The organism is Synechococcus sp. PCC 7335, assembly GCF_000155595.1.
In the GTDB taxonomy this organism is placed as follows: Bacteria; Cyanobacteriota; Cyanobacteriia; order Phormidesmidales; family Phormidesmidaceae; genus Phormidesmis.
In genome coordinates this window covers 309819-425161 of sequence record NZ_DS989904.1, presented here as the reverse complement: position 1 = coordinate 425161, position 115343 = coordinate 309819, and the positions used below count along the sequence as shown (strand labels likewise).

Sequence of the window (115343 nt, the reverse complement as noted above, 5' to 3'; positions counted from 1 at the left end):
CGCAATCCAATCTGCAGAACCATTCCCTATACAATTCACCAGGCAGCTTACCCCGTAATTTGTCAGACAGACTAGGAAGCAACGCGTCCCAAGATAGCGAAAATCCAGGTTCAAAAGCCGACGAGCAACCTTCTGATAGTGCCTTTTTACAGGCAATGGCACATGAAATTCGCACGCCATTAACCACCATTCGAACCTATACTCGGTCGCTACTTAAGCGTAAAGATCTCCATCCCCAGGTGATTAAGCGTCTAGAAAGTATTGACCGCGAATGTACTCAGCAAATTGATCGATTCAGCTTAATCTTTAAGGCAGTCGAGCTAGAAGCGGCTAGTCAGTCACTGAAATCACCTTTGAGTGCGATCGCGCTCAGCCAAGTCTTCCAGGAGGCAATTCCTCAGTGGCAACAGGCTGCACAGCGTCGTAATCTTTCTTTGGAAGTGGGTCTGCCGCCAAATCTGCCGATGGTTGCCAGTGATCCCACTATGCTGCAACACGTCCTTACTGGCCTAGTCGAACTTTTCACCCACAGCGTTTCTCAGGGCAGTCATATCCAGCTTCACGTTTTTCATGCGGGTAATCAGCTAAAGCTCCAGTTTCAATCCCAAAGCGATCCGAAGCAGCCTAACTTGCAGCCTACTTGCACCGCTCCGCCACTTCAGTCGCTTGGTCATCTACTGATGTTCCAACCAGAAACCGGCGGCCTGAGTCTCAACCTAGAAGCCACCAAAAATCTCTTTCATGCGTTAGGCGCTAAGCTGACCGTGCGTGAGCGCTCCGATCAAAGTATGACTTGGACAGTTTTCTTGCCATTAGAAACCAGCGGGCTGCAATCCTATCCAATTGTTTAGAATCGGCCTTAGCCTGTGAGCAGATCTTCCTCTGGAAAATGGATAGCGCTAGGACTCGGATCACCTAGCAGCGCCGACATCAATAGCAAAATGCCTACTCGTCCGATATACATCGTGCAGATGATAAATAGCTGTCCGCCTATGGATAGATCGCCAGTAGCGGCGGTCGAAACACCCACCGTGGCAAAGGCAGACACCGTCTCAAACAGGAGGTCGATGAACCTCAAATTGGGATCGCTAAGGGACAGACAGGTGGTGATGATCACCACGCTGATCACTGAGGCAACCACCACAGCAAGTGCTTTGAGCACTCTGACTAACGGAATTTGCCGCTGGTAGCAGTTCACTTCCTCTTTGCCTCGCAGCGCGGCTTTAGTGCTAACCACCAAAATGCGGACGGTCGTTGTTTTGATACCGCCGCCTGTGCTGCCAGGACTAGCACCGACAAACATCAGCGCGATCGCCACGAACAGAGCGCTGGTTTCCATCGAGCCGATATCAATTGAGTTAAATCCCGCCGTTCGCATCACGACAGATTGGAACCCGGCTAACAGTAGTTTTGAGCTGAAGCTTTTGTTTGCGAGCGTCGCTGGGTTGTCAAATTCAATCAAGAAGAAAGCCAACGTTCCTAGTGCTAGAAGCGCCAGCGTTGTACTCGTTACAATCTTGAAGTGTAGGGAAAAAACGGTATGTGTCTTACGTCCACTAAGACGCGATCGCAACCACATGAATCCCTCCATAATTACTTGGTAACCGATGCCGCCCATGACGATTAGCACCGAAATCACCACCATCGGCCATGCCACCTCGGCATACCGCACTAGACTATCTGAGAACAAACTAAATCCTGCGTTATTGAAGGCGCTAATGCTGTGAAATATCGCTAGCCATAGCGACTGACCAGGGCTAAAGTCCTCTAGAAACGTTGGCAGTAAACAAAATGCGCCAGTTAGCTCAAAAATCGCTGTCATTGCAATAATCGAAACCAGCAGCGCCTTCACGTTCGATAGCTCAGACGTATCCATGGCCTGTTGGATTGCTAGCTTGTCTTTCAAACATAGCCGCCGTCCAATCAGCAGCAATAGCAGCGTGGTTGCTGTCATATAGCCTAGTCCGCCTAGCTGAATCAGCATCAGCACCACCCCTTGACCAAACGTAGAAAAATAGCTGCCTGTATCTACCACGATTAACCCAGTCACGCAGACTGCTGAGGTGGCGGTGAACAAAGCCACGAGCGGACTATTCCACTCCCCACTAGCCGTCGAAAATGGCAGCAGTAGCAACAAAGTACCTACTGCAATCAGCACTAAAAAACCAAAGCAGATCGTTCTAGGGACGGTCATAAACTTGATTCAAAGCCCTTGATAGAAAACAAAAGAAAGTGGGTCAGGTAGCTGTCTTGCCAGTATGCCCTTGTCGATTTGCCCCTGCCAATTTGCCGATCTCGAATAGGGACTTGACCTCCCACGATCTGACTCATCAAAACTGTCTGAAGCAAAGTAGCTATATAAAAGTAGCTATATAGACGTAGCGTAGCGGGCAATGGCTTGACTAGCCTAAGCAAAAGCATATACGTACTCACAGGCCCAGAAGGATGAAGCTACCATATGACCAATCTTCTACAATGCTTCAACGAAGCTAAGACCCATCATGACCGCCAGTACGCCGCTTGTCGAAAAGATTCAACGCTTCTATGATGCATCGTCGCCTCTGTGGGAGAAAACTTGGGGTGAGCATATGCACCATGGCTACTATGGCAGAAATGGGCGGCATCGCAAAAACCGTAGACAGGCCCAGATCGATTTGATCGAAGCGTTGATAGATTGGGCCGGACTCACCACCGCTCACACCATTCTGGATGTCGGCTGCGGCATTGGCGGCAGCACCTTATACCTCGCTAAAAAGTTTGATGCTCAAGCTGTCGGCATTACGCTGAGTCCAGTCCAGGCTAAACGGGCGGGCGAACGCGCCGCCGAACAGGGCATCGATCTGCTTGCGTATGAGAATTTTGAAACCGCACAGGCACCTGCTGTCCAGTTCCAGGTAACCGATGCCCTTGCCACCCCTTTCCCAGACGGCGCCTTCGACTTTGTTTGGTCGATGGAAAGCGGCGAACATATGCCAGACAAGCAGGGCTTTTTGCAGGAATGCTACCGCGTGTTGAAACCTGGCGGTACTTTCTTAATGGCGACTTGGTGTCATCGATCTACGCGCACGCTTGCTGGTTCACTGACCGATAGCGAAACCCAGCACTTGGATCGACTCTACGAGCTGTATCATCTTCCCTATGTGATTTCTCTAGAGGACTACGGCATTCTGGCTAGAGACGTTGGCTTTGCAGGCGTGAGAATGGCTGACTGGTCAAGGCAGGTAGAATTCTTTTGGCAGGATGTCGTGCGTTCGGCGCTAAGTGTTGAGGCGATAACAGGCATTTTGCAAGCGGGCGAGGAGACGATTCGAGGAACGGCCGCGATCGCACTAATGACGACAGGCTTTGACCGAGGACTCATCCGCTACGGAATTCTTAGCGGCACTAAAGAGAGCCTATGAGGGTAGACTCTTATCGTTTATCCGTTCAAAAATCCTTAATAAAAACCCTAGTGAATGCTTATCAACTAGGGTTTTAGTTCTACTTACTTAGAATAAAGCTTATTACGCAGAGGTCTGCTCTGTGCTGATGTGTAATAGCTAAGTGGTGGAGAAAGTGATAGATCTACACTCCTACAAAAGCTCTCCGTCATTTTCTAAGAGCTGAGAACAATCAAGCAAACGAATCATCGCTGCTGCTGCATAGTTTCGTTGAGCTGGCGAGTCTGGTCGGAACTCATTGCCTACTTCGTTCAGCGGCGTAGAGATACCGCAAAAAGTAGATAGCTCAGAGATTGCACTTTCTGCCCAGTGCCCATCGATATCACTAAAAGTGTCTCCAGGCTGGTTTTCCTCAAGATCATCGTCATCATTGATATACTGAGCGACACGGCGCATAGCTGCAATTAGCTGAGCACGGGTCAGTTCATCAGCAGGTCTAAAACTCCCGTCTGGATAGCCTTCGACAATACCTAGTTCGGCAGCTCTAGCAATTTTCGCAGCGCTCCAGCGGCTAGCCGAAACGTCTGAAAAGGGCAGATCGCTAGCGAGCGCGTCTGACTCAGGCGCAAGGTCTAAAGCCTCTAGCACGATAGACATCATCTGTTCGCGAGTGACTGTTGCTCTAGGTCTAAACGTATTGTCCTCTGCAAAACCAGAGATAAATCCAAGTTGAACAGCCCGGTTGATTTCACTTTCATAGATGTCGCCTGCTACGTCAGGAAAAGACTCTCCCCCAGGTACCGGAACCACGATAGGCGTAGTCACATCTGGATCAGTAGGTCCAGCGATGATAGCCTCGGACTGCTCGATAAGTTCGGCTGCGGTCGAGTCGTTGGCAATATAGGTTCGCCCAGTTACATTACCCTCAAAGGTCTGTTTAGCTAGTCTCCAGCCAGGCTTCAAAAAGATCTGAGTATAGCCACCAGGTACAATTCCATCAGTCTGGCCAATTATAAATTTCCTGGCACCGCTGCCCGCAAAGGGTGAAGGATTTGCATAGAGAACCAAAACGCCATTTTCTTCGACTAGAACAGGCGTGTACTTAATATCATTACCTGCTGTTCTCAGCAGATAGCCATTGGTATCTGTACTACGCCTACAGGCTGAGTTGTTGAATGTTAGGGGTGTAACAACAGTTGGATTGGAGCCGCTTGTCGAAAAGCAAGGTTGGGCCGGGGGCGCTGGCTGTCTTTGCTCTAGAATCATCAGGCCGTAGCGCTGGCTGCCACCGATTTTGGAGGTAGGGTTGGCAACTAGCAAATAAGGATCTTGATCTGTTTCTTGCATCCCAAACATAGAGGACTGCGCTAGCTCTATAGCAGTTGATGTCTCAGAAGCTAGTGGGTTCTGCGCGATCGCTAAGGGGAGATTGCCAGCTGTGACGGCAACAGTAGTAGCGGCAAGCGCAGTAACTGTGAGTCGAAATAATTTCATTTGCATATCTTAAATTAATGAGTAGAGTTCGCGTTGGTCTACGACAGCGTGGGGTTGCGCACCCAACATCAAAACATAGAAAACCGAGCTACAGGGGCGTGTGGATAGCTGACGATTTTAACTTTGTTGATTTGACTGAGTACAGATTACCCGGAAAGTCAGCCAAATCATTTCAAGATATGTTGTGAGGAGTGGCCGCAGAGCATCAGCTATCTTTTATAGAAATAAAAGATTTGTTCCCCACACGCTATTACTGTAGGGGCGCTTTTGTAGTCGGCACAGCTGCAATGACTGCTGTTACTAGAACGAGCTGAGAATAGAAAGTGTAATCACAGCCGATCTAACCACTGCCTCTCAGCCGATAGAAGCCAGTCACCGTCTGGAATGCAATCTACATAACGCCGACTTTCGTAGGCTAGATCTCTCAAAAGCGACTCTTACCGACCTAAACCAGAAGGAGCTAATTTTGGGTGTATGCTAACTTAGATGGTGCCTCCGCCAAAGGCCAGCCTGATAGATGTAAGCCCAGCCTTACCATTCTTGATCGCACTAATTTTATTGTTGCAGTGAGGCGAATGCTCAATCTGCAAGCTGTTCTTCAGTTGGTCAATCACCGTTCTGATGATAGAACGCTTGCTGGAGAGAAGCCTGTCGAATAATCGCGCTAGCTAGTTCTTCCTGCTGCGCAAAACCTTGATCTCGTGATCGAGCTAATTGTCGCGCTGGAGAAAAATATAGGAACGGAGGAAAATAGGAAACCTTTCTTCTCTAGCGACTTTGACTCAATAGCGATATTGGATCAGTTACTGGATTTGACCAGATGTTTATAGAATTCGCCAACAACAATCTGGTCAGGTAAGAAGTGGCACCATCGCCCTCTTTTGAGACTTGTCGATTATAGCTCTTCGGAATTCATGTCTCTAACACGTGAGATGATAGTAGATCTAAGTGTCGTATAAAATCAGCTTCTTTTCTCTAGTCTTCAGCTGAATATGCCTCACTTGGAGCGCTTCAGCACCAAGCGAGATGCTTGATGCGCTGTCTACCTTGAATTTTAAGGAGCAACATTCTATGTCATATACCATTGATCGCGCACGCAACATTTTCCCCAGTACGCTGGCCGCAGGTGCTATCCCAGCGACGACGGCAAGGTTTGCTCAGCTCAGCGCTGAAGATCAGCTAGCGCTCATTTGGTTCGCTTACCTCGAAATGGGCCAGTCTATTACCATCGCAGCCCCCGGTGCAGCCAACTTACAGTTTGCTGAGAACACACTGAACACTATCAAGAACATGACGCCTCTAGAGCAATCTCAGGCGATGTGTGACTTGGCCAACCGGGCGGATACTGAAGTATCTCGTGCTTATGCGGTATGGACCCCTAATATCAAACTGGGCTTCTGGTATCGGTTAGGAGAACTGATGGAGCAAGGGCTCGTCGCGCCTATCCCAGAAGGGTATAAGCTCTCAGCGAATGCTGCAGCCGTTTTACAATCTATCAGAGACTTAGAGTCCGGCCAACAGATTACCGTCTTAAGAAACGCTGTGGTTGATATGGGCTACGACACTAGCAAGATGGGTAGCTACCAAAAAGTGTCAGAGCCGGTTATCGCACCCAAGTCAATCGGAGAACGGACGCCAGTCTCAATCGAAGGCGTTGATAACGCCACAGTTTTGAGCTACATGAACAACTTAAATGCCAACGACTTCGATGAATTGGTGAGCCTATTCACGGCTGATGGTGCTTTGCAGCCGCCTTTTAGAAGACCGATTGTAGGCAAAGAGACTATCCTACAGTTCTTTAGAGAAGAGTGTCAAAACCTAAAGCTTGTGCCCGAGCGCGGTGTAGTCGAAGCGGCTGAAGATGGCTACACCCCTATCAAGGTGACGGGCAAATGTCAAACGCCTTGGTTCGGCGCTGCCGTTGGTATGAATATCGCTTGGCGCTTTCTTCTCAACCCAGATGGCAAGATCTTCTTTGTCGCGATTGATTTGTTAGCTTCTCCTAAGGAACTACTGAACTTAGTGCGCTAAGCAAGCTTACTGATCAACAAGAAGTGCTGACTCATCTCTTTGACGTATCCCTACATGAGCACGATGTCAAAGAGATGGGTTTCTAGAATAACAAACTGTGACACGAGGCAGTTTGTTAGCATTGTCACTGCTGGACTTCAGCGATTTTCGGTAAAGGTATAACTTTCAATAGATGACGACAACACAGACAGACGGTCAATGGAGCAACGAAGAAAGAAGGATTGCAGAATCTGCGCTCAAGAAAGCATACAGAAAAGAAACAGAAGCACTGATTGCGAATATTCGGGAGAACGCTGCCAACGTTACACGGCTCGAAGACGTTTGGCAGCTGCATGATTTCTTGAGTGCAAAGAGGCACGATATCGATGGTAAGTATGACGATCGAGAAGACTTTCTGATGTTCACGCTATCTAAGCTCATCAAGACAGGATTATTAGACAAATCCGACTTGCAAGGCTTAGCCGCCGATAAGCGGGCAAAAGTCACTGTTTTAACCCGTATGTAGGCTACGTATAGGTGACTATATGCATGCGTGACTAAAGGGTAGATATGGGTAGACACAGTCATCTGTAAAAGGGTTAGCGACTCCGTTTGCTAACCCTTTTGCAGATGACTCCGCTTCGTATGCCACCAATCCTGCTGCGCTGCAGATAACTTAACTGGATAGAGTGTCATCACAATGGGGTTGCTTCGGTAGCTTTGCCCGATAATTTCTACACAATATGAAGGATGCTGGCGTGTGGCTAGATCAACTGTGAACCGTTTTCCAATGCGTCGCCAGCTGGGCTCTTTGCTACGCCACTGAATGCGGCAGCAGGGCCAGGGTAGCTGCTCACGATCATATAGGCGACAGCACGGGCCAACTACTCGGTAGGTAAGATGGGCACCTGGACTTTCAAAGATAGTGCCTGTTGGTAAAGGATGAGAACTCGCGTTCATAGAAAATGGCGTATCGATTAGGAAAGAGTAATCCGGTTACAATATTCAAAGGATCGGCGGACTCAGACTGTGCAAGTTTGTAGAGGCTGCCGAAATTGTAAGGTCTAGAGCAGGATTATGTCAGAGAATACGGCCACCCAAGCATCTGCCAAGAAAGCATCTGAAAAGATTGATGCAAAGATTAGCGATCGCATCTGCAAGCATATGAACAAAGATCATGCTGAGGCTGTTTTGACCTACGCCCATCGCTACGGCAATCAGACCGAAGCGACTGCGGCCACCCTGACTGCCATTGATCACACTGGCATGGATCTTACTGCCGAAGTCGACGGTCAAATGCTACCTTTACGAATTCCCTTTGATCACGAACTCAAAGATGCCGCTGATGCGCACACTACCTTAGTTGCCATGCTGCGAGCATAATCTTTCTCTATTGGCCTTTTATCTAAGTGACTTTTTTGTGTCTGTTCAGATCCGCTTTCTCCCTGACAACATCACTACCACCGCTGAACCTGGTGAAGCCCTTTTGGACGTTGCCCATCGGGTCGGCGTTCACATCTCTACTGGCTGCTTAATGGGCTCTTGCTATGCCTGTGAAGTCGAGATGACGAGTTCAAAAAACGATTCGGACATATCCGTACGCGCCTGTCTTACCGCCGTCCCCGACACCACCAATCTGGTAGAAATCAATCTCCTTGACGATCCAACTTGGTGATTTTCCTTCGTTTTTAGCTCCAGATCGAGCTTCTAGGTGCCTAACACCTCGAAGCCGTATGTTCGGTTACCATTCGGTTTCACCCAATGTGGTATGTAAATAGCATTGTTACAGTAGTAACCGAAGTAGAGAAAGGTTTACACCTCAAAGACATATTAGAGCGAAACCACTTTTAGAATCGCGTTCTAGCCATTCATAGAAGGTATCAGCATGGATGATGTAACCGGAAGAATCCCAGAATTTAGTACCGACTCAAAACCGATGACAGATAATTCACTGCTTGATTATGTCAAGTCTATGGACTCGGACACTATCACTCAGCTGTCGCGTCCTGACTCGTCTGAAGTGATGCAGGTTATGGAGCACAATGTCATTGGGTTATTAGGGGGCCTTCCATCGGGTCAGTTTGATGTCTCTGTAACGACAAACCGTGAGAACTTGGGCCGTCTACTCGCTTCTGCGATGATGAGCGGCTACTTTCTACGGGGCGCGGAACAGCGACTTGCTTTTGAAGAGCGCTTTAGCAATACGCTATTCGGTGAAGACTTCGATACAGAGACTGATTCGTAGTCAGCAGTGGTCAAAAGACAAAAGCGCCAGTCTACTAGCTCGGCAGGATCTTTCCCGCCGAGCTTTGCTATGTCTAACGACGAGATTATTCAGCTCAGGCGATCGCTTCTATCTTGGTACCGACAGCATGGCCGAGATCTGCCCTGGCGCCGAACTCGAGATCCCTACGCTATTTGGATTTCGGAAGTCATGCTTCAGCAGACGCAAGTCAAAACCGTTATTCCTTACTACAAGCGTTGGCTAGAGGCTTTTCCGACGGTTCAAGCGCTAGCCGCTGCCGACCAGCAGGCGGTTTTGAAGCTGTGGGAAGGGCTAGGCTACTATGCAAGGGCCAGGAATTTGCATCAGGCGGCCCAGCAGATTGTGACTAAATTTGGTGGCGTGTTTCCGCGCAAGATTGAGAACGCGATCACGCTTAAAGGCATCGGACGCACGACTGCAGGCGGTATCCTTAGTGCTGCTTTCAACTCTCCTGTTCCTATCCTTGATGGCAACGTCAAACGGGTGTTGTCTCGCCTGATTGCCTATCCTGCCGTTCCCAACAAAGCGTTAGCTCCCCTGTGGGAACTTTCTGAGCAGCTATTAGATCCTAACTATCCTAGAGACTTCAACCAAGCAATCATGGATCTAGGTGCGACCCTTTGCACCCGTCATAATCCTGCCTGTTTGCTCTGTCCCTGGCAAAGCAAGTGCGCAGCGTACAATCTAAATGCAGTCATCCGCTTTCCTATGACAGAATCTCGCAAGCCTCTTCCCCACAAAAATATTGGCGTCGCCGCCATCACCGACGATCAAGGCAAGATCCTAATCGATCGCCGTAAGCAAGAAGGCCTTCTTGGCGGCCTATGGGAGTTTCCAGGGGGCAAAATTGAACCCGGCGAGAGCGAGGAAGACTGCGTTAAACGTGAGATCAAAGAAGAATTAGATATTGAAATCAAAGTAGGCTCAAAGCTGATCACTATTGAACATACCTATACTCACTTTAAGGTGACCTTGAACGTCTTTAACTGCACTTATCTTGGCGGCGACCCCAAACCCCTTGAATGTGACGAGATCAGATGGGTGACGTTAGATGAGATCGACGACTACCCCTTTCCTAAGGCGAACAGTCAAATCATCGAGGCCTTGCGAATACAGGCAAACAAATAGTTGTCTTAGTCCTGTGTGTTCAATATCGAACCAATAGGACGCGCTTGAAGGCTTAATCTACGGAAGCGCTATAAACCGAGTCTATTGCTTAGAGAACCAAGTCTATTGCTCAGGAGAGATGCGTCGATAGCGCGCTTGAACCATAAGGTGAATGCCGTAGGCCAGCATGCCAAAAGCGATAATACCCATTAAGATAGCGCCGAAAGGCTGTTGCTGAATAGCCTGCAGTGCGCCAGCTGTTGTCCTGGCTTCGCTAGCATCAGAAGAACGAGCCGCTTGAGCAAAGAAATAGCTCACAACGATAGACACAATGCCCTTACAGATAAGTCCAAATCGTCCAATCCGAACGACCCAAGTCTGTGCTGTTGAGCTCATCTCAGCTAACTTTAGCTTCTTACGAAACTTGATCTTGACACCGCGATAGATGCAGTAAAACCCATAAGCGGCGGCCGCGGCTGCGACTAATCCGACCAACCATCGACCAAAAGGTTGAGAGAGTAGTGTCGCTGTTTGCTGGCTAGAGCCGCTACTGCTACCACTGCTACCACCGGCAGATGAGCCACTACTAAACACGATACGGAATGCGACAAAGGCTAGGCTTCCATAGACAATGCCGCTAGCAGCGTAAGACAAACGACGAATGATGTTCTTCGCACCGCTCTCATCATGCTCGGGGTCGAAGATAGCCGCCACAAGCCGCCAGATAACGTATCCGACTAAACCGACACCCACTATGAACAGCATGACTTTACCGAAGGGCTGACTGGCAATCGTCTCAAACGCACCTGTTGAACCCGTAACCTTACCGCCCCAGTTAAAAGCAGCTTGAATAGCGAGTATGCCTACTAAGGCATAGATAACGCCCTTGGCAGCATAGCCAAAGCGGGCTAGGAACTCGATCCACTTAGCAGTATCGCTGCTACTAGATGACCCGAAAGATTGATCGCTCATAATGCCTTATCAACAGGTACTCCCTTGAATTTAAGCTCGAATAGTTTGTGCCAAACAGCTAGTTCTAGCTTAGCTGCACATACCTATGCTATTTCCTAGCGTACCCATAACTGTTCATTCAACAGAGTGAAATCGCGCTCACAGCTGCAAATCTGCTAAGAAGTCAGGAAGATCTAATACGTGGCAAAAGATTAACGTAGCCGCGATCGCGGTGTATAGCGTCGCCCCACCAAAACCAAGCAAGATATCTCGCTTCATATTTTGCTTGGCTTCAGGTAGAAATACATCCGCCGCCCCAAACTGCATCATGACCATTCCCAGGATGTTAGAGAGCCAATAGCCAACTATCGTTCCAGGTATAAACCACTGGGAATTGATCCATCTCATACCGTAGCCAACTATCAAAGCAATCAGTAAGTTGAAGAATAGGTCATTCCACCATGACAGAGGAGATAGCATGTAGCCAATGCTAATGAGTGCACCGCCGCGCAGATTTTTGAATAAGCTCACAGCTTCCAACCCTCTCTTAGGCCACTTGATTATAAGACTCTGCTAGCGGGCTAGGAATTCAACAAAATATTGCCAGGTACTTGGCTTAGGCCTTCAGACACCGCACTGCTTCCAGCATTCCTTTTGCTTTGTTGAGTGTCTCTTGGTACTCGTTTTCAGGTATTGAGTCTGCTACGAGCCCAGCGCCTGCCTGTACGCTGATTGTTTGACTGCCATCCTCAGCTGATTGAACCACCATTGTGCGGATAGTGATAGCGCTGTTGAGCTGACCTTCAAAGTCGTAGTAGCCGTAGACCCCAGAGTAAGGGCCTCGGTAGTCCGGCTCTAGATCTTTGATGATTTGCATCGCGCGGATCTTGGGTGCGCCGCTGACGGTGCCTGCTGGGAAGCTAGCCTTTAGCAGATCCCAAGCTGTCTGGTCAGGAGCAAGATCGCCAACAACGTTGCTGACAATATGCATGACATGAGAGTAGTTTTCGATCACCATCAGCTCATCTACTTTGACGGTGCCGCTACTGCAGACGCGGCCTAGGTCATTGCGTCCGAGATCGACTAGCATGACATGCTCGGCAATTTCTTTTGGATCAGCCAGGAGATCCGCTGCGTAGTCAGCATCTTCAGCTGCGTTCTTTCCTCTGGGGCGGGTGCCAGCAATTGGGCGCAAAGTCGCTTGCATCGGACTGTTGGGTCCAGTGACGGTGGCCTTTACCATGACTTCGGGGCTAGAGCCGATCAGCTTCCAGCCGTTGAAGTTGAAGTAGCACATGTAAGGAGAGGGGTTAACCAAGCGCAAGGAGCGATAGAGATCGAAGGGGTTGCCGTCATAGCTCGCCTGCAACCGCTGGGAAATGACAACTTGAAAGATATCTCCGGCGCGAATATGGGCTTTGGCTTTCTCAACGCTGGCACAGAATTCTTCTGGGGTACGGTTGCTAGTGTATTCCAGTGGAGGCGCTGTACTAGCTTCAGGCGAGGTCCATGTGAGCAGAGTGTCTTTTTCGCTTAGCGGTGATCGCAACTTAGTCACCAGCTTGCTAACGCGATCGCAAGCGGCTTCATACGCCGCTTTTAGATCCGTATTAGGATCTCTAAGATCCGCATAGGCGATCGCCCATACCTTCCGCTTCACCTGATCAAAGATCAGCAGATTGTCCACTTGCATCCACAGCCCATCTGGCAAACTATTCTCCGTACGCTCATGAATATTGACTGTTGGCTCAATCCACTTAATTAGCTCATAGCCCCAAAATCCAAATAGACCCCCAATTCCAGGTGGTAGCTGAGGTAGACGAACTGGTTTCAAAGGTTCGATGCACGCTTGCAAAATATCAAACGGATTTCCTTCTAGCACCTGTTGACTAGCATCGCGAAAGGTTTGTGTGGTCTGATTTCCTTTCGACTCTAGTATCCATAGCGGATCGCAGCCTAAGAAGCTGTAGCGACCTAGTGTTTCTCCACCTTCAACCGACTCAAGCAAAAAGCTGTATGGCTGCCCAGCGCAAACTTTGTACCAAGCGGAAACAGGTGTGTCTAAATCAGCTACCCATTCCTGGTATACCGGTACAAAGTTTCCTTGTGAAGCTAAGCCCGAAAAGGCTTCAAAGTCTGGAAAGATCATGACAGGAGGTGCTATGGGACAACCGCTAGCAGGGTGATCAAGGTAAGCGCGTATCCTTATTTTGATATAAGCTGACGCGCCACAAACAGATTTTGCACCAGCTACTAAAAAAGCGAAAGGACAGCTAAAAAGATAGCGGCCCTTTCGCCAGATAGATAGCTTAGTTACCTATTGAGCTGCCTAAGCGCTGCTCTGATGAATCAACCAGCCAACTTGATAGATAACCGTAGGTCAAACAACTATGAAATGGACGAATATGAAATGGACGGAAACAGACGCCTATGGACGAGGCAATCCAGTCGTTTTAACATCGGTACTTTTCATGTCGGTTTCAAAAGTATTCTGACCGCTGAACTTGATAGTTGCAGGGTTTGGATTTTCTCCAATGCGACGATCTTTCTTACCGCTATATCCGCGACCTTCATTGACTTTTTCGGGGAACACACCATCCGCTGGATGAATGAAGGTAGTTTCGCCGTTCGGAAAAATACGATAGATTTTGTAGTCAGTAATTTTAGGCTTGAACTTCGTTCTAAGCTGAGCGCCTAGTGCTAAGCACTGTTCTTTGCGAGCTAGCTCCAATAGGTTCTCGCCTTCGTTCATGGTGGCTGCCCCACCGGTTGGCATTTCAAAGACCTGTTCTTTGCTAGAAGTCCAGGTAATTGCATACCGCTCCTCAACAAAAGCAGCTGTTAGGAGACCGCCGGTGCTGCCGCCAAATTTGGGCATTGAGCCAGTTAGTGCCATGGATAATCTCTCTCAACGATGCCCCAAATCGTAACATCGCGTCGTAAAGACTTTAACAGCCTTGAAAAGAAGCGTAACAGTTCTTCAACTGTACTCACCTAGCAATTTGCGTTTGACTTATACCCTGCTTAAGTAAAGCGCTGACTGCCATTCGTAGGCTATTCACTAGCGTCTTTTCAAGGATGATTTGGAGGTTATTTTAGAGCTACCTTTAGCAGCTCCTTCTTTGGCGCGACGGGTTGTCGAATAGCGACTGGTCTGACCGACAGCAGGCAGAGTGAAGTGAATCTGAGTGCCCTGATTTTTACCAGCAGATGTTGCCCAAATCTCACCTTTTAGTCCTTCTATGATCTGCTGACAGATAGCTAGTCCTAGGCCTGTTCCACCAACAGAGCGGCGCAAAGCTCCTTCTTCTTGATAGAACCGTTCAAATACCGTTTCTAACCGCTCAGCTTCGATACCTCGACCGGTATCCGCTACGATGACTTCAACGGTGTGTTTGTTTCGAACCCTGGCGCTGACGGTGACTTTCCCATTATCGGTGATCCCATTGGCTGCTTGATTAGTGCCTTCTGTAAACTTACAGGCGTTATGGAGAAGTTTAGAGAGAACTTCTACAATCCATTCGCCATCTGCACGCACAAAGGGCAGATCGTCGGGTATGTCTGTTTCAATTTGGATAGCAGGCGCTGAATTAGACGAGTTCTGCCAGCGCAAACTGCTAAGGGCTAGGGCTACACATTCACACAAAGAAAGTGATTCTAGGTTCCATTCTACGCGTTGGCTTTCTAAGCGTGAAAGCGTTAAGAAGTCTTGAACCAGCTTACGCATACGTTCGGCATCGGTCAGAGCAGTGTCTAGCATCACCTGTCGCAGATCAGCAGACATATCAGGTTCTGTTATCAAACTTTCTAGACAGACGCGAATAGTAGAGAGCGGAGTGCGTAGCTCGTGGCCAGTGATCGCAATGAGGTTGCTACGGGTGCGCTCTAGGTCTGCAAGCTGCTGGTTGAAGTCTTCTAGATGGGCATAGGCCTCGGCCTGGATTAGGGCAACGCTGAGCTGATTGGCGATCGCTTCGGCCAGACCAATCTCATCGTCGCTCCACCGGTGCTTGCGTTTGTCATCTAGATGTAGCTCAACCATGCCGAGCAGCCGATTCTTATGAATGAGCGGTACTAACAGGCAGCTAAAGATTTGCCAGCGCCGTAACCTGGTTTGAGCCGTATTGAGATCAATATCTATACTTACTTCACTCGATTCACTTCTGGGATCGCTGATATCGTTGATCGCTAGGGTCTGGTGATGCGCTTTCACCCACTGGTAGAGCGGGTTATGCTTTAGCGGCCAGGTAGCACCTTCTAGGGAGTTGATATGCGGCTGGCGATATTCGTGCTGAATGGTGGCGTCTGGATCGTCAGCGGCGCAGCGGTAGATAATACAGCGGCTAACGTCTAGAACCCGGCCCAGTTCTGCGGTAGCGATCGCAAAAATTTCAGAAGGATTGAGCGATTTTCGAATAGCGGCGGTGATGGAATTAACTAAGCGAGCCCTTTGTTCTTGAAGTGCGATCGCCCGGTAGGCCTTGAGCTGCTTGTACTGGCCTGCTTGTAGGTAAGTAATCAGCCGCTGAGCAAAGGGGTCTTTCTCAACCTCGTCTAGATCTAGCGCGTCGGTCAAGACCTTGGGAATAAAGCGATCGCGTGCCTGATCAATCTTGGCCGCTAGACCTGGCCGATACTCCTGAATGCGATCTAGCAGCAATTTCGCCGCTCGCAAACTGACCTGCCTATTCAAAGTCCAGATGCCCTCAAACCGCCGAGCCTGATCGAGATGAGAGACCGCTTGATCTGGGCCTGTCTCCGTTTCTAGCTGTCTAGGATTAACCAGCATTGGTTGTCGCTCACGGCAGATCAGCGCAGCGCTGTAGTGCTCACCAATTACAACTAGATGCCACTCTTGAGTAAGTGCATCTTCCTCATCAAAATCTATCCTTTCATAGTCACTGCTTTGCTCTTTAGCTGTCTCACTAAACTGAGTATCGCTAGCTGAAAGCACATAGACTTGGTCACTGACCTCGCCGATACGCACGTAGCGCTGTGCTTCTTGGCGATAGAACCTTTCCTGCTGGAAACTAGCAATAATCAACGGCCGCTGTTCTGAACCCGCTAGGACCTGATCTTCCATAGCATGAGAGAGCGCCGTCAGCGACGTTTTGAAGTACATTTGAGTGCGCAAATTGGGCAGCAGCTCAAACATTTCTTCCACAATGGAAGCTGGATTACCCATGTGTTCGTTCGCTGTAACAGTGAAAGCGGAAGACAAGTTCGCTCTAGAGTCAGAATACCAGGTGCTCACGGCTGAAGCGCCGATAAGTTTATTAAAAGCAAAGAGCCGTGCTTAAGGAGTTGACCACTCACACTTTGCTGGTTCTAGAGTAGTTTTCGGTGAGAGGTCGTTGAATACCCCTATCACCAAGGCTGCTAATTTTCGCTTTGTGCCAATGACAAACCTGGAATAGCGAATTCCAATGGGTAAGAGCAAGCTGGTATCTCTTCAGTAGAGCAGGTTAGTTATTAACTTTATGTAATTTCACTGGAAACTAGCAAAACATTTGTGATTTTTACTGAAAGTTCTGTAGTGACGCGGGTCTTTAGCAACGCCTCGTTCTGCTCCAAGCCCCTATCGGTTGGGCATACTTCTTTTACAAGGGGTGAGCTTCGCCAATTCTCAGCCTGTACTCGCTATCTCGCATAACCATGAAAGCTACCTATGACTCAGTCGCAAAACCTACCACTGGCGCTGCGGCCAGCGCACCACCAGATAGTAATGCCTACGTATCAGACAGTAGCACCTATGTAATAGACGATCCTTCTGATACAGAGCTTACACTGACGAAGGAAGACGACGAGTCTAGCGATGTTTATATCGAAGGATTGGATTCAGATACTCATGCAAATCCTAGAGCGACCCGCTCAACAGATCTAGTCCGGCTATATCTGCAAGAAATTGGTAGAGTTAGCTTGCTAGAGCGCGATGAAGAAGTTGCCGAAGCTCAGCGAGTACAGCAGCATATGGAGCTGTTAGCACTACGAGATCGGGCCGCTGAGAAGACAGGTGGTCTGCTTGCCACCTACGTCCATCTTCTAAATACAAGAGCTCGACTGACGGCGCAGTTAGGTCATCGGCCTTCACTAGAGCGTTGGGCAAAGGCATCTGGCGTTGATATGCCAGATCTAAAGCCGACCCTTGCACAAGGAAAACGTCTCTGGGCAGAGATAGCTGGAATGAGTGTAGAAGAGATTGTCGAGATCCAAAATGAAGGGACGCGGGCAAAAGAACACATGATCAAGGCCAACCTGCGTTTGGTTGTCTCTGTCGCCAAGAAGTATCAGAACCGGGGTCTAGAACTACTCGATCTAATTCAGGAGGGTACCTTAGGGTTAGAACGCGCGGTTGAAAAGTTCGACCCGACTAAGGGCTATCGATTTAGTACCTATGCTTATTGGTGGATCCGCCAGGGCATTACCCGCGCGATCGCTACCCAAAGCCGCACTATTCGTCTACCAGTTCACATCACCGAAAAACTCAACAAAATCAAAAAAGCCCAGCGTAAGATCTCTCAGACCCAAGGCCGCACTGCTAAAGCTGAAGACATTGCCAAAGAGCTTGATATGACTGTGGCTCAGATCCGCGAAGTTCTCTTAAAAGTGCCTCGTTCGGTTTCGCTAGATACCAAAGTCGGTAAAGACCGAGATACGGAGCTAGGCGATCTGCTAGAGACAGAAGATATCTCCCCTGAAGATCGGCTAATGCGAGAGTCTCTAAAACGCGAGCTTCATCAGCTACTTACTGATCTAACGACCCGAGAGCAAGAGGTGATCACCTTGCGCTTTGGCCTCGATGATGGTGTGCCCTACTCCCTAGCAGAGATTGGTCGCACGCTAGAGCTTTCGCGCGAGCGTGTTCGGCAGATTGAATCAAAGGCACTGCAAAAGCTACGCCAGCCTAAGCGCCGCAACCGCGTTCGCGACTATCTAGAAGTGCTCAACTAGGGTTCATCGCGTAGGGTTCATCGCGTTCTTCATCGCTTTGGTGACTGGGTTATTAGTTGCCTAGCGTTTCGCGAACCCGCTGCTGAATCTCTCGATGACGAGCAATCCCTTCGTAAGCAAAACGATTGTAGCCATTCTCATCAATCAGTGCGTCTAAGTAAGACAGTCGTGTTGTCGTTGCTGGGTGAGTAGAAAGATATTCAGGGGGGCTTTGTCCACCTTGTTCATTGAGCGTTCGAAAGAAGTTGTGGAGGCCATCGGCTGCGTAGCCTGCCCCGGCAACCGCGCGGGTACCTAAGATATCTGACTGGCGCTCATTTTGGCGACTGCCACTTAGAGCCACTAACCCCAACAGATTACCGCCAGCTGGGATGACGTTGTTGGCAGCGGCTAGGAGGCTTGCTTGAGACATGCGCTGATAGCCGTGTGAAAGGACGGCATGAGCGACCTCGTGGCCAATGAGACCAGCTAGCTCAGATTCAGAATTCGCGGCTAGAATTGCTCCTGTATGAACAAACACCTTGCCCCCTGGTAGGGCAAAGGCATTAATCGAAGGATCTTCAATCACCCAAAACTCGTATTCGAATTCGTCTCGGCCCATGAGTTCTGCGACATCTTCGCCAATGCGGGTAACGTAGTCCACGACGACGGGATCTTCAAACAATTTGTCGCTGGATTTGGCGTCGGACACGTATTGAGCCGCAAAGCGGCTTCCCATCTTTGATTCGCCTTCTACGACCATTTGAACAGCTTGTAGTGTCTGCGGATTGAGCGCGTTCTCGAGGACACTGCCACCGCCTAGAAGAATGTTGCCTACGATGCCAAGTCCCGTCTGAGCTAGATATTGCGATCGCACAGAAGACTTGAACCGCTCTAGATCCTTCTGGGCACTTTTCTGAAAGCCGTTTACCTCCGGGTGGTCAGGGTTCACCATTGCAAACAGCCGAGCCGCAATCGAAGCTTCTAATGGCTGGTCGACACTACGTAACGCGCTAATTCGAGCATTTGCAATATCTGCGTCGTGTGGGAACAGTGTGGAGGCTTGCTCTAGAACAGCCAATGCTTCATCTGATGCTTCAGTATCTTGAAGGGCTTCGGCTAGCAGGCTATAAGCGGGAACAAACTCAGGGGATCGTTCCAACAGATTTTTGAGAAAAACCAGCGCCCGTTCTTGACGATTTCTGCTAAGGCTCGTTTGAGCCTGCTGCCAGTTACTTTGTTCGTTAGGCTCAAGCTGAGTAATGTCGGTGATCGGCTCTGGGAAATAGGTGGTAACGGTACTCGATCCTGCTGACTTGCACTGGCGATAGAGCTGTTCGGCGGCAGTAGTATCGCCTTCTAGGTAGAGCTGGTCAGCTTGGCTGATCGTACTAACACAGGCAGCACTATATTCTTCGGCGCGGCTGTTCGGAGCAAAAAGAGTGAGGAGAGTGATTGCGGACAGTCCAGAAGAGAGTAAGCGACGCTTTAACATATTCAATTCTTTTGTATACAAATCAATTTAATCTACAGACAATTTAAGTTAGAACTGCGCTGTTGGTATAAAGCTGTTACACCTTGATACCGGTGAGCTGAGGATAGCGATGAGCCAAAGGCTCGCTAGCGAGGGCTAAAGCTGGCTATCACAGAGGATGGTGTAGTTCCACAGCGTGCCAGAGTCAGTATTTCCAATCACTTTGACGCCGACATAATTGGTGTTGTCTGGTAAAGAGGCAATCTGAGTAATGTCGTAACCCGATGCTGGTCCAACAGAAAAGATCATTTCGCCGTTGTAGTACAGCTCTATTCGATCGGGAATCTCATAAAACTCGTACTGCAAAGTGACTAAAGGGTTGCGGCCTTGGGGGAGACGAAACAGATCGGTCCTGATTTCGTTAGCGCCTGCGTAAGTCTGTGGTTCGTTGCAAAGTACGGGTGGCTGACAGGCAACAGATTGAAAGGTAATATTACGAGAATTAGGTACGGTCGAATTCTCAAGCGCTTTGGCGCTAAAAGTTAGTATCCAGTTGAACACTTTTCCGTAGTCTGACTGGGCTTGTTTGAGCGTTTTTGCCCCACTGCTAACAGCAACCGACACATGGTAAAACTGAGTGCGAATGGTTTGCTGACAGCTATCGGTGTTAGCCTGTGCTAGCTGTAAGGACTTGCTCGCCTGATTCGCTATGGATTGGTTGTGAGTGAGGGGGGTAGAAGATTGGCTGCTGAGCGTCTCTATCACTTGACCGCTGGGCGATCGCACAACGACTTGTCCTGATTCAAACGTGGCTGAAGCACCGTCCGCCAGATAGGCGATCGCGGGCTGGTTGTTGTCATAGCGAATGCTAAACTGGCTCAAGCTTGTTTCAATCTGCTCATCACCTAGCGACTGACTCTCATCAACTACCTTACTAGGTTCTCGCACAGATACATTGCTAAAGTGAGTTTCATATAGTTGGAATGTGCCAGTGTCTGGCAAACTCACCTCATACAGCTGCCGAGTGCCTGTAGAAGGCGAGATACTTAGAATTTCATTACGTCCCGTACTGTAAGGCGTCTGTTGGGACACCACAAAATCATCTGCTAATGCACCTTGTAGATTGGTAGGTGCCTCGCGAATGATCGGAATGGCTGCAATAGGGACGACAGTAGGTGATCCTGCTGGGCTAGTGCTAGGGGTGATCGCAACTAAGCTACTTAGACCTACTAAAGCAATAGAATGGGAGAAAGAGATCATTAGCTTTAGTCGTTATCACAGAGTCATAATTAGCGGAATAACTTCATCTCTTATGATTGCGAACAAGACTGATGCTCCAAGACTCACTTGCTCTAAGACTTGCTGGGTCACAAACAGTATGACAATGGAGCGCTAGAGCAGGCTATCGATAGTCACAGCCAACATAGCGGCGATCGCGGTAATCCCAATGCCATCGATTGGATTTTGACCCAGGCTGACTGCAAAACTAGTGATCACACCTGCTCCAAGTGCCGCAATCAATAGCGAACTTACCCAGTCTTTACCTGATTGTTGCATCGGTAGTTCTCCCGATAGAGGATGTCTTGCGTCGATCATCCTCAACCTATCATTGGGCGTAACCTCACCTAGTTCTTCAGGAAGGTTCTGTAACTAACCGTTGAATTGAGACAGCTTTCTTAACACGGCTCTCAGAAACCGGAGCTATCTATAGCGATCACTAGAAGTAATCGCCGGATGCATTCGGCAATTGCTGATTGCTTAGCTCTAACTTAGCTCTACCTACATCAATGGTTCTACCTACATCAACGGTTCTACCTATCGCGAGTGTGTAGAGCTAAGCGGCGATCGCTCATAGGTCAAGATATTACTACTCACTGACATTGCCGTCTTTCACCCAACCTTCTTCTCCATTGCTAAGCAGGATATTTAGCCAGCCATTCTCTTCAGCTAGGACCGTTACACTCTCTTCATAGTCGACACCGCCAATATTGGCATAGTCCGTTCCCGGCCCTGAGCGTAGAATGAGGCCGACTGGCTGAGTGACTACCACGCTATAGGTTCCATCTGAGGTTTCGACTGTAGGAGCTTCGGGAGTTTCGGGAGCTTCGGGCTCGGCGGGCGGCTCTTCAGGTGCGGTTTCTATAGCCGGGCTTACTGATGGTTGATTAGACTCGGGCACGGTAGCTTCAGCAGGCGGCTCTTCAGGCAGATCGTTGGTGTAGGTGGGTCTTTCTGGTGGCTCGGCATTGCGAGCCATGAAATATCTCAGCATCGAAGCGCCTGCTAGCGTCATGATTAGCATGGCTAGAATCAAGCCCAAGATAAATTTGCTTAGACCTAGTAGAAAGTTTCTTATCACCATTGTCACCAAGCCTTAGCGTCTTGCTAAGGCAAAAGATTTCTACGGTTATAGCGTGAAGGCGTAGATTGGTAAAGAAATTAATTTTCACCCTTTCGCTGCTGCTCAATCCGCTCTGATAGAGGGGATTGCCTAGAGGCTAGTCTAGCGCGTCCGTCGGCGGCCCATTGCTGAAGCGCTTCTATCTGGTGTTTAGCGGTGCGAGCGAGCGGAATGATCTGGCTAACGGCTTCAAGCACATCGTCACTAGTGAAATCTCGGTTCTGGCTAAAGCCGATGTGCATAGCTTCGACAATGGACTGCTCTATTTCTGCGCCAGAAAAGTCAGGGGTCTCATAGGCTAAGCGATTGATGTCGTAGCTATTAAGGTTGTGTGGACGCAAGCGACCCAGATGGACTGAAAAGATGGCTTCGCGTTCTTCTTGGCAGGGAAGGCCGACAAAGAAAATCTCGTCGAAGCGGCCTCGGCGCAACATTTCGGGGGGAAGCGATTGAATGTTGTTAGCGGTGGCGACAACGAAAACAGGTGAGGCTTTTTCGGCGAGCCAAGTGATGAAAGTTCCGAAGACGCGGCTGGTTGTGCCTGAATCGCCCCGGCCATCGAACCCAGCAAACGCCTTGTCGATTTCGTCGATCCATAAGATGCAGGGCGCAAGCGCCTCGGCTAGCTGAATCATTTGACGGGTGCGTGATTCTGATTCGCCGACTAGTCCGCCAAAGAGCCTGCCTACATCTAGTCGCAAGAGCGGCAGGTGCCAGTGATGGGCGATCGCCTTGGCAGTCAGAGACTTGCCTGTTCCTTGGATACCGACTAGCATCAAACCACGAGGATGGGGTAGTCCATACTGTCGGGCGCGCTCAGAAAAAGCGCCGCCGCGCTTTAGCAGCCAGTCTTTGAGGTTATCTAAACCACCAATATCAGAGATCTTTTCGCTAGCCGGATGGAACTCTAGAATCTGAGTTTGGCGAATGGTTTGTTGCTTTTCTTCTAGAATTAGATCGATATCATCTGGTTCAAAGCTACCGTGAGCCGCGATGCCTCTTGCTAAGACCCGGCGGATACGCTCCATTGCCAGACCTTGACATGAGCGCACCAGCTCATCGATATCACGAGAGGAAAGATTGCTGCCAGTGGCCGCAAGCAGGCGTTCGACTTCGGTGCGAATCTCATCAGCATTGGGCAAAGGAAATTCTAGGACAGTAATGATGCTGCTAAGTTCGCTAGGAATGGTGAGTTCAGCAGAAAGAATAATAATGTTCTTGGGCTGCGATTTCAAAAGCTTCAGCAGGTTGCGAAGCTTACGAGAGATAGTGATGTCTTCTAAGAAGCGGTGGAAATCTCGTAGGACAAAAAGCGCAGCGGCTGAGCTAGGAATTTTTTCGATCAGCTCTAGTGCCTGTAGGGGATTACGCCTACCAAAGCCAGTGTCTGTAGGGTTGCCTTGATACCCGTCCACGTAGTCCCAGGTGTAGACGGTGCGGCTACCTCCAATCTCTTTTGCACAGTCGGCAATGGCGCTTTCGGCGCGTTCTTCTTCTCGGGTGGGAATATAGATTAGAGGATAGCGCGATCGCACCAACAAACTCAGCTCGTCTTTAAAACTCATGTCAGCTTCTTGCTAGCTCCGCTTCGTCAGCCTGTAAATCATAAGCCTTCACTGGATTGAGCAGCTATTCTCCATTATTCGCTTCGTCTTCTTCCCATACTTCAAAAGACTCTACATCAATCGGGTCGACTGCCAAATCAGAATTTTGAGGATTGAGTTTACTAAACGTCTTACCTAAGACTCGCCCGAATGCTGTCTTACCTAGCTTCTCTTCTAATCCTTGATTATCAATTTGTGCCTTAGCCCTTTCTCTGGCTCTTTGAAACTGTTTTTGCATTTGCAGCTTCACCTGCTCCGTCTTCTCCTGAAGCTGCTCTGTAATCTCAGGCAATTCCTCACTCTCACTGCCTTCAGCTAACCGCTTCGCTTGTTCTCGCATCCGCTCGCCGACTTGCCCTGCGAGAGACTGACCTTTTTTAAGCAGTTCTCCAAAATCTGTTGGCATCTCCGAGATTTGATCCGGTTTCCAGTTTGATCTCAGCGGTTCTGCCGACTGCTTGGGAGGTAGGTTTAGTAATTGATGATAGGGCTGTAATCGCTGAGCATCTTCTTCAGCGATCATCATCCGCTTGCGCCCAGCGCTGATAATTACTCGAGGTTCAATCGCGTAGACGCTCGTTGCTACTTTCTGGGCCGGCTCATCTACCTCTTCTCTTACCTCTTCCCCATAGAGCACTGCCGTTTTATCAATAGGCTCAGCCGCTATCTCTTTGCCTGCTATCTCTTTACTTGCTACCTCTCCACTTTCTGACCCCTCACCCTTCAAAGCAAACAAATACTGCTCAATTTGCCCACTGCTTTGGTCTAAGCAGATATCGACGATTCGCCCGATGAGATCGCCACCATCTGTCCAAACTTCTAGATCTGTCATATCCTGCGCCGCTGATAGCCTAGAATCTACCGCTTCCGCAATCTCTGCTTGCACCACAATCCGGTCCTTACCAATCTTCACAAGCTGCGTCCAGTCTAAATGCTGTCGCCGCCCGATCAGACCTAGCGTCTTGTATGAGAGGCCAACAACCTTTGCCTGCTGTACATTCACTAGCAGATGCTCTACCACGCCGACTTCTTCAGTCGTCTCGTATGCCATCATGCCGCGACCAACGAGTTCACCTTGTCGAATGATTGCCACGTCCACCGTGCTTACCTCAAAACTTTGCTCTACAGGGTTATCTTCAGTTTAGCGACCCCTAAGCCAAAGCCCCCACTCCCGCACTCACTCATCCTTAAGCGGGCGGGCAAAAAATCCCAGATGATTGGCCACTGCTCTTTCATTCCCAGGAATTTTGGCATGAATGACTGAGTTGATGATAGCTACGTCACGCTCAGATGCGATCGCTAGCGTAGTAGATCCACCCCCATCTAGCTGCACTGCCGTTGTTGCCCCTAGCGCCTGCAGAAAATCTGCCACTTCCGGGCGAGTCATCCCCTCACTGTAGAGCGGCTGTTTCCCATCTACTAGCAGTAGCCAAAGCGTTGTTCCCTCAGCATCTAAAGCGGCGACACAAACCGGATAGAACTTGTAGATAGTCTCAACATCTGGCGGCGGACGATTCTCTAGATTTAGCCGTAGGCCGGCAACTGCCTGCTTGGTATCTGGAGCACAAACCCCCTCATCCCGAATTTCCGCACGCCCTTCTAGAAAGCAAAGGGCGGGATAGTTTTTGTCTCCTGGTGAGACAATCTGACCATCAGAGATCGCTAAACCCACTAGGTTTGTTAGCTCACCTTCTCTGGGGCTGTATTGCCAAGGCGTTGTCTCATTAAAGGGATTGAAAAAGTTGGCATTGACAGCGAGCTGTAGCCGATGCGTTTTCAAGAAACTAGACGTCTTTTGAGCAAGCGTTTCGTGTGGCTGAGTAGCTTCTATGTCGACCTCTCGGTCAGCTTTTGGGCTAGTCTTACTAATTCCAGGTGTGACAAAAGGAACAATCCCCGACGCGCTTAGATCAATTTCTAATAGGTGAATTAGCTGCGGACGGGGTTGTTGTTCTATGTAGCGACTATAGGTGATTCCTTCAAACAGAGGCTGGCTGTCGATGGGCTCGCTCTTTGGCCGCATTGCGATCGCGTAGCCGTACAGACCGATAGGAAGCAACAAACTTGTCCAAATAAGGACTTCTTTCCATTTCTGAGAACGGCTCATCGCAGCTTGTATCCTGAAGGCTGATTTAGCTTTATACCATGACTTGTTCTAAACTTCCTCGGCTGTTGAAACTAGGGCTCATCACTGGGCTAATTGCCATTGTGCTTTTTACCTTTCATGCGCTAAGCGTGCTAGTGTTTGCGGCTTTAGGACAGGTGCCAGGGACGGCAAACTGGTCGAAGGGACTGATCTTGGTCGGGGTGTTGGCGATCGCATCCGCCACTGTCTGTCTACAAAGTCTGATAACCCGACAGCCAATCTACCAATGGCTGGGCACTACCAGCAGCGCTGCATCGGGAGCAGTTTTAGGTGTGTTTGTGGCAGGGCGAATCAGTGGACAGCAGATCTTCTGGGTAATGGTGGGGTTGGTCGTCGGCTGTCTGTTGTTCGGGGTGATCGCGTTCTGGTCTTATGGTGGGCGGATGAGTGAGAGTAGGCGGCTGATTGGAGGTGCGATCGCCCTAATCAACGGACTCTGTGCTTATGCTTTGGCCTTTGGAATAGGGACTTGGTTGTTCGCGGCGATCGCGGCTAATTCTTGGTTACTTGCCAGCATTCTGGGCATAGCCACACTATCGCTTCTCTTTGCAACCCGCCGCTCTTTGAGTGTTTTCAAGCGCTGTTTGTGATTGCTAGAAGGTGGTGTGAAGCGTTATTTGCCATCTGGCGGCTTACTGGGGAATTTGCATTTGACGCTGACTTCAAAGTTGCTTTCGGCGGTGCCTTCGGTGAAGATGGGCAGTCCGGCTTTACCGCCGATTTAAGAACTAGATTCTGGGCTGACGTTGGATGCCGCTGCCCGCGCCAACCAGCTACAGAATTGGGATAGACCTGTAGAGTTGTATTTTCAGCACTATATTCTCTTTGCTTTTAGGCAACAGCGGCTTCTACATAAGCAGACGTGCTCGATGGTTCTGGAACAGGGTCACCTTCGAGCTGTAACCCTTCTATGTGGAAGGTGATGGCTTCTTCCATATTTTTAGTCGTTTCTTCTGGAGTGGTTCCGGTTGTGACACAGCCAGGTAAATCGGGAGAATACGCTGAAAATCCGGTTTGAGTTTTCTCGATGATAATTAAGTACTTCATGGTTTCAGGCCCGCCTGTTTAAGAATGCTGTTGAGCGTTCCGGGTGCTAACTCGTCGCTCGGTTTGCCAGGAATAGTAACTAATCCCCTCTTTTCAGAGTGTTTGTATTGACGATGGCTACCGCGAGTCCGCGATAAGTACCATCCGTCTGCTTCGATCAATTTTATCGCTTGCTTAACTTTCATGGGAGCTAGATTGCTGTCAGTCTTTACGATACTGATGAGATGTAGGAAAGTGATTTCCTTCTTCTAAGTAATCATCGCCCTGAGCTAGTTGTGGAGATAGGGATGGCAGGAAATAGTTATGAAGTCGGGAGATGAGCTGCTGGCGAATCTGAAGGCCGGGGTGCGGCAATTGTTTGTGAGGTGGGATATCTCAGCGGGTAAGCAGCGGCGGTTGATTATGAAAGATATGGAACGGGAAGAGAACTGTTTGCCACTGATGGGACCTGACTCCTCTTCACACTCAGAAAGCCATAATGCTGCTATATCATAAACTCAGCCGCTTTCAAGCGACCTACTATGGTACAGACACCAATCAAGCCAATTACCCTATCAGCGTTTCTGGCACTGCCTGAAACCGAGCCTGCAAGTGAGTTTATAGATGGGAAAATTACGCAGAAACCAATGCCGAAAGGGAAGCACAGTCGATTACAGACAAAACTCTCTATCGTGTTAAGTGACTTCCTAGAATCAGCAGGAACGGGTTTGGCCTTGACTGAGCTTCGGTGTAATTTTGGCGGTGCGGTTGTTGTTCCAGATGTTGTTGTTTTGCAAAGCAGTCAGATTCCTCGCGATGCCGATGGCGATATTGCAGATATCGTCGAGGTTGCGCCAGAGCTAGTTGTGGAGATTCTGTCACCGCAGCAGAGCCAAACAAAAATAATCAAGAAGATTTCTCACTGTCTGGCGCATGGCACCGAGCTTAGCTGGCTGATCGATCCGCAGGAAAGAACGGTTTTGGTTTTTCGTCCCGACCAGGCGATCGCAATTCTAGAAGCCGCAGATGCTCAACTGCCGATGCCCGATGTGCTTAGCGCATTTACTTTGACAGTAGGAACTTTATTTGGTTGGCTACAGGTGTAGACTCAATCCCTACAGCATTATCAGACGCAGTATTGCCTCATAGCGACTTTCATTTTAGAGAAGGCATAGAGAGGTTGAGCTGCGCTTAGGCTCTTCTATCTAGCGTAACTCTGACGCCACCTTTAGGTCGTAGCGTGAACCTGGGGTCAATCTCGACTGGCTCTTTTGAGACGAGGTTGACTCGAAAGCGCTGAGCGATCGCGCTCAAAATCATCACTGACTCCATCACCGCAAAACTTTTGCCAATGCACACATGCGGCCCCGCTCCCCAAGGCATGTAGGCATACTTTGGTCGCCTGGCTACGTTCATAGGTAAAAAGCGGTCAGGCTCAAACTGTTCTGGACGCTCCCAAAAATCAGGATGGCGCAGCGTAAAGTAAAAAGCGATGTTGACGATAGCGCCCTTGGGAATAGCGTAGCCGTCAAGCTCATCGGCGGCGAGTGCCGCTCTAGGTGCTAGTCCCATTCCTGGTGGGCACAGCCGTAGCGATTCATCAAAAACGCGGCGAGTATATTCCAGCTTTGGCAACTTCTCGAAAGTTGGCTCACCCCCTTGTAGAACTGCATCTACTTCCGAGCGCATCGTGTCAGCAACCTCAGGATGTAAACCTAGCAAGTACCAGGTCCACGCCAAACTTGTTGCAGTCGTGTCATGTCCGGCATTGAACAAAGTGATCATTTCGTTGAGTAGCTCAAGATCGCTTAGACCCTTGCCTGTCTCTTCATCGGTTGCATCCATCAACATCGACAACAGATCATCACTTTGTTCGGACTCTTTCCTCCGATTTTGAATAATCTCTAGCACTACACTATCAATTGTTCTTTTTGCCTGTTGAAACTGGAGATTTGTCTGCGTCGGCACCCATACAGGCAAAGAAAGCGGCGCAGTGAGTCGTCCATAGACATACTCCACCCCGATCCGCAGGGCCCGCGCCAGTCGATTAAACTCATCGCTCAGATCTACACTGAACAAAGCTAATCCTACAATCTTCAGCGTTAACCGCTTCATCTCAGCCGCGATGTCAATCACTTCATCTGCTGGCTGCTCTTCCCATTCTTGCAAAAGCGACTCTACACAGTCCCACATCACGCTATGAAGCCGTATCAGTCGCCGCTGCTGAAAAGCAGGCTGCATTAGCCGCCGATGCTTCTGCCAAAACTTTCCTTCAATAGAAAACAGTCCCTTTCCCTGTACGAGGCCCATTGGCTTCAAGAAGAAATCTGGCTTCTGATAATTTTCGCAGTGCGTCGATAGAATATGCTCTGCATGGTCTGGATGCGTTGAGAGAAAGATAGTGAATCCGGGCATCACCCGCAGTCGCACCAGGTCGCCATACTCGCGCCACATTCTGCCTAAATAACGTCAGTTCGGGTTAAGCAGCAGGGGGAAGTTCCCATTCCATATGGAGAGAAGGCTTCTTCGGTTGGTGGCAATAAGCAATCAGTCCACAGAGGATGTTGACCCAGCAGTTGACCGGACTACGGTGACGAGAATGCTCTATCTGCGAAATGTTCTTCAGTTGGTCGATAATCGTTTCGATGATGGAACGTTTGCGCGAGAGTAGCTTGTCAGTTAGCCGCACTAGCTGGTTCTTCATGTTGCACCGAGGCTTAGCAAAGAACTCGATGTTGAACGCGTCGAGTAGTTGCTTGGCCAGCTGCTTCGATACATAGCCTTTGTCTGCGCAGACTTTTCCCCATAGTCCAGTAAGTAAGTCAAAGGCGGGCTCACGGTCGTCCGTATTGCCCGGGGTCAGGGTGAGGTTGAGTAGTTCACCGCACTCGTTCACCACGAGGTGTAGCTTGAAGCCATAGAACCAGCCGACAGAGGTTTTGCCCCTAGCTGCCGTATCTTTGCAGACCTTATGCTGCCAGATCCGACGGTTGTGGCAGACCGATAGACTGGTCGCATCGATAAAACTAATGCCTGTACAACGGCCGAAGCAGCGCTTCAGATAACAACACAAGGGAAACAAACAAGAGGGCGTCCATTCGACAAAGCGGTTATAGCTGACTAGCGTTGGAAACGCTTGCTTCCAGTACTGGCATACATGATGAACGTAGTAGTGTTTGAAGGTGCGGTAGTGGCTTTGGTGAAAGCCGATGAGTATCGTCATCACTTCGCTTAGGCTCAGCGAACGAGCGCGTTGTCGCGTCTTTAGATGGTGGCTTAGCAGTTGACGCTGCCAGAGGGGTTCAAACACTTGGCAGAAGTCATCGACGTGGCAGAACAGTTCTTCTAAGCTGAACATAGTGGAGGATAGGGCTGATGGGTTTTACAACTTCAGCTTACCTATCCTCCTTTCTTCGAGCTTTCCTTATCCCGAACTGACGTTAAATACGCCAACGGTTGCGACTGAAGCTCTGACATTTGGAAGAGAATGTATCCGGATGGCCCAGGCGCTTTGCTCATGATATGACTTTTAATTCTTTAAACCCGGTGTTGATATCGAAGATGCGCTGGAAGGTTGTGTTTGGTAAAAGCGCGATCGCAAGCTCTAACGTCGTATAAACGATACAGCCATACACCACATGCCCGCCCCTACATTCACCGGTGGAGTCAGCCACGCTCATGTGTAGATGTACGCCCGCTTCGCTGAGCATTCCAGATAGGGTAAGCACTTCCTGTTTTCCGCTCAGTTCTGTATGCACGCCGCTATCGGCAAAGCGTAAGCAAGTTTTTGACAAGCTACCAACCGCGCCAAGAATCGCACCAGCGCTGATCTTCTGTTCTTTGGAAAAGTCTTCTAAATGCTGGCGAACATCTGCTCCTGGGTGCAGCCGGATGGCGATAACATCGTGCAAAGTTAGAAAACTCCTTTCACTTTTGACAGACTACCTCTATCTTGTAGCCGTTTAGATCGCGGATGTAGGCAGCATAGTAGTTTGGGTGATACTGAGCGCGGACGCCGGGTGCGCCTGCGTCGGTGCCGCCTGCGGCGAGTGCCGCTTGGTAGGATGCGTCTACGGCCGTTCGGTCCGTGGCTTTGAATGCTAGGTGAAATCGAGGCAGATGGAGTCGTTTGTCCAGTTCCTGCTGGTCGGCGTCTTTGGAATACAGCCAGAAGGAAACCTGGTCAGAATCAACATAGGCGGCAATACCGCGATCGCCCATTGCAAACATCCGATTGATTCCTAATGGCTTTAGCGCTGCGTCGTAGAACGCTAAACTCTTTGGCAAATCAGCTACACCAATAGAGAGATGATCGAACACCTATGCTAGTCCTACTAATTTCTCACTTAGATCCCAAAGCTTACCTGCTTTGTTTGCATCTGCAGCTTCGTTAGAGACTTCTTGACAAAAGGCTTCGCGATTCTTGTCTTGCCGATTGCCCCAGCTCCAGTAGACGCCGGATTTGTTGAACCCTTCTTCATCGACCACTTTGGCGACGCGATCGCCCGATTCTTCTTCAGAGACATACCCCCCTGTAATATTCTTCTGAAAGAACGGGAAAATTGTTTGAAACAGCTTTGGGGCGTCTCTAAACAAGTCTGACTCTGCTACACAGCCCGGATAAAGCGCATTGAAAACAATGCCAGTTTCATCGTGATAGCGGCGATGCATCTCTAGCATCGTCAGCATATTGCAAAGCTTGCTATCTTTGTACGCCTTCCCTGGCTTAAACTTCTTTCCATCAATCATTGCAATGGGTGATTTAAAGCCTAGTTCCATACCTTTCAAATCACCTAAGTCTGGCGGTGCCGGAATCGGAATTTTACCCCCTAGCTCCTTGGGGTTGGCCGTCACAGTCCCCAGAGTCACTAGCCGAGGTTCTGGATGAGCTGCCTTCTTCATATCTTCTAGCAGCAAATTGCAGAGTAAGAAGTGCCCCAGATGATTGGTGGCGACGCTGATTTCATAGCCATCGACGCTGCGCTCAGGCGACTTAAGGCTAGGTTTATAAATTGCGGCATTGACGACTAACGCATCGAGCGATCGCCCCGTGGCCCTAAAATCTTCTACAAACTGCCGAACGCTGTCCAAAGACGACAGATCCAGCTTGAGAATCGTATAGCTCCCTTCTGGCATCCCCACTTCTTTGGCTACTCGCTCTGCCTTTGGCAAATTGCGGCAGGCCATAATCACATGCCATCCACGCGCAGCCAGTGACTTGGCAGCGTACAAACCAACACCAGAGGAGGCTCCTGTGATAATTACGTTAGAACTTTGGGGCTGTTCCATGGGAGTTAAAGGTATTTATACTTCGAGGTGACACTTCAGGATGACAAACGGAAATGAAGAAGATATGACGTTAAACAACGTTAACCAGCTCATCATTTATGCTGCCATATTGTTGAACAAGCACAACCAATCATTACCTTTTGCAAAGTTCAGTAACGGTTAAACAACTCGTCTTCAGCGACTATTTTCTATTGCTTCTTTTATGGCGTGCCCTTTAGAGGAGCCACCTGCCACCCAAACCAGTGCATCAGGGACAAGTCATCTATCTGCCTTTCCTTTAGCCGTGTTGATAGATCTGCGAGAAGGCGCGATCGCGTTTGTTCATCCAACGCAATGTAGTCAGATAGCGTAGTCAGCAGAGCCAGATATTTCTCTACGCTGTAGCTAGACTGATGCTGCTCTATCGCCACCTCTGTCCGCTCGAACCAACCTGATTTGCCTACAATCTGCGCGAAATGATCGAAGTTGGTGTGGTAGTAGTCCTGTCCTTGCCACTGATAGCGAATTCTCTCAGCTAGCTGATACTGCTCATAGACTGGCTGCAAGTACCGCCTAAGCTCTTCGTCCGGTTGGGGTGGCGTCGCCCATAGCAAAATTAACGAGCCCCCTGGTTTTAGGGCTGCTGCCGATTTCTGACAGGCGACTTCTGGTGAAACCCAGTGAAAGGAGGTCGCAGCGAGGACTGCATCAAACTGTTGGTTCTCCAAATCAAAAGACTCAAAAGTGCTATTTGCGATCGCCACCTGCGGATAAGCCTGGCAAGCCTGACGAGCCAGTTCACAAGCCGCTGCGCTAGGCTCTACGCTCTGCATTGCCAGCCCTCTCGCGGCAAAAGAGGCCGTCGCTATCCCTGGCCCACAGCCAATTTCTAGAACAGAGCTATCTGGTGATAGACCCGCTTTCTGAATCACTTGATCTACTAACGAATCTGGATAGCTAGGTCTCGCCCACCGATAAGCCTGCGTCGAATCGCTGTACCATTGCTGCCGAGCTTCCGGGCTATGGGTCTGGTCAAAAGACTGATACCACTCATACCAGCTAGTCTTCGCTTCGGAGTCTGCCATGGTCGATTACGCTCTTGGTGTCGATGACAACTGATGTATCAATCAGCAGCATGATTAGTCTCACGCAGGACTTTATTGTCAAAATCGGGAGCAAACTGAATTTGTCCAGCAAGATCGAGCAGGCTTTTTTTACGACGTGATCGCACAAGTTCTCTTAGAGCCAGCTTAATCAGCTCGTCTTTAGTATCAATATTAGTGAGCTGCAGTGCTTCATCTCCCAAGGCCTCATCAAGGTTAAGGGTGATTTCCATAGGGCAGATACTAAAGAAGCGGGACTCGGCAGAATTCCAAAAGCGATGATACTTGAAGAGGGCTAATGTGAATCTAGTGTACCTGAACTAACCATGATTTATGACTGGATGGCCAAAGGTACGCCATCGCTTGTTGCTAATACAACTCCTCGTCGTCTCGGCGTAACGGGATCATCATTAGCCAGTTTGAAGGCGTGCTGAGTCAGTAGGGTTGCCAGCACCAGGTTGATTTCTAGCTTAGCGAGGGCGTAGCCGAGGCAGCGGCGAGCGCCGCCACCAAAGGGGATAAATTCTGAGGACGAAAACTGCCTGTTTAGGAAGCGTTCGGGCTTGAATTCTTTGGGATTGGGATAAAGATCCGGGCGGTGATGAACTGAGTAGATAGCAGGGGCGAGGTAGGTGTTGGGTGGGAAGGTGTGACCGTTGATGGTGACCTCTTCGGTGGCGATGCGAGGGGCGGCAATGGGCGCGATGGGATATATTCGCAGGGTTTCTGAGGCAACGGCACTAAGGTAAGGAAGAGAGGCGATCGCCATCGAATCCGCATCTTCTCCCAAACTGTCCAACTCAGCCATCAGTTTCGCTTTCACATCAGGCAATTTGTGTATCCAATACATCGCCCAGGTGAGTGCGATCGCGGTGGTTTCATGACCTGCAAACAGCATCGTCACCAGCTCATCTTTTAGCTCAATATCTTGCATCGGCTGACCGTCTTCGTCACGCGCCAGCAGCATCAAACCTAGAACGTCATCCCCCGATTCGCTTTCATTTTCCGCCGCAATCTGAGCCCGTCTATCGTCGATTTCAGACTGAAGCAGATCGTATACCTGTCGCTTTAGCCGCACCATCTTTCCCCAAGGGCTCCAGCTTCCCCAGTCTTGCTGAAACCAGCGGAAGAATAGCATGCTAGAGCTAAGCGGAGAGCCCGTTAGATCTAGCCACCTAACCAGAAGCGTTTTGAGCTGCTGGTAGCGATCACCTTCGCGCAGACCAAACACCGTCTGCAAGATCACTTCTAACGTGATTTCTGGCATCACCTCACTCGCTAGGATCTGTTGATTCGGCTGCCACGAACTGCTAATTTCTCCTGCAATTTCACAGATGGTATCAGCGTAGGCTTTGACTTTGGCGCCATGAAAAGACGGCATCAGTAGCTTGCGATCGCGTTTGTGCCGCTCTCCATCTAGCAGCAGCAAAGAATTATCACCCACCACAGGCCTCAGCAGTTCTTGACTGCGCCCGGCCTCAAAACACTTCGCATCTGCTGCGAAAATCTCCTTGATCGCCTGCGGGTCGCTCAAAAACACCAGCGGCTCAAAGCCAAAGAGATGCATTGTAAATGTATCGCCGTAGGTTTTGGCACATTCATCGAGATAGTCATAGGGCCTAGCAATCCAGTTCGTCAACTGCTTGAGCTTCGGGAGCGCCACCGGGCGAGGAAGTGTTTGCATTGTTTCTTTATTTAGGACGAGTTCAGGTTGGTTAAGCTGAGGGAATACGCGAGGACTATCAAGCAGGCCTATTGACCCAGAGCTATCGAGATAGGTTAGGTGGTGCTATCTCCGGCCAGCTTTCAAAATTGCGTCGCACCCAGTCCATACCAACTTCGTTGTTCAGCTTTATCTTTTGAGGCTGCTCCGTGTAAAGCTTACTCAAAATATCAGCGTCTTGCTCGACTACCGTAGCCACAAGCTTTAGAAAAGAGTCTTTAATGAGCCAAAAGATGGGAGACTTTGGCTGAGAAAATAACAGTACGTATGTGCGAGTCCGCTGCGCTGACTCAGGTACAAAGAAATGGCACTGAACGATCGGCCCTGCAAAGCTCTCACCATGGAAAACCACAATCGAAGGAAAATAATTTTCTAGCAGTGCCTCTATCATCTTCGGCATCATCAGAACCGCCGGATTCTTCAGAATTTCTCCAAGGGTCGAAGCTGCCTTTGGCATTCTCATAAATGCCTCTGAATAATGTCCTTTGTCTACAAACCGCTCGAAGCGCACTTCCTTGATTCGAAACATCTCTCGATGCGTACCGTTCTGATGATTGTAATCATGCATGTTTAGCAGCATCGGCAATAGCGGTGTATCCACAACTACCTCGCCTGCAACGCCCACCAGCTGATAATTTCTCACAATCTCATTCAAAACATCAGGGATAGGTATCTTGGGTTCTGCTCCGCCGTAAGACCATATGAAATCGCCCTGAACAACTAGATCTAAAGGCTGCATCTGTGGCAGCGTTCTCCCCTGCTGACTCTCTGGTAAAACAGTGCAGCCTGCGCCATCAAATGCCAACGCATGGAACGGACAAACAATCTTGCTAGACCCGTCTGTTTGCGCTGCGCACCAACCCTCAGATAGCATCGCGCTCATATGCGGACAACAGTTAGGCAGCGCCTGAACGGTACCGTTGCTATCTTTCCATAGCACATAGTCACATCCGTATAGCGAAACCTTGACGGGTTGGTTGACTGACAGCATAGACTTGTGTGCAAGCAGCCATGGTGCACCCGGCAGCATTTCCTTTGGCAGTACTTCTTCTGACAGTACGGCAGCATCATCCTCTGATACTTCACGGGTTATTCCTTTGGAAATAGACATAGCAAGACAGCTCCTTGAAAATATGCAGCGGCTAATAAAAGCGTAAGCCTATGTAAAAACGAATATTTTTTCATGTTATATCACGTTTAGCCCATTGACTCTAGATTTATCCAAAGAAAAACATGGCATCAGAAAAACCACTGCAAGAAGCATCGCAACGTCGCCAACCGCAGCAACAGCGAAGCCAAGAACGAGTTGAGAAAGTTCTCAGAGCTGCTGCTGAAGTTTTCTGGGAAGTAGGGTATGATGCTGCGACAACTCGCGACATTGCCAGGCGTGCGAACACTGCTGTTGGTACGCTCTACCGCTTCTTTCCTAACAAGCTCGCTATCTTCCACGCGCTTGAGAAGCAGCATCGACAAAGCGTTGAAGCGATTCAGTCCTCTATAGTGACGCCTGAATTCATGCGACAGCCTTTGGATTTGATGATTGCTTCGATGGTCGAAACTTTCGCTAAGTATTTTGAGGACTTGGGGCCTAGGGTTGTCTATACCCAGTACTATCTCAACCCAGAAATATTTATTCACTTCGATGAGACCGTTGACTATAGCTTCATTCGACGGCTGGCGATCGCACTACGCATACGCAACCCAACTCTCCCTATAGACAAAAGCGAACTCCTCGCCGAAGTCTGTCATCGCTCCTTCAATGCGCTTTTTTTGTCTGCTCTTAGAAGCAGTCCATCTCATCGGGATTGCCTTTACCAGGAGCTGAGGACGCTTCTTACAAGCTATCTGCATCCCTACGATAGCCAAGGTCCTTCACGTCCAGATATGACACCTGCAGCTACCGCTTCACCCTCTACCGTTTTCACCCAAACCCACCAACTCAACCACCGCCAACAAAAGGCACTATCATATCTTCAAACCCATAGCTCACTCACTATTCAGACCTTTGAAACCCTATGTCCTATGCCCTCTCGCCGTACCCTTCAGCGAGATCTTAAGCAGCTGATTGAAAAAGATCTTCTCTATACAGAAGGCGAAACAAACCAGCTAACTTATTACCTAAGAAGAACAGGCTAAAGGTCTGCAACTTGCGACATCTAGCGACGCTCATTCCCTCTCTTTGTCTGTCACTCCTCCGCCCCGGTTCTCACTACTTCCCCGATTTGATCTCACTCGATAGAATAGATAAATCAGCACCAGGTAACCTCTCATGCAACTGAAACGTCCCATTCTAGTCGGTGGTCTAGGTCTTTCAGCCAGCTTATGGCTATTGAATATTGTGGGTCATTCTCCAGTGGGGCATGTGTGGGGAGATAGTACTGGTTTGCTAGGAATGGTCGCAATCGGCGCAGGCTTCTGGCTGTTTAATAAATCGAAGCGGCCTAACGTAGTAGCTGAGATGCCTTTGGCTGTTGGCCCTGTAGATAGAGCGGCCATTGAAACCGTCATCACAAAGATAGAAGCTACTTTAGAGACGCTGATTACAGAACTTTCTGAAGAGACCAGGTCAGACAAGTCTTTGCCTATTTGGTCACAAATCGCAGAAAAGAGAAAGGCGATCGCCGATCTTCTTTCCAGTTTAGATAGAGAGACCCTTTCTTTAGCTGTAGTTGGCAACAGGTCTACTGGAAAAACAACGCTAATCTCGCAGTTGGCGAGTTATAGGCCAACTTCGCTTTCAAGTTTCGAAGAGATCACAGAAGCTAACGGAGAGACAGCCCTACCTGCTACTAACTCAGATCTAGTCCTTTTCATGGCGGCTGGCGACTTGACCCACTCTGAGCTTCAGCAAGTTCATACCTTGCTGAAGGCGGGCTATCGGCTAGAGATCGTTTTGAATAAGCAAGACCAGCTGCTGCCGGCAGATAGGAACTCTGTATTGCAGCAGATTCAGACGCGGGTAGAAGATTTAGGCATTGGGGTGAGTGCGATCGCTGCTAACCCTGCCGCTATCAAAGTCCGCAAGCATGCAGAGAATGGCGATGTAGAAGAATTTACCGAACAGCCTGAACCGCAGCTCTCCAGTCTCACAGATAAATTGACCTACCTTGTCAATCACGAAAGGCAGCAGCTCGTTTTAACCACAACCCTTCGCCAAGCAAAAGCGCTTCAAGTAGAAACGCAACAGTTACTAAATGCGCAAAGAAAGCAGAGAGCCCTGCCTATTGTTGAACAAATGCAGTGGATCGCCGCGGGTAGTGCTTTCGCAAGTCCTCTGCCTAGTCTAGACTTACTGGCTTCTACGGCGATTAATGCACAGCTTATCGTTGATTTAGGCAGTGTTTACGGGCAGACTTTCTCTGTAGAACAGGCCAAGAAAGCTGCAAGTACCCTAGCAGAGCTGTTAGTTAAACTTGGTCTGGTTGAACTCACGACACAGGCATTTGGTAGCTTGCTAAAGGCACATGCGCTTACCTACGTCGCTGGCGGTGTCATTCAAGGGGTCAGCGCCGCTTACCTAACTCGAACTGTTAGCCTGAGCCTAATCGAATTTTTTGAAGAACAAAGTCTACTTTCAGAGAAAGAGAGAACGTTTGCTTTTGCTGAGATGGGTGAGCGTTTGCAAGCGCTTTTCAAAGCAACAAAGCAAGGTATGGGACTACAAGCTTTCCTTCAGCAAGCCTTGTCACATTTACCCACCAAGGCAAAAACAGCAGCGGTTTAGCAGTTGTTTTTTGAGTAGGCGGTTGATAGAAGCTAGCTAGAGTCATGTACATTCAGCCAGCGCTCTACTTTCACCTTTGTCATCCACACCGTGATGCCCCCATTGTATGTCCTCACCGGTACAGCCTGCGCCTAACCAGCTTGTCGAACAAGCTCGCACCAGCCTGAGACAGGCGATAGATCGCTATATTCCACAGCTCAAGATGACTCAGCTTTCTGAACAGGAGCTGACTCGTCAAGCCGCAGTCAAAAGTGGCATAGATCGGCTGAGTGCTTTGATGAACAAGCTAGATAGCTCGCTGCTTAGGGTTGCCGTCTTTGGCCTAGTCAGTCGAGGGAAATCAGCAGTTATTAATGCCCTTCTGGGTGAAAATATTCTAGAAACTGGCCCACTCAATGGCGTAACTCAATGGCCTCGTTCGGTTTATTGGGTGCCTACCGATAGTCGATCGCACTTTGGTCAATCGGATTTTGGAAGACAACCTCTAAAGCTAGAATTAATTGATACACCTGGGCTAGACGAGATAGAAGGTCAGTCTCGTAGCAAAATGGCCCAAGAGGTTGCACAGCAAGCAGATCTCATTTTGTTTGTAGTTTCTGGCGATATTACTCAAACCGAATATCTCGCACTTCAAGAACTCTATGCCACTCGAAAGCCCCTACTGCTAGTCTTCAACAAAGTCGATCTGTACCCAGAGACGGATAGGACCACCGTTGCTGACAACTTACAGACGCTATGGCGAGAGGCAGAAGAAAGCGCTAACCTTCCTCAGGGCGCTAGGCTAGTCGATGATATTGTGATGATCTCTGCTGCCCCTGCTCCGCTTCAAGTGCGAGTGGAGTGGCCAGATGGCCGAATCACAGAGGAATGGGAAAACCCCCCGCCACAAATTGAGCCCCTAAAACAGAGGCTGTTGGAGATTGTGGCCGAAGAAGGTCCGACATTGATTGCGCTGAATGCGCTTAGGCAAGCGAGCATTGTTGAAGAAAACTTGTCGAAGGAAACTGCTGAGCTGAATCAGGCAGGCGCCGACGAGCTGATCTGGAAATATGCCAAGTACAAGGCGATCGCGGTTGCTTTTAATCCCATTGCCCTACTTGATTTACTTGGTGGTATCAGCTCCGATATGGTGATGATTCGGGCGCTTTCGCAGCTCTATGGCTTTCCAATGACCCGGTTTGAAGCGACTAAGCTGTGGCAGTCCATTATCGGCAGCTCTGGCACGCTATTACTCAGTGAGTTTGGCACTAGTCTGCTGTTAGGCTTTGGCAAGAGTGGGGCAGCTATCTGGAGCGCATTCGAAAGCTTTTCTGGGCTGAGCGCTTACGCTGGAGCGATGAGCGCTCAAGCAGGAGCAGCAGGCTATGGAACCTTTGCCGTCGGACAAGCCGCTAAGGTCTACTTGCAGCAAGGCTGCACCTGGGGGCCAAAAGGTGTCAATACCGTCATGCAGAACATCCTTTCTCAAGCCAAAACCGATTCCACGCTAGAAAGATTACAGGCGGAGATTAAAGAGACGATCGGTAGTTCACAGCCGAAGGCAGATCCTGAAATCTCTTAGATGTAGCTATTACGTATATCAGTATGTATCGCAACTAGCTAAAAGGGACTTTCTGCGCAAATGGGTTTGTAAATGGCCAAAACAGAATCTTACCGGGTGCGATTTCTGGTCGGTTTCCCACGCTAGAGAGTAAAGGCTCCGGTTGAACGGCAGCAGCAGCAAAGAGCTGTAATAGCCAAGACTTGAGAGGCAGTCCTATCGCGAACAAAGAGGTCGGTAGTTCAGTCTCATGGCTCCAAAAAGTAAGCGCGTACCAGGTTTGAGGCCCAAAGAAACCAGCTTCTTCGGTAATCCCATAGTCAGCTTGAAAATCAGTAAGCGCTCGCTTTGTAGTTACATCGAACAGGCCTGTAATCTGGCTAGAGTAGGCATTTAGCTCAGCGAGTCTAGCCTGCAGTTGAGCAACGGCCGGACCGCGATCGCCCTCGTGTAGGGGCTCAAGCAATAGCTCATCGACGGGCAAATTAGCAGCCATAGTCTCTCCATGTCCTTATTCTAGGGTCATACAAGTGATGCGCCATAGAAACAATAAAGATAGCGCACACTCTAATTATCCCCGGCACAGTGCAAAACTGTCGCGATTTATACAAAATATTTTAATTTAAGTTATCAATCGTACAAAAGCCAGGGCAAAAGTTGGAGCGCGAAAATGGGATTTCTGACTACTTTGCCTGCGGCTCTGCCGCCACTTAGGCTTGCTCTTTATTCGGAAGATAGTCGAACATCTCACCAATCCAGTCCAACTTTATCTCTCGTAGATAGTCTACAACCCAAGTGCTGCGCCGCTGTAATATGTGGTTGGGATAGGTATGAGCCACACCGACTACTGGAATATCAGCGCGCTTGGCTGATTCGATACCGGCAAAGGAGTCTTCAATTGCAATACATTCGCTAGGCTGTAGGTTCCAGCCAGGATTCATCTGATTCAACCGTTCGATTACTAGCAGGTAGGCATCCGGCGCAGGTTTACTGCCGTTAGGGGGAACATCATCACCTGAAACAATCGTAGAAAAGTATTCGGCCCACTCTGTGTAAGTAAGTACGTCAGTGACCTGCTGCCGAGAGCTACCTGTGACAATTGCCATTTTGATATCAGCAGCTCGGCAACGAAAGATTAAATCGTGCAGTCCTGGATAGAGCGGCAGCTTATCTAAGCCATCTAACCAGGCTTTGTAGGCCATCGATTTTTTTGCCAGCATCTTGTCTAGGGCTTCATCACTTGTCGTACGGCCCCTTTGAGCAAACAGTGCTTTTAGACAGGCGCGATCGCTCCTCCCGATACAGACCTGTTTGTAGTCATCAGCATCTGGGCGCAAGTTCTCGTCTAGCAACAGCTGGTTGCTCAAAGCTTGACGAATCTCCTCGTCGTTGATCATGACGCCGTTGAAACCAAAGAGTACTGCCTTTAAAGTCATGAATTAAGTTGCTGTAGCGGCCGAAGTAGGAAAGTGCTCTGACATCAGGGAAAATGTAGTTAGCAAAACAAGCGACTGAAAAATTGTAAGGTTTTTTGCCTAAGAGAAAGTGCCTAAAATGGTAGTAACCGCAAAATCGAACAGTTGCTTACGCAGACTCAGTGTCTGTAAGAAAAGACAGACATGACCCAAAGTGTAACGACTCGACCCAAATCGCCCATAGAGAAAACTGTTGACGCTGTTGTGATTGGTAGCGGACTAGGTGGACTTGTCGCAGGTTCGCTACTCGCAAGATACGGACGGCGAGTGATTGTTTTTGAAAGCCATACGCTACCTGGCGGCGCGGCGCACGCTTTCACCCGGCGACATCGAGGTGATACCTTTACGTTCGATTCTGGGCCCTCTTTTTACAGCGGGCTAGGCGAATCGGGGTCAGCCAATCCTTTAACGCAGGTGCTTGCGGTATTGGGCGAGCGTTTAGAGACCATTCCCTACGAGCCCTTTGGCTACTATCATCTGCCTGAAGGAACGCTACCCGTCTATGGCAATTCTCAAAAGTACCAGCAGGCAATCGAGCAATTTAGTCCTGGTGCGGCCGCTCAGATGGCAGCGCTAGAAGCCAGGCTACTAAAGATTTATGCGCCGCTCAAGGAAATGCCATCGTTGGCTTTACGAGCCGATCTGTGGGCGCTACCGCTATTGGCAAAGCGGTATGGGCGATCGCTCGCGGCCCTTCTACCTAACCTTCTAGATCTCAGTCGATCTATGGGCGAGGTTATGGCCCCTTACGTTAGCGATCCTTGGCTAAAACGTCTACTTGATCTTGAGTGCTTCTTGCTTTCTGGAATGAAGTGCGAGGATACTGTCGCTCCAGAAATGGCCTTTATGTTTGGAGAGCGGGCTAGCTCTGTCATTGACTATCCTGTCGGCGGCAGCGGTGCAATTGTAGAGGCGCTTGTGCGAGGACTGAGGCGTTGGGGCGGGCAATTAAGACTCGGCGCTCACGTTCAAAAAATCGTTGTAGATAACGGCAAAGCGAAGGGTGTCGTTTTGAAAAATGGTGAGCAGATCAACGCGCCTATGGTTATTTCTAATGCAACTCGCTGGGATACCTATAGCCACTTACTCGATCCAACAGAGTTAGGCGCTAACTACCGTCAAGCAGCACTTTCTACGCCAGCGGTGGATAGCTTTATGCATTTGCACTTAGGCATCAGAGCAGATGGACTAGAGTCAGTGCCTATTCACCATGTTGTTGTTCATGACAATCAAAAAGATATCACAGTACCTGGGAACACCTGTATGGTGTCTATCCCAACCGTGCTCGATCCTCAGCAGGCGCCAGCGGGCTATCACACGGTGCATGCCTACACACTAGAGCCCTTTGCTGGTTGGCAGAAAGATGAACACTACGAACAGAAGAAAAGAGAGAAGGCAGAAACGCTGTTTCGAGCGGTAGAGAGGATTATTCCTGATCTGCGCGATCGCATTGAGCTAGAGCTAATTGGCACCCCACTGACCCACAGTCGATTCCTCCGTCGACACAAAGGCACTTATGGCCCAGCCATCTCTGCCCAAGCAGGTCGATTCCCCAGCGGTAAAACCCCAATCGAAGGGCTGCATCTAGTCGGTGACAGCACTCTACCCGGTATCGGTGTGCCAGCGGTCGCCGCCTCCGGTATCCTCTGCGCTAATAGCCTAGTCACGCCGAAAGAATCTGCTGCATTACTCACCCAATTGTAGAAGAAAAGAAAAAGAGTAGAATCCCTATGCTGAGCTTCACATGCTCACAGTCTCTAGTATATGAAGTCATTCTGCGGCTGCAAACACCGCATCTGTCGTCAGATTAAGCTGAGGAAATATTCCAGAAACCAGCTTTTCGCCAGTAACAAATCTCCGAACTCGATATTCTTCACCCTCCAACTGGCAGATCGTAATTGTCGGTTGCTTGGGCTTGCCGATATGGCGCACTGCCCCCAGCGCTCGAAAGTCCACCATCCAATATTCTTGTATGCCCATCGCTTCATATTCAACGAACTTGTGTCCATAATCATCTCGCCAATTTTTGCTGACTACCTCGACCACTAAGAGCACAGTGGCACCGTGCTGAATCACCGACGCGGTTGGCCACATAGACTCTTGAGGCAATTGTTCACGGTCGAGAAGAACAACATCTTGCATATAGCCAGAGTTTTCCGCTCGTGGCCGAATCAAGCAATTACGAGGAATGGAATAGGGCTTTTGACTGCGACGAATTTCAAAGTTAAGCTCAGCACTCAAGAACCCACCGATGTCTTCATGAGGGCCAGTTGGCAATACTTCAACAATACCTCCCTCAATAAATTCGTACCGACAGCCGTCGTTCGGGTACCAATCTAGGAAAGCCTCAAAACTCATCGGGCTTTGAGCTAGAGACTGAACCATAATGTGCTACTTACCCTAAAAAAACAGCCGATGAACCAAAGTTACACCGTTCGCCTCATCTTATCTTGTCGCTGTCGGCCACAGACTTTCGTCTCAGTTCGCTCCAGCTTGCTCTGCGGCTTTTGACGAACTAGGCAGCTTACTTCCTCCCTTGAGTTCGCTTTACAGCCTTCAGCATGTGATAGGTGATCAATAGCTGTGTCAGCGCCAGCGGATAGCTTTGCAGCGACTCGCCTGTCGTACCGACTACCTTGCCCACATCCTGATTACCCTCTAGGCTACAGAACTGACCCAGATAAGGTACCTCGCTACACAGGATACGCTCTAGCTGCTGTACCTGTGCTTCGTTAGCGTGGCCATCTACAGACAATACATCGACTGGCTTGCCCATATCGCGATCTAGCAGTAAGCGGATTGCATCACCTAGGTCATTACCTTTGTCATCGAGGATATGGGTAAAGTCTGGGTGAGGCAGCGTTGGCCGTAGAACCAGTTTGACATCGAGCAGCAGGTCGTTGCCCTGATCGTCCTTGTTTTCAGGTGGAATAAAAGACACGATTACATCGGACCACTGCCTCTGCGGACGGATAAAGGCTTCTGAATCGGGCTCACGCTTGCGTAAAGCTTCGAGGACTTGCTCATCTGTATAGCCACGCTTGCGGGTGTCTCGCTTGATTTTCCACTTCGCTCGCAAATCCTCAGGCGGTGCTAGATATACTTTCACATCATAAGCGTCGCGAGCGGCTTTGGTAGAATAGCCCAGCAATCCTTCTACAATGACAAACTTTTTAGGCTGAATGTATTCAGGCGGATCAAACTCACCTGTTGTGTGGTTGTAGATCGGCTTGAGGATTGCTTTGCCATTACGCAGATCTTGCAGGTGTTGTTCGATGATATCGAGATAGTTACAGTCTGGGTGCAGCGCGGAAATGCCCATCTCTGCCCGCTGTTTACGATCATAGCGGTGATAGTCGTCTGTACAGATGGCTACGACGTTTTCTTCACCTAGCACCTGGGCGATGCCACGGGTCAAGGTAGTTTTGCCGGCGGCGCTATCGCCCACAATGCCAACGATGATTGGACGTTCAGCCATGGTTCCTCTTACTCTCTAGTCCTGCTTGAAGTTTTCGCATTCCTTAATACAAACCTAATTCTAGGGAGCAACGGTCATTGACTCAAGCGTTTGATATACACTTTGGAGATGGCTGAGGGTCTTCTGGTTCATACAAAGGTCTGTCCATCCTTATCAGCTTCATCAGCGCTTATCCGTTCTCGAACGCCCTTATTTCCCTGCTTGTTTCACACTATGAGCGTCTCTAGCCACCTGCTATCAAAGGACTCAGAGCCTATTTTCGATCTACAAAAAACAGAACTGCTAGCACCTGCAGGAGACTGGGACTGTGTGAAAGCTGCGGTGGAAAATGGAGCGGATGCTATTTACTTTGGGCTTGATCGATTCAATGCTCGCATGAGAGCACATAACTTTACGATTGCAGACTTGCCTGAGCTAATGACTTTCTTGCATAGGCGAGGCGTTAGAGGCTATGTCACGCTAAACACACTAATCTTTCCAGCGGAGTTGAAGGCGGCAGCGCATTATCTGCGAACGATCATCAAATCCGGTGTAGATGCAGCCATCGTTCAAGATGTGGGTATTTGTCGCCTCATCCGCCATCTTTCTTCGGACTTTCCAATTCACGCTTCTACCCAGATGACCATTACTTCTGCAGCAGGCGTAAAGTTTGCTCAGCAGATAGGAGCTGAGCTTGTTGTCTTGGCGCGTGAATGTTCAATCAAAGAAATTAATCGAATTCAGCGGCAGTTAAAGAAAGAGAATATTGCTATGCCGCTAGAAACATTTGTGCACGGAGCGCTGTGCGTTGCTTATTCTGGTCAGTGCTTGACAAGCGAATCATTAGGCGGTCGGTCGGCGAATAGGGGAGAGTGTGCTCAAGCTTGCCGAATGACCTATGATTTGCTTGCCGATGGAAAAGAAGTAGATTTGGGCGATCGCGCCTATTTGCTCAGTCCACAAGATCTTTCTGGTCTACCGGTTGTTCCTGATTTGATTAGATCTGGCATTGCTAGTTTGAAGATAGAAGGTCGATTGAAGACGCCTGAATATGTTGCTAACGTCACCCGCGTTTATCGCCAGGTACTAGACCGAGTATTTGATCAAACCGTCGAACGATTAGAGCAGGATCATGATCATAGCGATCACCAGCTAGATCTCAAGTTCAAACGGCTAGAAGCTTCCTACTATCCTAGTGGTGATGAGCGCTATTCACTAGAGATGGCTTTTTCTAGAGGTCTTTCTACAGGCTGGTTTCAAGGAATTGATAATCAAAGGCTAGTTCACGCACGATTTGGGAAAAAGCGCGGCGCGCTAGTTGGACAAGTTGAGAAGATTGTTAAGACAAAAAGAGAACATCGAATCGTTGTTAAATTGTTGATTGCAGTTAAGCCAGGTGATGGTGTTGTTATTGATAGCAGTCAGCCTGATGATGAACAGGGCGGGCGGCTATATGGCGTTGAGACTAAAGGAGAAGAGACTTTTTTAAGTTTTGGTCGTAAATCGCTTGATTTTACTCGAATACAGGTGGGCGATCGCATTTGGAAAACGAGCGATCCAGAACTTGATAGAGCCGTACGGCAAACCTATAGCGGCAATCAGCCCCGGTTTAAGCGACCGATATCGATTGAAGTATTCGGCAAAGCAGGAGGACTGCTAAAGGCGATCGCTCACGACTACAGTGGTCACACGGCTCAAGCCACTACAGAAGTTGCTTTAGTCTCTGCTCATAGTAAACCACTGACTACAGAGCGACTCATTCAACAACTTTCTAGACTGGGCACTACCCCTTTCAATCTAAAAGATCTTCAGAACAATCTAGAGGGCCAGGTGATGGTCCCTGTGAGCGCGCTCAATCAGCTACGAAGAGAGCTGGTTACCCAGCTTATAGAACAAAAACAACAGCTAAAATCATGGACGTTAAATCCTCATGCTTCTTACCGTGATCTTCTTCCGGTTCTTCCGGTTAACCAACCTGCGCATCTAAAACAACAGCTATCTGAGCAAAGCCCGGTAGAACAGAAGCTGGCAGTTCAGCTAATTCCGTTGGTGCGCAACCTGTCACAGCTTCAGGCGGCGATCACGACAAATGCACCCACAATCTACTGTGAATTCGAAAATCCTATCCACTATCAAGAAGCTGTTGCTTTAATCAGGAGAAGTACCGCAGAGCTATTTATCGCCCCGCCTCGTATTACCAAGCCCAGCGAACGCTATATTCTCGATCAGGTTCGCAAAGCTAAGGCTGATGGCTATCTAATTCGCAACTACGACCAGCTTGACTACTTTAGTGGCGATCGCGCCATTGGTGACTTTTCCTTAAACGTAGCTAACCCGATTACGGCTAGCTACTTTAAAGGGGAATTTAACCTAGAAAGACTCAGTGCTTCTTATGATCTAAACGTGCAACAGTTAGAGAATTTACTAGAAACGGCCCCTGCTGAATGGTTCGAGATTACCTTGCATCAGCACATGCCGATGTTTCATATGGCACACTGCGTCTTCTGCGCCTTTTTATCAGAAGGAACAGATTTTACCAACTGCGGTCGCCCGTGTGAAAAACATAAGGTGAAATTGCGCGATCGCACAGGCGCAGAACATATCCTTTCAGCCGATGCAGGCTGTCGTAATACGCTCTTCAATGGCAAGGCCCAAACCGGCGCAGAATTTGCCGCTAGATTGATTGAGAAAGGTGCTCGCTACTTCCGAATTGAGTTTCTAGACGAGACTCCTGAACAAGTCACTGAAATACTATCCGCATATCGAAAGCTAGTCGATGGCGAGCTAGAAGGTGTTGATCTGTGGCGTTCGCTCAATCTCGCTAGTCAGCTAGGCGTAACCCGAGGAACCTTAGAGAAAAGCCATCGATAGTGTTTGATCGCAAGTGTTTCAAGAACTTATCTGTCAGGGCTTTATTTGTCAGGGCTTATCTATCAGGGATTAGTATATCAGTTCTAAAAGCATTACAAAAAGCATTACAGCCTAGCAGTTTATTTTATCAGATGTGACTGAATACTCGAGATGCTGCGCTCCGGTAGTTTGAGCGGGCTACCTTTTTCTAACTCCACGTTGAAATTTGCTAGATTATTTATAGATTGTCTTTTCTAAGAAGTGAAAATCCATAGTTTTCTTGTTCAAGCAAGGTTCTATGAATGAACCATTAAGAGTATCTTTACAAGCCTTAGAAGAGTCGCTCCTAAAGGTCTATGCACAAGATTCTAATTACAGAAGACGAGCCTCGAATTGCATCCTTTATCAAGAAGGGATTGAATGCTCATGGATTTACAACGGAGGTCGCTATTACTGCTCAACAGGCGATCGCGCAAACGCTAGAGGCTAGCTTCGATCTGCTTATTCTTGACTTAGGGTTGCCTGACAAAGATGGTCTTCAGGTGATTGAAGAGCTGCGCGGTCAGGGCGCAACCTTACCCATCATTATTCTGACTGCCAGAGATGACATCCACGATAAGGTGACCGGACTAGAAGGGGGCGCAGACGACTATGTGACCAAACCCTTTCGCTTTGAGGAGCTGCTAGCTAGGGTGAGAGTCCGCCTGAGGCAGGCTCCTGCGGCAGGAAGCGCTGCTACTGGCAACGATCAGATGCTGTGGGCAAGCAATGTGAGTCTGGATTTGCTCACTAGGCGGGTGCAGGTAAGCGGTGAGATAGTCGATTTGCCCGCCCGGGAGTTTACGCTAGCAGAAACTTTTTTCAGGCATCCAGGTCAGGTATTAAGCCGGGAGCAGCTATTGGATAGGGTGTGGGGGTATGACTACAGCCCAGGATCTAATATCGTTGATGTCTATGTGGGCTATCTACGAAAAAAGCTAGGAGCCGATCTGATTGAAACCGTGCGCGGGATAGGCTATCGATTGCGGCAGTCGTGATGGCGGTTATGTGAGCACGAACGGCGAGCACGGATGCGAGGAATTATAAGAACTTTCTCATGCAAGCGATAGCCCTCACAGAGTAAGGTATGTCCATACTAATCCCAGGCTTGTTTTTCAGATTCGGTTAAACGCTTAAAATGAATCAAATTCTGATTGTTGAAGACGAGGAAAACCTCGCCGCCTTTATTGCCAAAGGCTTTAGAAAGCATGGCTTTGATATCACAGTCGCTGTAGATGGCAATCAGGCGCTAGCAGCATCAGAGGCACAGACCTATGATGCTATTTTGCTGGATTTAAGGCTGCCTGTAAAAGATGGTTGGACGGTGCTGAGGGAATTGCGTAATCGCGGCGTTTTATCGCCCGTAATTGTCATGACTGCTATGAGCGATTTACAGCAGGACGTTTTGGCCGAGCGAGCCAACGACTATCTGCAAAAGCCGTTTCGCTTTAAGGAACTGCTCGCGGCAGTAGAACGCCAGATCACGGCCTCCTCTGCGGCAAATCCAACCAAAAAGTAGTCCCCTGACCGACTTTGCTATGCAGCGTTACCTGGCCGCCGTGTGCTTCGGCCACAGCAGCTGTAATGGCCAGTCCCAATCCAGACCCATCTGAGCGTCGCTGATAATTTTGACCTCTGGCAAACCGAGAAAAGATCCGCTGTTGGTCAGCTGGGCTAATGCCCTCACCCGTATCGCGCACCCAAAACCGAACCTGATCATGGTTTGGATGATCCGCGTCCTTTTTCGAATAACAGCCCAGCTCTATCGTGTCTGTTCCTTGGGTATGCTGAACAGCGTTTTTTAGTAGATTAAGAATTGCGCCAGTGAGCTTCTGGCGATCGCAGACAACATTGCCTTTGCCTTCTACTTTTAGTATCCAGTGACGCTGAGCTAGCGCAGTTGCTTTCGTAAAGATTTCCTCGGCAAAAGCATCTATCTCAACGGTCTCTAACTGTAAGAAGTTAGGTCTTTCAGACTTGGCTAGCAGCAGCATATCGCTCACCAATCGCCCCATTCGATCTAGCTCATCCATCACTAGCTTGATGGTTTCTCGGCACTCTTGGGGATTCTCCTCATCCATCAGCTCCAAGTGACCCTGAATAATTGTGATCGGGGTACGCAGTTCATGTCCTGCGTCGTTTATAAAGTCGCGCTGGCTGTCAAATGCGGCCTGAATTCGATCCATCATGTCATTGAAAGTGTGGGTCAAATCAGTGAGTTCGCCGTTGCCATTAGGCAGCGGAATTCGCCTAGTCAGATTAGATTCACTAATGGAGCGCGCCGTTTGAGCTAGCTCTCGAATAGGTTTCAGTAGGCGACCTGCCCCTATCCAAGCTAGCAAAAGTGAAAGCGCCACTATTGACACGATCATCCAGCTGAAGACATAGACTCCCTCAAGTGTCTCTTGGCGCTCTCCTGCCGCCGCGTGAACCACCACATGTACTGCTAGTTGCCTGCCGTCAACAATCAATGGGTCAGCTTTGTATAAGAGTTTGCCAATCTTAGGATCACCGCTCAATTGGCTATCCATGGTGAAGGCAGTCACTGTTTGCCACTGCTCAAACAGGTCTGAATCTGGACTAAAGGGCGTTAGTAAATAGTCTGGGCTAGAAAAATGACCTACACCCTCTATCAAAACAAGTTGAAAGTTGTCGTCCTCTACGAGGTTATTGTCTAAATATTCAACAACAAAAGATTTTAGGTCCTGAGCGTTTTGTCCATTAGGTCGCTGCCAATCTGCGAAAGCCGCTAAGAAATTTTCTCTTTCTATGGCGAGGTTAGCTCGCACTCGCTGATCCACTTGTTGAAATAGGAGATATCTAAATATAGGAACCGTTAGCCCAGTTAAGATCAGCATCAGGAACGCATAAAGCAACAAGATTCGCGTACGCGTTTCTTTGAAAAATTGCTGCCATAGAGAGTGCCCAATCTTAGCAAAGGCATTTGACGCAAAGGCATTTGACGAATTGTTCATGGCACTCACCAAAAAGACGCCAGGCCATCCACTCTAGCTAACGGTGGCTATCTCATTAACTATCTCATAGAGTTGGTTGGCCTTTCGTGAGAGTTTTCTCATGAACTTTTTCTCATGAATTTCTTCTAACTAAAATTTCATGCCTCCCTTATGGCTGCTTGCAATATTGAACTTAGTCGGCTCGATTGATTCGCTGCGAATTCGCCACAAGCTATCTACAAGATGTCCGAAACGATGGAAAGAAGATGGAGAGAGAATACATATGAACACTACTCGAATAATGGTGTACTCTCATGATGCTTTTGGGCTCGGCAACCTGCGACGGATGCTGGCGATCTGCGAACATCTGCTTAAACACTGGCCAAATCTCTCTATCTTACTGGTGTCCGGTTCGCCAATGATTCACGAGTTTCGCCTACCTCAGGGATTGGACTATATCAAACTGCCCTGTTTGAATCGAGGCGTTTCTGGAGAGCTTTCTGCAAAGTATCTCGGAACTTCTATTGAAGAGACAGTGGCGCTGCGATCGCACCTAATTTACTCAGCCGCTGTTCACTTCAAACCTAATCTGCTACTAGTTGATAAAAAGCCTACTGGTTTAAGGGGTGAACTGGCTAATACTCTGAGCTACTTACAACAAACGGTGCCTGAGAATAAGCGGGTGCTGTTGCTGCGTGATATTTTAGATACCCCCGAAAAGACGATTGACGAATGGTGTAGATGGGGTCACCACCACGCTATTCAAACCCACTACGACCAGGTCTTAGTCGCTGGCGTGCAGAGCGTATTTGACTTAGTTCAAGAATATCGATTGCCCTTACCAATTGCACATAAAGTGCGATATTGCGGCTATATTCGCAAGCAATTAACGGGCCACGAGCAGGTTGATCCTAGAGCGCAGCTAGGCATTAAACCGACTGACTCACTGGTGCTGGTTACGCCGGGTGGCGGAGAAGATGGCTTTAGCCTAGTCCATACCTACCTAGAAGGGCTGAAGCTGATTCAGGCTTTACCCCCACGCCGCCAAACCGCTGATGATGAACCGTCGCTGGACTTGTCTGATGTGACCGGTCCTATTATCCACAGTTTGATATTGAGCGGGCCTGAAATGCCGATCGAACAGCGCTCAAGGCTGGAGGAATTAGCGGCTGGCTGCTCTAGTATCAGTTTCCAGAGCTTCACTACCGATCTGCTGAGCTATTTGCAGGCAGCGGATGCGGTGGTGTCTATGGGTGGGTACAACACACTGACAGAAATTCTGATGCTGGGCAAACGAACGGTGGTGGTTCCACGAATACATCCCTCGCAAGAGCAGCTAATTCGCGCGATTAACTTTGCCAAAAAAGGCTGGATAACAATGGTCCATCCTGAGCAGGTAACTGGGCGATCGCTTATTCAGGCGGTACTCGATCTGCTCTATCAGCCCTTTCTCCCACCCGAGAGGATGGCAACGCGACCAAAGCATAGGTCAGAGAGTTTGGACTTGAACGGACTGCCTCAAATCTCAGGATATCTCAGCGCGCTTCTAGCCTCAGCTCAACAGCCGATTCCCGATCTGATGACTAAATCTGTTCTTGTTCCCCCTTTTATGGGCTGGCTGGCATGACCTGCTATACCCGTCAACAATCTCACTGAGACATTCTGACTAAAACATTCTGACTACAACGATTTAGAGATGACTGCCATGAAAAAACTAATGTTCTACTGTCAGCACATTCTGGGGATGGGACACCTCATTCGCAGTATGGAAATTGTCCGAGGGCTGGGCGCTGACTTTAAAGTATGCTTTGTCAACGGCGGCGAGGTTATCCAAGGGTTTCAGCCACCAGAAGATGTACAGCTAATTAACTTGCCTGCGATTAAGACCGACGCTGAATTTCGCGAGCTACGACCGGTTGATCCGCATCTTAGCCTGGAAAAAGCGCAGGAGTTCCGCCGACAGCGGCTTTTGGCAACGATACGAGATTTTCAGCCGGATGTGCTGATGATTGAGCTTTTTCCTTTTGGCAGGAGACGATTCTCTTTTGAGCTACTGCCGCTAATCGAGGCGGCCAAAGCGCAGGGAACCAAGATCGTTTCTAGCCTGCGGGACATTGTTGTCACTAAATCCGATCAGGCCCGCCACGAGGCGAAGGTTGTGCGCTTAATTAATGAACATTTTGATCAGCTGCTAATCCACGGCGATCCTGCCTTACACCCATTGCAAGAGAGTTTCTCTAGAGTAGCTGATTTGAACTGCGATGTGCGCTATACCGGATATGTGGTGCAACGGCCTGAAAATAATCGGCTCACTGGGGTTGATCGGCTTACCCTGTCTAAGCCTGAACCGATGATTTTGGTGAGCGTTGGCGGTGGCCGCTTCGGTCATGAGTTGCTTGAGTGCGCTGTGGCAGCCGCTGAAATATTAGAGCGTGAGATTCCTCACCATATTCAGATATTTACCGGACCGTTCATGCCTAGCCATAAATTTTGGGCGCTCAAGGCAATGGCACGTGATCGCACCAACCTTCAGATTCACCGCTACACGCCCAACTTGCTAGCTTTCATGGAGAAAGCAGAACTCTCGATCAGTATGTCTGGCTACAACACCACTATGAACATTTTGACAACAGGTGTAAGGGCCATGATGATGCCATTTGTGGGCAATGGCGATCAAGAGCAAACTATGCGCGTTGAGCGACTATCACAGCTAGGAAAAGCGCGGCGGATCTACCCAGAAGATTTAGAACCTGAGCGCTTTTCTGAGGCAGTGATCGCGCATCTTCAGCATTCGCCTAGTCAAATTAAGGTTAATCTCAACGGCGTAGACAATACAGCGCGATTCGTTAATGCGCTCGCGACAGGCACCTTAGCAGATGTCGGATTGGCTGAGCATGAAGACATCCCGCAGATGAGCGCAGCGTAGATTGGCGCTTCGTTCGTTTGTTTGTTCGTTCTTGCATTTGTTTTATTGACTCTTAAAGAAAGAGAAAGATGAAAAAAATTATGATCTACTGCCAGCATTTGGCTGGGATAGGCCATTTAGTGCGCTGTCGAGAGATTATCCGCAGCCTGGTGCCAACGTTTGAGGTTTGCTTTGTCAACGGTGGTCAACTGGTATCGGCGTTTGAGTTGCCAGCTGAGGTGAAGATGGTTTGTTTACCGGGACTTTGGGAAAAGGAGGCAAAGCTGGTACCGCTAGATGAGACGCGATCGCTTGAGGAGGTAAAGACGCAGCGTAAACAGCAACTGCTCGATGTGTTTGACTGGTTTCGGCCAGACTGTCTGATTACAGAGTGTTTTCCTTTTAGCAAGTTGAGAATGAAGTATGAGCTAAAGCCTTTGCTCGAACAGGCTAAGGCTTCACCATGGCCGGTCAAAATAGTCTGTAGCCTCAGAGATTTGATTATGACTCAGCCGCTACCAGCTGATACGAAGGCTAGAAGAGCGGCTAAGGTGTGTCGGTTAATCAATCAGTTTTATGATGCAGTGTTGTTTCACGCTGATGCGAATTTTCAACCGCTAGAAGATTGTTTTTCTCGGGTGCGCGATTTGAACTGCGAGATTATCTATACGGGCTATGTAGCCCAGTCATCACCTACCATAAAAACGCCAACCCTAGACGACATTGCCGGACTCAGTGACTCGTCACCAACGATTGTGGTGAGTGCGGGTGGTGGCAGACATGGGTATCCCCTATTGAGGGCTGCTGTAGATGCCAGCTCACTTTTAGCCAATCGGCTGTCCCACCAAATCTATGCTTTTGCCGGGCCATTTATGCCTGAAGCAGACTTTTTAGATCTGCAACGGGCGGCGGCCGATCGGCCCAACGTTACGCTGCGAAGATACACATCGCGATTGATTGACTACATGGATAAAGCTGACTTGTCAGTGAGTTTGGGTGGTTACAACACGACGATGAATCTGTTGAGAACTGGCGTGCGATCGCTGCTGCTACCTTCTTTGAACCCTAGCCAAACCGACGAACAGCGTATCCGAGCCGAAAAGCTAGCGCGCCTGGGCCTTTTGACTTTGCTCACTCCGTCAGACTTGCAGGCAGAACGCTTTGCCGATGCTGTCGTAACGGCCATACAACAAACGTCCGCTCAAATGCCGGCTCAAACATCTGCTCAAACGTCGGTGATTCCCACCATTGATTTACAGGGCGCGGCTCATACAGCCAGCTATTTGCAGAAGCTGTTGTTACCACAAGAATGTTTTTGCTAAAGCAGTCTGACCCTGCTCTGACTTTGCTCTGGCTCTGTGGCGATACCCACTTCTGGCTTCAACGAATTCACTCCAACAAATCAAAAGCATAAACGAATTACAAACGAGGGAGAAAATTTATGACAAAGAGAGTTTGTATAACCACGCTAGAGTTCCCCCCCGATGTGGGCGGGGTGGGGCAATCGGTCAGTCGGATTGCCAATATGCTAATCGACTTGGGCTATGAGGTTCATGTGGCTGTTTTTCGAGCCGTCTTTCGCGAAGAGCGAGCCTTAGCGGCGGCTGGAGACTATCGCCGCGCTACTTGTCATACCGCTTGCTCTGGCAAGATTACGGTTCATCGTCTAAAGCCAGCCGTTCGCTCTGAGCAGGCTAAGGCCCAGGACTATCTGTGTGATTTGCACGCTCAGCTACAGGCACTGCATGACCAGTATAGATTTGACGTACTGCATGCCTTTTTTATTAATGAAATGGGCTTTTTGACGACGCTGCTCGCTAACGAAAACGGACTGCCTGTAATCAACAGCGTTCGGGGCGCGGATTTGAACAAACATGTGTTCAGCCCGGCTCAATTTTCCCAGGTGAGCTGGACACTGGCCCATTCCGATTGGACCACGTTTGTGAGTCGAGACTTGATGCGCCGAGCTAGGGCGATCGCCCCCTCTATTCGAGATCGCTCTTCTGCTTTTTGGAATGCGATCGCCCCCGTGTCTTTCGACCATCTGCCTGTGCCTGCCTTAGCTGATCAACTCCACGGAACCGTGATTGGATCGGTTGGTAGCTTCAGAGATAAAAAAGGACTCGAATATCTATTTGATGCCTGCTATCAGCTGAGAGAAAGGGCAGATCTCACGCTGTTGCTGGTGGGCGCTTTTGCTGAGAAAGAGCGAGACTATTGGGAGAAAGCGCTGTCGGATAGTGGCTTTGCCGATCGCGTGGTGATTACGGGCAAAATCAGCCGCCAAGAGGCGCTCGCTTATCTGCCGCAGATGGATATTTTTGCTATTCCTTCCCTGCGCGATGGCTGTCCCAATGCTTTGCTAGAGGCCATGCTTGCTGCTAGAGCGATTGTGGGCAGCGGTGTAGATGCCATTGGCGAAATCATCAAAGACGGCACCGACGGTCTGATTGTGCCGCCTAGCCATACTGAAGCTCTGACCAAGGCGCTTTGGCAGTTGGTGAGTCAACCTGACCTACGGCGACAGCTGGGTATGGCTGCTAGGCAAAAAGCGCTGACTCAGCTTGCGCCTGCGGTTGAACAGCAACACTGGAAGACCGTCTATCAACAGGTACTTGAGCCTGAAAAGTCTCTTGAAAGGTCTCCCTTTAAAAAGTCTCTTGAAAGGCCTCCGCTAGAAAAAGTCTCCTTTAACTCCTTAGCATGATGATTAACCGCAAGCGGCCTAAAACTATTCAGCAGGCACTCCCTAGATTACGGCGAATTATGCGGCGATTTTGGCCCCAAATTCGCAAACAAAAGGGCCTTCTCCTGCTTGCCGGACTAGCGCTAGTGGCCAAAGTACTAGCTCGGCTACTTGCGCCCTGGCCACTGAAGCTGATTTTTGACTTTGTGCTGGTGCCGGATGCCCACAGCGCCGAGCTAGACTGGCCGCTGCTAAGAGATCTTAGCCCTAATCTGCTGCTGGCTGTGCTAGCGATCGCAATTATTGCAACAGCGGCGCTGCGGGCAATGTCTGCCTACGCTAGTTTGGTTGGGCTTTCACTAGCTGCAAGCCGCATCATTGCCGAGGTCAGAGCCGATCTATACGCCCATATTCAGCGACTCTCTCTCTCTTTTCACTATCGGTCTAAAAGTGGCGATCTGATCACTCGTCTCACCAGCGATGTAGACACCTTACGCGGCGCCACCGTCAATGCGACGCTGCCGCTAGCTGTAGACACGCTGACGCTGATTAGCATGGTCTGTGTAATGTTCTGGATCGATTGGGAGCTAGCCCTCATTGGCACGATGGTTTTTCCACTTTTTGTCATTTCCAGCTTAAGAATGACGAAGCGGATTAAGACAGTCTCTCGTCAGCAGCGCCGTAGAGAAAGTGCTATGGCCGCCACGGTGGCAGAATCAATCGGCGCGATTAAAGTTGTGCAGGCGCTCTCGCTCGAAAAGCGGCTAGAGAAGATATTTGCAAGTGACAATCGCCAGAGCCTAGAAGATACTGCTCGTACGCAGCAGCTTTCTTCGGGACTACAGCGGACGGCAGAAATTTTGGTGGCGATCGCCACGGCCCTAGTGCTTTGGCGCGGCGCCATCCTCGTTCAGCAAGGCACCGCCACCCCTGGTGATCTGCTGGTCTTTATCACCTACCTAAAGACGGCCTTCAAGCCAACTCGTGACCTAGCGAAAGAAGCTGCAAAAATCTCTAAGGCTACCGCGTCCGGCGAGAGAATTATCGATCTGTTTGAGATGATTCCCGACATTCGCAATCAGCCTGGTGCGATCGCCGCACCGCCATTTCACGGTGATATTGCCTTTCGTAACGTTTATTTTGCCTATGAAGCGAACCGCATGGTGTTGGAGAATGTCAGCTTTGAGGCCAAGGCCGGTCAGCGGATTGCTCTAGTGGGGCCTTCGGGTAGCGGTAAGTCTACGCTGGTGAGTCTGCTGCTGCGGTTGTACGATCCACTGCTAGGGCAGGTCACTATCGATGGCAGAGATATTCGCGAATACGAGCTGGATTCTTTGCGGCAGCAAATCAGCATTGTGCTGCAAGATAGCATTCTGTTTGGCACGACGGTTCGAGAAAATATTGCCTACGGAATTGATTATGGAGTTGGCTACGGATCAGGGGGAGTAAGTGATGCGGAGATTGAAAAAGCTGCCAAGCTAGCCAATGCTCATGACTTTATTTTGCGGCTGCCCGACGGGTACGACACGCTGATGAGCGAGCGAGGCTCGACGCTTTCGGGTGGGCAAAGGCAGCGAATTGCGATCGCCAGGGCTGCTGTTCGCCAAGCCCGAATTGTGATTTTGGATGAGCCCACGGTTGGACTCGACAATAAAAGTGAAAAAGCCGTGAATGAAGCGTTGACCCGTTTGACCACCAGCGCAACAACATTCCTAATCACGCATGACCTTAGAGTCTCGAAAGAATTCGATCAAATCCTTTACGTTGAAAACGGTCAAATTTTAGAGCGCGGCACTCACTCAGCGTTAATGCATCAGGGAGGGCACTACGCCGCCCTTTATCAGATACAAACGGCGATTCCGCCAGAAAAAGCACTGCAAACCAATCCCAAAGTCCTATGAAACATCCTCAAGTCACGATTATTGTCGTTCCTAGAGAACGCTTCCAGTTTACTCAAAAGTCACTAGAGAGCCTATACGAGAATACTCAGCATCCTTTTCATCTGATCTATGTAGACAACAATTCGCCGGATCATGTTCGTGAGTATTTAGAAGACCAGTCACAGCAAAAAGCGTTTGAGTGGGTGCGATCGCCCTATTATCTCTCCCCTAACCAAGCTAGAAATGTTGGCTTACGGCGCGTTAAAACCCCGTTTGTTGTTTTTGTGGACAACGACATCATCTTTGCACCCGGCTGGCTCACGGCCTTGATGCAGTGTGAGCGCGAAACCGGAGCGGCTGTGATTGGTTCGCTAGTGTGTCAGTACGAGCCAATTCATACCATTGTCCACTGCATCGGTGGCGACTATATGGAGCCCACAGAATATGCTAGCTTCTCCCGAGGAGAGCGGGGGCCAAAAAGCACAATCGATCAGGCTGGGCAGTGGACAATTGAGGAGAAGACCTATTTTCAAAACCAGCCTATCGCTGAAGTCAAAGACCAGCTTCAGCGACAAACTGTTGGTTTCATAGAGTTTCATGCCATGCTGGTGCGGACTAGTCTGTTCAATCGCATTGGCCTACTCGACGAAGGATTCTCTTGCACTAAAGAATATCTGGATTTTTGTATGACGGTGACTAGGCTAGGAGAGCCGATCTACCTAGAGCCCACTTCAGTGGTTACATTCTTAACCCATCCGCCTGCGCCCACGATGGAGCTTTCTGATCTGCCCTATTTTATGCTGCGCTGGAGCGACGAGTGGGAGCTAGCAAGCCTCAAACATTTTCAGAAGAAATGGAATCTAGCAGAGAGCCGCTACTTTCAAAAGCGCTATAAAAAGCTAGGTCAACGGCGACGCAAAGAGCTGATCAAACCGCTTGTTTCCCAGTTTTCTTTTCTCAATGAGCCCGCTAAAAAATGGCTAGAAAAGCGGTTGGTTGGCGTTGAAAAGCTGTTTAACCGCTATTTATCCAAACAGTATCGGACCTTTTTACAGCACGTTGATACCGCCTTTCTCAAAGAGTCTCTAGAGACTACCTTTCCTGACAAAACATTTCCTGGCAAAACATTCTCTGGATGCGATCGCGCGCATTCGCTCTCCTCGCGTGCCCTCTCGCCCAATCAGCTACCAGCCAGGGCTAGTAACGCCTCTCCCTAGCAATGCCTCTCCCTAGCGCTGATTGTTCAACCGTTCATCACCTATTGTTCATTACTCATTGTTCATTACTTATTGTTCAACCTACATTGTTCAGCCTGTCATTATTTAGGAGATTTCACGATGCTCTATCGCAACTTGGGCAAAACCGGCATTCGAGCCTCGGCGATTGGCCTTGGTACCTGGAACATTGGCAACCAGTGGGGCCATATTGAAGAAGAGGGGGCGATCGCGACTGTTCGCAGCGCTGTCGAAAAAGGAATCAATCTCATCGACACCGCCGAATCATATGGTATGCCCGCTGGTCTCTCAGAAGAGCGGGTTGGTAAAGCTCTAGAAGGGAGGCGCGATCGAGTGCATATCGTCACAAAGATGGGCCGTTGGGGCAGACGCTCCGGCCAGATGGTGCCGATTACCACCACTGATATGGTGAGACTATGCGCCCACGCCTCGCTCTATCGCCTCAAAACAGACTATATCGACGTTATGCTGTGCCATGAGGGCAAGCTAGCCGATCCGCAGCTAGCTGAGACCTATCTTGAAGGGTTTGAGCTACTGCAACAGCAGGGACTGATTGGAACCTACGGCATCTCTACCGATCGCCTAGACGTGCTGAAGCTGTTCAATGCTAGCGACCGCTGTAGCGTGGTAGAAGTCGACTACTCGCTGCTCAGTCGCAATCCTGATCAAGAATTCTTGCCTTACTGCCAAGCGCACAATATTGCAGTGTTGGTCAGAGGTTCACTGCACAAAGGACTGCTGTCGGGCAAATATTCTGCGGATACCGTCTTTACCGATACGGTGCGCTCTGAGTGGTACAAAGATGATCGCGCCAAGGCAAAGCTCGCTCGTAAGCTGGCTAAAGTTGACAGTCTTAAAGCGGCTGTGCAGCCCGGTGAGGAGATGGTGAAAGCGGCGCTGGGTTTTGTGATTTCTCATCCGATCGCGCCGGTTGCGATCGCAGGTGCCAAGTCGCCTGAACAAGTCTCTATCAATGCTAGTGCTGGCGAAAAACTGATGTCTCCAGCAGAAAGAGACTATCTGATTCGCTGTACAAAAAAAGATAAAAACCTCGCGATCGCCTAACTTTCAGCCACAGCGCCTTGATCGGACCCGCCGCTGCGGTAATCTCACAAAAAGCACCCAACTAGAACAACACAATCCGCTTAGGAGATAGTCCCATGACAGTCACTGACACGACGTTTCCAAAGACTCCGCCGCTCTCTACGCGCTCTGGCTCACTATCTGAATTAGCCCTGCCTGACCAAAAGCCCAAAGTCACACTTGTGATTGGCCCTAGGGAGCGCTTTAGCTATACTCAGGCCTGCTTAGAGAGCATTTATCAAAATACGGACTATCCTTTTGAGCTTGTTTTTGTTGATGTCTGTTCGCCCCGACCAGTCGCACGCTACATTCAACAAAAGGCTAGACAAGAATCTTTTAAGGTGATTCGCACAGAGCGATATCTCTCTCCTAACCAGGCTAGAAACGTAGGATTACGCCAGGTGCTAACCCAGACGGACAGTGACTATGTTGTCTTTGTAGAAAATGACGTTGTTGTCAAAAATGGCTGGCTGACTAAGCTGGTGAGCTGTGCGGAACAAACTGGCGCGGCGGTAGTGGGGCCGCTGACCTGCATTGGCAAACCGCTTCATCAGGTGATTCACAACGCAGGCGGTCGCTCGTATATTCAAACTGATTTCAAACGCGGTCAGCCTAGGCGCAAGATCAAACAGTCTGCCTATCTTACGGGCAGACCCGTGGCCGAAGTCCCGGAAGAGCTGCGCCCGGTTCAGTGCGACTATGTCGAATTTCACTGTATGCTGGCGCGCACTAGCCTATTTGAGACGGCACCGTTTAAGCAGACAGGTGGCTTACTCGATGAAGGCATGTTGGCTACTCGCGAGCATATTGATTTCTGCTTCATGGTCACTGAGGCCGGTGGCAAGATCTATAGCGATCGCACCGCTGTTGTCACCACGGATACGGTCGGCATTGATAACAACAAAGTGGGCTTGATTCAATGGTTTGGCCAGCTAAAGCTACCAGAATTTAAGCTTTATGATCTGCCTTACTTCATGCTGCGCTGGAGTGATGCTTGGGATCTAGCTAGCCTGAATCACCTGCGCCAGAAGTGGGACTTAACAGAAGATAAATACTTCAAGAAACGCTATGCAAAGCTGGGCGCTCGTCGTCGTGAGCTGTTAGTTCTCCCCCTAGTCGATCGGCTTACTTGCGGCAGAGGCAGCGATCGCCTAGAGAATCTATTGGCTGCTATTGAAAGAAAAATTAACCACTATCTCTATGGTCGCTACCTCAAAAAGCATCCTGAAACGCCCCATCCAATTCAATCCGCTGCCGTTCGTCACACGTTGCAAGCTGCTCGGCAGCGCTAGTGCGATCGCCATGAAGAAAATCACCCTGTAAAGCAATGATATGCAACCAATCACCCGCGTTATTCTGGTTCGACATGGACGCAGTACATTCAACGACCAAGGTCGCTATCAGGGTAGCTCCAATCAGTCTGAACTCACTCAGCAGGGGCAAGAAACCGCGCGGTTAGTCGGACAGTATCTGAAGCAATTATCAGTAACCACCCCGATCGATTTGATCTATACCAGTCCCCTGCGCCGAGTTCAACAAACGGCTCATGAGATTGTCAAGGCGATGGCCCCGATTAGCTCCCCACCGGTTGTGGTAAGTGGTGAGCTCAAAGAAATTTCGCTTTCTGTCTGGGAAGGATTGAGCTACAAGTACGTGAAGCAACAGTTTCCTATCCTGTACTGGCAATGGCAACAGCGTCCTGCCCAGTTTGCACTGCCTATGGAATCAGAGAATTCAACCAAGGGGGAACATTCTGTCGCCGCAGAAACGTATTTCCCAGTGCAACAGCTCTACCATGAGGGGCGCAGCTTTTGGACGAAGATACTGCCGCGTCATATGGGCAGTACGCTTTTAGTCGTGAGTCATAGTGGCACCATCCATGCGCTGTTGAGCACCGCGCTAGGGCTACCGCCCGACTGCCACCATAGCTTGCAGCAGTCCAACTGTGGGATTAGCGAGCTAGTATTCTTTGGCACACTGACTTTTGGACCCCCTCATTCTGAAATATCACATTCTGAAATATTACGTTCTGAAATTCCCCAACTGAGTGGGCGCGTACAGATTCACCAGCTTAATCAGACAACTGCACTCAGTGAGCCATTACCCAAACTCAAAGTGAATAAACGAGGACTACGCCTACTGCTTGTGCCTAGCGGGCAACAAGATGATGCGATGGGCGCTCAGCACTTTCAGCGCTTGGCAGAGCGGCTTGAGGATCTGCCGATTGATTTTTGCGTATCAACAGATCAGGAACAACACTGGCTTCGCTCGCTGATACAGCAGCATCCCAATATGCTTCGTTTAGAAGCACAAAAGGCTGATTTCCTAGAAGATTGGCAGCAGCACTTGAGGCGGACTTGTTGGCTAGACGCGCCGTTGGTGACCGGTTTGGTGATCGCGCCCACTCCCAGCATTCAAAAGCTACTCAGACAGGTGCTCACAAGAGGACTAGAGTCTGATTCTACGCCAGCTGATTTCGCAGACACTTTACCCAAAAACTGCCTAGCACTTTGCCTGGGATACCTTAGCGTCGTTCATTATCCCTACGGCCATCGGCCAGTCGTTCAGGCAATCAATATCTAGTCACTATCTAACTAAAGTCGAAGTTCTTCGTTAAGCCTTTTTCTCTTTACTCACTGCCTGTTCTATCCCTGTTCTGCTGAACGTTTCTCTGCATTCCACTCGCTTTGAATCGTACCTTCGCCGACTCAAACGCTTCGGCCATCACCTGCTGAATTCGCTCAGGATCTGGCTTTTTACCGCCCATCAAATCGCCGAAATAGGCGCAAGCCCCTTCGCCCAGCGCCCAAGTATAGGCGGCGGCCCAAGAAGCGGCAACCACGCTGCCAAAACCTGGGATAAATTTAACTAGCTCGCGGCCAATCGCCTGAGCAAAAAAACCGCCCGCGATCGCACTGGCTACCCCCCCTGCTTGCGACTGACTAAGCTTCTGTCCATATAGCTGACCTAATAGCCCTACCATCGAGATCTGTAGCGCTGTTAGCACTGGCATAGTCGCAAGCGGTAAAGGCACGGCGGCCAGCGTCGCCGCTGCTACCGCAAAGGCTGAAATATAGCGCCGTCCTATATCTCGATACAAATTGCCTAGCTGATGGCCTACTTGATCTTGCTCATCAATGAGCTGATAGATTGCCTTTGCCTCTGCTGCCGGTAGCAGCTCTGCTAGGGTATCTCTTAGAGCTGCCTGACCATAGAACACAGGCGTGTAGCCGTCTTCTTCTAGCGTAAAGTCTAGTAGAACGGCTTGATCAAAGCAGCTTGAGAAAGAGGACTGTAGCTCTAAGAAAGCTCTCTGTATCTCTGCATCTGTTGGTGGATAAGGAGGATGATCGTCTTGCTGTAGCGGATAGAGTTCATGCAGACAGGTCACAGCTAGCAAACAAGGCACATTCGGATGATTTTGCTTAAGCTGCTGCGCGATCTGCTTTAACTGGTCTACTGCAAAGTCGTTAATCTTCACTGTTAAGATTAATATCTGGGCACAGTGGATCTGTCTATCTAGCTCATTTGATAGCTCTTCAACGATACTTGTTGTTTTTTGACCAATATCGCCTAGGCCTACCGTATCTGTGAAAATCAGCAGCGGTAGCTCTTCTGAAGGGTAGGCATAGCGCGCTGTGTTCTGCGTGTGTGGTTTAAAGCCCTGGCCCACAATCTCTGCGGACACCCCAGTTAGGCCGCGCACAATTGAACTTTTGCCGGCTTGAGGTTTACCCATCAGCAGCGCTTCTGTTGTCGGTAGCTCAGCTCGCACCTTAGCTAGAATTTCAGCTATCTTCTCGTCGCTTACACTGAAGTTGTTGAGCAGCGCCTGAGTGACCTGGGTCTGAGCATCAGCATAGGCTCTTTGTAGCTGGGCGACGTCCGTAGGTAGCCATCGGCCAAGACGACCACTCGCATCTTGCCAAAGTCCAATAGCTCCTTGTCGTAGCCGATCTGGCCAGCCCATTTATCTTTCCCTATCTATCTTGGACGCCTTTACCTTGACGCTGCCCACTCTTACTCGACTTTGGCCTTCTAAAGATCGCCAGTCAATTGCCTCAGGTCGCTGGTATATTGCCTTTTCTAGCTGAAGAACTTTACCTTGCGTGATTGCTAAGAGTTGTCGTACTCGCCAGTAGTCAATTCCGAATAGTATTAGTCCAAGCACCATTATCCAGCGCCATATGCCTTTTCTAAAAAACAAGCGCCAGATAGCTGAGGATCTTCTCATTCTATCGGAAGGTGCTTCTGATACCTGGTCAGGTTTAGGCAGCTCAACTGGGCTATCTCCGAGGTGGTGTGGGTTGAGGTGTGGGTTTAATTGGCGATGTTCTCTATCGTTTGAACCATATGACGAGACATCTGATAGAGCACAATCGGGTGCTGGCGAAACCTCATTTAGCTCAGAGGCAATGGGTTCAGGTAGCGCTAATCTAAGCGATCGCGTTGCCGTATCTGCCCATCCTTCTGCACCTACCTCAAATCCCTCCGTTGGCCAATCCACCTTTTGTGCGATTTGCACAGCACTCATGTGCCTCAAGCGAACCGCATCTAACATCAGCTGAGGATTATCGATTGCTAGCTGTAGTAGCTCCCGGTGCTCCTGATGCGTCAGCGTGCCTAGCGCATAGCCCACCATCAGCTCGTTCCACCGTTTCATAAACGTCTTACCCTAAGCAAACTTCAGCCTCTACCTGATACCCATGTCACCCCGATTTCACAAGGCTTCATTCCATGTATTCTTTACTTGTCATATACTTTCAGCCCATCTATCACTTTCACTTCTATAGAAATATTGAAAGAAGGCACTATAGCCAGAATTTTACCAATCCTACAAAGGGAAGATAATATCGCTGCCAACTCCTATCTAGAACTAGTACTAGCATAGTTATTCCTAGACTTCTTCTACGTCTTTGTAAGTCTTTGTGAAGTAGATATCCTTTTGAAGAATAAGTCTTTTTGACGCAGATACCTATCATCAAAAAACTGTTGGAATATATCTTGCGTAAGCGCTACATAAGCACATAGACCTAAAACAAACCTTGGTTGTCTCCATACTTACCCGTCTTTATGTTTGTAAGAACTACAACAACTCATTCATCTTCCCAGGAAATTTGTAACACAATTTCATAAAGCACGGGTTGCAACAACATGAGCCCGCTAAATTCACTACATACAATCGTATTAAGCTAGCGATTGCTCATGTCAATATTTTTGGTTATTTTTAAGCATTCATAATCAATATGACCTAAACCTATAACTTAAACAACAAAGAGAAAGCAATCTCTTTCCTTTGCGGTGATAGATCGACCATATCCAGATTGCCCTAACCCTGTAAAGCCCTTTTCCAAGCAGCGTTTAGTCAACTGTTAGCGTAAACCCTATGGATGCTGTGCCCCTTTAAAGGGTCGCCCTTGTCTAGCAAGGTCTTTAAACACAAAGTGCATCTCTAAGGAGCAGGGTATAGAGAGTATAGTATTTAACTCCGTACTGATACCTTTCCCATCTGCTTTCCCCCTTTGTGGGAAGATAAAACAGTCATTCGTTCTCTCTCTCCATGCACTCTCCTGCTACTGCGCTTCCTCCCCTTCCAAAAATGGGCTGTGGCACCTGGGCTTGGGGTAATCGTTTGCTCTGGAACTATCAAGAGAGCATGAATGATCAACTGCAAGCTGTTTTCAATCACTGTGTTAGTCGTGGGGTAACGCTCTTCGATACGGGTGATTCTTACGGCACGGGTAGGCTGAGCGGACAGAGCGAAACCCTGCTTGGTCAGTTCAGTGCTAGCTATAGCGGTCAAAACAAAGAAAAAATTTGCTTGGCCACAAAACTAGCGCCCTACCCCTGGCGACTCAGTAAACGGTCTATGCTGGCAGCGGGTCAGGCTTCTGCGCAGCGACTTGGTCAGCTAGACATCGTACAAATGCACTGGTCAACCGCCAATTATCTTCCCTTTCAAGAAGGTCCTCTGCTAGATGGTCTAGCTGAACTCTGTCAGCGAGGCAGTGCCAAGGGTCTTGGTCTCTCTAACTATGGTCCTAAACGCCTACGCTGGGCACATCAACGCCTAGCAGATCAGGGTGTCAAAGTTTGCACCCTGCAAGTCCAATATTCTCTTTTATCTACCTACCCAATTTCAGAACTAGATCTCAAATCCGTTTGTGACGATCTTGGTATTCAACTGATTGCATACAGCCCACTAGCGCTAGGCCTTCTCACGGGTAAGTACACTCAAAAGGCGGATCTGCCGAAGGGTCTAAGAAGATTTGCGCTTGGGCAGATTCTCCCTGATGTTCAGCCTCTATTAAACTGCCTTAGAGCGATTGCCAAGGCTAACGAAAAGACGATGGCTCAAACTGCTATCAACTGGTGTATCTGTAAAGGGACTATCCCGATTCCTGGTGCGAAGACTGTACAGCAGGCTCAGCAGAATACAGGGGCACTGGGTTGGCACCTGACTACCGCCGAGATCACAGAACTTGATAACGCCTCAGCCGCTTGCAGAAAACAAATGGTACAAAATATCTTTCAAAGTCGGTAATGTATGAACAAGCGGACGACTCTTCAAGACGCGTAGCCCAAGCAGCGCAAATTTCTACGATATTAATCAGCCCCCTACGCCATGCCTTCCCTTTCCTGGACTGAACTCGCTGAACTCACTGACTTTAGCCTCGATCCTATTAACGGCCCTACGAATGCTCAGTCACGGCTTCGTCTATTTGGCCGGTCAGAAGCTGAGGTCCGCGTTACTCTCTACCGCGACAATCATGCTTGGTGCCCTTACTGTCAAAAGGTCTGGCTGTGGCTAGAGGAAAAACGAGTCCCTTACCGTATCGAGAAAGTCACTATGTTTTGCTACGGCCAGAAGGAGGCCTGGTATAAACGAATAGTGCCCTCTGGGATGCTACCGGCTCTATCAATCGATGGCCACATCATTACAGAAAGCGATGATATCCTGATCGCTCTAGAAAAGGAATTTGGTACATTAGGCCCTGGCATGAGAGATGCTCAAGTGCTGCCTTTGCGACAGCTAGAAAGACTGTTGTTCAGAGCGTGGTGTAGCTGGCTTTGTCAACCGTCAGGTTGGTTTGGGCAAGAAAAGAACAACCGAGAGCAGTTTGTCCGTGTGGTGGCTAGCGTAGAAACAGCATTAGCACAAACGCCAGGTCCTTACTTCTTATCGGATTTTAGTACCGCGGATATTGTCTTTACGCCTTATGTAGAGCGGATGAATGCGAGTCTCTACTATTACAAAGGCTATTCTTTGCGAGAGGAAAATCCCAAATTGTCTGATTGGTTTGATGCGATGGAGAGCCGACTAACCTACCGGGGCACCCAAAGCGATTTTCATACCCATGTGCATGACTTACCGCCCCAGATGGGTGGCTGCTATGAAAATAATGATTCAAGAACTAAAATCAATCAGCGTCGGGTGGACCAAGGCCCATGGTATGGTCTGCCCGATGTTACCTACCCAGAACCGGCTACGGCTAAAGCTGAAGCATTAGCTAGGGTTATTAAGCATCGGCAGAACATCATTCGTGCGAACCCCGCCGACGATTCGCTATTTGATGAAGCGCTACGCTGCGCGCTGACACAGATGATGACACAAGATGCTTGTCGACCTCCAGAGGGTAGTGATGCTGCTTTGAGATATCTGCGCGATCGCATCAACGTTCCTCGCGATATGTCTATCTATGCTGCTAAACAGCTACGCACTGCTTTAGAAAGCACCGCTAGCCTAGTCGGAACTCAACAAGGCCCACCCATTTCTAACCGCAACCGATACGACCAAAACCCGATTGCCTTTGCCCCGGCTAGCACTGGTTCAGCGAGATCTTGAGAATCGTCTTAGCTGATATGTTTTCTTTTTGTGAGTACTGTGCGCGGTGAGCATAAGAGGATTTGAAGATCTTGATTGGGTTGCGAACTGCTGTTACTGATAGAACCTAGTATGAAAGCTGCAATTATTGGCTGCGGATATGTCGGCACAGCGGTTGCAAAGCTATGGCGAGCCAAAGGCTTTGATTTACTCGTTACAACTACCCGTCAATCACGAGTTGAAGCGCTTAGCCAGCTAGCAGATGACGTTCGCATTGCCATTGGAACGAACGCTTCGCAAATGCGAGACGCATTGGTTGACAGACAAGTCGTGTTGCTGTGTGTAGGGTCGCACAAGGACGCTAGCTATAGAGATACCTACTTAGGAACCGCTAGAACACTGACAGAAGTTCTTCCTAGCACTGATGTGCAACAGATCATTTATACGAGTACCTGCTCTGTTTACGGAGAGCATCATGGTGCCTGGGTTACCGAGCTGATGCCGCCCTCACCAATCACTGAAAATGGAAAAATTATTGAGGCGACTGAGCAAACGTTACTGTCTGCGATTATGCCGCAGAGAAAGGTTTGTATCTTACGGCTAGGTGGTATCTACGGTCCTGGTAGAACGTTAGGGAAAATATACAGCCGAGCGGCTGGGACAACTAGACCCGGCAAGGGTAACGAGGGGACTAATTGGGTTTATCTCGATGACATTGTAGGCGGCATCGACTGGGCAAGACAGCAGCAGCTATCGGGCCTATACAATCTTGTTCAAGACGAAGTACCGACTATTCGAGAACTCATTAGCGAAGTGTGCGATCACCATCAGCTCTCACCGGTGCTCTGGGACGAGACGCAACCTAGTACCCGCAAAAATGTCCGTGTTTCTAATGCAAAAATTAAAAGTACCGGCTATCAGTTTTCTCATCCAACCTTCTGGGAATAGACAGTTGCAGCCATATAGCCAAGGTTCAATACGGTCAAAGTCATGCCCGTATAATTAGCTGCTCTAACAGCTCAGAGACTTCTTCGGCTCGGTTCATTACCATCAAGTGCCCGCTTCTTTCTAAGCTGTAATTGGGATTGACGAACCAATAGGGAAAGATGCGATCGCTCTTCCCGTGAATATGCACTAGGCCATCTGGAATCTCCTGATTTTTCCAGGTTACCACTTTGTGCAAAGCCCATTTCAAGAAGTGCGGATCGGTTTCTATTAGTATCGTCTTGAGCAGCTGCTTCTGCTCATCTCCTTCTGGTGCAAACAGCCAATAGAGCAACCAATACACTGCCCAAAGTAAGCTTTTGAACGGAAGAATTCGATGAAGCGGAAAGACCCGAAATAGCTTGAAGTAAAAAGGTACTTCTGAGCTATCCTTAGCGCTAGAGAGTAGAACTACCTGTTTAGTTTCGATCTGTTTAGCAATTTCTACGGCAATCAAACCACCGAAAGAAAGGCCCACTATAATCGGACATTCATCTTGTATCTGCGCTGTTAGCCGCTTAGCATAGTCAGCGATTGGTTCATTAGGTTCTGGCAATATCCAACGAATGTGGACTGGCCGATAGCCCTCGTAGCGCAGCCATTGAAAAACTCGCTCATCAGCGCCAAGTCCACTGACAAAGTAGATAGGCTCTAGCTTAGCTAAGTGCTCATCGACTATCGTTACAGGCTGTGAGTCGTTTTCTGTTGCTTGAACCTCTGATACTAAGTCTGAAGTTGAATCTAATGCTGATTGAGTCGACTCCGTAGGACTGCTCATTAATTCTGACCGCTGTTTTTGATCAAGGGGTTCGTAGCAACATATTTTTGCTAATTCTACCTACAAGTATTGAGAGCAAACTCTATAGATAGAAATAGTTGCCCTCTGATGGGCCTCAGGACCCGCCTTGTATAATAAGCGCTGAATGATGCTGACGTTTTAGCAATTGATGACAATTAAGGGAATGAATGTAGAAATCGTCTTTTCTCTCAATAGAAAAATCTGGCTATCGTTGATTGTGGCGATGAATTCTATTGTAAGCAATGCTAGCAATCCTGATACTATTCGGTTTAATGTATTGGTGCCTCCTGGAGAAGAACAGTTCTTTGAGAAGAAAATTAGAGAAGCGCTCCCTTCGTTAGCTGCGCAGTGGCGAGTAAAATCGTATCTACCACCCGCGTTTATGCAAGAGTATCTAGACAAGCGATTCAAAGAAAAGACAGAAGATCGAAGAAATAGTCGCTACATTCAATACTCTCGGTTTTTCTTTAGAGACGCCTTTGAAGATCTAGAGAGAGTCATCTATCTCGATACGGACTTGATCGTTTTAGGAGATATCGCAGAGCTATACGCCTATACAAAGGCTCTAGACGAACATTGCTACTTTGGATCTATCCCCCACTTTTACCCATGCATCTTCTATTTTAGCAATTTCATGAAGATGAGAGAAGAGATTCCAAAGTTCAAACAAACATTTAATGCAGGCGTTTGGTTCACCAATCTCTCTTTCTGGAACGAGAAGACTTATGAGCGTCTAAATTATTATCTAAGCCTAGATGCCAAAAGCAACTATAAGCTATATACCTTGGGAGATGAGCCTGTTTTTAATCTCATGTTCAAAGACTACTTACAGGCCGACAAGAACTGGAATCGCTGCGGCTATGGTACTCATCCAGCGGTTACAAATCTGTTCCTAGCCTCTGGTGAAAAATTCTTATCTGAGGCTAAGCTAATTCACTGGAGCGGTCCATTTAAGCCTTGGTCATCGCCTAAAATTCGATTTGCAGATCTGTGGAGGACATACCTACCCACCCCATTAGCTGCGGACTACAAAAGCTACGCATAGGCTTATCACTGTTTTGTCTTAGCCGTGTACTTTGTAGAGCTGAAGTAGCAGAGACTACTGTAGAGATGAAAGACAAGATCCCAGTCGCTAGGAGCGCGGCGATTTAGGTCTAGATTTGGGGAGATTGCCGGTAGAAGCGGAACAAATTCTAGAGCACTTTCGCTAAATTTAGAAAAGTCGCTATGGTGTCGATCACTGCTGGTTTTGATTAGCTGCGATCGCAATTCATTCCACTGAATCCGGCTGCTGAGTTCGGTGGTTGTACCAAGGGTAATGCCCTTTTGATATTGGTAGAGGCGATCGCATATCCTCAGCACAATCTGTCTTCCTGGCAACTGCAAATCCAATACTTGTGCATAGTCCAGCACCCTTTCTTTATAGACTGTTCTACCCCAACTACCTAAATCTACAACTTGCTCAAAAATAGGCAGCTGAGCGCTGATAACCTGGCTGACTTCTGCTGTGTCGAAGCTGATTCTACCGAGCTGCCCATCTGCGTTTTTGCATACTACAACTAGGTTAGGTGAAAGTGCTTCAAAGTATTTGACTTGAAACGTTTGAAGAGACTTAATTTGACTAATCTTGACGCAGAAGCAGGGAGCGGCCAGTTGCTGGGCATAGTAATCGACTTCAACCCAAGGGCCGATACGATGAATGCGCAATCCGCTATTCGGCAGCTTTAGACGAGCGGTGTAGAGATCGAGATTGAAGACGCTAGCGATGCTCTCAATGGCGGCTTTCGTGGCTTGACTCGTTTCGTACTTAGCGGCTCGATTAGTGGCTTGGTTGGCGACTTGATTGGTTACTGACTGGCTAAGTGGGTTAGAAGGTGGAAGAGAGGCGATCGCTAAGATCGCTAATTCTGCACCATTCGCGCTGACTTTTGCTTGTATTGCCTGACCTTTTACCGTTTTTTGAAGATTTTCTATCCGCTGTACCCCAGCCCTTGCCTGTTGAATAATCTTTGTACTGGCAGATTGTTTTAATAGTGCTAGATAGGTTTTCTGGGCGGATGCTAATTTGTTCGTTTGCTCTTGCAGCTTAGCTACGTATAGCCACAGTAAAGGACTTGACGGCTCTTGCTGCTGCCACTGCTTTAACAAACAAGTAGCTTGCTGATAATTGCGAGCTTCTAAAGCGGAAGCAACGTTGGTTTCCATAGTCAAGATATAGAAAGTCAAGATATAGAAAGCATAGAAGGTAGCCATCTAGCGCCCGTAGGTGTAGCTCTCTTGCTTTGCAAAGGACTCATCTGCTAGCTGTATGTGGCTTATATTTCCCTAATCCCAATCATCCGCTTCCACTTTTCGTTCTAACTGGGAAATGGCTAACCGGAAAACAGGTTGTAGAGCTTCGTCGGTTTCATTCTCTAAAGCAGTCTTGAGAGGTGCGATCGCCTGGCTGTCTCCGATTTTCATCAGGGCCATTGCCACTGTCTTTCTAACGTCACTATCTCTATCAGGTAGCGCTGTCGTTAGATAGCTCACCATGTCTGGATTGCTGAGTTTACCAAGCGCGGCGGCAGCCTCAGAGCGAACCATAGCAGAGCGATCGCTAAGGCTGCTAATAATCAACCCTAGCGCCTCTTGGTCGTCATTATCTTGCGCCAGGCTAGTGAGCGCACCCACCACAGCGCTACGAACTTCGGCTTGGTCAGAATCGATTGCCTGATACAAATGCTGTGCGCCAGCTCTGCCGATAAAAGACAGCCCCCAAGTTGCCAGTCCTTTAGAGCTATCAGGGTAGGCAGGTGAGGCGATAATATCGAGCAGGACAGGCGCGGCCGCTTCTCCCATCACCGCTAACGCACCGACAGCCGATCCTCTAACCACCGTATCGTCATCATGAAGCAATGAATGGACAAGGGTTGGAATCGTCGAGGGGTCGGCGATTAGCGTCATGGTTTTAGCACAGGCTCGTCTGACAGTCGGGTTTTCATGCTGCCTTAGTCCGTTGATTAGTGCGGGCGTAGCCGGTTTCCCGACTTTACCCAAAATCTCAGCGAAGGCTAGACGTTTCATTCCCCGAGTATCGTTGAAGCCTTCGACTAGCTGCTCTATCAATTGGACGTCAGTAGCATCGAAGGTGCCTGTGTTCTGCTGAGTTTGAACTTCAACGATAAGTGCGTCAGCTTCGGCGTGGGAGAGGGCAGGTTGTCCGGGACTAGTCATAAACGTTTGGTTATATACAGAGGTTATCTAGGGAGCTGCATTTTACAAGCTGGTTTCGAATTGTTTTTTTGATCTAGGCGCTCTCTAATGCGATCCTATAAGCAGTGAACAGTTTTGCAGGCCGCCTTTGACCGGTTTTTGACTGCTATGACCAATCGGTTTTCTAGTCTGTTTAATCTGAGCGAAGATCAGGCCATTGAGATTTTAGATGGGCCTGCGGATGATTCAAACGAGGCATCGAGCCGGTATATTGCGGCCTCTCACCTCGTAAATTTTAATACGGAGCGGGCGATCGCAGCGCTTATGCGAGCAGCGAACAATACGGTGCCCGATCTAGATAATCGCATCGTGCGACGAAAAGCGGTGGAAAGCCTAGGTCGATTGAAGGTAAAGGCAGCTCTACCTGCGATCAAAGCTTGCCTAAGTGACGAAGATAACTATCTAGTCGAAAATGCGGCCTGGGCACTCGGTGAAATTGGGACAGACAACTCAGCCACGCTAGAACAACTGGCTAAGCAGTTAGAGCGACCTGAGCAAAGCTATCGAACCATTATCCACACCCTAGCGACTCTAGGCTATGAGCCGGCTGTAGAACGGATTCGCCCTTTTATAAGCAGTGAAAGCGGACCGATTGCCAGTGCAGCGCTGTCGGCTCTCTACCGGCTAAAGGGCGATGAAAGTGTCATACCGAAGATACTAGGCTATTTGCAAAATACGAATGTGAACGCGCGGCGTGGCAGTATTCAAGATTTAATCGACGCCCAGTACTTCAAGGCAATTCCAAACATAGCTCAGTGTCCGGTTTCGATGGTGTTTCGGCTGCGGGGCATTAAGCTGCTGGCAGCAGCGGGGATAGAGGCGGATGCGATCACTTTCTCTCAAGTCAAACCTTGGCTAGAAAAGACCCTGCGCGACCATCCCGATGACGTCACGCTTGTTCATTCCTACAGCTCGCTGCCTGCTCTCGAAGAACTCATCCAAGCGCTATACGGCACCGACTTTGGCCGCTGCTACCTGAGTAGCAAAACACTGATAGAAAACTACGCAGAGGCGGCACCGACAGCGCTAGTTGAAAGTTATAGATCCGAGGGCTACAACGATTACGGCGCGCATTATCACATGATGCGGCTGTGCGGCTGGCTAAAGATGAGTGAAGCCTACGACTTGCTGGTAGAGGCGCTGCACAATAAGGCTCCGCAGTTTCAAAAGTCTAGAGTGGCGGCCGCGATCGCCCTAGGCGAGCTTGGCAATTCGGCGGCGATTGATGAATTGAAAACAGCCGCGACTATACCTATTTGGGATCTTCAATATGCGGCAATCCTGGCGCTAGATCAGTTAGGCGTGTCAGTTAACGAATCGGATATAGATTCTACCGATTGGCTAGTTCAAGAAAAGCTAACTTCTCTGTAATCTAAAGCTAACTTCTCTGTAATCTATAGACAATGACGACAGATAACAACGACCCGTTAGACAACGATAGTTTCAGGATGCCTAGCTATGACAGCGCTTGCAATTTTTCATCAGTTTTTTGATAGCTGCGTGGGTGGCTGGGATTCTGAGCGGACTTATCATTATTTAAGCGAAGGGGTAATTGAGCGATCGCATACCGAATTTCAAGTTCAGCCGCTGACCGCCGACAAAAAAGCTAAAGTCCTTTCGGACAACCGCTTTGAGCAGAGTACAGATATGCAGATCTGTCCGGGCTTTCACTTAGTTTTTCATACCGTTTCTGAAGCAGGCGTCGTCAAAGATCAGTCGCTGAACTTAGCTTTTGTGCCTAACGATGAGACGGTGAGTGCTGAGTATGTGCTCGAAGGCGCCTACTTGCGCGACCGGGCCTACGAAGAAGATCGCCCGATCATTTCCGATTTTCGCTTTGATGCACGTACCCGCGAATTGCTGATGACCACTCGCTATACGCGCATCATCTCCGTCGATTCCATCACCTTGATCAGTCCTCAGATGCGGATTCGCCGTATCTTCAACTACATTCGCCCCCCCGAAGGCCAGCCGCTAGATAAGCTGGCTCTCGTCGGATTTGGCGTTGAACAAAAGCAAACACCTGCATAGAGCCATAACCAGAGCCATAACTCGTATCAACATTGAGGATGGTAGAGTGGTATAGCTCTTATACTATTGCTGATGCGGGAATGAACATCAAAGATACACAAGCCCTTAGTATGGCTCGTGAACTTGCCGCTCTCACAGGGCAAAGCTTGACAGAAACTGTGAAGACGGCTCTCCAGCAAGCATTATTTAGGCATAAAACAGAGCAAGAAGGCTCTAAGCCAAGGCCTCTAGCTGAGCGACTCAATGAGATTGCATTGCGCTGTGCTGCTTTGCCTGACTGTGACAAACGAAGTGCGGACGACATCTTTGGTTATGACGAAGATGGGTTGCCAAGGTAATGGTTATCGATACCTCAGCAATTGTCGCGGTTCTATTCGATGAACCAGAACGAACGGATTTTGTATATGCAATCGCCGCAGCTAGTACTCGTTTGATGTCGGCCTCAACACTTCTAGAGTGTTACTTGGTAATTGAATCGCGAAAACAGGCGCTGGGTAGAACGGAGTTAGAACTGTTCGTATATGAAGCCGATTTCAAAGTTGTACCCTTTGATAAGGTTCAAACTGTCCTCGCAGCGGCTGCTTGGCGTGAATATGGCAAAGGGCGGCATTCAGCAGGTCTCAACTTTGGAGATTGTTTTGCATACGCTCTTGCAAAAGCAAGAGAAGAGCCTTTGTTGTTCAAGGGAAATGATTTCTCACAGACAGACATCACCCCCGTAAGCATTACGTAGCGGCACAAGCCATTGCAGTCCACTGCCGGCATAGCCTACGAGAGTTATGCGCCACCTGACCAGTGCCATTTGCGCTTTCAGCCTGGAAACTGTACTTCCGCCAGGTTACAAAGGTGATAGTCCTATCTAGATAGGATACAAAATCTAAGTTCATATTTTCTGATTCTATGGCACAATTGAAGACTGCATTGACACAAAGTTCTTCGTTCTTCCAGCAATCATGGCAAAAGGCGTCCGTCTCGTAATAACACTCGAATGTACCGAGTGCCGTACTAATCCCGACAAGCGCTCCAATGGGGTTTCGCGCTACACCACCCAAAAGAACCGTCGTAACACGACTGGTCGTATGGAGCTGAAAAAGTTTTGCACCCACTGCAACAAGCACACCGTCCATAAGGAAATTAAGTAAACAAGAGATCGACTAGCTAAGGATATAGAGAATAAAAGGTTATGGCTTACTTCCGTCGTCGGGTTTCTCCGATCAAACCAGAAGAAAAAATTGACTACAAAGATGTAGATTTGCTTCGCAAGTTCGTAACCGAGCGCGGTAAAATCCTGCCTCGTCGGATTACTGGCCTGACGTCAAAGCAGCAGCGCGATCTAACCAAGGCAATCAAGCGAGCCCGTGTGGTTGCTTTGCTGCCGTACGTCAACGAAGATGGCTAGTCTGCTCTTGGGCTATCTGACCTGCTGAAGAGATCGCATCGAAGAGACTGCACTGAAGAAAATTTGTGTCAGACAAACAAATAAATATCAAGCTATCTGCATTGGGCAAGGACTCGTTTCTTTTGTCTGCTACTTTGACTAGTAGTGTAGGTAGCTTTTTTGCTGTAGCCATTTCGCACTCAGAACTCCGCTAATGATAGTCGCTCTTTTTGTAATCCTGGCCGGGGAGAGCGAGATGGCGATCGCTCAAAACTCACACCAGAAACTCACACCAAAGGAACTGTGGAAAAGGGAACGCTCATAGAATTCAAGCTGAAAGGATCGCCCTATCTAGCTGTCGCTGATAGACCAGAAGGTAAAAAGAATTGGGTCCTCGTCGATCAAGCTGGACAGTCTCATACTATCCATCCTCGGCAAATCATCTATGAAGTCAGCGATGCTAGCTATGAGCCTACCGAGATTGAAGAGTTTACAACCGAAGCGCAGAGCTATATCGATCCAGATAATCTGGAGGTGGCATGGGAGCTATTGCTAGAGCTAGAAGAGCCAGCGACACCAGCTTCCCTAGCACAGCTATTATTTTCTGATCAAAGTCCGCCACTCTGCTACGCGGCGCATCGACTGCTCAGCGAGGACAAAATATTTTTTAAGCAAAAAGGTGACCATTACGAACCTAGATCGGCTAGTCAAGTTGAAGAGCTTCAGCATAAGATTGCGCGTGAAGCTGCTAATCAGGTAGAGCGAGAAGGCTTCTTGGCTCGAGTTCAGGCCGCGCTATCTGGCGAGTCGGTTGAGTGGGAAAAGAGCGATCGCCCGCGCTTGGAGATTGTTGAACGCTATGCGCTGCTAGGCGATGAATCTAGCCAAAAGAGTGCTGCCCAAGAGCTACTCACTGAGCTTAACCAAGACAAGTCACCAGAGGCTGCCTTCGACTTTTTGGTTGCGCTAGGGCTATGGGATCAGCACGAGAATCTAGCCTTACGACGCCGACAGATTCCCACTCAGTTTCCTGAAGAAGTGAGTGCGAGCGTAGCCCAAATCATTGAATCGCCGCCTGCTGAAGAAGGCGATCGCGTTGATCTTACCCATCTGAAGGTCTACACCATAGATGATGAGAGTACCCAGGAGATCGACGACGGCCTTAGCTGTGAAACCCTAGCTGATGGCCGTCAGAAGCTGTGGATTCATATTGCTGATCCAACTTACTGGATCAGTCTCAATGGCATATTAGATACTGAGGCTCGCAGACGCTGTACCACCGTGTACTTGCCAACTGGCGTCATTCCTATGTTCCCTTTCGAGTTAGCTGCCGGACCGATGAGCTTGGTTCAAGGCCAGATATGCAACGCGCTTAGTTTCAGTGTGCTACTTGCAGAAGATGGCAGTGTAGCAGAATACAGTATTCAGCCGAGCGTCGTGAAACCCACCTATCGACTGACTTATGACGACGCAGATGAAATGATCGAGCTAGGTGTTCAGGCAGAGAGTGAACTGCTTGCCCTATTCGATCATGCCAAACAGCGTTTATCCTGGCGAAAATCACAAGGCGCTATTGATATTCAGCTGCCTGAATCTGTCATTAAAGTTGACGATGACGTGATTACTATCGACATCCTCGAATCATCAAACTCCCGTGAAATGGTTGCCGAGATGATGATTCTCACTGGTGAGATAGCGGCTCGCTACGGCGAAGACAATAAAATTCCGCTGCCCTTCCGCGCTCAGCCACAGCCCGAACTTCCTCCTGAAGAAGAACTGATGCAGCTAGAAGCTGGATGGGTGCGTGATTCTGCTATTCGCCGATGTATGACTCGGAGCGAGATGAACATCACGCCTGCCCGCCACGCGACCCTTGGGCTAGATCGCTACTGCCAGGTGACCTCTCCCATCCGTCGCTACACAGATCTGATGGGACACTTCCAAATCAAAGCCCATCTGCGCGGAGCCGACCTGCCGTTCACGCCCGTAGAGATGCCTGAGATTATTGCCAGCGTCTCTAACGCCGCCTATGAAGCTGTAATGGTAGAGCGACAGACGAAGAAATATTGGGCAATCGAGTACCTAAAGCGGCAGAATGAAGCAAACCCAGGACAGCCCTGGGATGTGATCATGGTGCGCTGGCTGCGAGAACATGAGAGCCTGGGCCTAATTATCTTTGAGGACTTGGGCCTGGAATTCGTTATGCGCTTCGACCGAGCTGTAGAAGTCGGTGAGCGGCTGACGATTCAGGTAAGCTACGCCGACCCTCGTCAAGAAATGATTCGCTTTAAGGAAGTTGCCATAGCGACAAACCAGGAGGAAACCGTTATTGAAGAGTCAGCTAGCTGAAACCGTTTTATTTGCTATGCACCTATAGCAGCGTTCACCTGGCTTAAACTATTACTAGAAGCGATAACGCTTAATTCATAAAGCGCTAGGTCGAAGCGCCAAGTTGAAGCGTTAGGTCGAAGCGCTAAGTGCAACGCAAGATGTATGGACTAAGATCTATATTGACTGCCTAATGTGCTCTTTTTCCATAGTCAATCTTCTATGAGTAATCAATCTCATCTACCGAGCTACATAGAAGGTCTGCCTCTGCTGGGGGGGCGCTATCAGATTACAGGACGGTTAGGCGCTGGCGGATTTGGACAAACTTTCTTAGCGCAAGATCGTCATAGGCCCGGTTATCCTGAATGCGTGGTCAAACAGCTCAAACCTCAATTTAGCAACGCTGAAGAGTTACGAATTGCTAGACGGCTGTTTGAAACAGAAGCTAGCGTGCTCTCTCAGCTGGGAGATCATCCCCAGATTCCTCGTCTATTAGCTCATTTTGAAGAAAACCAAGAGTTCTACCTAGTACAGGATTTGGTCCGGGGTCACTCGCTAGAATCTGAGTTGAATTTGGCTACGCAGACAGCAGCTTGCTGGTCAGAAGCTACAGTCGTTAGCTTTTTAGGCGATCTGCTAGATACGCTGAAGTTTGTGCACGAGCAGCGGGTGATTCATCGCGACATTAAACCCTCGAATCTGGTTCGTCGCGATCTTGATAGCCGTCTAGTGCTGATTGACTTTGGTTCGGTCAAACAGGTAACTACTCAGATCACCCAAGCGCAGACAAGCCTAGGTAGAACTATCTCTATTGGGACTCAAGGCTATATGCCTAGTGAACAGGTAGCAGGCCGCCCGCACTTTAGCAGCGATATCTATGCTGTTGGCATGATTGCAATCCAAGGATTGACCCAGCGTCATCCTAGTACGCTCTCAATCGATCCTGAAACTGGGGAAATTACTTGGTGTGAAACGCTACCCTATATTCACCCTGCCCTAAGAACATTCTTAGACACGATGGTGCGCTATGACTTTCGTACCCGTTTCCCGACTGCTTCAGATGCCCTTAGCGCTTTGAACTCTCTACCGACCGAGCTGAGCCAGTTTACGACCCTAGCGCCTGCAGAGTACGCTCGTCCTAAACCAAATAGTGAGAATAGTTTAGGCAGCTATCATTCTGCTGATCTTACCCAGCCACTGCCGTCATCTACCACAGCCAAAACTGTAGCCGTATCGTCGCAAAATCAAGGAGTGCAGGCTGACTCACCGCAGGCTACCTTGCTAAAGACCGAAAGACCAGCAGCACCTTCAACCTCTCCGCCTAGACGAAATGTTTTGTTGCCCTTCGGTCTTTGTATAGGTGCTGTTGCCATATTGAGCACTGGTCTATTAGCTTGGCGCAACAACTTATCAAATCAAGCTGTATCAGAGCAGGTGGTGTCAGAGCCAGATAGGTCACCCGATAGGTCACCACCAGATGGTTTAGAGCGCGTTGAACAGCCTTCGGAACAGCCCTCGACTGAGGGGGACCTAACACCTAGCCCTGTATCAGCTCCTACACCCAGGCCTGCACCTACACCTGCGCCTATACCCGCTCCTAAAGGGGAACCTGCGCCTGATCCTGAAGATGCGATCGCGCTAGTCGAAACTCTCTATAGCGATATCTCTAACCGTTCTTGGGATAGTGCTATTGCTGCCTTTTCAGAAGAACTTAGCCTGAGCTTTAGCCAAGAGTTTTTTGAAAAGTTTAGCCGCGTTACTGTAGAGAATCTTACGGTCGTCGATCGAACGGAGAAAACACTGACGCTTACTGGACAGAATACTTATGTTTATCCTAACGCTGATATTCAGCGGGAAGAACGAACTTTCACACTAGAAATAATCGACGGTCAACCTCGCATTGTCGATTCTCAGTTTGTGCGTGTCATCAAGTCTAGAAACGATTGATCAAGAAGAATCGGCTTGAATAGTGCGCTTGCCTAAGCGAGGTGCTTCGCAAGCCTACCTCAACGTGAGTTCGGGATAAGCCAAAGCCGACAAACTAAGAACTACAGCTCAAACGAAGGCTTCTTCGGTTGATGACAGTAGGCAATCAGTCCACACAAAATGTTCACCCAACAGTTGACGGGACTGCGATGCCTAGAATGCTCAATCTGCGAGATGTTCTTCAACTGGTCGATAATCGTCTCGACGATAGAGCGCTGACGCGCGAGTAGTTTGTCGTTTAAGCTCATCAGATGGTTTTTCATGTTGCGCCTCGGTTTAGCAAAGAAGGCAATATCGAAGTCTTCGCGTAGTTGTTTAGCAAGGTCTTTCGAGACGTAGCCCTTATCGGCAAAGACCTTGCCATGCAGCTCACTGAGTAAGTCAACGACAGGCTGACGGTCGTCGGTATTGCCGGGTGTTAGCGTAGCACCGAGCAGCTCACCGCAGTCACTGACGACTAGATGTAGCTTGAAGCCGTAGAACCAGCCGACTGAAGTCTTGCCGCGAGCTGCCGTGTCGCGACAGACACGGTGCTGATAGATGCGACGGTTGTGGCAAACTTTGAGACTGGTCGCATCGATGAAGCTGATGCCGCTACAACGGCCGAAGCAGTGCTTTAAGTAGCAACATAGAGGCAGTAGAGAAGCGGGCGTCCATTCGACAAAGCGGTTGTAGCTAACAAGCTTAGGGAAAGCACTGCGTAGATGTTCTTGCACTTCGTTGAGGTAGTAGTGCTTGAAGTTGCGATAGTGGCTTTGATGAAAGCGAATCAGAATAGTTAGGATTTCGCTTAGCGTCAAAGAACGCGCTCGTAGCCGACTGGTCGCGCCGCTGGTTAGCAGTTGCTGGTGCCAGCGAGGTTCGAACCACTTGCAGCAGTCATCGACGTGGCAAAAGAGTTCTTCTAGACTAGACATAGCGAAGGATAGGGCTGGATTGGTTTTGATAATCTCAGCGTACCTATCCTTCTTTTTTTCTGCGAATCTTATCCCGAACTGACGTTACCTCAGGAAAACGTGTCGCACTGGTCTACGTCACCGGAAGTGAAGCCGCGGCTAAACCATTCGACTCTTTGAGCAGCGCTGCCGTGGGTGAAAGAGTCAGGGGTGACGTAGCCACGCTGTTTTCTTTGAAGGTTGTCGTCTCCGATTTGGCTAGCGGCGTTGAGGGCTTCTTCAACATCTCCTGCTTCTAAAAGACCGCGTTGGTTGGTATGGTAAGCCCAAACACCGGCTAAGCAGTCGGCTTGTAGCTCTTGACGGACCGAGAGCTGGTTGGCTTGGGTTTGGCTAGCGCGGCTTTGAGCAGCTCGGACTTCTTTCGAGATGCCTAGTAGATTTTGAATGTGGTGGCCAACTTCGTGAGCGATAACATAGGCTTGGGCGAAGTCGCCAGGCGCGCCTAGTTTGTATTTCAGATCTTGGTAGAAACTCAGGTCGATGTAGACCTGCTGGTCTGCCGGACAATAGAAAGGACCAACAGCCGATTGAGCGGTCCCACAGGCTGACTGAACGACATCTGTAAAAAGAACTAGAGTAGGCTCTTGGTATCGACCGCCAAACTCACGCGGAAAGATGCTGTTCCAGGTATCTTCGGTATCGGCCAGGACGACAGACACAAAGTCTGCTAGAGCATCTTCTTCGGGGGAAGTTTCTATTGGGGATGTGTTGTAGGGAGCTCGATCAGACTGGACAGGAGCAGCCGCGTCTAGTAGGACGGTGGGATCTCCACCTAGTAAGGTAATGACGATTGCAACGACAACCATTCCAAGTCCGCCGCCACCGATGGCAATAGGACTACCCCCACCACGGCTGAAGCCGCGCCTTCCTCTACGATCTTGTATGTTTCTACTGCGACGGCCTGTTTTCCAGCGCATAGCTGTGCGTGCGTGAGTCTAAACGAATTCATAGGTTAGCATTCCATCCGCTAGCCTCTTCTGTCACTAGAGATTGATATTACGATTGGAACAACTGACTCGCGATAAGGCTTAATGGTATGAAGGCTTGAGCCATTCAAGCTAGAAGGAACCTAAGGCTCGATATAGCTCAACCGTTCTACCGCCTCAGCTTTGATCATAGGATGTAGCCAGTAGCGTCCCTTTTCAAACGCCAACAAAGAGCGATCGCGCAACGAACTTAAGATCTGTCGCCGCCATTCAAGCGGAATATCCCACATGAGTGCCAAGATCTCATCTGTATCAAACCTAGAGCTGTCTGGAGCGTGATTACCTGCCAATCGACAAATTACTGTATATGCTTTTGGATCTAAGTCGCGCAAGCGATTGACTTGCCCACTAATTAGATTTCTAAGTTCAGCACTGCCTAAGAGGTTAGTGCTGTTCTGTTGCCAGTAGGCACCCAAATCACCTTCAAAATCTTCTACAACTGCTTCACATAATACTTCCATTGCCTTGGCATTACCGTTGTAGGCTCGATGCATGCTCTGCAAGATAGTGGTATAAAAGTCGACTCTTTTAGAGGCTATCTGTTCGATATGCGCTTGAAAGAACTGTTGCCAAGCAGCTAGCGATAAAGTTGGTAGACGGTAATGGTACACCTTCAAGCTAGGTTCGCAAAGGCGATCGCGGCTAGTGATGATTGTTGTTGTTTTGGTCGCAGCTAAGATGCGTAGGAGTTCTACATATCCTCTATATTCTGTGGCAAACTGCCCGCTTTTTGTCAGTACTGGTTCTAGATTATCAATCAAGACTACGCTATGGTTGTCTTTTTCGAGCTGATACTTCAACCGACTCAGCGTAATGCCAAACTCTTCAGCAGGTGCTTGGTTGAAATGCTGTTGCAGCCATTCTTCTACAACACTTTCTACTCGAACAATCCGACTAGTCTCTCTGGCGACAAGCAGCTCCAAGACCTGTTCAAACTGTTGGCAGTAGCGCTGTGCAAGTGTTGTCTTTCCAAGCCCCGCTTCACCTTGAATGACAATTATAGGCTGCTGCTGACTAAGAGAATGTAGCGTTGAAAGGGCTTGCTCTCGACCGATGAAGCCTTGAACCGTTAGAATATGCGACTGTGTTAGAAAATTAGCGGTAGAGGCCTTTTTAAGCGTGCGCTTGATCTGGTTGATAAAACGCGATCGCAAGTTTCCCTTGGTGATTCGCTCCCCCAGCGCATTGGATAATAACCGCCATAGCTGTGAGGCAACATCCTTTACATGACCCTCGCTATATCCAGCTAAAGCAGCGACCTGTCCATAGGTTCTACCCTGCCAGCTTTGCTGAATAATATAGCTTTGTAGATCGCTCAGATGCTTTCCTGTCTGGTCGTATAGCAGCTGATCGGCATACTCAATAGCTTGCTCTATAATCATAATCCCATCGAATTAAGTGTACTAGCCCCAAGTGAACAATGCAGATATTACGATCTGCTTGCATAGTAGACTACCTATCGTGTGGTGAATGTTCCGAACGAACCGGCTTGCTTGAAACCAGGGTTGGCTGAGCCACTGATAGCAGAAGCTATATCAACACTAGAGAGACAACCGACTTTTTCCGACTGACACTACAGCAATGCGTCCGATAGCTTGAACCTTGACGATGCCAACCGATTCGACATTATTTTAGATGAGCAGTGGCTTTGCAGACTAGCTATAGTTGCTAGCTCCAGTAAACCACCGGGAATTCTGAGCGCGTCTTCTATTCATTTATGCGGCGAACTGACATGCACGCTTATTCTGTGCTTCCTGACGATATCAATCCTTTGTGCGTGCCTAAGCATGTAGCAGTGATCATGGATGGTAATGGCCGGTGGGCCAATCAGCGGTGCTTGCCTAGAGTCGCTGGACACAGACAAGGCGCTAGAGTACTCAAGGATTTATTACGCTGTTGCAAAGATTGGGGAATTGAGGCTCTGACTGCCTATGCCTTTTCTACAGAGAACTGGAAACGACCTACAACAGAAGTTGATTTTCTGATGGTGTTGTTTGAGAAGATGCTAAAAAAAGAACTGATGGCGATGCATCAAGAAGGCGTTCGAGTTCGTTTTATTGGAGATCTATCGGCGCTGCCTCCAATCCTACAAAAAGAAATGAACTTAGCAGTGGAAGAAACTGCGAACAATACTGCTATAGATTTCAATGTCGCTGTTAATTACGGTAGCCGCAGTGAGATTACGATGGCTTGTCAGCAAATAGCTCAGAAAGTAGAGCAAGGAGCGGTGACTGCTTGTGAGGTGACTGAGGATATGATTGCTGAGCATTTGTATACGCAAGGCAGTGACCCTGATCTATTAATTCGTACTAGTGGTGAGCAGCGGCTAAGTAATTTTCTGCTGTGGCAGCTAGCCTATACCGAGATGGTATTTACTGATGCGTTTTGGCCCGACTTTGATCGAGCCCAGTTTCATCGGGCACTATTGATCTATCAGCGACGCGATCGCCGGTTCGGAAATGCAAGCGATGCCGTTCTTCTCCAGAAAGCTAAAGAAAAAGCAGCGCTGACAGCTTAGTTGACAAGGGGACTGTTCCTATATTTAGTCTACTCCTAGATTTAGTCTACGGAGTGATCGCACTTGCAGACAGTTTGTTCAAAGCACCTGCCATCCGCCTAATAGTTCTACTGCTACAGCTACCTAGCTGATGACGTCCTCCTAAGTAGCGAGGATCGTTGTAGGCAATATTGACCTGGTCGGTGTCGTCTTGCCAGATCAATAGTTTCTGGGGCAGATCGATCGCTAAACTTTGCTCACATTGCATGAGAGGTGTCCCTAGCTTTGGATTGCCAAAGAGCACTACTCGCGTCGGTCTCATGGTTAGTCCGACGCCTTCAGCATTTTGTCCGTGGTCTATCGTGATAAATGTATTTAGCCCCTTTGAGTCGAGAACATTCAGAAATCTCCTTTCTGTTTCTTCTACGCTGTGAGGGCTCTGTTTGACAACTAACCCGTTGTTATCTGGCATAGGTAACGCTTTCCCAGGGCTCTGAACGAACGCGATTCCAAACAGAAAAAGTGCAATACTCAGTCCTAGAAGAAGTTGACTTGAAAACAATCTCGACTGTCTCATAGTTCTACGCTATGTTGTAATTCCTGGGTGGTCTATTCTTAAACTTTGATATTCAAACAGCACCACTATTATGGATTTATTAATATGGACTTATTAATAGATTGGTCTACTCTTTGACGACTAGTAGATCAGTTTCGCTACTATTCATCCTGCTGCAACTGATCGGTCTGTATATTGATTACATTGTAAATAGCAGAATAATCTTCATCTGCTAATCCTTGGGTGATCGCGTTTTGGGCTAGCTGGCTGACTCCTGCTGCTACTGTTGCATCAATTCCTCGATCTTGCGCCGCCTGGGTAAACAAATTCATATCCTTGAGCAAATGCTTGGTTGGAAAGTTGGGATTGGAGAAATTGCGATCGCACATCCGCGTCAGCTTCTTATCAAAGGTCGGTGCATACAGCGCACTTTCTCGCACGATTGACATGAATTTCTCAATGTCTAGACCTTCTTTTTGAACTAATCCTAAGCTCATAGAAAAAGCAGCAGTCAAACTACCGATCAGCTGATTCATTGCTAGCTTGGCAGTGGCAGCTGTGCCTACTGGTCCCATTAGCTTGGGGCTAGGACCAAAGCACTCAAGTACCGGTAGGCAGCGGTCAAACTGTTCGGGGGTGGCACCGACCATGAGAATAAGTGAGCCAGATTTGACCTGAGGAATACTGCCAAGTACAGGCGATTCTAGATAGTCCCCTTTGGCTGCTTGAACTTGGACGCAGAGTTCGCGACTTTCAGCCGGGGCAATGGTTCCCATCTGCAAGATAGTGCGACTCGAAAGCGCAGCGGGATCGATAAATAAAGCGGACTTAATAGCGCTGGCATCACTGAGCATGGTGATTGTGAGTTCGGCAGATGCAATCACTTCAGCGGCACTATCAGCTGTCTGAATGCCAACTTCTTTGAGCGGCAGCAATCTTTGAGGAGATCGATTCCAAGCTACGACTTCAAAGCCTGAATGATGTAGCTGATAGGCCATCGGCGCGCCCATTAGTCCTGTTCCTAATAGTCCTATCTTCATGGGCGGCTCAAATTAGAGGTGCTTGACGGCAATATCATAAAGCCATTGTGGTTTAAGTCGTAATAGTTAAGAGCAGTTAAAGAAGGGATCTGTTTTCTAAACCATCTCTTAACCTAAGGGGATAGACTGTGAATGTTGGGATCTAATTGCCATGTCAGGCATGGGCGGTAGGCTCCTAGATGCACACTAATTTCTTCAGTACTTCTCCATTAATGTATCTCTATTAAATGCATTGCCCTATTGAATGTATTCCTCTGTCTAAATTAAGCGCCTTAATTAAGCACAAGTCAAACGCAAACTATGGCAAAGAAGAAACCTGCTTCAGCTCCACCTGTGGATACCAACAGCTCTAAAACGACTGTAAAAAAGGATCTAGCAAAGACTAACCCGGCACAAAGTGTAGTGGTAGAAGGCAAGAAGGACAAAAAAGCAAAGAGCAAAGGAAAAAAAAGTAAAGAGAAAGCGTCCAAGAAAGCAGCCGCTGAGGACAAGTTCAAAAAGCTAAGCAAGAAAATCTATCGTAAAGAATTGGAACGGCTACAGACCGAGCTAGTTAAGCTTCAGTACTGGGTAAAAGAAAAGGGACTCAAGGTTGTTGTTTTGTTTGAAGGCAGAGATGCCGCGGGCAAAGGTGGGGCCATTAAGCGAATCTCTGAGTGCATGAACCCTCGTATCTGCCGAGTAGTCGCACTTGGAACCCCAACGGAAAAAGAGAAGACTCAGTGGTACTTCCAGCGATATGTAGCACAGCTGCCGTCTGCTGGAGAAATTGTATTATTCGATCGAAGCTGGTACAACCGAGCGGGAGTCGAACGGGTAATGGGTTTTTGTACGCACCAGGAATATGTTGAGTTTTTACGCTCTTGCCCTGAGTTTGAGCACATGCTACAGCGAGCCGGGATTGTGCTAGTAAAGTACTGGTTCTCGGTGAGTGACGCAGAGCAGGAGAAGCGCTTTCAAGAACGACTAAACAACCCGATTAAGCGGTGGAAGCTAAGTCCGATGGACTTAGAAGCGCGGGCGAGATGGGTGGAATACTCCAAGGCTAAAGATGATATGTTTGGAGCTACGGATACAACTCGATCGCCTTGGAATGTTGTAGAGGCAGATGACAAAAAAAGAGCCCGTCTAAACTGTATTACTCACCTGTTAAATCAGATCGAATATGAGGATCTCACCCCACCGCTGTTAAAGCTTCCGGAACGCCAGAAGAATATTGACTATGTGCGTCCACCTATGGACACTCAGCACTTTGTTCCAAACAAGTTCTAGCGATCCGCTATGGTATCGACAAAGGTTGGATTGAGATGGTTTTGTAACTAAACAACGATGGCTAAACAATACGAGCAAATCACACCGCCACTCCAAACTTTCATTGAACAGCAAAAAATATTCTTTGTGGGAACAGCTAGCAGAGAAGGCAGAGTGAATGTGTCGCCTAAAGGAATGGATTCTTTGCGAGTGCTCAGTCCGAATCGGATTGTCTGGCTAAGCGTAACCGGTAGTGGTAATGAAACAGCGGCACATCTGGCCGAAAATGTCGCAGAAAACGGCTCTAAAAGCGGACGGATGACGGTGATGTTCTGCGCTTTTGAGGGCGCACCGATGATTTTGCGGCTGTATGGGACTGCTAGGGCGATCTACCCTCGTGACCAGAGCTGGAATCAGCTGATTGCTCATTTTGTTCAACTGCCAGGAACGAGACAACTGTTCGACTTGAGTGTTGATCTAGTTCAAACCTCTTGTGGTATGGCAGTGCCGCTGTATGACTATAGAGAAGACCGAGATAATTTGAATACTTGGGCACAAAAAAAAGGCCTTGCAGGTATCGAAGCCTACCAGCGTGAGAAGAATCAGGTGAGCATTGACGGCCTGCCCACCTATACATTTTCTTCCTAGCGATTTGGTGCAACAGAGTCTTGGTTGCAGCAGTGCCTTTTCAACAGCTTCAGTTCAACACATCAACCGGCGCGTACTGCCCGGTCAGCTTGCTGAGCTGATGAACCAGCAGGCTAAGAAATAGGCCAACGTCGGTGACAACGCCAGTTGATTCTACAGAGCCTCGATCGCTTAGCTTAGTGACAACGGCTGGGTTGATATCTACGCAGACCATCTTCACGCCCGACGGGGTCATGTTGCCGACGCCAATAGAATGTAGCATTGTTGAAAGCATCAGGATGAGATCTGCACCCTCAACTAATCTGGCATAGTCTGCTTGAGCTTCTATAAGATCCATCTTGGTATCTGGCAGGGGACCATCGTCACGGATAGAGCCTGCTAGCGAGAAAGGCACGTTGTTTTTGACGCACTCATACATGACGCCGCTAGTCAGTTCGCCGGCTTCTACAGTTTTGGCAATGCTACCGTGACGCCGAACAGTATTAATCGCTTTGAGATGATGCCGGTGTCCGCCATGCACTGAAACCCCTCGCTTCATATCCATGCCTAGCGAAGTGCCTAGCATCGCCTGTTCGATATCATGAACTGCGATCGCATTTCCTCCTAATAGCGCATGGACATAGCCACCGCGGATAAGCTGCTTTAGATGCTCACTACCACCGGTATGGATGACGACTGGGCCAGCGGTAACGACTACTTTACCGCCACGATCGCGAATCCGCCGAAGATCCCAGGCAATTTGCTCTACGACTAGCTCCACTCGGCGCTCACTAGAAACCCCAGCTCCCATAAAGCTAAACTCATCGGCCTTTTTGCTTTTAAGCGACGCGAGTTCTCTGATGGTATGGATCCCTCTACTGCCAACAACAACCGATTCACCGATTTCCAAGTCGCGCAGTAGTTTGCAGCTAGCAACTGGGCCACTATCAGTCTGAGAAAGGGCGATCGCGCCATCCATCCGCTGCCCTTTGACCTTAATCCAGCGATCGCCAATGAGCACTTCGGTCGGATAGATCGTGGTTACATAGAAATCATCCGGCGCTACTCCGTTTTGAACAACGGGCTCTAACTCAGCAGGCTGAGCCTCACGCGGTAGGCTAGCGGCGCCAAGATCAATCAGCTGTCCCATGATGTCATCCATAACGGTGACATCTGGCGCAATCACCTTCACCTCGGCGACCGAGCTATCTTGTCGTTGCTTTCCCAAATCAAAGCTCAAAACTTGAAAGCTGCCACCGCCGCTCACAATCGTATCTAAAGCGCGGTTGACCAATCCAGAGTCCAGCAAATGTCCTTCTAAATGAATGACTCGGCTTTGTACCGTAGAGGTCTGCGTTTCTATCGAGCGAGGTTCGCTCATCTTCAGTGTCAGACACTTGGCAGCGCCGCCTGCTTTGAGAAATTCAGTTAGCGGCGTTTCGATGACGGTAAATCCTAGCTCATCTAGCCGCTGCTTCAAACTCTCAGTCGCTTTGTTCATCACTACAGTGCGATCAATATTGACCGTATTGCAAGCAAAGTTGACCGCATCGACTTCATCAATGGCGATACGCTTGTCGGCAGGCACTCTCATTTCGATTAGACGATTGGAGTAGGCATCAAACGCGCCTGGATAGTAAAGTAAATAGCCGCCTTGAAGCGGGCAAAAGCAGGTGTCTAAATGGTAGAAGCGGCTATCGACTAAGTGTAGAGATAGGACTTCTACGTCTAGCCATTTAGCCAAATACGGATGAGAATCTAGCTCTGAGCGGAAGCCATAACCTGCCCAAAGCCAACCGCCGCCTCGATCGAATAGCGCATCGCCAGCCCCTTCAAACGGCAAGCCTTTGGGCAGCACATAGACTGTGTAGCCGTTATCCTCAAACCATTTTTGAAAATGAGGTTCTTCGCCCTGTCGCTCTTCGTGGAAAAATCGACTAAGGACAACGCGATCGCCTAATATCAACCCAGCGTTAGCAGTGAAAACCATATCAGGCCAGCCTGGCTTAGGCTCAATCAGTTCGATCACAGCATATTCTTTCAAAACATCGTGCAGCTTTTGCCACTGAGTTTCCGCTTGATCTCTAGACGAGCGATGAATGTTTCCTTCCATCCAGGGATTAATCACATAGTCCACATCATAATGATGTGGCGCACACATCAGAATTCGAGTGGTATCAGTGGTATCAATTGATGTTGCCTTGTTAGCCATCGTTTCAGTCATGCAAAAAATCTCCTTTGAAGTGTTTGGGCCTGCGAACTAAATCATTAGCATTAAGTCGTTCTGCTGCTGTTGCGATCATCAACGTTGTGGCTATCAACAACACTCTTCCTGTAGAGAACGCTCATCTGATGCTGCGCTGCTAGGATGATGCTAGAACCAGACGTGCAAACAGTCATAAAAAAACGGCTAGTAGCCGAGTTTGACAAGCCGCTTCTATTAGCTATGTCTACAGCGGAAATAAAAGTAATCCTCTCACTTGTCTTTGCGAGCTTTCTCAAGCGGTAGCTAATGGAAAATGGCTACTGCTCAAGAAGGCCACCCTATCATACCTAGATCATATCAGCGCTACTATCACAGTGATCACTAGTTTCTACGCTAGGACGTAATGTTATGAAATCCTAACCAACGTCTGCTTCTCTCGCAAAAGTGTGCTGTACAATACAGGAACGTTGCTCAACAAAGATGATTTTTGTCAGTCCTATATAAAATTACTGTGAGAGATACAAGATTCATGCTCTCATTACGAGATTTCTCATCTAACGATATGTTCATTATCGGCTAAAGATAAATACAGTCAGATAAATACAGTTGTTAATTGAAGCTTGAGCGAATTAGATAGTAGCGAATCTAGCAGTAACAAATCAGACAGTATTAATTCAGGTCTCAGGCTTTCCGCTGAAGTTTGTTGATTCGAAATAAAATCAAAAGGATAGCGTGATTTGAGAGCACAAGATAGTAGCTTTGAAGTCTGTAGTTTTCACTGCTTTCCTTAAATAGTGAGGCTGACTATTTCAACCAGCGTTAGAAAACGACGTGTTTTGAAAGCAGACTAATTCAGAAGTAAGCATTTAGAAGCAAGCGTTTAGAAGCAACCAGCTCTCGGATTAGACTGTAGGGCATTTTCATTTGTCGTGAACCATTTCTAGAGGACATCCACCATGCTGCAAACGTGTCGTCCACATTCTATCCATTCGATCCAAGACGAAGTTAGAGCCTTGGTAGATAGGGGCTCGATTGGCAGAACTGCTCAGCTCTACTCCCTTGCTAGATTTTTTGGAGATAGGGATTGGCACTTGGTTGAAGAAGTTTTAGAGGACAATGAGTATCTGTTGCGCGACTACGTGTGCGATCTTATTGGTCACGAGTCTTGGCAGAATGATTAGAGCCTAGTGCCTTATCCATAGATTACACGCGCTTACGCTTGAATCTAATTTCTAGCTCTATCGCTTTACTGCTCTATTGTCCTTTTGCCCTATCGCCTTTCTAAGTCAGTAAGAGTTGAGAAGATAGCGAGTTTATCGATGGTTATCCTGCAGGGCTTCTGAGGTTGCAATTCTTGTAACTATACCTATATCTGCTAGCGCTAAGGCTGTCAGCGCTATGTCTTCTAGCGTTTGAACACTTCGAATACTTTCACTACCTTTATTGACCGAGTAGGGTGTCAATTAAGTCGGGCACGAACATTGAGAGATCCTGGATAGGAGAGCTTAGGTACCTCAAATTATAGAAAAGTTTTCTGTTTGGGTTTGTGTCTCAACTGCGCTATTTACTAAGCGGACTTACTAAGAGACTAATATCAAAAGACTAATGCTAAGCGGGTGCGATTATTCACTGACTTTGGCAAACGGTTTGCTAGCATTGGACTCACCTATTAGATAGGTAAGCTCGTAAGGATTGTCTACACGGATTGAGGCTTTCCTAAGTTCTAAACCAATGATCTTTCCATCTTCGTCGTAGTCTGCGATCAGTCCAGGAGCTATTTGCGTAGTTTCTTCAACCATTGCCTGATTAAAAGAAAGTTGTAGTATGTCCTTATCTGAGTCATAAACTATTTTCATAGGACTTAGCAATTTTCCTGAGCTGCGCGGTTTATGTACTTTAAAGTAGTACCTTTTGGTGCGCTAAGGCAGGTTCGGTTAGTCTAAATTCTAGAGCGTGTCTTAATTTCGGATAGGTGTCTTTAGTGCGACCCATACAGCATTCAACAGTTCGACCCATTGGGGTGTATTTTTTATCAGGCTTAGCAGCAAGTCAGCAGCGTCTACTAGCAGTCGATGCGGTGCGGGGATATTTAGTTGAGATCGATCCGTTAACAGATAATACAGTTGTTCTAAATCCTGAGCAGACTGTAGAGTGGCTAGGCGTGAGTGGGTTAGCTATTTGGGAGAACACCTTGTGGTATGCCAAAGACCAAACGGTTTTTAGCTGCTCAAAAGAAACGTTAATTCCTAAAGCATTTGCGCGGCTACCCTATGCGGTTGGTGGTGTAGCCGTTTGGCAAGACAGAGTGTATGCCACCTGCCAGAAGTCTGGATATATCCATGTATTCGATAGAACCACCGGACGGCCTTTGACTAAGTTGGTACAGCCAGGCGTCGGATCTGAAAATATTTCGGCGACTGAGTCGGGTCTTTGGGTATGTGATCGCGCTGAACAAACCGTCTACTGTCTGCACAAAGAGACAGGTGCTACCCAGCTAAGTGCGCTGACTCCATTTGCTTCACCCACAGGTATCACATTCTTAGATCTTGAAGATGGCGTTCCTATTTGCTACGTTGCCTATGCGGACGAAGAGCCCTATATCCGCGACGATCCCAATGCAGAATCGCCCTTTCAGCTGACGTTTCGCGATCGCACCTTTATACATCCGTTACACATTCACCAACCCGAAGGTGAATCCTACAGTCTGTCGACCGGCTACCTAGTTGAGATCTCTTATGTTGAAGAATTTCTGCCTTTAGAAGCTATCAAGCTAGAAGCTGTGGAATGGCGAATCGCTTTGCCCTCTGATACGCTGCGCCAGAAAGTGCGCAAAGTAGAAGCCATCGGTCATCCATTTACAGAAGAAATTCAGCAAGGTCAGCGAGTTGCCGTCTTTAAGTTTGATACTTTAGAGCCTAATCAAGCTGGACTGATTGGATGGAAAGCTACGGTTGAAATGTATAGTCTGAAGTATTTCCTATCGCCCGGTGAAGTTGAAGAAGCGGCCCCTTTGACCGCCGACCTCCAGCAGAAATATCTGGTCGATGATGACGATCTAGCGATGGACTCCGATATCATCAAAGCCGCTGCGGAAGAAGCTAGCGGCACTGAGTCGAATGTTTTGCGAAAGATGCTGAAGATTCGCAACTACGTGTATGACCAGCTCTCCTATGGTATCCAACCAAAGATTGACACGCCGGACGTGGCACTTGCCAGAGGGGTTGGATCTTGCGGTGAGTATGTTGGCGTGCTGCTAGCACTAGCTCGGTTAAATGGAATTGCCTGTCGGACGATTGGCCGATACAAATGTCCGGCTAAACCCGAACAAAAGAACCTACCCTTAGAGCCAGACTTTAACCATGTGTGGCTAGAGTTTTATGTTCCTAGCCTCGGCTGGCTCCCGATGGAATCCAACGTGGATGATGTGATTGAACGTGGACCCTATCCAACGCGGTTTTTTATGGGTCTCTCCTGGTTTCACACTGAGATTGGGAAGGGAATCTCCTTTGAAAAGATGAAGGCAGCAAATAAACCAGAGGATCTGTCTATTGGCGATCTGGCGATCAACCACGTTCGCTTTACGATCCTAGAAGAGCTGTCACCAGGTGAGACTATAGACTAGACAAATCACTTTTAGAAGCGCACTATGGCCACACAGTCTTACTCTCTAATTATTCATGGTGGGGCCGGGGCCCTAGAAGATCTAAAATACGAGGCCAGTGAATCCGAGTTTAAAGAAAGTATTTTGGAGATTTTGGCAGCCGGACGCCAGTGGTTGGAATCGGGGGCTGCGGCGCTAGATGTGGTTGAATACTGCGTCAATCTACTAGAGAATGAGCCACTTTATAACGCTGGCAGGGGCTCCGTTCTCAATGAGAACGGAGAAGTGGAAATGGACGCGGCGCTAATGAATGGAGAAGATTTGAAAGCGGGTGCGGTGACTTGCGTAAAACAAATCAAAAATCCAATCTCACTAGCTAGGCAAGTGCTTGACCAGGGCGATCATGTGATGCTAGCAGGCGCAGGGGCTTTAGAATTTGCCAAATTCTGTCAGGCTGAACTTTGCGACGATGCGTATTTCATTACGGAGGCTCGTATCAAGCAGCTAAAAGAGGCGCAGGCCGCTGGGCGAATGATGCTTGATCACGAGAAAGTAAAGCCTGCTCAAAAGCTTGCTCAGAAATTAGGGACGGTGGGTGCTGCCTGTATGGATAGCCAGGGAAACTTGGCAGCAGCAACCTCCACAGGTGGACTCGTCAATAAGCGCTGGGGCCGGGTAGGAGATACGCCCGTCGTAGGCGCAGGTGTGTTCGCTGATAATGAAACCTGCGCAGTATCAGCGACGGGGTATGGCGAACAGTTTTTACGAACGGTGTTTGCGAAGACAGTCTCTGACTACGTGCAGTTCAAGGACCTAGATGCGATCGCGGCCGCAAAAGCAGGCATAGCGTACCTAGTAAGAAAGGTGAATGGGGAAGGCGGCGTAATCGTGGTAGATCGTCACGGTAAGTGCGCGGCGGCTCAATCTACTTCTGGCTTGATCCATGGCTGGATTGAGCTAGGGGGTGAAGCGATCTGTAAGTTGGGATAGGAAAGTTGGGATAGGAAAGTTGGGATAGAAAAGTTGGGATAGGAAGAAGCCAGACAAGTGACTTACCAGGGTAAGACTTGACCGTTGGAATGCCAAAAGGTACCTGTTTTTTCCAGCGTTAGCGAATCAATAATCTTGAGCAGTCCCTTCACAGACTCCTCTGGAGAGATGCCGTTGCTATTGAAGTTAGTCATATCGGTGCTAACTAGCCCCGGATGCAAGATAGCCACTGCGATTCCCTTCGACTTAAGATCGTGGGAAAGCGATTTGCCAGCCATAGAAACGGCGGTTTTGGACATGCGATAGCCGTAGGTACCGCCAGAGGTGTTGTCTTCGATTGAGCCCATACGGCTAGTCATGATAGCGACCTTAGCACCGCCTTTACTATCAACACTAGCTGTGAGATTGGGTAAAAGCGCTTGGGTCAGCACTAGCGGCGCGATCGCATTTACTTCAAACTGCTCTTTGATCCCATCGATGTTCAGCGAGTCTAAATTTGATTGACGATAGATTCCTGCATTGTTAATCAGCACATCGATGGGTCTGTTACCTAATGCCTTCTTCAACGTTTCGATTGCCTGCTGGTCAGCGACGTCGATGTTTCTAACGATCTCGACATCAAGATCCGATAGCGCTGACGAAGGCTGACGGCATACTGCAATCACCTCCTCTCCCCGCGCTGCTAGCTGCTTACAATACTCATAGCCAATTCCACGATTTGCCCCTGTGACTAGATAAGTTGTCATCGCTATCTCCTCTATATAATCTCGACGAGTTCTAATTCAAAGGTCAGATCTTGACCAGCCAGCGGATGGTTGCCATCAAGGGTTACCGTATCACCTTGAATATCCGTAATCGTAACGGCCATCGCCTCGCCTCCGGGTACCTGCATTTCTAGTCGCTGGCCCACTTCTAGCTCAAAGTCGGCTGGAATATTTGCGCGATCAATCTCTGCGACCATCCCTTTTTGATAGGGACCGTAGGCTCTGTCCACTGGAATTGTAGTGGTGATAGATTCACCCGGTGACAAACCGGTTACCGCTGCGTCAAAGCCTGCGATCACCATGCCAGTACCTAACGTAAATTCTAGGGGGTCACGATTTTTAGAAGAGTCAAACACCTGACCATTGTTGAGAGTACCAGTGTAGTGAACTTTAACGGTGTCACCTGATTTTGACTGAATCATGAAAGCTATCTAGTTCCTGTTTAGAGTCTAAAAGAAAATGCTATCAGTAACTATATCGGTTCGATCCGGTAGTTGAGCTGCTTTAAAGGGTCGTTTAATCGCTCTTTTGAAAGAGATATTGATGCGTTGAGATCATATTTTTGTTAAGTAATTACTATGTAAAAGCCTAATGAAATTGTGCTTCGAAGGTTTACGAATGGCTAGGCTTACTGATACAATTTAGTGACAAGAGAAAGCGTTGTAATATCCGCTCCATAGCAAAGAAGCTACAGTAAATTAACTCTGTTAGCTGAGTTGTTAGCTAAGTGCGCTGAATTCGCCTGCATTTTTGCTTTTAGATCGTCTTGCCTGTATAGGTTTTTTGCCTGCTATTAGTGTTGCTTTGGTGCATGTTTAGCGTTGATATTCAGCGCTGGAGTCGGCATCTTGTTTACTTCTGTTTCCAAGAACAAGGCATAGATGTCTGAATGTTTTCCACTGTCTAACCTAATCTAACTTTTGGCTTGGTGTCTTATCGTTCTCCTTCAAAGAAATCACAACCTATCTTGCCTCGCACTGCTTTTATAGTGCTGCTAGCTGCTTTCCTTTACGGTCTTCAAGAAGTAGAGCACACTCCGCCTGCCAGTGCAGAAATTGATTTGAGTGAGATTAGCTTAGTTGACTTGCAAGAAGCAGACTTTCCGTTATCTCTATTTAGCATGAGCAAAACTGATTCTGAGCGGGCTCAATAGTCTACAGGCTTTATAGTCTTTGAGCTTTACAGTTTTCTGTGCCTTCTAGCTTCAAACTGTGACGTTCAAAGGTGAAGTCTAAAGTAGTGGTATGCGTTGACCCTAGTAGTCTGAACTGGGCTCAACGGCTGGCCTATTGCATACTGCCTTTGATTGATCAGCCCTGTTACTTAGATGCTATTGCAGAGTCAACTTTCGATTTTGGTTTTGACGCTGCTATAGGTATTAGACTTTATGCAAGCGTTGAGTTTGGCGTTAGCCTGACTTAGCGTATGCGCTTAAAGGTGATGCTGATGCTGATGCGACTCAAATCTTGGCAGGTGGCTGTTTTAGTGGCGCCGATTGTCGTTATTGCGACATTTCTGTTAGTGGCAGCGGGACAGCAGATCAGAGCCTGGCATTTGAATTGGATCTGGGCGGTATTCATATTTGTGCTGTTGGGCTGGCGCTGGTTAGTTGTCCGGTGGACAAAGCCCGCGATCGCACAGGCAGAAGCGATTGTCTCAGAAATGAACGCTGAGCTAGAAGAGGCTAATGCCGAGGCCGCTGCTAGTCTAGCTCGTAGCGAAGCTCAGTTAGATGATGATCCTATTGTCAAAATTGAAGCGGCCCTAGCTGATATCTTGCAAACCGCGAAGGATGACCCGCCGGTTTGGGAAGACTGGCAGCTATTTTGGCAGCATTGTTTAGCGCTAGTAACGGTAATCGCAAAGACCTATCACCCTGAGGTCAAGCGGCCTTTACTATCTATCTATGTACCTGAAGCCTATGGCTTAATTCGGGGCACGGTGGATGATACCGATCGGATGATGCAGAAGCTATCACCCGTGTTAGGTCAGGTTTCGATTGGCCAGATGGTAGAAGGGGTAGAGCTGTATCGCCGCCTAGAACCTTCGGCTAGAAAGCTGGTGAAGGCGTTTAACTGGGCGCAGTGGGCCCTAAACCCAGCTGCGGCGATCGCCCGTCAGGTCAGTGCGAAGAACATGAGCCAGGCCAATCAGCAAATCGTGCTTAACCTAAGCACGATGCTAAGAGAAACGGTATTGAGAAATCTAGCGCAGCAGGCAATTACACTTTATGGCGGTGAAGGTGGTACTAAGCTTGATACGGTTTTGGCCGAAGCTCCCGCAGCGTTACCTCAGGCCAAGGCAGAAACCTTAAGAGAGATTATAGAGAAAGCAGAGCCAACCGAAGCCGTTGCTCAAAAGCCAGTCAGCATTTTGCTAGTGGGGCGGACTGGGGCTGGTAAAAGCAGCGTGATTAATACGCTCTTTCAATCCGAGCGAGCAGCCGTCGATGTATTACCTAGTACAGACAAAATTCAGAGCTATCGTTGGTTATCTGATAGGATGCCTGGCCTTACATCCAAGCTAACTACACAGCCAGCAACAGAGCCAGCGGAGGCAATAACGCTATGGGATACCCCAGGGTATGAGCAGGTGGCTAGAGAAGACTTGCGTGAACAGGTCATAGACTATGCGAACAAAGCGGATGTACTGTTATTAGTCACCCCTGCCCTAGATCCTGCTCTACAAATGGATGCTGATTTTTTAGCTGAGGTGCGAGCTGAGGTAACGGGTCTCCCCGTAATTGCCATCGTTACCCAAGTAGACAGACTGCGCCCTGTGCGGGAGTGGAGTCCACCCTACTACTGGCAGAGCGGCTCGTGGCCCAAAGAAAAGGCCATTCGCTCTGCTGTAAACTACCGAGCTGAAAAGCTAGCAGACTACTGTCAGCAGGTATTGCCCTTAGTCACTAGCGACATAGTAAGAGAACGCGACGCTTGGGGAGATGAGGCGCTTTCGCTGGCGCTAATCGAGGCGATCGCACCTGCAAAGCAGCTACGTCTAGCTAGGTTCTTGCGTAGTCAAGATGCTCGCTCCCAAGCTGCTGCCAAAATCATTGATCGCATCACCTTTCAAATGTCTACCACCGAAGGGCTCGCTAGGCTGCTGAAAAGTCCAGTCCTTCAGTTTATTGCCACGATGACAACCGGTACGCCTGCCCTGGGCGCACTGCTAATCGAAAAAATTCCGGTAGAAGAAGGTCCGATTGTTCTAGGTAAGTTGCAGATGGCCTATGAGCTATTCTCCTTGCTTGCAGCCGATAGCCCAGAAGCTAAAAATTTCGACTTGTTAGCGCTGTGGCCCATCTTGATTAAAAGCGGCGAACAGCATGCCGCCAGTCAACGAGCCTGGGCCTTCGGCCATGCGCTAACGGAGTACTGGACGCAAAACATCCCAATCAGTCAGATAGAAGAACGTATAGAGTACTATCTAAGTCAAGCCTAAAGTGGATCAGACTCAGAGATCGCCTGAGTGTGAGATCGCCTAAGTGTCGTTGCCACAATTGCCTGTCAGTAAGGGGAAGGCTGCTTTATTCTCTGTCTGTTACTCATGCCCTAGTTGCTCATGGGAACAAACGGGTGATATCTTCTGTATTCTACAGCTCGCGCTATAGCGTCCCTAGCTCTCGGCCAGTCAGGCAAAGTTAGTCAGACAAAATTAGTCAGAAATAGGTAATACAGATTTGATTTTCTCTCTTGTTTCTTTCCTTTTCATAGGAAATCATCTCCAAAATCTTCCTCAAGCAAACTTCTTCTCTGCTGCACAAACTCATCAGGTTGTACAGAGCCAGGTTGCACAAGGCCAAGTGACGCAAAGCCAAATTGCACGAGAAAGTAGCGTAATCACAGTGCCACAAGAGGTGCGACCGCTACCAGGTGGATTGGATACGGTACCTGTTTTCAATAGTAATAGTCCTGAAATTATTGAATCTGACGGAATTCTACTTTCTACCTTTCCCCCCAGTGGCAAGCGTGCACCCTCGGCTCATCTCAATTATCCATTGAGCGGCCGCTTTGATATCTTTTCGCATCATGTTGCCAAGGGGCAAGATGACCGAGATGATCGCACTGTATACCATGGAATCCTCGTTCACAATCCAGAGGACCAGGCAATTACACTTTCTATTCGAGAAGGCGCTTCCTACCTCAGCCAAGAATCTCCTTGGAATGAGATTGCTTCTGGCACTTCTAACCTATATAGCAATAACTTCTCTGGTCCAGGGAGTCGAGTCGTTAATGATGTCCTACGCGATCGCCGACACAGAGCGCTTCCCGATCAAGTTACCATCGCGCCTCGCACTACCCATCTTTTACTCAATGCGCCCATTCCCCTTCGCCGCCTGAATGTGCCTACAGACGGAACGCATCCATCCGGTAGCACGATCACCCCACCGCCTAGAAATGTTAGCTCTGGCGAAGGCTCTAGGCTCAACGGACGTTCTACGCTAATTCGGGTACACAGCAGCGGTCCAGTCTATGTTGCAAGCCTAGCTATGCACGCTCCGCAAGTCAATGGAAACGAGCAGGTCCCAAGCCTAGATGAATGGAAGCATTTGCTTTTTCATAGTCAGCTATTGGAGCCGCGTGACTTATCTCCTAGCAGGCCAGGCAGTCGTGAAGACCCCTTCCGCTATGGTCGTGTTTCAGGCATCTCCCAGGGGTCTCAATGGCGGGCGACCTTAACTGATCGAAACCAAGATCAGCTGGCTATTCCCGATCAAGGAGAACAGTTTTCCTACGGCATTAGTACCCTAGAGCGTAATACCTTTGGTACTGGCCAGATTCAGAGTGCACCCATTCGAGCTCGCTATCGAGATACTGCGTACCGGGCTAACGGCAACTATGGGGTCGAATACAACCTGACCTTGCCGCTATACAACCACACAGAGAGTCCTAGAACAGTGGCTCTCTCTGTACAAACACCTATCCAAAACGATGGTCTTAGCGACGCCCTTCAGTTTTACGAAAGACCCAAAGGTCGAGTCTTTTTTCGAGGCACAGTGCTGTTTATTTATAAGGAAGACAATGGCAGATCTCGAGCTGCTTTCACGTATCTAGAACAGAATCGAGGACAGCAAGGACAGCCACTCGTTACAGTAACGATAGCGCCAAGGGAACAGAGAGATATTAATGTTCAGTTTTTATATCCGCCGGATGCGACACCGCCTCAGGTGTTGACTGTGCGTACACTGAAATAGTGACTAGTCGCTGATTCTCTAGAATCCTTACGGTTTCTTTTCGGTATCAGCTGGTGGATCGACTGATTGTTTAGGATCAATAGGCACACGCCACTCGCTAGCAGTTGCTAGTTCATGAATAGTCGCTTGATGAGCCGCATATAAGCTGGAGATAATCTCGTTGAGCTGTTGTTCTGAGCAGACCTCTATAAGGGCGCCGAGGACTTCAGCGGCGTTCGCCGCACCCTGGCCTAGAAATGGACTCAAGCCCCATACGTCTTCTACCCATTGCTTAGCATCCTTACTTTCAAACATAAAGTCATAGAGGAGCTTTCTAGCGGTCTTGCTACTTACAGTCATTTAGCGTCGTTCATTGATGGACTTCTAGATGATCTTCGAGCTTTCAACTTGTTTACTATTGAGCGTGTCTTCGCCTACTAACTCATGGTTTACTGGCACTTATCCGACTTTTTCTAGAGCTCAAGAAAATTTTCTTTATCAGGTGTAGGTTTAGGTGATCTATGCCATACGATCTAGGCTATAGGGTCTAGCTGGTTCCAACGCACAGCTGCGTCTACTAACGCGATCGCTCCAGCACCTAGTTCGTCAAATGCCTGCGAGTAGGCTTGATCAAACTGAGTTTGATTGTCGCTGTTACCGAGTATAACTCGCTCAATGCTGCGCAGCTCAATCTCACTATTGCCGATAGAAAACTCAAGCGGCTGGCCAGCGCGAAAGCGCTCAATGCTAGACTCAGCCGCCTCAAACTCAGTATTTTCGACTTCAATAAATAGAGTGTCATAGCCTAGGCCTCCACGAACGATATCGTAGGCGATCGCCTCCCTATCGACCGCTTGAATAAACAGATCGTTACCCGATCCGCCCCTCATATCATCACTGCCCTCGCCACCGATTAAAATATCGCTTCCCCTTCGTCCGCGTAGCCTATCGTCGCCATCTGAACCAGCAACGATATCGGCTCCTGAGTTTCCGATAACCCAGTCATTGCTGCCACCACCAATAACAATATCGTTGCCTCTACTCCCCCAAAGAATATCCTCACCCGACCCGCCAAAAATGACATCATTAGCCTGCTTGCCTTCTACTGCGTCATCTCCAGCTTTTGCAAAGACAAGGTCACCACGCTGAGTACCCAAAAGCTCATCTGCCGCCGTCGTCAGAAAATCAACGCCTTGAGCTAGAGAAGCTATGTAGAAGTTCGCAATTAGATCGTGAGTAGCCGCAGAAGGATGAACCGTATCAAAAAACATGATCTCGTCAAGATCAAATTCCAGTGACTCCGCATCAGCGACTACAAAGATGTCGTTTTTTCCATCACCATTGATATCGGTAGAAACGAAGGGCAAAGGTAGGTCAATGATCTCACTAGTGTCAGGATCGACTCCAACATCCGGTATGCCATTGTTGTTGAAATCTAGAAAACTGGAGAGGTTTGTCCCACCAGAGAGAAGGCGACTCCCACCAAACTTGAATCCAAACCCAGAGAGATCAGCTTGTATCTCCTCTGCAAGTTGAGCCAAATCAACGACCACGACCTTAGCGCCAAACTGCTGTCCTAATGCCTGAAAGCCTGCTGCTACTTGCTGGTTTTGAACGCTAACGAGCTGATCGATCTGACCGAGAACCTCTGCTGCTTCTGTTCCTGATAGTCCCTGCTCAGTTAGCGCCGATATAAGCTGTTTACCGATAGGTGCAGACGAGACAAGCGGTTGCGTGACGTAGATCAATGTATCAGCGCCGGCTGCAGCGACTTGAGCGGCATTGCTAAGAAAGGTTGAAATTATATCGGTAATAAATGCTTGCGGATCTTGATCAGGGGCCAAGTTTGTATAATCATTGCCTCCAATTAGAAAGGAAGCTGCTGTACCCTCCTCAAATTGGCCTTGTACGGAGGCTAACGCATTGGTTACTTGGCCAGTTAGATTGAGGTTATTGACAGTAGATATCGCATTGAATATCTTATCGAGCACTTCGCTTCCTGCTAGCAGAGATCTTGCTTCCTCTGTCAGTGTGCTATCAACGAAGTCGTCTAAGTTGACATCAGGCCTTACCAGCCGTTCTGCAGCCTCACCGAGTCTAAGCACACTTCCGATAGTGGCATCTCCTAGTACGCGGGCGCCGCCAAAAGCGAAGTTATACACATCTTCTGTTGCTAGCCCTAATAAAGTGGGGACTTCTTCAGTCCACACCGCACCATTGCCGTTAGTTTCGACATTGGTAAACTTTTGGTTATAGCCAAAGCCATCTGGTGGTAATCCTATCTGTAGCAGTCTAGAAGACAGCTCATAGATATTGCCGTTGTCAGATAGAGAATCACCAAAAAAGAAGATCTGGTCGAATGAGAGTTCGAGCTGTGTGCTTGTGGCCATGATGATAATCCTTTGGGTCTCTGTCTCTAAACTCGAAAGTTCGGCTATGTATTTATGCGGTATGTATCTAGCTGCGTGTATTTGACTGTGTATATTTAGCTGTGTGTTTATATGTTTATGGGATAGTTGAGAACCAGCTCGTCACCTGGAAGCCCGCGGATACCCCAGTTGTGTTTAGGCAAATCAAATATAGCAATCTCAATATCTTCTACCGCTATTTCTAGCTTCTGATTAATTCGCTCAAACAACAAACTAGTCAACCGCTTTTTCGCACCCACAGAGCGCCCTTCAAACATGATAATCTCGATAATGGTATATCGAGATGAGCAGCTCTTAGGATAGTAAAAGTTTTCTGCATCGAGAGGATAGAATCTTTGAAATCGTTTTTCTTCTGGCGTACCAATAGCCTCTTGCAAACAGCTATGAATAATGTCTGAGAGTTTTGATTTTATGGGATTAAGAGCATCTGCGCTGCCTGTGATTTTGACCTGTACCATAAATAAATATCCACCTGTATTCAAATATTGATCAAGACTACCCTGTAAGCCTTTTTTCCCACTAGTTTCTTTAGAAGAGAATTGTTTGTCGTTCCATCCAGAAGCACTTAGTTTGTATTGCAGCTAAGCCAATAGAACAACTACAACAACTAGCTAGAAAGACCAGACTTCTCGGATAAACCCAGCATAATGTTGAGATTTTGTACCGCTGCGCCTGAGGCGCCTTTGCCTAAGTTATCTAGACGAGCAATTAGCAAGGCTTCTTTGGTCTCGTCGTTGGCAAAGACGAAGAGCTGCACTTCGTTTGTCTGATTGGCGCTTTTGGTTTCAAAGAAACTGCCGTCACGAAGCTGGCCCTGATCATTTAGCGGCGCTACAGGGACGAACGGTTCATTGGCATAGTGACTGCTGAGTTTCTCATGTAGCTGCTTTCCGGTAGGCGCATCTTCTAGGCTCCACAGCGGCAGCGGTATCTGTACGACCATTCCTTGGGCAAAGTCACCCACAGCAGGTACAAAAAGCGGGACGTGATGTAGTCTCGCATATTTCTGCATTTCCTTAACGTGCTTGTGCCTAAAGCCTAGACCATAGGGACTATAGGGCGATCGCGATTCCTCCGCCGGCGCCTCCGCTCGAAAGCCTTCGTACTGGGCGATTAGCTTCTTGCCGCCGCCGGAGTAGCCTGAAATCGCATTGACCGTTGCTGGGAACGTCGCTGGCAGCAGTCCGCCTCTAACAAGCGGAGACATGAGCGCTAAAAATCCGGTCGGATAGCAGCCTGGATTGCTCACTCGGTTAGCGGTAGCGATGTGCGATCGCTGATCTGCGCTCATCTCTGGAAACCCATAGACCCACTCGTCAGCCGTTCTATGGGCGGTGCTAGCATCTAGGATTTTGGTCTGGGGGTTGGTAACCCAGCTAACGGCCTCGCGAGCAGCGTCATCGGGCAAGCATAAAATTGCCACATCGGCTGCGTTGATCATCTTGGCGCGTTCACTGGCCACTTTCCGCTTATCTGGATCAATACTGATTACCTCCAAATCTTCACGATCAGCTAGGCGCTGATAGATCTGTAGCCCGGTTGTACCGGCTTCTCCATCGATAAAAACCTTTGGAACTGTCATGCGATCGCCTCTGCTGCCGAGCAGCTAACCTCTCTAAAGTCCGCTTACCTAATCTATTAGGCAGTCTGCAACTCTAGAAATCTTAGTCTACAAACGGTTACCATATCTTCGTCCTATTAGATTAGGGTTAGGTAGGGCAACTAGCCTGTTGCTGCCTTTGTCCTATGCCTGTCTTTATTTTGCAGCTTGCCAAAATTATGATCGATTTGCGTAGCGATACAGTCACTCAGCCAACACCGGAAATGCGACAGGTGATGCTAGCTGCGCCGGTTGGAGACGATGTACTAGGGGATGATCCTTCTGTTAATGAGCTAGAGACCTACGTTGCTGCGCTATTAGGCAAAAAAGCGGCGGTTTACATGCCTTCGGGTACAATGACAAATCAGGTGGCACTGCGATCGCATACTCAACCTGGTGATGAGATTGTCTTGGAGGCTGAGGCCCATATCTACTACTACGAAGGGGGTGGTCCGGCGGCTCTATCTGGCGTTAGCTGTCGGCTATTGTCTGGTGAAGGGGGCATTTTCTCAGCGGCAGCCGTTGAAAAGTCATTGCGTCCGGTGGATCCTCACTTTCCTCGGACTCGACTGGTCTGCGTTGAAAATACGCACAATCGTAGCGGTGGCCGGGTCTTTCCTTTAGAGACAATTCAAGAAATTGCCGGTGTTTGTCAACGAAACGACCTACAGCTGCATATGGATGGTGCTAGATTTTGGAACGCCTGTGTTGCCACTGGCCTTTCTCCCCAAGAGTACGCGGCTCCGTTCGATACTGTGAGCGTATGTTTTTCAAAGGGGCTAGGCGCACCGGTTGGATCAGCGCTAGTCGGCAGCGCGCAGAAGATAGCGACTGCGCGGCGATTTCGTAAAATGTTTGGCGGTGGAATGAGACAAGCTGGGATGATTGCGGCTGGTGCGCTCTACGCTGTGCAGCATCAGTTCGAGCGTTTGGCAGAAGATCACTACAACGCTCAGCGATTAGCGAAGAAGTTGAAAGGAATAAAGGGTATATCAGTTGATCCTGCCCTAGTTGAAACAAACATTGTCAACTTTGAGTTGACTAAGTTTAGCGCTAGTGACGTGATCAAGACGTTAGCGAAAGAGGGGGTAGCTGTTTTGGCCACTGGGCCGCGAAAGATTCGAGCAGTGACTAATCTGATGGTGAGTACTGAGCAGATCGATCAGGCGGTAGAGGCGATCGCCCGTTCGGTTTGGTAGCTATAGCTTTTTTGCGTATTGCTATAAAGCATGAGAAATACAGTTTAGTAGGTCGGCTATCGACCAGCCGTTAGGTATCAGTTTTGAAGATATGGAGGCTTGAATCTATGAAGGAATCTTCCTCATCCCAATAGAAACAGTCTCTTGGCGGCGCGGGTAAAGGCGACGTAGTAGAGTTGGTTACGCTCTATTACTTTGCGATTAAGCATAAGATTAGGCACGTCTACAAAGACATCTTGGAAGGTAGACCCCTGACTTTTGTGAACTGTAAGACTGTAGGCGTAGCTAAGATCGTGAAAAAGCTCTTTATAGTCCCAAAAGGCCATCCATTGTTTTTTCTCTGAATAGTCAGAGAGAATTTCTTTAAATCGCTGCTGTTCATCTTCGTGAAGAACTCTCAGCTGACGCTCTTGCTGGTCATCAGTCTCAACTTCTAGTTCCCATACTAGCCATCCTTCAAAACGAGTCAGGTAGGCAGCTAAGACTTCACATTCTTCCGAAGTCTGTAGTAAGATGCCGTCTCTTCCCATGCAGGCATTTCTAGCAACCAAGCGTTCTCCAGCCATGAATCGAGCGGCCTTCTTACCATAGATAGCGGCGCGAATTTTGTTGTTGAGGTAGTTGACGCGGTTGTTGGTGTAGGCAAGCACGCGGACCTGATCGGGGTTTCGCTCGTAGGCTTTGCTTTTGAAGGCTCGGAGCATGAGCTTTTCCCATTGAGCCGGAGGAATCGTAAAAATGCCTTCCGTGTTAGTGGCGTTGCGATCGCTGATTGCCCGAGGCATTGTTGTTCTTTCTAAGTTAGTTCGCACGTCTTCTGCGAGCAGTCCAATCGCACCCCCATAACGAATGACTTCTGTGAGATCGCTGCGGTGCAAAACGTTAGCAAAGCAAGGAGACTCCGTTTCGCCAACGGGTGGTAGCTGCGCAGAATCGCCAACAAATAAAAGCTGAGTGCGATCGGTGAACTTAGATACAGCGCTAACCAGCAAGTCCCACATATCTACATTGATCATGGAACATTCGTCTACGACAACAAGATCGTATTCGGTGGTGAGGTTCTTGCGATTGTGATCTGGCTCAAACTTTTGACCACCTGTCTCTTTATCAATCACAGGCTTCAATCCTAGCAACCGACAGCAGGTCATACAGTCTACTTCGCATCCCCATCGATAGGCCATTGACTGCAATACTTTGGTAGCCTTGTTGCTAAGTGCGGTTAAAGCGATGGGTCGATTGTCGTGCTGCTGCTGTAGCCGGGTAATCAAAGCCTGTAGAAGGGTCGTTTTGCCTGTGCCAGCGTAGCCAGTGAGTAGATAGATTTTTTCGTTGCTGTGAACAAACGCTTCTAGCGCCTGTAGTGACTGCCACTGCTGCTGACTTAGCTCGATGCCAGGAAGCACTTCTGGGATGCCTTTCGAAGCCTCAGCTTGGTTTAGTTTAGTAGCGGCGGACTGCGACATAGAGAAAACAGATGTTCCATAGCAAGCTTAGCATCGATGATTTTAGGATTAGCACAAAGCAGACAGGTCACCTAGAGCGATGAGTAAAGATTGATGAGTAAAGCAGTGCCCATGCGGTAGCAGGCGATCTTTTGCGAACTGCTGTGAACCGTATCTAACAGGAATAAGCAAAGGACAGCCTGCTCCGACGGCTGAAGCTTTGATGCGATCGCGCTATACAGCCTTTGTACTAGGAAATATTGACTACCTAATAGCCACTCATCATGCTGACTATCGAACGGATGATCGCAACACTATATGGCAAACGATTCGAACGACTCAGTGGGTGAACCTGATTGTACTAGGTACTCACAAAGGCCAGCGGAAAGACAAAACCGGCCGTGTAGAGTTCGTTGCTGCCTATCGTTCTAAGTCAGTTGTTAAGCTACCTGTTATCTTGAGCAATAAAGCCAACGCTTTAGAAAAGTCCTCAGAAGAAATCTTGAACAGCCCCGATGAACTTAGCCAGCTGCATGAAAAATCTCAGTTCGTGCGTGAAGGGGCTCAGTGGTTTTATACGCAGGGCGACTTATTACCGGCTTATCAACCCAAACGGACGCAACCCTGCTGGTGTGGTAGCAAGCTAAAGTTCAAACAGTGTCATGGTAGTAAGCAATCGCTATAGCAGTCGTTGTGACCAAAGCTGCAAAGTAACCAAAACTACAACCAAAACTACAAAGTAACCAAAGTTTTTCCTAGCGTAGTCGAAAGGGTGGCGATGGGTTCTATGTGTTGCTCATCTCAAACTGCATCTTGTGATATTCCCAAAGCTTGCCACGCGTTTCTAGCAAGTCTTGATAGCTGCCTTGCTCAACAATGCGACCTTTTTCTAGAACAACAACTTTATCAGCTTCAGCAATGGTAGAGAGGCGGTGGGCGATCGCAATCACCGTACGTCCCTTCGATAAGCGTTCTAACGAATCTTGGATCAATTTCTCAGTCAAAGAATCCAGCGCACTCGTTGCCTCATCTAGAATGAGGACTTCAGGATTTTGTAGAAGCGCGCGGGCGATCGCAATTCGCTGTCGCTGTCCCCCTGAGAGCCGAATGCCGCGATCGCCTAGCACCGTATCAAAGCCTTGTGGTAGATCGAGAATAAATTCCAATGCGTTAGCCATCCTGGCGGCTTCATACAAGTCTTGATCGCTGACCTCACCGCCACCAGTAGTGCCATAAGCGATGTTCTCTCTTACGGTGGTATTAAAGATGAAAGTATCTTGGCTAACAATAGCCATACACTGCCGAAAAGAATCAATCTTGAGCGATCGAATATCAACCCCATCCACCATAATTCGGCCCTGAGTAGGATCATAGAATCGAGGAATCAAATCTGCTAGCGTTGTTTTACCGGCTCCTGATGTCCCAACCAACGCTGTTGTTTTTCCCCGTTCGATCGATAGGGTAATATCGCGCAGTACAGGTTCTTCTGGTTGATAGGAGAAATCTACCGCCTCGAAATCGATTGAACGCTGTAAGCCAGTGAAGGTCAGGTGCCCATCCTGGAAGTACGGTTTGTCATCACGTCGAAGCAAATCGTTGACAGCGCCTAAAGAGCCTTGAACAGACATAAACCTGACTAAGGCTCCATTCAACGCAGAGAAGATTGGCGTTGTTCGAATCAGCACAAACAGAAACGTTAGCAGCTCAGCTGCCGTCAATCTGCCAGTTGAAATTAGCAATCCATAAGAAACAACAACCATGCCAACTAACAGCGTTGCACCTGCACCTTCAATAATCGGCTGTACTAGCTCTGAGAGTTTGATAACGCCCATCTGAGCGCTATAGATTTTTCGAGTTGCTTTGTTGTAACGTCGAGTTTCATAGTCTTGGGTACCGCAAGCATGGACCGTGCGAATGCCATTGACAAAAGACAAAGCGCGAGATGTGAACGCTTTATTCGCTTTGGGCACTTCGAAGCTCGCTTCTCTGACCCTAGATGTTAACGAGGTCAAGCTAACACCCAACAGCCCAAACAAAAGAACAGATGCTATGAAAAGCTGCCAGGACAGTAGCAGCATCGCTACCATATAGGCCAATAGCTTGGAGCTAAAGACGAAGGAAACAGAGAGCAGATCAAACGCCTGCTGTACCTGGTTAACCTCTCCTCTAAGTGTGCTAATGAGAGCGCCCGGACTAGCAGTTGTATAAAAGCTTAGATTGAAGCTTTTGAGCTGTTCAAAGATTCTGCGGCGCAGATTGTCTACCAAGCTTAGTGATGACTTCTTAGAATACACCCGGCTGAGGTAGTCGAATCCGGCTCTTAGCCATACACCCACCATCAGCAGTCCGGAAAGTCGATAGATTCGCTCTGATGCTGAGGCTTCTGATGCTAGAAACAGCGTATCAAACCAGGCTAGCCCCGTTTGGATAGGCGGTTCCTCAGGGTTCGTTAATCCCTGCAGGAACGAGGCGATAAAGCCTACTGTGATCCCTTCAAGAAAAGCAGAGGCAAAGGCAAACGCGATCGCGCCAAAGGCAATCCAGCGAAAATGCCTAAACTCCCGTAGGATGAGTCGGTTTTTTCTCCAAAAGCTATTAGCTTCAAGTACTCTTCTGATAATTGCAGGTAGCTTCATTCTCATAAATTTCACAGAAGGGTAGTTATAAAAACGCGATATCTACTAAGCTGCCATCCGCTTCACTAGTCGAGCTTTGATATCTCTACCAGCAAGCAAGGAGCTGTGAAGGGGATGCACTTTGAAGGCCCAGGCCAATGCTTTTAGAGCAGCCTGTCTTTGTCCTAGCGTAGAAGACTTTCGAGCATGGTCATACAAGAACTTAGCAAACTGCTCGGGGTGTGCCTCGAACAGCTCGCGATGTTTGGAAACTAGTTGCTTGAAGCTGGCCTGGCGTAAACCTAGATTGCTAGAGACTCTAGGTCCTTCGTGAGCCATTAGCCGATAGGTAGTTGTTGGCAAACCCACCAGAGAACAAACCTGATTGAGGCGCAAGAATAGCTCTGAATGGACGCGCGAGCGAAAAGTTTCGTCAAACCCGCCAATGGCTAGTAGAACTTCTTTCTCAACTACCAAAGTTTGCTTGGTGAGGAACGATTTGTCAGGACTAATCTTTTCTAGCGAAAAATGCGATCCCTTCGGCAGAATCGGCGGCCGCCGAGTTCTCAAGACCTGCCCTGACTGGTTGACCACCTCTATGCCGGACAAAACGCCTACTGGAGGAGGTAGGGTAGAATCGCGGAGCGCTTTGATAGCGACTTCTGCCATTCCGGGTAAAAGCTGATCGTCATCGTCTAGATAGGTGATATATCTCCCGGAAGCGAGCCGCGCACCTTCATTGCGAGCCGCCGCACCGCCACGGTTCTCCGGTAGCCGAATAACCCGCAAGCGAGGATGCTCTAGCAGAGACAGGGGGGCAGGTGAGTGGTCGTCTACGACTAAGACCTCAATCCCTTCTGCCGCAGTATCTATCGTCTGTGCTAAAGCACTTTGCACTGCTCGCTCAACCATCTGAGGACGATTATAGGTGGGAATAATGATAGTCAGCAGTGTCTGCATCCCCGGCCTCCTTAGCCTGAAACTGTGCTTGCAACCGCGAATGGCGGTAAGTGAGATAGCGATTGAAAAGATGATCTACTCCAGCGAACATCCTCATCAGGATGTAGCTGCCTCGGCCTAGTGTAATAGCGCGAATGAACGGACCTACAATCGTGTTTCGGCGTCGCCATCCCAGCTTCTTGTACTTTGAAGTAAAGTAGCCATCTTCTACAACATTCCACTTGTTGCGGAAGTGATTCAAACTCTTTAGCGTCCATTCATCGCTCCAGCGCAGCATAAAGTAGGTCATGTCGCTACGCTCTATCGGGGGGCCGGCAACGTAGGTAACAATCGCGGCCGGTTCGAAGTATATCTTTTCTCCTAGCTGAGCAACGGTCATGCAAAAGTCGAGATGCTCTTTGGTATTAAGCATCCCTTCGTCTAGCGCACCCAGTTGCTCAAAGACTGAGCGGCGAATCAATACACAGTGAAACTCAGCTAGCTCGGTAGGGGTACGTTGTAGCGTAGGCAAAGCTGCTTCAACTTTTTGACCCTGCTTGAGCATTCTCTCTCTGATGCGCCGACGACCTAGCTTATCGACCCAGACATGGGACTCTCCGCCGGCAAAGTGAATCTCCTTGTGGATCGGTTCCTTATGACACATCAGCGGTCCGACAACCGCAGCGCCAGTTTCTTCCGCGCAGGTTAAGAGCGCTGCGAGCCAGCCAGGAGAAACAATAACATCGTTGTCTACAAAGACGAGATAGGGCGTCTTCACCCTAGCTAGACCGATGTTTCTAGACTGGTTAGGGAAAAGGTAGTACTCGGTTCGAACCAGATCAAACTGGCGCGCTTGAGCCTGCGCTTCGAGGTACTCCTGTACAGGCGGGGGTGAGTTGCCATCTACATAGACTAGATCAAAGGGAATTTGGGTGTGGTCATAGATGCTTTGCAAGGAGGTCTCAGTGCAGCTAAACCGTTCGCGAGGAACGACCACGATAGTTACTTGAGCTGATGTTGAGTCTGATGGGGCTGTTGCGTTTGATGTTAGTGAGACGGACTCAGGTGTGTTTGAAAGAGGTGAGGGCATGGGTCGAGTGAAAAAGGTTGAATGAAACTGTATTGGAATGTTTGAAGATCATCTATGTCTGCACACCTGAGCTGAATGGATAGACCTAAGTGTCTAGGCTAGAGAACGCCATCTAGGCTAGAACGGTGAGGAAACTAACCTAACACTGGTCCAATATGGGTAGCAGTTTGTTCGTTGGGCTCAGCATTTGAAGGCTGATCACCAGCTGGGCCTGCTTTTAGCTGCTGATAAATGGTGACTAACCGATCGTTTAGTGCACTTAAGTTGTAGTGGGCTTCTACATAGGCTCGACCTGCCTTTCCCATATCCGGCCAACGTTCTGGGTGCTCTATTAGAGTCGTAAGTGCCTGAGCGATCGCATCGGCATCTCGCTCAGGCACTAGCAGACCAGAAACGCCATCTTCTACTAGTTCAGGAATGCCACCATGATAGGTACTGACTACCGGTAGCCCCAGTGCCATCGCCTCTTTAAGAACGTTGATAGGGGCATCTTGATTGCCATTAGAGGCAGTCACACTAGGCGCTACGAATAGATGGGCACGAGCGAGCGTATCAATAATCTCTTCCTCATTTTGCCAGCCCCGAAGGTGGATGACCTCGGTCATCTGTAAGGATTCGATGAGTTTGGCCAGTGTTTGATGAAGCGGCCCGTCGCCCATAATATCAAAGGTGATTTGAGGATATTGCTTCGCGACTTTTGCGACAGCGCGAATACAGTATTCAAATCCTTTTTTCTCAACCAAGCGACCTGTTGCTGCAATCCGAATCTTGTCAGACGCATCTAGCCGCCGAAGCACAGGCTGGAATTTGCTACAGTCTAGTCCAGAATAATGGACTTTCAACCTATCGGATGGACACCCTAGTGCCAATAACTTCTGCCTGAAGAAATCGCAGTTTGTTAGAAAGTAGTCTGCCTGGCTAAAGAGCGTATCGTATACATGGTCGCCTTGAGATTTGACCCACTGGCTGATATCAGATCCGCGAAACATCACAATCAAGCGCGATCCTCGGTTCAGCTCTCGCAATAGCAGCCCCCGAAAGCCCAACGTTCCGAACTGGGCGTGAATAATGTCGTAAGGGATAGGATTAGAACGCGGCACGTTCGCAAAGAGCATTCGTAGAGAGGCTACTTGCATTCCGTAGCGAAAGACGTTGAGTGATTGCAAAGTCTGTTTTGGGTGTCGGTAGATATGCTTTGCCACTAGCCCTACCCCTTTCCCCAATCGCAGCAGATAGTTATCTGGCACAGGAGGCAGAACGTACGTACGCTCTAAAAGGTTATATCGAGTGACATCGGGATGCACGCTACTGGTATCGCATAGCTGCTCGGTGTAGATATCAACTTCGTGGCCTCGTGCTAATAGTCCTGTCGCTTGATTCATCACAAATGTTTCAGACAGCATCGGAAACTGGCCAACCACAAAAGCAATTCTCAACTTTTCAGACATCTGCTTACCTTACGACTACTTTGAATATGGTTTGAGCTTGGGCGAGAAATACTAGGAAAATGGACATAGCTTGAGAAGCTAGGAAGATAGTCATCGTCTCTACGGAGCTGTCTGGAGAGCGCTTAGTTAGAAATTATATCTAGTCAAAAATTATCTAGTTAGACAAGTAGTTAGACAAGAACTCAACTGAATAGGAACTAAGTAGCAGGAACTACGGAGGGTAAACTCTGCTTAGGCCCTTCTATCGGACCTGCCAATAGCTGGTGATAAAGCTCTAGTAGCCTATCGTTGAGCAAATCCAGGTTGTAGTGAGTTTCTACATAGGACCGGCCTGCTGCTCCCATACCTGCCCAGCGTTCTGGATGCTCTATCAAGGTAGTGAGGGCATGGGCGATCGCAGTCGCATCCCGCTCTGGCACCAAGAAACCAGAGATGCCATCTTCTACCAGTTCTGGAATGCCTCCATGGGTGGTACTTACTACCGGTAAGCCTAACGCCATTGCCTCTTTAAGTACGTTGATTGGCGCATCCTGATTACCCTTAGCAGCCGTCACGCTAGGCGCTACAAACAAATGCGATCGCGTCAATATATCAATAATTTCTTGTTCATCTCGCCAGCCTAGAAGATGAA

At 48.8% G+C, this 115343-nt stretch carries 108 protein-coding genes and 2 pseudogenes (2 of these 110 cut by a window edge); 52 read left to right on the top strand and 58 right to left on the bottom strand.

What is annotated here, in order from left to right; all coding sequences use genetic code 11:
• A protein-coding gene (locus S7335_RS01845; RefSeq protein ID WP_006455671.1) for a sensor histidine kinase KdpD crosses the window boundary here: on the top strand, positions 1–851 show its 3' portion. 748 nt of this gene lie to the left of the window's left edge; 851 of the gene's 1599 nt are visible here — the last part of the coding sequence; its start codon lies off the left edge, out of view; it ends in the stop codon at positions 849–851.
• A gap of 8 nt (positions 852–859) precedes the next feature.
• Here the strand turns inward: S7335_RS01845 and S7335_RS01840 are convergent, their stop codons facing one another.
• A complete protein-coding gene (locus tag S7335_RS01840) occupies positions 860–2194 on the bottom strand; it encodes a TrkH family potassium uptake protein (protein ID WP_006454104.1) in 1335 nt (444 codons plus the stop codon).
• A 307-nt stretch (positions 2195–2501) separates the two neighbouring features.
• Here S7335_RS01840 and S7335_RS01830 point away from each other — a divergent pair, with 307 nt between their 5' ends.
• The gene (locus tag S7335_RS01830) at positions 2502–3401 is read left to right on the top strand and encodes a methyltransferase domain-containing protein (protein WP_006454418.1); all 900 of its coding nucleotides are present in this window, start codon (positions 2502–2504) and stop codon (positions 3399–3401) included.
• 171 nt (positions 3402–3572) lie between these two features.
• On the opposite strand, the gene S7335_RS01825 is transcribed toward S7335_RS01830, so the two are convergent.
• Together S7335_RS01825 and S7335_RS27625 are read right to left on the bottom strand one after the other, a co-directional pair.
• Complete coding sequence (locus S7335_RS01825; protein WP_083785028.1) at positions 3573–4880, bottom strand: DUF3747 domain-containing protein; 1308 nt, start codon at positions 4878–4880, stop codon at positions 3573–3575.
• Positions 4881–5440: 560 nt separating this feature from the next.
• Positions 5441–5533: pseudogene (locus S7335_RS27625) on the bottom strand (transposase); the annotation flags it as partial.
• Positions 5534–5945: 412 nt separating this feature from the next.
• Between S7335_RS27625 and S7335_RS01815 the strand changes: the two are divergent.
• Together S7335_RS01815 and S7335_RS01810 are read left to right on the top strand one after the other, a co-directional pair.
• Complete coding sequence (locus S7335_RS01815; RefSeq protein WP_006454835.1) at positions 5946–6905, top strand: orange carotenoid-binding protein; 960 nt, start codon at positions 5946–5948, stop codon at positions 6903–6905.
• 172 nt (positions 6906–7077) lie between these two features.
• Positions 7078–7410, top strand: coding sequence for a hypothetical protein (locus S7335_RS01810; protein ID WP_006453773.1), 333 nt, complete (start codon positions 7078–7080; stop codon positions 7408–7410).
• Between the two features lie 89 nt (positions 7411–7499).
• Here the strand turns inward: S7335_RS01810 and S7335_RS01805 are convergent, their stop codons facing one another.
• Positions 7500–7844 (bottom strand): hypothetical protein, encoded by a 345-nt coding sequence (locus S7335_RS01805; RefSeq protein ID WP_038015422.1) that lies wholly within the window; start codon positions 7842–7844, stop codon positions 7500–7502.
• Between the two features lie 117 nt (positions 7845–7961).
• On the opposite strand from S7335_RS01805, the gene S7335_RS01800 reads away from it, so the two are divergent.
• The 4 genes from S7335_RS01800 to mutY all read left to right on the top strand — a co-directional run bounded on the left by S7335_RS01800 (position 7962) and on the right by mutY (position 10278).
• On the top strand, positions 7962–8267 hold the full coding sequence (locus S7335_RS01800; protein WP_006455741.1) for a DUF2470 domain-containing protein: 306 nt from the start codon (positions 7962–7964) through the stop codon (positions 8265–8267).
• A 37-nt stretch (positions 8268–8304) separates the two neighbouring features.
• Positions 8305–8559, top strand: a complete 255-nt coding sequence (locus tag S7335_RS26555; protein WP_071776946.1) for a 2Fe-2S iron-sulfur cluster-binding protein — start codon at positions 8305–8307, stop codon at positions 8557–8559.
• Between the two features lie 210 nt (positions 8560–8769).
• On the top strand, positions 8770–9129 hold the full coding sequence (locus S7335_RS01795; protein WP_006455030.1) for a DUF760 domain-containing protein: 360 nt from the start codon (positions 8770–8772) through the stop codon (positions 9127–9129).
• A gap of 69 nt (positions 9130–9198) precedes the next feature.
• Entirely contained in the window at positions 9199–10278 is a 1080-nt protein-coding gene (gene mutY / locus S7335_RS01790) for an A/G-specific adenine glycosylase (RefSeq protein WP_006454877.1), read from the top strand.
• Between the two features lie 102 nt (positions 10279–10380).
• Here mutY and S7335_RS01785 read toward each other — a convergent pair whose 3' ends face one another.
• From S7335_RS01785 to S7335_RS01765, 5 genes are all read right to left on the bottom strand, one after another.
• Positions 10381–11229: a DUF1206 domain-containing protein gene (locus S7335_RS01785; protein ID WP_006454572.1), complete on the bottom strand. Its 849-nt coding sequence runs from the start codon at positions 11227–11229 to the stop codon at positions 10381–10383.
• A gap of 138 nt (positions 11230–11367) precedes the next feature.
• On the bottom strand, positions 11368–11739 hold the full coding sequence (locus S7335_RS01780) for a hypothetical protein (RefSeq protein WP_038016770.1): 372 nt from the start codon (positions 11737–11739) through the stop codon (positions 11368–11370).
• Between the two features lie 85 nt (positions 11740–11824).
• Positions 11825–13357, bottom strand: a complete 1533-nt coding sequence (locus S7335_RS01775) for an anthranilate synthase component I family protein (RefSeq protein ID WP_006454795.1) — start codon at positions 13355–13357, stop codon at positions 11825–11827.
• Positions 13358–13636: 279 nt separating this feature from the next.
• A complete protein-coding gene (locus S7335_RS01770; RefSeq protein ID WP_006454337.1) occupies positions 13637–14104 on the bottom strand; it encodes a photosystem I reaction center subunit II PsaD in 468 nt (155 codons plus the stop codon).
• Between the two features lie 165 nt (positions 14105–14269).
• Positions 14270–16393, bottom strand: coding sequence for a DICT sensory domain-containing protein (locus S7335_RS01765; RefSeq protein WP_006457717.1), 2124 nt, complete (start codon positions 16391–16393; stop codon positions 14270–14272).
• A 572-nt stretch (positions 16394–16965) separates the two neighbouring features.
• On the opposite strand from S7335_RS01765, the gene sigC reads away from it, so the two are divergent.
• A complete protein-coding gene (sigC, locus tag S7335_RS01760) occupies positions 16966–18159 on the top strand; it encodes an RNA polymerase sigma factor SigC (protein ID WP_038016765.1) in 1194 nt (397 codons plus the stop codon).
• A gap of 52 nt (positions 18160–18211) precedes the next feature.
• On the opposite strand, the gene S7335_RS01755 is transcribed toward sigC, so the two are convergent.
• From S7335_RS01755 to S7335_RS01725, 7 genes are all read right to left on the bottom strand, one after another.
• A complete protein-coding gene (locus tag S7335_RS01755) occupies positions 18212–19633 on the bottom strand; it encodes a M48 family metalloprotease (protein WP_006455469.1) in 1422 nt (473 codons plus the stop codon).
• A gap of 135 nt (positions 19634–19768) precedes the next feature.
• Positions 19769–20872, bottom strand: coding sequence for a hypothetical protein (locus tag S7335_RS01750; protein ID WP_006457091.1), 1104 nt, complete (start codon positions 20870–20872; stop codon positions 19769–19771).
• 132 nt (positions 20873–21004) lie between these two features.
• Positions 21005–21208, bottom strand: a complete 204-nt coding sequence (locus S7335_RS01745) for a hypothetical protein (RefSeq protein WP_038015419.1) — start codon at positions 21206–21208, stop codon at positions 21005–21007.
• Between the two features lie 271 nt (positions 21209–21479).
• Positions 21480–21974: an SH3 domain-containing protein gene (locus S7335_RS01740; RefSeq protein ID WP_006456926.1), complete on the bottom strand. Its 495-nt coding sequence runs from the start codon at positions 21972–21974 to the stop codon at positions 21480–21482.
• A gap of 77 nt (positions 21975–22051) precedes the next feature.
• Positions 22052–23578: an AAA family ATPase gene (locus S7335_RS01735; RefSeq protein ID WP_006456276.1), complete on the bottom strand. Its 1527-nt coding sequence runs from the start codon at positions 23576–23578 to the stop codon at positions 22052–22054.
• 64 nt (positions 23579–23642) lie between these two features.
• Positions 23643–24716 (bottom strand): PRC-barrel domain-containing protein, encoded by a 1074-nt coding sequence (locus tag S7335_RS01730; RefSeq protein WP_006454912.1) that lies wholly within the window; start codon positions 24714–24716, stop codon positions 23643–23645.
• A 78-nt stretch (positions 24717–24794) separates the two neighbouring features.
• Positions 24795–25724, bottom strand: coding sequence for a phosphodiester glycosidase family protein (locus tag S7335_RS01725; RefSeq protein WP_006454629.1), 930 nt, complete (start codon positions 25722–25724; stop codon positions 24795–24797).
• Between the two features lie 38 nt (positions 25725–25762).
• Here S7335_RS01725 and S7335_RS01720 point away from each other — a divergent pair, with 38 nt between their 5' ends.
• On the top strand, positions 25763–26353 hold the full coding sequence (locus S7335_RS01720) for a hypothetical protein (RefSeq protein WP_006456082.1): 591 nt from the start codon (positions 25763–25765) through the stop codon (positions 26351–26353).
• A gap of 23 nt (positions 26354–26376) precedes the next feature.
• Here S7335_RS01720 and S7335_RS29415 read toward each other — a convergent pair whose 3' ends face one another.
• The 3 genes from S7335_RS29415 to S7335_RS01705 all read right to left on the bottom strand — a co-directional run bounded on the left by S7335_RS29415 (position 26377) and on the right by S7335_RS01705 (position 26995).
• Positions 26377–26460 carry a hypothetical protein gene (locus tag S7335_RS29415; protein WP_369791684.1) on the bottom strand — a complete coding sequence of 28 codons (84 nt, stop codon included), beginning with the start codon at positions 26458–26460 and terminating at the stop codon, positions 26377–26379.
• A 134-nt stretch (positions 26461–26594) separates the two neighbouring features.
• Entirely contained in the window at positions 26595–26810 is a 216-nt protein-coding gene (locus S7335_RS01710; protein ID WP_006454306.1) for a type II toxin-antitoxin system HicB family antitoxin, read from the bottom strand.
• Positions 26807–26995 (bottom strand): type II toxin-antitoxin system HicA family toxin, encoded by a 189-nt coding sequence (locus S7335_RS01705; protein ID WP_006455907.1) that lies wholly within the window; start codon positions 26993–26995, stop codon positions 26807–26809. Before S7335_RS01705 ends, S7335_RS01710 begins: the two co-directional genes overlap by 4 nt.
• Positions 26996–27113: 118 nt before the next feature.
• Here S7335_RS01705 and S7335_RS01700 point away from each other — a divergent pair, with 118 nt between their 5' ends.
• Positions 27114–27305, top strand: a complete 192-nt coding sequence (locus S7335_RS01700) for a hypothetical protein (RefSeq protein WP_006453796.1) — start codon at positions 27114–27116, stop codon at positions 27303–27305.
• A 26-nt stretch (positions 27306–27331) separates the two neighbouring features.
• The gene (locus tag S7335_RS01695; protein ID WP_006454370.1) at positions 27332–27895 is read left to right on the top strand and encodes a Uma2 family endonuclease; all 564 of its coding nucleotides are present in this window, start codon (positions 27332–27334) and stop codon (positions 27893–27895) included.
• Between the two features lie 85 nt (positions 27896–27980).
• On the opposite strand, the gene S7335_RS01690 is transcribed toward S7335_RS01695, so the two are convergent.
• From S7335_RS01690 to S7335_RS01650, 9 genes are all read right to left on the bottom strand, one after another.
• The gene (locus S7335_RS01690) at positions 27981–29243 is read right to left on the bottom strand and encodes a cytochrome P450 (RefSeq protein ID WP_006454856.1); all 1263 of its coding nucleotides are present in this window, start codon (positions 29241–29243) and stop codon (positions 27981–27983) included.
• A 25-nt stretch (positions 29244–29268) separates the two neighbouring features.
• On the bottom strand, positions 29269–30147 hold the full coding sequence (locus tag S7335_RS01685; protein ID WP_006455578.1) for an IS982 family transposase: 879 nt from the start codon (positions 30145–30147) through the stop codon (positions 29269–29271).
• Positions 30148–30304: 157 nt separating this feature from the next.
• The gene (locus S7335_RS01680) at positions 30305–30700 is read right to left on the bottom strand and encodes a PPC domain-containing DNA-binding protein (protein ID WP_006457465.1); all 396 of its coding nucleotides are present in this window, start codon (positions 30698–30700) and stop codon (positions 30305–30307) included.
• 16 nt (positions 30701–30716) lie between these two features.
• Entirely contained in the window at positions 30717–31109 is a 393-nt protein-coding gene (locus S7335_RS01675; RefSeq protein ID WP_038015411.1) for a VOC family protein, read from the bottom strand.
• Positions 31110–32078 carry a protochlorophyllide reductase gene (locus S7335_RS01670; RefSeq protein ID WP_006454533.1) on the bottom strand — a complete coding sequence of 323 codons (969 nt, stop codon included), beginning with the start codon at positions 32076–32078 and terminating at the stop codon, positions 31110–31112. It lies immediately after the preceding gene.
• 200 nt (positions 32079–32278) lie between these two features.
• On the bottom strand, positions 32279–33142 hold the full coding sequence (locus tag S7335_RS01665; RefSeq protein ID WP_006454830.1) for a bifunctional 2-polyprenyl-6-hydroxyphenol methylase/3-demethylubiquinol 3-O-methyltransferase UbiG: 864 nt from the start codon (positions 33140–33142) through the stop codon (positions 32279–32281).
• Between the two features lie 38 nt (positions 33143–33180).
• Entirely contained in the window at positions 33181–33393 is a 213-nt protein-coding gene (locus S7335_RS01660; RefSeq protein ID WP_006453683.1) for a type II toxin-antitoxin system VapB family antitoxin, read from the bottom strand.
• Positions 33394–33491: 98 nt separating this feature from the next.
• Positions 33492–34844 (bottom strand): cytochrome P450, encoded by a 1353-nt coding sequence (locus tag S7335_RS01655; RefSeq protein WP_006454427.1) that lies wholly within the window; start codon positions 34842–34844, stop codon positions 33492–33494.
• Between the two features lie 82 nt (positions 34845–34926).
• Positions 34927–35994, bottom strand: coding sequence for a Rieske 2Fe-2S domain-containing protein (locus S7335_RS01650; protein WP_006455972.1), 1068 nt, complete (start codon positions 35992–35994; stop codon positions 34927–34929).
• A gap of 122 nt (positions 35995–36116) precedes the next feature.
• Here S7335_RS01650 and S7335_RS01645 point away from each other — a divergent pair, with 122 nt between their 5' ends.
• From S7335_RS01645 to S7335_RS01635, 3 genes are all read left to right on the top strand, one after another.
• Positions 36117–37019, top strand: a complete 903-nt coding sequence (locus S7335_RS01645; RefSeq protein ID WP_006453471.1) for a TetR/AcrR family transcriptional regulator — start codon at positions 36117–36119, stop codon at positions 37017–37019.
• Between the two features lie 133 nt (positions 37020–37152).
• Positions 37153–38607, top strand: a complete 1455-nt coding sequence (locus S7335_RS01640) for a DUF697 domain-containing protein (RefSeq protein ID WP_006453595.1) — start codon at positions 37153–37155, stop codon at positions 38605–38607.
• Between the two features lie 106 nt (positions 38608–38713).
• Positions 38714–40168: a GTP-binding protein gene (locus S7335_RS01635; RefSeq protein ID WP_006457603.1), complete on the top strand. Its 1455-nt coding sequence runs from the start codon at positions 38714–38716 to the stop codon at positions 40166–40168.
• A gap of 34 nt (positions 40169–40202) precedes the next feature.
• Here S7335_RS01635 and S7335_RS01630 read toward each other — a convergent pair whose 3' ends face one another.
• Positions 40203–40643 carry a peptidoglycan-binding protein gene (locus S7335_RS01630; protein WP_006453741.1) on the bottom strand — a complete coding sequence of 147 codons (441 nt, stop codon included), beginning with the start codon at positions 40641–40643 and terminating at the stop codon, positions 40203–40205.
• A 214-nt stretch (positions 40644–40857) separates the two neighbouring features.
• Positions 40858–41583, bottom strand: a complete 726-nt coding sequence (locus tag S7335_RS01625; RefSeq protein WP_006453698.1) for an HAD family phosphatase — start codon at positions 41581–41583, stop codon at positions 40858–40860.
• A 183-nt stretch (positions 41584–41766) separates the two neighbouring features.
• On the opposite strand from S7335_RS01625, the gene S7335_RS01620 reads away from it, so the two are divergent.
• The gene (locus tag S7335_RS01620; protein WP_006454772.1) at positions 41767–43326 is read left to right on the top strand and encodes an NAD(P)/FAD-dependent oxidoreductase; all 1560 of its coding nucleotides are present in this window, start codon (positions 41767–41769) and stop codon (positions 43324–43326) included.
• 66 nt (positions 43327–43392) lie between these two features.
• Here the strand turns inward: S7335_RS01620 and S7335_RS01615 are convergent, their stop codons facing one another.
• Together S7335_RS01615 and S7335_RS01610 are read right to left on the bottom strand one after the other, a co-directional pair.
• The gene (locus S7335_RS01615; protein ID WP_006456785.1) at positions 43393–44007 is read right to left on the bottom strand and encodes a Uma2 family endonuclease; all 615 of its coding nucleotides are present in this window, start codon (positions 44005–44007) and stop codon (positions 43393–43395) included.
• Positions 44008–44146: 139 nt separating this feature from the next.
• On the bottom strand, positions 44147–45100 hold the full coding sequence (locus S7335_RS01610) for a phosphoribulokinase (RefSeq protein WP_006457431.1): 954 nt from the start codon (positions 45098–45100) through the stop codon (positions 44147–44149).
• Between the two features lie 213 nt (positions 45101–45313).
• Between S7335_RS01610 and S7335_RS01605 the strand changes: the two genes are divergently transcribed.
• From S7335_RS01605 to S7335_RS01595, 3 genes are all read left to right on the top strand, one after another.
• Positions 45314–47950, top strand: coding sequence for a U32 family peptidase (locus S7335_RS01605; RefSeq protein ID WP_006454142.1), 2637 nt, complete (start codon positions 45314–45316; stop codon positions 47948–47950).
• Between the two features lie 335 nt (positions 47951–48285).
• Positions 48286–48966 carry a response regulator transcription factor gene (locus S7335_RS01600; RefSeq protein WP_006455662.1) on the top strand — a complete coding sequence of 227 codons (681 nt, stop codon included), beginning with the start codon at positions 48286–48288 and terminating at the stop codon, positions 48964–48966.
• 140 nt (positions 48967–49106) lie between these two features.
• The gene (locus S7335_RS01595) at positions 49107–49487 is read left to right on the top strand and encodes a response regulator transcription factor (protein WP_006456245.1); all 381 of its coding nucleotides are present in this window, start codon (positions 49107–49109) and stop codon (positions 49485–49487) included.
• Here the strand turns inward: S7335_RS01595 and S7335_RS01590 are convergent.
• Complete coding sequence (locus tag S7335_RS01590) at positions 49450–50943, bottom strand: cell wall metabolism sensor histidine kinase WalK (RefSeq protein WP_006454922.1); 1494 nt, start codon at positions 50941–50943, stop codon at positions 49450–49452. The two genes, S7335_RS01595 and S7335_RS01590, sit on opposite strands and share 38 nt — an antisense overlap.
• Positions 50944–51205: 262 nt before the next feature.
• Here S7335_RS01590 and S7335_RS01585 point away from each other — a divergent pair, with 262 nt between their 5' ends.
• The 9 genes from S7335_RS01585 (at position 51206) to S7335_RS01545 (ending at position 63294) form a co-directional block, all read left to right on the top strand.
• Positions 51206–52549, top strand: a complete 1344-nt coding sequence (locus tag S7335_RS01585) for a glycosyltransferase family protein (RefSeq protein ID WP_006455451.1) — start codon at positions 51206–51208, stop codon at positions 52547–52549.
• Positions 52550–52627: 78 nt separating this feature from the next.
• Positions 52628–53848: a glycosyltransferase family protein gene (locus tag S7335_RS01580; RefSeq protein WP_006454615.1), complete on the top strand. Its 1221-nt coding sequence runs from the start codon at positions 52628–52630 to the stop codon at positions 53846–53848.
• Positions 53849–53916: 68 nt separating this feature from the next.
• A complete protein-coding gene (locus S7335_RS01575; RefSeq protein ID WP_006456507.1) occupies positions 53917–55149 on the top strand; it encodes a glycosyltransferase family protein in 1233 nt (410 codons plus the stop codon).
• Positions 55150–55268: 119 nt separating this feature from the next.
• A complete protein-coding gene (locus S7335_RS01570; RefSeq protein ID WP_050765757.1) occupies positions 55269–56534 on the top strand; it encodes a glycosyltransferase in 1266 nt (421 codons plus the stop codon).
• A complete protein-coding gene (locus tag S7335_RS01565; RefSeq protein ID WP_006455025.1) occupies positions 56534–58414 on the top strand; it encodes an ABC transporter ATP-binding protein in 1881 nt (626 codons plus the stop codon). The genes S7335_RS01570 and S7335_RS01565 overlap by 1 nt, the downstream gene beginning before the upstream one ends.
• Positions 58411–59610, top strand: coding sequence for a glycosyltransferase family 2 protein (locus S7335_RS01560; protein WP_006453763.1), 1200 nt, complete (start codon positions 58411–58413; stop codon positions 59608–59610). The genes S7335_RS01565 and S7335_RS01560 overlap by 4 nt, the downstream gene beginning before the upstream one ends.
• 120 nt (positions 59611–59730) lie before the next feature.
• Positions 59731–60693 (top strand): aldo/keto reductase, encoded by a 963-nt coding sequence (locus S7335_RS01555; protein WP_006454146.1) that lies wholly within the window; start codon positions 59731–59733, stop codon positions 60691–60693.
• Positions 60694–60788: 95 nt separating this feature from the next.
• Complete coding sequence (locus S7335_RS01550; RefSeq protein WP_006457553.1) at positions 60789–62003, top strand: glycosyltransferase family 2 protein; 1215 nt, start codon at positions 60789–60791, stop codon at positions 62001–62003.
• Positions 62004–62043: 40 nt separating this feature from the next.
• Entirely contained in the window at positions 62044–63294 is a 1251-nt protein-coding gene (locus tag S7335_RS01545) for a histidine phosphatase family protein (protein ID WP_006454274.1), read from the top strand.
• A gap of 46 nt (positions 63295–63340) precedes the next feature.
• Here the strand turns inward: S7335_RS01545 and S7335_RS01540 are convergent, their stop codons facing one another.
• The gene (locus tag S7335_RS01540; RefSeq protein ID WP_006456216.1) at positions 63341–64681 is read right to left on the bottom strand and encodes a GTPase family protein; all 1341 of its coding nucleotides are present in this window, start codon (positions 64679–64681) and stop codon (positions 63341–63343) included.
• Positions 64682–65374, bottom strand: coding sequence for a hypothetical protein (locus S7335_RS01535; RefSeq protein ID WP_038015402.1), 693 nt, complete (start codon positions 65372–65374; stop codon positions 64682–64684). It lies immediately after the preceding gene.
• 897 nt (positions 65375–66271) lie between these two features.
• Here S7335_RS01535 and S7335_RS01530 point away from each other — a divergent pair.
• From S7335_RS01530 to S7335_RS01520, 3 genes are all read left to right on the top strand, one after another.
• The gene (locus S7335_RS01530; protein WP_006453947.1) at positions 66272–67255 is read left to right on the top strand and encodes an aldo/keto reductase; all 984 of its coding nucleotides are present in this window, start codon (positions 66272–66274) and stop codon (positions 67253–67255) included.
• Positions 67256–67336: 81 nt separating this feature from the next.
• Positions 67337–68557 (top strand): glutathione S-transferase family protein, encoded by a 1221-nt coding sequence (locus tag S7335_RS01525; protein ID WP_006457459.1) that lies wholly within the window; start codon positions 67337–67339, stop codon positions 68555–68557.
• A gap of 111 nt (positions 68558–68668) precedes the next feature.
• On the top strand, positions 68669–69484 hold the full coding sequence (locus S7335_RS01520) for an SDR family oxidoreductase (protein WP_006455593.1): 816 nt from the start codon (positions 68669–68671) through the stop codon (positions 69482–69484).
• 40 nt (positions 69485–69524) lie between these two features.
• On the opposite strand, the gene S7335_RS01515 is transcribed toward S7335_RS01520, so the two are convergent.
• Positions 69525–70298 (bottom strand): alpha/beta hydrolase, encoded by a 774-nt coding sequence (locus S7335_RS01515; protein ID WP_006455822.1) that lies wholly within the window; start codon positions 70296–70298, stop codon positions 69525–69527.
• A gap of 169 nt (positions 70299–70467) precedes the next feature.
• Here S7335_RS01515 and S7335_RS25615 point away from each other — a divergent pair, with 169 nt between their 5' ends.
• Positions 70468–71364 carry a glycosyl transferase family 8 gene (locus tag S7335_RS25615; RefSeq protein ID WP_006453904.1) on the top strand — a complete coding sequence of 299 codons (897 nt, stop codon included), beginning with the start codon at positions 70468–70470 and terminating at the stop codon, positions 71362–71364.
• A 5-nt stretch (positions 71365–71369) separates the two neighbouring features.
• Here the strand turns inward: S7335_RS25615 and S7335_RS01505 are convergent, their stop codons facing one another.
• Together S7335_RS01505 and S7335_RS01500 are read right to left on the bottom strand one after the other, a co-directional pair.
• Positions 71370–72572: a tetratricopeptide repeat protein gene (locus S7335_RS01505; protein WP_006454831.1), complete on the bottom strand. Its 1203-nt coding sequence runs from the start codon at positions 72570–72572 to the stop codon at positions 71370–71372.
• 72 nt (positions 72573–72644) lie between these two features.
• Positions 72645–73535 (bottom strand): HEAT repeat domain-containing protein, encoded by an 891-nt coding sequence (locus S7335_RS01500; RefSeq protein ID WP_006455599.1) that lies wholly within the window; start codon positions 73533–73535, stop codon positions 72645–72647.
• 147 nt (positions 73536–73682) lie between these two features.
• Between S7335_RS01500 and S7335_RS01495 the strand changes: the two genes are divergently transcribed.
• The 8 genes from S7335_RS01495 to S7335_RS28330 all read left to right on the top strand — a co-directional run bounded on the left by S7335_RS01495 (position 73683) and on the right by S7335_RS28330 (position 81258).
• On the top strand, positions 73683–74945 hold the full coding sequence (locus tag S7335_RS01495; protein WP_038016746.1) for a HEAT repeat domain-containing protein: 1263 nt from the start codon (positions 73683–73685) through the stop codon (positions 74943–74945).
• 87 nt (positions 74946–75032) lie between these two features.
• Positions 75033–75605, top strand: coding sequence for a phycobiliprotein lyase (locus S7335_RS01490; protein ID WP_006455043.1), 573 nt, complete (start codon positions 75033–75035; stop codon positions 75603–75605).
• Positions 75606–75643: 38 nt separating this feature from the next.
• A complete protein-coding gene (locus tag S7335_RS01485) occupies positions 75644–75943 on the top strand; it encodes a type II toxin-antitoxin system VapB family antitoxin (protein ID WP_369791670.1) in 300 nt (99 codons plus the stop codon).
• Entirely contained in the window at positions 75943–76338 is a 396-nt protein-coding gene (locus S7335_RS01480) for a type II toxin-antitoxin system VapC family toxin (RefSeq protein WP_006456807.1), read from the top strand. The genes S7335_RS01485 and S7335_RS01480 overlap by 1 nt, the downstream gene beginning before the upstream one ends.
• 220 nt (positions 76339–76558) lie before the next feature.
• A complete protein-coding gene (gene rpmG / locus S7335_RS26550; protein WP_071776896.1) occupies positions 76559–76747 on the top strand; it encodes a 50S ribosomal protein L33 in 189 nt (62 codons plus the stop codon).
• A gap of 41 nt (positions 76748–76788) precedes the next feature.
• On the top strand, positions 76789–77004 hold the full coding sequence (gene rpsR / locus S7335_RS01470) for a 30S ribosomal protein S18 (RefSeq protein WP_006456672.1): 216 nt from the start codon (positions 76789–76791) through the stop codon (positions 77002–77004).
• A gap of 282 nt (positions 77005–77286) precedes the next feature.
• The gene (locus S7335_RS01460) at positions 77287–79332 is read left to right on the top strand and encodes a ribonuclease catalytic domain-containing protein (protein ID WP_006456188.1); all 2046 of its coding nucleotides are present in this window, start codon (positions 77287–77289) and stop codon (positions 79330–79332) included.
• Between the two features lie 201 nt (positions 79333–79533).
• A complete protein-coding gene (locus tag S7335_RS28330) occupies positions 79534–81258 on the top strand; it encodes a serine/threonine-protein kinase (protein WP_050765755.1) in 1725 nt (574 codons plus the stop codon).
• A gap of 101 nt (positions 81259–81359) precedes the next feature.
• Here S7335_RS28330 and S7335_RS01450 read toward each other — a convergent pair whose 3' ends face one another.
• The 3 genes from S7335_RS01450 to S7335_RS01440 all read right to left on the bottom strand — a co-directional run bounded on the left by S7335_RS01450 (position 81360) and on the right by S7335_RS01440 (position 84624).
• Positions 81360–82214: an IS982 family transposase gene (locus S7335_RS01450; RefSeq protein ID WP_006453544.1), complete on the bottom strand. Its 855-nt coding sequence runs from the start codon at positions 82212–82214 to the stop codon at positions 81360–81362.
• An 89-nt stretch (positions 82215–82303) separates the two neighbouring features.
• Positions 82304–83173, bottom strand: a complete 870-nt coding sequence (locus S7335_RS01445) for a neutral zinc metallopeptidase (protein WP_038015392.1) — start codon at positions 83171–83173, stop codon at positions 82304–82306.
• A 152-nt stretch (positions 83174–83325) separates the two neighbouring features.
• Positions 83326–84624: an AAA family ATPase gene (locus S7335_RS01440; RefSeq protein ID WP_006456871.1), complete on the bottom strand. Its 1299-nt coding sequence runs from the start codon at positions 84622–84624 to the stop codon at positions 83326–83328.
• A gap of 350 nt (positions 84625–84974) precedes the next feature.
• Here S7335_RS01440 and S7335_RS01435 point away from each other — a divergent pair, with 350 nt between their 5' ends.
• Positions 84975–85760 (top strand): isoprenyl transferase, encoded by a 786-nt coding sequence (locus tag S7335_RS01435; protein WP_006453888.1) that lies wholly within the window; start codon positions 84975–84977, stop codon positions 85758–85760.
• A 46-nt stretch (positions 85761–85806) separates the two neighbouring features.
• Here S7335_RS01435 and S7335_RS01430 read toward each other — a convergent pair whose 3' ends face one another.
• Together S7335_RS01430 and S7335_RS01425 are read right to left on the bottom strand one after the other, a co-directional pair.
• Positions 85807–86211: a DUF302 domain-containing protein gene (locus S7335_RS01430; protein ID WP_050765940.1), complete on the bottom strand. Its 405-nt coding sequence runs from the start codon at positions 86209–86211 to the stop codon at positions 85807–85809.
• 245 nt (positions 86212–86456) lie between these two features.
• Complete coding sequence (locus S7335_RS01425; protein WP_006455955.1) at positions 86457–87335, bottom strand: NAD(P)-dependent oxidoreductase; 879 nt, start codon at positions 87333–87335, stop codon at positions 86457–86459.
• A 300-nt stretch (positions 87336–87635) separates the two neighbouring features.
• Here S7335_RS01425 and ppk2 point away from each other — a divergent pair, with 300 nt between their 5' ends.
• Positions 87636–88607, top strand: coding sequence for a polyphosphate kinase 2 (gene ppk2, locus S7335_RS01420; protein WP_006454827.1), 972 nt, complete (start codon positions 87636–87638; stop codon positions 88605–88607).
• Positions 88608–88664: 57 nt separating this feature from the next.
• Positions 88665–89234: a pyridoxamine 5'-phosphate oxidase family protein gene (locus S7335_RS01415; protein WP_006457401.1), complete on the top strand. Its 570-nt coding sequence runs from the start codon at positions 88665–88667 to the stop codon at positions 89232–89234.
• A gap of 49 nt (positions 89235–89283) precedes the next feature.
• Here the strand turns inward: S7335_RS01415 and S7335_RS01410 are convergent, their stop codons facing one another.
• Entirely contained in the window at positions 89284–91437 is a 2154-nt protein-coding gene (locus S7335_RS01410; protein ID WP_006455269.1) for a TIGR00300 family protein, read from the bottom strand.
• Positions 91438–91487: 50 nt separating this feature from the next.
• Positions 91488–91613: a hypothetical protein gene (locus S7335_RS29145; protein WP_255346446.1), complete on the bottom strand. Its 126-nt coding sequence runs from the start codon at positions 91611–91613 to the stop codon at positions 91488–91490.
• Between the two features lie 762 nt (positions 91614–92375).
• On the opposite strand from S7335_RS29145, the gene S7335_RS01405 reads away from it, so the two are divergent.
• Positions 92376–92600 (top strand): DUF4327 family protein, encoded by a 225-nt coding sequence (locus tag S7335_RS01405; protein WP_006456338.1) that lies wholly within the window; start codon positions 92376–92378, stop codon positions 92598–92600.
• A gap of 441 nt (positions 92601–93041) precedes the next feature.
• Here the strand turns inward: S7335_RS01405 and S7335_RS01400 are convergent, their stop codons facing one another.
• A complete protein-coding gene (locus S7335_RS01400; protein ID WP_006456686.1) occupies positions 93042–93275 on the bottom strand; it encodes a DUF2283 domain-containing protein in 234 nt (77 codons plus the stop codon).
• A gap of 116 nt (positions 93276–93391) precedes the next feature.
• Here S7335_RS01400 and S7335_RS01395 point away from each other — a divergent pair, with 116 nt between their 5' ends.
• Together S7335_RS01395 and S7335_RS01390 are read left to right on the top strand one after the other, a co-directional pair.
• Positions 93392–95041: a transglutaminase-like domain-containing protein gene (locus S7335_RS01395; protein WP_038015386.1), complete on the top strand. Its 1650-nt coding sequence runs from the start codon at positions 93392–93394 to the stop codon at positions 95039–95041.
• Between the two features lie 24 nt (positions 95042–95065).
• A complete protein-coding gene (locus S7335_RS01390; RefSeq protein WP_006457273.1) occupies positions 95066–96010 on the top strand; it encodes an isoaspartyl peptidase/L-asparaginase family protein in 945 nt (314 codons plus the stop codon).
• Positions 96011–96072: 62 nt separating this feature from the next.
• Here the strand turns inward: S7335_RS01390 and S7335_RS01385 are convergent, their stop codons facing one another.
• Positions 96073–96756, bottom strand: coding sequence for an SDR family oxidoreductase (locus S7335_RS01385; protein WP_006454984.1), 684 nt, complete (start codon positions 96754–96756; stop codon positions 96073–96075).
• A gap of 11 nt (positions 96757–96767) precedes the next feature.
• Positions 96768–97196 carry a peptidylprolyl isomerase gene (locus S7335_RS01380; protein ID WP_006454762.1) on the bottom strand — a complete coding sequence of 143 codons (429 nt, stop codon included), beginning with the start codon at positions 97194–97196 and terminating at the stop codon, positions 96768–96770.
• Positions 97197–97702: 506 nt separating this feature from the next.
• On the opposite strand from S7335_RS01380, the gene S7335_RS27615 reads away from it, so the two are divergent.
• From S7335_RS27615 to S7335_RS01365, 3 genes are all read left to right on the top strand, one after another.
• Positions 97703–97927, top strand: coding sequence for a hypothetical protein (locus S7335_RS27615; RefSeq protein ID WP_157620041.1), 225 nt, complete (start codon positions 97703–97705; stop codon positions 97925–97927).
• 272 nt (positions 97928–98199) lie between these two features.
• On the top strand, positions 98200–100218 hold the full coding sequence (locus tag S7335_RS01370) for a GTPase family protein (RefSeq protein WP_227499933.1): 2019 nt from the start codon (positions 98200–98202) through the stop codon (positions 100216–100218).
• 403 nt (positions 100219–100621) lie between these two features.
• Positions 100622–101971 (top strand): DUF3370 domain-containing protein, encoded by a 1350-nt coding sequence (locus S7335_RS01365; RefSeq protein ID WP_227499932.1) that lies wholly within the window; start codon positions 100622–100624, stop codon positions 101969–101971.
• A gap of 27 nt (positions 101972–101998) precedes the next feature.
• Here S7335_RS01365 and S7335_RS28325 read toward each other — a convergent pair whose 3' ends face one another.
• The 4 genes from S7335_RS28325 to argC form a co-directional block, all read right to left on the bottom strand.
• Positions 101999–102310 (bottom strand): hypothetical protein, encoded by a 312-nt coding sequence (locus S7335_RS28325; protein ID WP_006456365.1) that lies wholly within the window; start codon positions 102308–102310, stop codon positions 101999–102001.
• Between the two features lie 173 nt (positions 102311–102483).
• Complete coding sequence (locus tag S7335_RS25605; RefSeq protein ID WP_006455959.1) at positions 102484–104340, bottom strand: SGNH/GDSL hydrolase family protein; 1857 nt, start codon at positions 104338–104340, stop codon at positions 102484–102486.
• 107 nt (positions 104341–104447) lie between these two features.
• Entirely contained in the window at positions 104448–104837 is a 390-nt protein-coding gene (locus S7335_RS01350; RefSeq protein ID WP_006457644.1) for a tautomerase family protein, read from the bottom strand.
• Positions 104838–104986: 149 nt separating this feature from the next.
• Positions 104987–105961 carry an N-acetyl-gamma-glutamyl-phosphate reductase gene (gene argC, locus S7335_RS01345; protein ID WP_006454642.1) on the bottom strand — a complete coding sequence of 325 codons (975 nt, stop codon included), beginning with the start codon at positions 105959–105961 and terminating at the stop codon, positions 104987–104989.
• Between the two features lie 164 nt (positions 105962–106125).
• On the opposite strand from argC, the gene S7335_RS01340 reads away from it, so the two are divergent.
• Positions 106126–107178: a low specificity L-threonine aldolase gene (locus S7335_RS01340; protein WP_006455523.1), complete on the top strand. Its 1053-nt coding sequence runs from the start codon at positions 106126–106128 to the stop codon at positions 107176–107178.
• A 122-nt stretch (positions 107179–107300) separates the two neighbouring features.
• On the opposite strand, the gene S7335_RS01335 is transcribed toward S7335_RS01340, so the two are convergent.
• Complete coding sequence (locus S7335_RS01335) at positions 107301–108641, bottom strand: ATP-dependent RecD-like DNA helicase (protein WP_006453454.1); 1341 nt, start codon at positions 108639–108641, stop codon at positions 107301–107303.
• 103 nt (positions 108642–108744) lie between these two features.
• Here S7335_RS01335 and S7335_RS29140 point away from each other — a divergent pair.
• Together S7335_RS29140 and S7335_RS29135 are read left to right on the top strand one after the other, a co-directional pair.
• Positions 108745–109194: pseudogene (locus S7335_RS29140) on the top strand (YchJ family protein); the annotation flags it as partial.
• On the top strand, positions 109171–109305 hold the full coding sequence (locus tag S7335_RS29135; protein ID WP_255346468.1) for an SEC-C metal-binding domain-containing protein: 135 nt from the start codon (positions 109171–109173) through the stop codon (positions 109303–109305). The pseudogene S7335_RS29140 and the gene S7335_RS29135, both read left to right, overlap by 24 nt.
• Before the next feature lie 100 nt (positions 109306–109405).
• Here S7335_RS29135 and hepA read toward each other — a convergent pair whose 3' ends face one another.
• From hepA to S7335_RS01305, 5 genes are all read right to left on the bottom strand, one after another.
• Entirely contained in the window at positions 109406–111262 is a 1857-nt protein-coding gene (gene hepA, locus S7335_RS01325; protein ID WP_006453577.1) for a heterocyst formation ABC transporter subunit HepA, read from the bottom strand.
• A gap of 39 nt (positions 111263–111301) precedes the next feature.
• A complete protein-coding gene (locus tag S7335_RS01320) occupies positions 111302–112195 on the bottom strand; it encodes a glycosyltransferase family 2 protein (protein ID WP_006455055.1) in 894 nt (297 codons plus the stop codon).
• A complete protein-coding gene (locus S7335_RS01315) occupies positions 112158–113264 on the bottom strand; it encodes a glycosyltransferase family 2 protein (RefSeq protein WP_083785025.1) in 1107 nt (368 codons plus the stop codon). The genes S7335_RS01320 and S7335_RS01315 overlap by 38 nt, the downstream gene beginning before the upstream one ends.
• Before the next feature lie 134 nt (positions 113265–113398).
• Complete coding sequence (locus tag S7335_RS01310) at positions 113399–114712, bottom strand: glycosyltransferase (RefSeq protein ID WP_006457176.1); 1314 nt, start codon at positions 114710–114712, stop codon at positions 113399–113401.
• Between the two features lie 197 nt (positions 114713–114909).
• Positions 114910–115343, bottom strand: the end of a protein-coding gene (locus tag S7335_RS01305; protein ID WP_006456489.1) for a glycosyltransferase. Its footprint extends 856 nt past the window's final position; only the last 434 of its 1290 coding nucleotides appear in the window; its start codon lies off the right edge, out of view — the gene reads right to left on this strand; it ends in the stop codon at positions 114910–114912.

What these genes read in the sequence shown, in the direction of transcription:
- S7335_RS01815 (WP_006454835.1), top strand. Translation starts at nt 5,946, where the DNA reads ATGTCATATACCATTGATCGCGCACGCAACATTTTCCCCAGTACGCTG.
- S7335_RS01340 (WP_006455523.1), top strand. Translation starts at nt 106,126, where the DNA reads ATGCCTGTCTTTATTTTGCAGCTTGCCAAAATTATGATCGATTTGCGT.
- S7335_RS01450 (WP_006453544.1), bottom strand. Translation starts at nt 82,214, where the DNA reads ATGTCTAGTCTAGAAGAACTCTTTTGCCACGTCGATGACTGCTGCAAG.
- S7335_RS01410 (WP_006455269.1), bottom strand. Translation starts at nt 91,437, where the DNA reads ATGACTGAAACGATGGCTAACAAGGCAACATCAATTGATACCACTGAT.
- S7335_RS01595 (WP_006456245.1), top strand. Translation starts at nt 49,107, where the DNA reads ATGAATCAAATTCTGATTGTTGAAGACGAGGAAAACCTCGCCGCCTTT.
- S7335_RS01755 (WP_006455469.1), bottom strand. Translation starts at nt 19,633, where the DNA reads ATGTTAAAGCGTCGCTTACTCTCTTCTGGACTGTCCGCAATCACTCTC.
- S7335_RS01765 (WP_006457717.1), bottom strand. Translation starts at nt 16,393, where the DNA reads ATGGGTAATCCAGCTTCCATTGTGGAAGAAATGTTTGAGCTGCTGCCC.
- S7335_RS01555 (WP_006454146.1), top strand. Translation starts at nt 59,731, where the DNA reads ATGCTCTATCGCAACTTGGGCAAAACCGGCATTCGAGCCTCGGCGATT.
- S7335_RS01800 (WP_006455741.1), top strand. Translation starts at nt 7,962, where the DNA reads ATGTCAGAGAATACGGCCACCCAAGCATCTGCCAAGAAAGCATCTGAA.
- S7335_RS01805 (WP_038015422.1), bottom strand. Translation starts at nt 7,844, where the DNA reads ATGAACGCGAGTTCTCATCCTTTACCAACAGGCACTATCTTTGAAAGT.
- S7335_RS01620 (WP_006454772.1), top strand. Translation starts at nt 41,767, where the DNA reads ATGACCCAAAGTGTAACGACTCGACCCAAATCGCCCATAGAGAAAACT.
- S7335_RS01710 (WP_006454306.1), bottom strand. Translation starts at nt 26,810, where the DNA reads ATGAAGTACTTAATTATCATCGAGAAAACTCAAACCGGATTTTCAGCG.
- S7335_RS01435 (WP_006453888.1), top strand. Translation starts at nt 84,975, where the DNA reads ATGCACGCTTATTCTGTGCTTCCTGACGATATCAATCCTTTGTGCGTG.
- S7335_RS01840 (WP_006454104.1), bottom strand. Translation starts at nt 2,194, where the DNA reads ATGACCGTCCCTAGAACGATCTGCTTTGGTTTTTTAGTGCTGATTGCA.
- S7335_RS01600 (WP_006455662.1), top strand. Translation starts at nt 48,286, where the DNA reads ATGCACAAGATTCTAATTACAGAAGACGAGCCTCGAATTGCATCCTTT.
- S7335_RS01590 (WP_006454922.1), bottom strand. Translation starts at nt 50,943, where the DNA reads ATGAACAATTCGTCAAATGCCTTTGCGTCAAATGCCTTTGCTAAGATT.
- S7335_RS01415 (WP_006457401.1), top strand. Translation starts at nt 88,665, where the DNA reads ATGGCTAAACAATACGAGCAAATCACACCGCCACTCCAAACTTTCATT.
- S7335_RS01515 (WP_006455822.1), bottom strand. Translation starts at nt 70,298, where the DNA reads ATGAGCAGTCCTACGGAGTCGACTCAATCAGCATTAGATTCAACTTCA.
- S7335_RS01825 (WP_083785028.1), bottom strand. Translation starts at nt 4,880, where the DNA reads ATGCAAATGAAATTATTTCGACTCACAGTTACTGCGCTTGCCGCTACT.
- S7335_RS01605 (WP_006454142.1), top strand. Translation starts at nt 45,314, where the DNA reads ATGAGCGTCTCTAGCCACCTGCTATCAAAGGACTCAGAGCCTATTTTC.
- S7335_RS01425 (WP_006455955.1), bottom strand. Translation starts at nt 87,335, where the DNA reads ATGAAGATAGGACTATTAGGAACAGGACTAATGGGCGCGCCGATGGCC.
- S7335_RS01685 (WP_006455578.1), bottom strand. Translation starts at nt 30,147, where the DNA reads ATGTTCAGCTTAGAAGAACTGTTCTGCCACGTCGATGACTTCTGCCAA.
- S7335_RS01785 (WP_006454572.1), bottom strand. Translation starts at nt 11,229, where the DNA reads ATGAGCGATCAATCTTTCGGGTCATCTAGTAGCAGCGATACTGCTAAG.
- S7335_RS01385 (WP_006454984.1), bottom strand. Translation starts at nt 96,756, where the DNA reads ATGACAACTTATCTAGTCACAGGGGCAAATCGTGGAATTGGCTATGAG.
- S7335_RS28325 (WP_006456365.1), bottom strand. Translation starts at nt 102,310, where the DNA reads ATGACTGTAAGTAGCAAGACCGCTAGAAAGCTCCTCTATGACTTTATG.
- S7335_RS01655 (WP_006454427.1), bottom strand. Translation starts at nt 34,844, where the DNA reads ATGCAAACACTTCCTCGCCCGGTGGCGCTCCCGAAGCTCAAGCAGTTG.
- S7335_RS01380 (WP_006454762.1), bottom strand. Translation starts at nt 97,196, where the DNA reads ATGATTCAGTCAAAATCAGGTGACACCGTTAAAGTTCACTACACTGGT.
- S7335_RS01650 (WP_006455972.1), bottom strand. Translation starts at nt 35,994, where the DNA reads ATGTCTATTTCCAAAGGAATAACCCGTGAAGTATCAGAGGATGATGCT.
- S7335_RS01500 (WP_006455599.1), bottom strand. Translation starts at nt 73,535, where the DNA reads ATGACTAGTCCCGGACAACCTGCCCTCTCCCACGCCGAAGCTGACGCA.
- S7335_RS25615 (WP_006453904.1), top strand. Translation starts at nt 70,468, where the DNA reads ATGACAATTAAGGGAATGAATGTAGAAATCGTCTTTTCTCTCAATAGA.
- S7335_RS01775 (WP_006454795.1), bottom strand. Translation starts at nt 13,357, where the DNA reads ATGATCTTTCCAGACTTTGAAGCCTTTTCGGGCTTAGCTTCACAAGGA.
- ppk2 (WP_006454827.1), top strand. Translation starts at nt 87,636, where the DNA reads ATGGCAAAGAAGAAACCTGCTTCAGCTCCACCTGTGGATACCAACAGC.
- S7335_RS01700 (WP_006453796.1), top strand. Translation starts at nt 27,114, where the DNA reads ATGAAGTCGGGAGATGAGCTGCTGGCGAATCTGAAGGCCGGGGTGCGG.
- S7335_RS01745 (WP_038015419.1), bottom strand. Translation starts at nt 21,208, where the DNA reads ATGATCGACGCAAGACATCCTCTATCGGGAGAACTACCGATGCAACAA.
- S7335_RS25605 (WP_006455959.1), bottom strand. Translation starts at nt 104,340, where the DNA reads ATGGCCACAAGCACACAGCTCGAACTCTCATTCGACCAGATCTTCTTT.
- S7335_RS01505 (WP_006454831.1), bottom strand. Translation starts at nt 72,572, where the DNA reads ATGGCTACCTTCTATGCTTTCTATATCTTGACTTTCTATATCTTGACT.
- S7335_RS01690 (WP_006454856.1), bottom strand. Translation starts at nt 29,243, where the DNA reads ATGTGGCGCGAGTATGGCGACCTGGTGCGACTGCGGGTGATGCCCGGA.
- S7335_RS01440 (WP_006456871.1), bottom strand. Translation starts at nt 84,624, where the DNA reads ATGATTATAGAGCAAGCTATTGAGTATGCCGATCAGCTGCTATACGAC.
- rpsR (WP_006456672.1), top strand. Translation starts at nt 76,789, where the DNA reads ATGGCTTACTTCCGTCGTCGGGTTTCTCCGATCAAACCAGAAGAAAAA.
- mutY (WP_006454877.1), top strand. Translation starts at nt 9,199, where the DNA reads ATGTCTAACGACGAGATTATTCAGCTCAGGCGATCGCTTCTATCTTGG.
- S7335_RS01740 (WP_006456926.1), bottom strand. Translation starts at nt 21,974, where the DNA reads ATGGTGATAAGAAACTTTCTACTAGGTCTAAGCAAATTTATCTTGGGC.
- S7335_RS01630 (WP_006453741.1), bottom strand. Translation starts at nt 40,643, where the DNA reads ATGGCTGCTAATTTGCCCGTCGATGAGCTATTGCTTGAGCCCCTACAC.
- S7335_RS01580 (WP_006454615.1), top strand. Translation starts at nt 52,628, where the DNA reads ATGAAAAAACTAATGTTCTACTGTCAGCACATTCTGGGGATGGGACAC.
- S7335_RS01370 (WP_227499933.1), top strand. Translation starts at nt 98,200, where the DNA reads ATGCGCTTAAAGGTGATGCTGATGCTGATGCGACTCAAATCTTGGCAG.
- S7335_RS01625 (WP_006453698.1), bottom strand. Translation starts at nt 41,583, where the DNA reads ATGACTTTAAAGGCAGTACTCTTTGGTTTCAACGGCGTCATGATCAAC.
- S7335_RS01545 (WP_006454274.1), top strand. Translation starts at nt 62,044, where the DNA reads ATGCAACCAATCACCCGCGTTATTCTGGTTCGACATGGACGCAGTACA.
- S7335_RS01320 (WP_006455055.1), bottom strand. Translation starts at nt 112,195, where the DNA reads ATGCAGACACTGCTGACTATCATTATTCCCACCTATAATCGTCCTCAG.
- S7335_RS01660 (WP_006453683.1), bottom strand. Translation starts at nt 33,393, where the DNA reads ATGGAAATCACCCTTAACCTTGATGAGGCCTTGGGAGATGAAGCACTG.
- S7335_RS28330 (WP_050765755.1), top strand. Translation starts at nt 79,534, where the DNA reads ATGAGTAATCAATCTCATCTACCGAGCTACATAGAAGGTCTGCCTCTG.
- S7335_RS01585 (WP_006455451.1), top strand. Translation starts at nt 51,206, where the DNA reads ATGAACACTACTCGAATAATGGTGTACTCTCATGATGCTTTTGGGCTC.
- S7335_RS01645 (WP_006453471.1), top strand. Translation starts at nt 36,117, where the DNA reads ATGGCATCAGAAAAACCACTGCAAGAAGCATCGCAACGTCGCCAACCG.
- S7335_RS01405 (WP_006456338.1), top strand. Translation starts at nt 92,376, where the DNA reads ATGCTGCAAACGTGTCGTCCACATTCTATCCATTCGATCCAAGACGAA.
- S7335_RS01695 (WP_006454370.1), top strand. Translation starts at nt 27,332, where the DNA reads ATGGTACAGACACCAATCAAGCCAATTACCCTATCAGCGTTTCTGGCA.
- S7335_RS01530 (WP_006453947.1), top strand. Translation starts at nt 66,272, where the DNA reads ATGCACTCTCCTGCTACTGCGCTTCCTCCCCTTCCAAAAATGGGCTGT.
- S7335_RS01735 (WP_006456276.1), bottom strand. Translation starts at nt 23,578, where the DNA reads ATGAGTTTTAAAGACGAGCTGAGTTTGTTGGTGCGATCGCGCTATCCT.
- S7335_RS01445 (WP_038015392.1), bottom strand. Translation starts at nt 83,173, where the DNA reads ATGCGCTGGAAAACAGGCCGTCGCAGTAGAAACATACAAGATCGTAGA.
- S7335_RS01810 (WP_006453773.1), top strand. Translation starts at nt 7,078, where the DNA reads ATGACGACAACACAGACAGACGGTCAATGGAGCAACGAAGAAAGAAGG.
- S7335_RS01615 (WP_006456785.1), bottom strand. Translation starts at nt 44,007, where the DNA reads ATGGTTCAGTCTCTAGCTCAAAGCCCGATGAGTTTTGAGGCTTTCCTA.
- S7335_RS01665 (WP_006454830.1), bottom strand. Translation starts at nt 33,142, where the DNA reads ATGGCAGACTCCGAAGCGAAGACTAGCTGGTATGAGTGGTATCAGTCT.
- S7335_RS01560 (WP_006453763.1), top strand. Translation starts at nt 58,411, where the DNA reads ATGAAACATCCTCAAGTCACGATTATTGTCGTTCCTAGAGAACGCTTC.
- S7335_RS01400 (WP_006456686.1), bottom strand. Translation starts at nt 93,275, where the DNA reads ATGAAAATAGTTTATGACTCAGATAAGGACATACTACAACTTTCTTTT.
- S7335_RS01430 (WP_050765940.1), bottom strand. Translation starts at nt 86,211, where the DNA reads ATGCCAGATAACAACGGGTTAGTTGTCAAACAGAGCCCTCACAGCGTA.
- S7335_RS01485 (WP_369791670.1), top strand. Translation starts at nt 75,644, where the DNA reads ATGGTAGAGTGGTATAGCTCTTATACTATTGCTGATGCGGGAATGAAC.
- S7335_RS01350 (WP_006457644.1), bottom strand. Translation starts at nt 104,837, where the DNA reads ATGGTACAGGTCAAAATCACAGGCAGCGCAGATGCTCTTAATCCCATA.
- S7335_RS01725 (WP_006454629.1), bottom strand. Translation starts at nt 25,724, where the DNA reads ATGAGCCGTTCTCAGAAATGGAAAGAAGTCCTTATTTGGACAAGTTTG.
- S7335_RS01610 (WP_006457431.1), bottom strand. Translation starts at nt 45,100, where the DNA reads ATGGCTGAACGTCCAATCATCGTTGGCATTGTGGGCGATAGCGCCGCC.
- S7335_RS01670 (WP_006454533.1), bottom strand. Translation starts at nt 32,078, where the DNA reads ATGGAACAGCCCCAAAGTTCTAACGTAATTATCACAGGAGCCTCCTCT.
- S7335_RS01570 (WP_050765757.1), top strand. Translation starts at nt 55,269, where the DNA reads ATGACAAAGAGAGTTTGTATAACCACGCTAGAGTTCCCCCCCGATGTG.
- S7335_RS01480 (WP_006456807.1), top strand. Translation starts at nt 75,943, where the DNA reads ATGGTTATCGATACCTCAGCAATTGTCGCGGTTCTATTCGATGAACCA.
- S7335_RS01565 (WP_006455025.1), top strand. Translation starts at nt 56,534, where the DNA reads ATGATTAACCGCAAGCGGCCTAAAACTATTCAGCAGGCACTCCCTAGA.
- S7335_RS01550 (WP_006457553.1), top strand. Translation starts at nt 60,789, where the DNA reads ATGACAGTCACTGACACGACGTTTCCAAAGACTCCGCCGCTCTCTACG.
- S7335_RS01310 (WP_006457176.1), bottom strand. Translation starts at nt 114,712, where the DNA reads ATGTCTGAAAAGTTGAGAATTGCTTTTGTGGTTGGCCAGTTTCCGATG.
- S7335_RS01535 (WP_038015402.1), bottom strand. Translation starts at nt 65,374, where the DNA reads ATGAAACGGTGGAACGAGCTGATGGTGGGCTATGCGCTAGGCACGCTG.
- argC (WP_006454642.1), bottom strand. Translation starts at nt 105,961, where the DNA reads ATGACAGTTCCAAAGGTTTTTATCGATGGAGAAGCCGGTACAACCGGG.
- S7335_RS01575 (WP_006456507.1), top strand. Translation starts at nt 53,917, where the DNA reads ATGAAAAAAATTATGATCTACTGCCAGCATTTGGCTGGGATAGGCCAT.
- S7335_RS01795 (WP_006455030.1), top strand. Translation starts at nt 8,770, where the DNA reads ATGGATGATGTAACCGGAAGAATCCCAGAATTTAGTACCGACTCAAAA.
- S7335_RS01830 (WP_006454418.1), top strand. Translation starts at nt 2,502, where the DNA reads ATGACCGCCAGTACGCCGCTTGTCGAAAAGATTCAACGCTTCTATGAT.
- S7335_RS01335 (WP_006453454.1), bottom strand. Translation starts at nt 108,641, where the DNA reads ATGTCGCAGTCCGCCGCTACTAAACTAAACCAAGCTGAGGCTTCGAAA.
- S7335_RS01640 (WP_006453595.1), top strand. Translation starts at nt 37,153, where the DNA reads ATGCAACTGAAACGTCCCATTCTAGTCGGTGGTCTAGGTCTTTCAGCC.
- S7335_RS01635 (WP_006457603.1), top strand. Translation starts at nt 38,714, where the DNA reads ATGTCCTCACCGGTACAGCCTGCGCCTAACCAGCTTGTCGAACAAGCT.
- S7335_RS01770 (WP_006454337.1), bottom strand. Translation starts at nt 14,104, where the DNA reads ATGGCACTAACTGGCTCAATGCCCAAATTTGGCGGCAGCACCGGCGGT.
- S7335_RS01750 (WP_006457091.1), bottom strand. Translation starts at nt 20,872, where the DNA reads ATGATCTCTTTCTCCCATTCTATTGCTTTAGTAGGTCTAAGTAGCTTA.
- S7335_RS01490 (WP_006455043.1), top strand. Translation starts at nt 75,033, where the DNA reads ATGACAGCGCTTGCAATTTTTCATCAGTTTTTTGATAGCTGCGTGGGT.
- S7335_RS01705 (WP_006455907.1), bottom strand. Translation starts at nt 26,995, where the DNA reads ATGAAAGTTAAGCAAGCGATAAAATTGATCGAAGCAGACGGATGGTAC.
- rpmG (WP_071776896.1), top strand. Translation starts at nt 76,559, where the DNA reads ATGGCAAAAGGCGTCCGTCTCGTAATAACACTCGAATGTACCGAGTGC.
- S7335_RS01495 (WP_038016746.1), top strand. Translation starts at nt 73,683, where the DNA reads ATGACCAATCGGTTTTCTAGTCTGTTTAATCTGAGCGAAGATCAGGCC.
- S7335_RS01720 (WP_006456082.1), top strand. Translation starts at nt 25,763, where the DNA reads ATGACTTGTTCTAAACTTCCTCGGCTGTTGAAACTAGGGCTCATCACT.
- S7335_RS29145 (WP_255346446.1), bottom strand. Translation starts at nt 91,613, where the DNA reads ATGACTGTTTGCACGTCTGGTTCTAGCATCATCCTAGCAGCGCAGCAT.
- S7335_RS01390 (WP_006457273.1), top strand. Translation starts at nt 95,066, where the DNA reads ATGGCCACACAGTCTTACTCTCTAATTATTCATGGTGGGGCCGGGGCC.
- S7335_RS01520 (WP_006455593.1), top strand. Translation starts at nt 68,669, where the DNA reads ATGAAAGCTGCAATTATTGGCTGCGGATATGTCGGCACAGCGGTTGCA.
- S7335_RS01540 (WP_006456216.1), bottom strand. Translation starts at nt 64,681, where the DNA reads ATGGGCTGGCCAGATCGGCTACGACAAGGAGCTATTGGACTTTGGCAA.
- S7335_RS01525 (WP_006457459.1), top strand. Translation starts at nt 67,337, where the DNA reads ATGCCTTCCCTTTCCTGGACTGAACTCGCTGAACTCACTGACTTTAGC.
- hepA (WP_006453577.1), bottom strand. Translation starts at nt 111,262, where the DNA reads ATGAGAATGAAGCTACCTGCAATTATCAGAAGAGTACTTGAAGCTAAT.
- S7335_RS01315 (WP_083785025.1), bottom strand. Translation starts at nt 113,264, where the DNA reads ATGCCCTCACCTCTTTCAAACACACCTGAGTCCGTCTCACTAACATCA.